The organism is Paraburkholderia sp. Cpub6 (assembly GCF_014201065.1).
Lineage (GTDB): Bacteria > Pseudomonadota > Gammaproteobacteria > Burkholderiales > Burkholderiaceae > Paraburkholderia > Paraburkholderia tuberum.
The window spans coordinates 228884-342908 of the sequence record NZ_JACHDM010000004.1 but is presented as its reverse complement, the minus strand read 5'-3'; the positions used below and the strand labels follow the sequence as shown (position 1 = coordinate 342908).

Annotated in this window: 101 protein-coding genes and 5 pseudogenes (1 of these 106 only partly in view); 43 read left to right on the top strand and 63 right to left on the bottom strand. The window is 64.3% G+C overall.

Features of this window, described 5'->3' with window-relative positions; genetic code table 11:
* Window positions 1-28 precede the first annotated feature (28 nt).
* From HDG33_RS10500 to HDG33_RS10480, 5 genes are read right to left on the bottom strand one after another with little or no spacing between them, the layout of a single operon-like run.
* Window positions 29-745, bottom strand: a complete 717-nt coding sequence (locus tag HDG33_RS10500; protein WP_311548273.1) for a divalent metal cation transporter — start codon at window positions 743-745, stop codon at window positions 29-31.
* Window positions 648-2315, bottom strand: coding sequence for an efflux transporter outer membrane subunit (locus HDG33_RS10495; protein WP_184025316.1), 1668 nt, complete (start codon window positions 2313-2315; stop codon window positions 648-650). Before HDG33_RS10495 ends, HDG33_RS10500 begins: the two co-directional genes overlap by 98 nt.
* 13 nt (window positions 2316-2328) lie before the next feature.
* Window positions 2329-5514 (bottom strand): efflux RND transporter permease subunit, encoded by a 3186-nt coding sequence (locus tag HDG33_RS10490; protein ID WP_184025313.1) that lies wholly within the window; start codon window positions 5512-5514, stop codon window positions 2329-2331.
* A 43-nt stretch (window positions 5515-5557) separates the two neighbouring features.
* Window positions 5558-6778 (bottom strand): efflux RND transporter periplasmic adaptor subunit, encoded by a 1221-nt coding sequence (locus tag HDG33_RS10485; RefSeq protein ID WP_184025310.1) that lies wholly within the window; start codon window positions 6776-6778, stop codon window positions 5558-5560.
* A 34-nt stretch (window positions 6779-6812) separates the two neighbouring features.
* Complete coding sequence (locus HDG33_RS10480; protein WP_184025307.1) at window positions 6813-7679, bottom strand: alpha/beta hydrolase; 867 nt, start codon at window positions 7677-7679, stop codon at window positions 6813-6815.
* A 175-nt stretch (window positions 7680-7854) separates the two neighbouring features.
* Here HDG33_RS10480 and HDG33_RS10475 point away from each other — a divergent pair, with 175 nt between their 5' ends.
* The 4 genes from HDG33_RS10475 to HDG33_RS10460 all read left to right on the top strand — a co-directional run bounded on the left by HDG33_RS10475 (window position 7855) and on the right by HDG33_RS10460 (window position 10689).
* A complete protein-coding gene (locus HDG33_RS10475; protein ID WP_018423444.1) occupies window positions 7855-8859 on the top strand; it encodes a LysR family transcriptional regulator in 1005 nt (334 codons plus the stop codon).
* A 211-nt stretch (window positions 8860-9070) separates the two neighbouring features.
* Window positions 9071-9376: a DUF4148 domain-containing protein gene (locus HDG33_RS10470; RefSeq protein WP_184025305.1), complete on the top strand. Its 306-nt coding sequence runs from the start codon at window positions 9071-9073 to the stop codon at window positions 9374-9376.
* Between the two features lie 14 nt (window positions 9377-9390).
* Window positions 9391-9528, top strand: coding sequence for a hypothetical protein (locus HDG33_RS10465; RefSeq protein WP_184025757.1), 138 nt, complete (start codon window positions 9391-9393; stop codon window positions 9526-9528).
* Window positions 9529-9708: 180 nt separating this feature from the next.
* Window positions 9709-10689, top strand: coding sequence for an aldo/keto reductase (locus HDG33_RS10460; RefSeq protein ID WP_018423448.1), 981 nt, complete (start codon window positions 9709-9711; stop codon window positions 10687-10689).
* 151 nt (window positions 10690-10840) lie between these two features.
* Here the strand turns inward: HDG33_RS10460 and HDG33_RS10455 are convergent, their stop codons facing one another.
* The 4 genes from HDG33_RS10455 to HDG33_RS10440 all read right to left on the bottom strand — a co-directional run bounded on the left by HDG33_RS10455 (window position 10841) and on the right by HDG33_RS10440 (window position 18837).
* The gene (locus tag HDG33_RS10455; protein ID WP_090807058.1) at window positions 10841-11746 is read right to left on the bottom strand and encodes a cation diffusion facilitator family transporter; all 906 of its coding nucleotides are present in this window, start codon (window positions 11744-11746) and stop codon (window positions 10841-10843) included.
* 172 nt (window positions 11747-11918) lie between these two features.
* Window positions 11919-16757 carry an NAD-glutamate dehydrogenase gene (locus HDG33_RS10450; protein WP_184025302.1) on the bottom strand — a complete coding sequence of 1613 codons (4839 nt, stop codon included), beginning with the start codon at window positions 16755-16757 and terminating at the stop codon, window positions 11919-11921.
* A 185-nt stretch (window positions 16758-16942) separates the two neighbouring features.
* On the bottom strand, window positions 16943-17803 hold the full coding sequence (locus HDG33_RS10445; protein WP_184025299.1) for an alpha/beta fold hydrolase: 861 nt from the start codon (window positions 17801-17803) through the stop codon (window positions 16943-16945).
* Window positions 17800-18837 (bottom strand): M14 family zinc carboxypeptidase, encoded by a 1038-nt coding sequence (locus HDG33_RS10440; RefSeq protein WP_184025296.1) that lies wholly within the window; start codon window positions 18835-18837, stop codon window positions 17800-17802. The genes HDG33_RS10445 and HDG33_RS10440 overlap by 4 nt, the downstream gene beginning before the upstream one ends.
* Window positions 18838-19149: 312 nt before the next feature.
* Here HDG33_RS10440 and phnC point away from each other — a divergent pair, with 312 nt between their 5' ends.
* From phnC to phnE, 3 genes are read left to right on the top strand one after another with little or no spacing between them, the layout of a single operon-like run.
* On the top strand, window positions 19150-20034 hold the full coding sequence (phnC, locus tag HDG33_RS10435; RefSeq protein WP_184025292.1) for a phosphonate ABC transporter ATP-binding protein: 885 nt from the start codon (window positions 19150-19152) through the stop codon (window positions 20032-20034).
* Between the two features lie 59 nt (window positions 20035-20093).
* Window positions 20094-21071 (top strand): phosphonate ABC transporter substrate-binding protein, encoded by a 978-nt coding sequence (gene phnD, locus HDG33_RS10430; protein WP_184025290.1) that lies wholly within the window; start codon window positions 20094-20096, stop codon window positions 21069-21071.
* Window positions 21068-21907: a phosphonate ABC transporter, permease protein PhnE gene (phnE, locus tag HDG33_RS10425; protein ID WP_184025287.1), complete on the top strand. Its 840-nt coding sequence runs from the start codon at window positions 21068-21070 to the stop codon at window positions 21905-21907. Before phnD ends, phnE begins: the two co-directional genes overlap by 4 nt.
* 409 nt (window positions 21908-22316) lie before the next feature.
* Here the strand turns inward: phnE and HDG33_RS10420 are convergent, their stop codons facing one another.
* On the bottom strand, window positions 22317-22661 hold the full coding sequence (locus HDG33_RS10420) for a DUF4148 domain-containing protein (protein WP_184025284.1): 345 nt from the start codon (window positions 22659-22661) through the stop codon (window positions 22317-22319).
* A gap of 254 nt (window positions 22662-22915) precedes the next feature.
* On the opposite strand from HDG33_RS10420, the gene HDG33_RS10415 reads away from it, so the two are divergent.
* Both HDG33_RS10415 and HDG33_RS10410 read left to right on the top strand, forming a co-directional pair.
* Complete coding sequence (locus HDG33_RS10415; RefSeq protein ID WP_184025281.1) at window positions 22916-23443, top strand: thioesterase family protein; 528 nt, start codon at window positions 22916-22918, stop codon at window positions 23441-23443.
* A 2-nt stretch (window positions 23444-23445) separates the two neighbouring features.
* Window positions 23446-24411, top strand: a complete 966-nt coding sequence (locus HDG33_RS10410) for an alpha/beta hydrolase (protein ID WP_184025278.1) — start codon at window positions 23446-23448, stop codon at window positions 24409-24411.
* A 41-nt stretch (window positions 24412-24452) separates the two neighbouring features.
* Here HDG33_RS10410 and HDG33_RS10405 read toward each other — a convergent pair whose 3' ends face one another.
* The gene (locus HDG33_RS10405) at window positions 24453-25415 is read right to left on the bottom strand and encodes a response regulator (protein WP_184025275.1); all 963 of its coding nucleotides are present in this window, start codon (window positions 25413-25415) and stop codon (window positions 24453-24455) included.
* A gap of 608 nt (window positions 25416-26023) precedes the next feature.
* Between HDG33_RS10405 and HDG33_RS10400 the strand changes: the two genes are divergently transcribed.
* Window positions 26024-26806 carry a hypothetical protein gene (locus HDG33_RS10400; protein WP_184025272.1) on the top strand — a complete coding sequence of 261 codons (783 nt, stop codon included), beginning with the start codon at window positions 26024-26026 and terminating at the stop codon, window positions 26804-26806.
* Window positions 26807-26818: 12 nt separating this feature from the next.
* Here the strand turns inward: HDG33_RS10400 and HDG33_RS10395 are convergent, their stop codons facing one another.
* Window positions 26819-27493 (bottom strand): HAD family hydrolase, encoded by a 675-nt coding sequence (locus HDG33_RS10395; protein WP_184025269.1) that lies wholly within the window; start codon window positions 27491-27493, stop codon window positions 26819-26821.
* 172 nt (window positions 27494-27665) lie between these two features.
* Between HDG33_RS10395 and HDG33_RS10390 the strand changes: the two genes are divergently transcribed.
* A complete protein-coding gene (locus HDG33_RS10390) occupies window positions 27666-27848 on the top strand; it encodes a hypothetical protein (RefSeq protein WP_184025754.1) in 183 nt (60 codons plus the stop codon).
* A gap of 44 nt (window positions 27849-27892) precedes the next feature.
* Here the strand turns inward: HDG33_RS10390 and HDG33_RS10385 are convergent, their stop codons facing one another.
* Complete coding sequence (locus HDG33_RS10385; RefSeq protein WP_184025266.1) at window positions 27893-28774, bottom strand: LysR family transcriptional regulator; 882 nt, start codon at window positions 28772-28774, stop codon at window positions 27893-27895.
* A 120-nt stretch (window positions 28775-28894) separates the two neighbouring features.
* Here HDG33_RS10385 and HDG33_RS10380 point away from each other — a divergent pair, with 120 nt between their 5' ends.
* Window positions 28895-29647 carry a TerC family protein gene (locus tag HDG33_RS10380; protein ID WP_184025263.1) on the top strand — a complete coding sequence of 251 codons (753 nt, stop codon included), beginning with the start codon at window positions 28895-28897 and terminating at the stop codon, window positions 29645-29647.
* Window positions 29648-29654: 7 nt separating this feature from the next.
* Window positions 29655-29915 carry a zf-TFIIB domain-containing protein gene (locus HDG33_RS10375; RefSeq protein ID WP_184025261.1) on the top strand — a complete coding sequence of 87 codons (261 nt, stop codon included), beginning with the start codon at window positions 29655-29657 and terminating at the stop codon, window positions 29913-29915.
* Between the two features lie 47 nt (window positions 29916-29962).
* Here the strand turns inward: HDG33_RS10375 and HDG33_RS10370 are convergent, their stop codons facing one another.
* Genes HDG33_RS10370 through HDG33_RS10355 form a run of 4 tightly spaced genes read right to left on the bottom strand, consistent with a single transcriptional unit; the run spans window position 29963 to window position 34508 of the window.
* Complete coding sequence (locus HDG33_RS10370; RefSeq protein ID WP_184025258.1) at window positions 29963-30595, bottom strand: DUF2894 domain-containing protein; 633 nt, start codon at window positions 30593-30595, stop codon at window positions 29963-29965.
* Entirely contained in the window at window positions 30588-31241 is a 654-nt protein-coding gene (locus tag HDG33_RS10365; protein WP_184025255.1) for an OmpA family protein, read from the bottom strand. Before HDG33_RS10365 ends, HDG33_RS10370 begins: the two co-directional genes overlap by 8 nt.
* On the bottom strand, window positions 31238-33595 hold the full coding sequence (locus tag HDG33_RS10360) for a DUF802 domain-containing protein (protein ID WP_184025252.1): 2358 nt from the start codon (window positions 33593-33595) through the stop codon (window positions 31238-31240). The genes HDG33_RS10365 and HDG33_RS10360 overlap by 4 nt, the downstream gene beginning before the upstream one ends.
* A gap of 10 nt (window positions 33596-33605) precedes the next feature.
* On the bottom strand, window positions 33606-34508 hold the full coding sequence (locus tag HDG33_RS10355; RefSeq protein ID WP_184025249.1) for a DUF3348 domain-containing protein: 903 nt from the start codon (window positions 34506-34508) through the stop codon (window positions 33606-33608).
* A gap of 252 nt (window positions 34509-34760) precedes the next feature.
* On the opposite strand from HDG33_RS10355, the gene HDG33_RS10350 reads away from it, so the two are divergent.
* Window positions 34761-35993, top strand: a complete 1233-nt coding sequence (locus HDG33_RS10350; RefSeq protein WP_184025246.1) for an FAD-binding oxidoreductase — start codon at window positions 34761-34763, stop codon at window positions 35991-35993.
* Between the two features lie 177 nt (window positions 35994-36170).
* On the opposite strand, the gene mctP is transcribed toward HDG33_RS10350, so the two are convergent.
* Together mctP and HDG33_RS10340 are read right to left on the bottom strand one after the other, a co-directional pair.
* The gene (gene mctP / locus HDG33_RS10345) at window positions 36171-37652 is read right to left on the bottom strand and encodes a monocarboxylate uptake permease MctP (RefSeq protein WP_184025242.1); all 1482 of its coding nucleotides are present in this window, start codon (window positions 37650-37652) and stop codon (window positions 36171-36173) included.
* A complete protein-coding gene (locus tag HDG33_RS10340; protein ID WP_090807102.1) occupies window positions 37649-37846 on the bottom strand; it encodes a DUF3311 domain-containing protein in 198 nt (65 codons plus the stop codon). The genes mctP and HDG33_RS10340 overlap by 4 nt, the downstream gene beginning before the upstream one ends.
* 240 nt (window positions 37847-38086) lie before the next feature.
* Here HDG33_RS10340 and HDG33_RS10335 point away from each other — a divergent pair, with 240 nt between their 5' ends.
* The 5 genes and pseudogenes from HDG33_RS10335 (at window position 38087) to HDG33_RS10315 (ending at window position 41706) form a co-directional block, all read left to right on the top strand.
* On the top strand, window positions 38087-39502 hold the full coding sequence (locus HDG33_RS10335) for a cache domain-containing protein (RefSeq protein ID WP_184025239.1): 1416 nt from the start codon (window positions 38087-38089) through the stop codon (window positions 39500-39502).
* The gene (locus tag HDG33_RS10330; protein ID WP_184025236.1) at window positions 39499-40152 is read left to right on the top strand and encodes a response regulator transcription factor; all 654 of its coding nucleotides are present in this window, start codon (window positions 39499-39501) and stop codon (window positions 40150-40152) included. Before HDG33_RS10335 ends, HDG33_RS10330 begins: the two co-directional genes overlap by 4 nt.
* Before the next feature lie 50 nt (window positions 40153-40202).
* A complete protein-coding gene (locus HDG33_RS10325) occupies window positions 40203-40745 on the top strand; it encodes a hypothetical protein (RefSeq protein WP_184025233.1) in 543 nt (180 codons plus the stop codon).
* A gap of 81 nt (window positions 40746-40826) precedes the next feature.
* A pseudogene (locus tag HDG33_RS10320) lies at window positions 40827-41436 on the top strand (MetQ/NlpA family ABC transporter substrate-binding protein); the annotation flags it as partial.
* A 57-nt stretch (window positions 41437-41493) separates the two neighbouring features.
* On the top strand, window positions 41494-41706 hold the full coding sequence (locus tag HDG33_RS10315; RefSeq protein ID WP_184025751.1) for a hypothetical protein: 213 nt from the start codon (window positions 41494-41496) through the stop codon (window positions 41704-41706).
* A 33-nt stretch (window positions 41707-41739) separates the two neighbouring features.
* Here the strand turns inward: HDG33_RS10315 and cls are convergent, their stop codons facing one another.
* From cls to HDG33_RS10295, 4 genes are all read right to left on the bottom strand, one after another.
* Complete coding sequence (gene cls, locus HDG33_RS10310; protein ID WP_184025230.1) at window positions 41740-43014, bottom strand: cardiolipin synthase; 1275 nt, start codon at window positions 43012-43014, stop codon at window positions 41740-41742.
* Window positions 43015-43165: 151 nt separating this feature from the next.
* Window positions 43166-43672 carry a hypothetical protein gene (locus tag HDG33_RS10305; RefSeq protein ID WP_184025227.1) on the bottom strand — a complete coding sequence of 169 codons (507 nt, stop codon included), beginning with the start codon at window positions 43670-43672 and terminating at the stop codon, window positions 43166-43168.
* Window positions 43673-43694: 22 nt separating this feature from the next.
* A complete protein-coding gene (locus HDG33_RS10300; RefSeq protein ID WP_184025224.1) occupies window positions 43695-44528 on the bottom strand; it encodes an H-NS family nucleoid-associated regulatory protein in 834 nt (277 codons plus the stop codon).
* Between the two features lie 211 nt (window positions 44529-44739).
* Window positions 44740-45078 (bottom strand): hypothetical protein, encoded by a 339-nt coding sequence (locus HDG33_RS10295; protein ID WP_090807114.1) that lies wholly within the window; start codon window positions 45076-45078, stop codon window positions 44740-44742.
* A gap of 412 nt (window positions 45079-45490) precedes the next feature.
* On the opposite strand from HDG33_RS10295, the gene HDG33_RS10290 reads away from it, so the two are divergent.
* Window positions 45491-45742 carry a hypothetical protein gene (locus HDG33_RS10290; RefSeq protein WP_184025222.1) on the top strand — a complete coding sequence of 84 codons (252 nt, stop codon included), beginning with the start codon at window positions 45491-45493 and terminating at the stop codon, window positions 45740-45742.
* A 95-nt stretch (window positions 45743-45837) separates the two neighbouring features.
* On the opposite strand, the gene HDG33_RS10285 is transcribed toward HDG33_RS10290, so the two are convergent.
* The 3 genes from HDG33_RS10285 to HDG33_RS10275 all read right to left on the bottom strand — a co-directional run bounded on the left by HDG33_RS10285 (window position 45838) and on the right by HDG33_RS10275 (window position 48103).
* On the bottom strand, window positions 45838-46911 hold the full coding sequence (locus tag HDG33_RS10285) for a DUF6765 family protein (protein ID WP_184025221.1): 1074 nt from the start codon (window positions 46909-46911) through the stop codon (window positions 45838-45840).
* A 276-nt stretch (window positions 46912-47187) separates the two neighbouring features.
* The gene (locus HDG33_RS10280; RefSeq protein WP_184025218.1) at window positions 47188-47649 is read right to left on the bottom strand and encodes a DUF488 family protein; all 462 of its coding nucleotides are present in this window, start codon (window positions 47647-47649) and stop codon (window positions 47188-47190) included.
* Window positions 47650-47752: 103 nt separating this feature from the next.
* Window positions 47753-48103, bottom strand: coding sequence for an FKBP-type peptidyl-prolyl cis-trans isomerase (locus tag HDG33_RS10275; protein ID WP_373685682.1), 351 nt, complete (start codon window positions 48101-48103; stop codon window positions 47753-47755).
* A 475-nt stretch (window positions 48104-48578) separates the two neighbouring features.
* Between HDG33_RS10275 and HDG33_RS10270 the strand changes: the two are divergent.
* From HDG33_RS10270 to HDG33_RS10245, 6 genes and pseudogenes are all read left to right on the top strand, one after another.
* Window positions 48579-50244: pseudogene (locus HDG33_RS10270) on the top strand (helicase-related protein); the annotation flags it as partial.
* A complete protein-coding gene (gene pdeM / locus HDG33_RS10265; RefSeq protein ID WP_184025215.1) occupies window positions 50241-50903 on the top strand; it encodes a ligase-associated DNA damage response endonuclease PdeM in 663 nt (220 codons plus the stop codon). The pseudogene HDG33_RS10270 and the gene pdeM, both read left to right, overlap by 4 nt.
* 219 nt (window positions 50904-51122) lie before the next feature.
* The gene (locus HDG33_RS37245; protein ID WP_184025748.1) at window positions 51123-53132 is read left to right on the top strand and encodes a hypothetical protein; all 2010 of its coding nucleotides are present in this window, start codon (window positions 51123-51125) and stop codon (window positions 53130-53132) included.
* An 894-nt stretch (window positions 53133-54026) separates the two neighbouring features.
* A complete protein-coding gene (locus HDG33_RS10255) occupies window positions 54027-55415 on the top strand; it encodes an FAD-binding oxidoreductase (RefSeq protein WP_184025212.1) in 1389 nt (462 codons plus the stop codon).
* Between the two features lie 266 nt (window positions 55416-55681).
* The gene (locus HDG33_RS10250; RefSeq protein ID WP_184007138.1) at window positions 55682-56272 is read left to right on the top strand and encodes a YSC84-related protein; all 591 of its coding nucleotides are present in this window, start codon (window positions 55682-55684) and stop codon (window positions 56270-56272) included.
* Window positions 56273-56536: 264 nt separating this feature from the next.
* Entirely contained in the window at window positions 56537-58024 is a 1488-nt protein-coding gene (locus HDG33_RS10245; protein ID WP_184025209.1) for a SulP family inorganic anion transporter, read from the top strand.
* Between the two features lie 68 nt (window positions 58025-58092).
* Here the strand turns inward: HDG33_RS10245 and HDG33_RS10240 are convergent, their stop codons facing one another.
* Together HDG33_RS10240 and HDG33_RS10235 are read right to left on the bottom strand one after the other, a co-directional pair.
* The gene (locus tag HDG33_RS10240; protein WP_184025205.1) at window positions 58093-59652 is read right to left on the bottom strand and encodes a methyl-accepting chemotaxis protein; all 1560 of its coding nucleotides are present in this window, start codon (window positions 59650-59652) and stop codon (window positions 58093-58095) included.
* Between the two features lie 110 nt (window positions 59653-59762).
* On the bottom strand, window positions 59763-60317 hold the full coding sequence (locus HDG33_RS10235) for a YbaK/EbsC family protein (RefSeq protein WP_184025202.1): 555 nt from the start codon (window positions 60315-60317) through the stop codon (window positions 59763-59765).
* 204 nt (window positions 60318-60521) lie between these two features.
* On the opposite strand from HDG33_RS10235, the gene HDG33_RS10230 reads away from it, so the two are divergent.
* Together HDG33_RS10230 and HDG33_RS10225 are read left to right on the top strand one after the other, a co-directional pair.
* The gene (locus HDG33_RS10230; protein WP_184025199.1) at window positions 60522-61790 is read left to right on the top strand and encodes a YihY/virulence factor BrkB family protein; all 1269 of its coding nucleotides are present in this window, start codon (window positions 60522-60524) and stop codon (window positions 61788-61790) included.
* A 442-nt stretch (window positions 61791-62232) separates the two neighbouring features.
* The gene (locus HDG33_RS10225) at window positions 62233-63423 is read left to right on the top strand and encodes a porin (RefSeq protein WP_184025196.1); all 1191 of its coding nucleotides are present in this window, start codon (window positions 62233-62235) and stop codon (window positions 63421-63423) included.
* A gap of 154 nt (window positions 63424-63577) precedes the next feature.
* Here HDG33_RS10225 and HDG33_RS10220 read toward each other — a convergent pair whose 3' ends face one another.
* The 13 genes and pseudogenes from HDG33_RS10220 to HDG33_RS10155 all read right to left on the bottom strand — a co-directional run bounded on the left by HDG33_RS10220 (window position 63578) and on the right by HDG33_RS10155 (window position 76506).
* On the bottom strand, window positions 63578-64450 hold the full coding sequence (locus tag HDG33_RS10220) for a proteasome-type protease (RefSeq protein WP_184025193.1): 873 nt from the start codon (window positions 64448-64450) through the stop codon (window positions 63578-63580).
* A gap of 172 nt (window positions 64451-64622) precedes the next feature.
* A complete protein-coding gene (locus tag HDG33_RS10215; protein ID WP_184025190.1) occupies window positions 64623-65423 on the bottom strand; it encodes a transglutaminase family protein in 801 nt (266 codons plus the stop codon).
* A 12-nt stretch (window positions 65424-65435) separates the two neighbouring features.
* On the bottom strand, window positions 65436-66386 hold the full coding sequence (locus HDG33_RS10210; protein WP_184025187.1) for an alpha-E domain-containing protein: 951 nt from the start codon (window positions 66384-66386) through the stop codon (window positions 65436-65438).
* 158 nt (window positions 66387-66544) lie between these two features.
* Window positions 66545-67954, bottom strand: a complete 1410-nt coding sequence (locus HDG33_RS10205; protein WP_184025184.1) for a circularly permuted type 2 ATP-grasp protein — start codon at window positions 67952-67954, stop codon at window positions 66545-66547.
* Window positions 67955-68367: 413 nt separating this feature from the next.
* Complete coding sequence (locus HDG33_RS10200) at window positions 68368-68820, bottom strand: HU family DNA-binding protein (RefSeq protein WP_090807144.1); 453 nt, start codon at window positions 68818-68820, stop codon at window positions 68368-68370.
* A gap of 375 nt (window positions 68821-69195) precedes the next feature.
* Window positions 69196-69678: pseudogene (locus HDG33_RS10195) on the bottom strand (PLP-dependent aminotransferase family protein); the annotation flags it as partial.
* Between the two features lie 153 nt (window positions 69679-69831).
* Entirely contained in the window at window positions 69832-70131 is a 300-nt protein-coding gene (locus HDG33_RS10185; protein WP_184025170.1) for a hypothetical protein, read from the bottom strand.
* A gap of 88 nt (window positions 70132-70219) precedes the next feature.
* On the bottom strand, window positions 70220-71155 hold the full coding sequence (gene panE, locus HDG33_RS10180) for a 2-dehydropantoate 2-reductase (protein ID WP_184025167.1): 936 nt from the start codon (window positions 71153-71155) through the stop codon (window positions 70220-70222).
* A 230-nt stretch (window positions 71156-71385) separates the two neighbouring features.
* The gene (locus HDG33_RS10175; RefSeq protein WP_184025164.1) at window positions 71386-72807 is read right to left on the bottom strand and encodes an efflux transporter outer membrane subunit; all 1422 of its coding nucleotides are present in this window, start codon (window positions 72805-72807) and stop codon (window positions 71386-71388) included.
* Window positions 72808-72816: 9 nt separating this feature from the next.
* Complete coding sequence (locus tag HDG33_RS10170) at window positions 72817-74388, bottom strand: DHA2 family efflux MFS transporter permease subunit (protein ID WP_184025161.1); 1572 nt, start codon at window positions 74386-74388, stop codon at window positions 72817-72819.
* 7 nt (window positions 74389-74395) lie between these two features.
* Window positions 74396-75496 carry an HlyD family secretion protein gene (locus HDG33_RS10165; protein ID WP_184025158.1) on the bottom strand — a complete coding sequence of 367 codons (1101 nt, stop codon included), beginning with the start codon at window positions 75494-75496 and terminating at the stop codon, window positions 74396-74398.
* 81 nt (window positions 75497-75577) lie between these two features.
* Complete coding sequence (locus HDG33_RS10160; protein WP_184025155.1) at window positions 75578-76000, bottom strand: MarR family winged helix-turn-helix transcriptional regulator; 423 nt, start codon at window positions 75998-76000, stop codon at window positions 75578-75580.
* Window positions 76001-76083: 83 nt separating this feature from the next.
* Entirely contained in the window at window positions 76084-76506 is a 423-nt protein-coding gene (locus HDG33_RS10155; protein ID WP_090807156.1) for a MarR family winged helix-turn-helix transcriptional regulator, read from the bottom strand.
* Window positions 76507-76924: 418 nt separating this feature from the next.
* On the opposite strand from HDG33_RS10155, the gene HDG33_RS10150 reads away from it, so the two are divergent.
* The 4 genes from HDG33_RS10150 to HDG33_RS10135 are packed head-to-tail and all read left to right on the top strand — an operon-like array spanning window position 76925 to window position 81049.
* On the top strand, window positions 76925-79270 hold the full coding sequence (locus HDG33_RS10150) for a TonB-dependent receptor (protein WP_184025153.1): 2346 nt from the start codon (window positions 76925-76927) through the stop codon (window positions 79268-79270).
* Between the two features lie 21 nt (window positions 79271-79291).
* The gene (locus HDG33_RS10145) at window positions 79292-79915 is read left to right on the top strand and encodes a MotA/TolQ/ExbB proton channel family protein (RefSeq protein WP_184025150.1); all 624 of its coding nucleotides are present in this window, start codon (window positions 79292-79294) and stop codon (window positions 79913-79915) included.
* Window positions 79915-80313 carry a biopolymer transporter ExbD gene (locus tag HDG33_RS10140; protein ID WP_184007118.1) on the top strand — a complete coding sequence of 133 codons (399 nt, stop codon included), beginning with the start codon at window positions 79915-79917 and terminating at the stop codon, window positions 80311-80313. Before HDG33_RS10145 ends, HDG33_RS10140 begins: the two co-directional genes overlap by 1 nt.
* Window positions 80314-80344: 31 nt before the next feature.
* Window positions 80345-81049 (top strand): energy transducer TonB, encoded by a 705-nt coding sequence (locus HDG33_RS10135; RefSeq protein ID WP_184025147.1) that lies wholly within the window; start codon window positions 80345-80347, stop codon window positions 81047-81049.
* Window positions 81050-81056: 7 nt separating this feature from the next.
* On the opposite strand, the pseudogene HDG33_RS10130 reads toward HDG33_RS10135, so the two are convergent.
* Window positions 81057-81722 (bottom strand): annotated as a pseudogene (locus HDG33_RS10130) (tannase/feruloyl esterase family alpha/beta hydrolase); the annotation flags it as partial.
* Window positions 81723-82056: 334 nt separating this feature from the next.
* A complete protein-coding gene (locus tag HDG33_RS10125; protein ID WP_184025144.1) occupies window positions 82057-83022 on the bottom strand; it encodes a GlxA family transcriptional regulator in 966 nt (321 codons plus the stop codon).
* 110 nt (window positions 83023-83132) lie between these two features.
* Between HDG33_RS10125 and HDG33_RS10120 the strand changes: the two genes are divergently transcribed.
* Complete coding sequence (locus HDG33_RS10120; RefSeq protein ID WP_184025141.1) at window positions 83133-83423, top strand: hypothetical protein; 291 nt, start codon at window positions 83133-83135, stop codon at window positions 83421-83423.
* Between the two features lie 58 nt (window positions 83424-83481).
* Here the strand turns inward: HDG33_RS10120 and HDG33_RS10115 are convergent, their stop codons facing one another.
* Window positions 83482-84294: a DUF4377 domain-containing protein gene (locus HDG33_RS10115; protein ID WP_311548253.1), complete on the bottom strand. Its 813-nt coding sequence runs from the start codon at window positions 84292-84294 to the stop codon at window positions 83482-83484.
* A gap of 273 nt (window positions 84295-84567) precedes the next feature.
* Window positions 84568-85101: a hypothetical protein gene (locus tag HDG33_RS10110; RefSeq protein WP_184025138.1), complete on the bottom strand. Its 534-nt coding sequence runs from the start codon at window positions 85099-85101 to the stop codon at window positions 84568-84570.
* 87 nt (window positions 85102-85188) lie between these two features.
* On the opposite strand from HDG33_RS10110, the gene HDG33_RS10105 reads away from it, so the two are divergent.
* On the top strand, window positions 85189-86121 hold the full coding sequence (locus HDG33_RS10105; protein ID WP_184025135.1) for a LysR family transcriptional regulator: 933 nt from the start codon (window positions 85189-85191) through the stop codon (window positions 86119-86121).
* A gap of 30 nt (window positions 86122-86151) precedes the next feature.
* On the opposite strand, the pseudogene HDG33_RS37240 reads toward HDG33_RS10105, so the two are convergent.
* From HDG33_RS37240 to HDG33_RS10095, 3 genes and pseudogenes are all read right to left on the bottom strand, one after another.
* A pseudogene (locus HDG33_RS37240) lies at window positions 86152-86229 on the bottom strand (transposase); the annotation flags it as partial.
* A gap of 148 nt (window positions 86230-86377) precedes the next feature.
* The gene (locus HDG33_RS10100) at window positions 86378-86845 is read right to left on the bottom strand and encodes a universal stress protein (RefSeq protein ID WP_184025129.1); all 468 of its coding nucleotides are present in this window, start codon (window positions 86843-86845) and stop codon (window positions 86378-86380) included.
* 181 nt (window positions 86846-87026) lie between these two features.
* Window positions 87027-87212 (bottom strand): hypothetical protein, encoded by a 186-nt coding sequence (locus HDG33_RS10095; protein WP_184025126.1) that lies wholly within the window; start codon window positions 87210-87212, stop codon window positions 87027-87029.
* Between the two features lie 273 nt (window positions 87213-87485).
* Here HDG33_RS10095 and HDG33_RS10090 point away from each other — a divergent pair, with 273 nt between their 5' ends.
* Window positions 87486-88022: a hypothetical protein gene (locus tag HDG33_RS10090; RefSeq protein WP_409258994.1), complete on the top strand. Its 537-nt coding sequence runs from the start codon at window positions 87486-87488 to the stop codon at window positions 88020-88022.
* A 228-nt stretch (window positions 88023-88250) separates the two neighbouring features.
* Here HDG33_RS10090 and HDG33_RS10085 read toward each other — a convergent pair whose 3' ends face one another.
* The 5 genes from HDG33_RS10085 to HDG33_RS10065 form a co-directional block, all read right to left on the bottom strand.
* Window positions 88251-88499: a hypothetical protein gene (locus HDG33_RS10085; protein ID WP_184025116.1), complete on the bottom strand. Its 249-nt coding sequence runs from the start codon at window positions 88497-88499 to the stop codon at window positions 88251-88253.
* Window positions 88500-88581: 82 nt separating this feature from the next.
* Window positions 88582-89334, bottom strand: a complete 753-nt coding sequence (locus HDG33_RS10080; RefSeq protein ID WP_184025105.1) for an AAA family ATPase — start codon at window positions 89332-89334, stop codon at window positions 88582-88584.
* Between the two features lie 25 nt (window positions 89335-89359).
* Window positions 89360-90253, bottom strand: a complete 894-nt coding sequence (locus HDG33_RS10075; RefSeq protein ID WP_184025102.1) for a transglutaminase family protein — start codon at window positions 90251-90253, stop codon at window positions 89360-89362.
* A complete protein-coding gene (locus HDG33_RS10070) occupies window positions 90250-92880 on the bottom strand; it encodes a circularly permuted type 2 ATP-grasp protein (RefSeq protein ID WP_184025099.1) in 2631 nt (876 codons plus the stop codon). Before HDG33_RS10070 ends, HDG33_RS10075 begins: the two co-directional genes overlap by 4 nt.
* A 29-nt stretch (window positions 92881-92909) precedes the next feature.
* Complete coding sequence (locus HDG33_RS10065; protein ID WP_184025097.1) at window positions 92910-96395, bottom strand: DUF2126 domain-containing protein; 3486 nt, start codon at window positions 96393-96395, stop codon at window positions 92910-92912.
* A 324-nt stretch (window positions 96396-96719) separates the two neighbouring features.
* Between HDG33_RS10065 and HDG33_RS10060 the strand changes: the two genes are divergently transcribed.
* Window positions 96720-97820: a putative zinc-binding metallopeptidase gene (locus HDG33_RS10060; RefSeq protein WP_184025094.1), complete on the top strand. Its 1101-nt coding sequence runs from the start codon at window positions 96720-96722 to the stop codon at window positions 97818-97820.
* Window positions 97821-97925: 105 nt separating this feature from the next.
* On the opposite strand, the gene HDG33_RS10055 is transcribed toward HDG33_RS10060, so the two are convergent.
* From HDG33_RS10055 to HDG33_RS10045, 3 genes are all read right to left on the bottom strand, one after another.
* The gene (locus HDG33_RS10055) at window positions 97926-99230 is read right to left on the bottom strand and encodes a DUF3443 domain-containing protein (protein ID WP_184025091.1); all 1305 of its coding nucleotides are present in this window, start codon (window positions 99228-99230) and stop codon (window positions 97926-97928) included.
* 11 nt (window positions 99231-99241) lie between these two features.
* Window positions 99242-99691, bottom strand: a complete 450-nt coding sequence (locus tag HDG33_RS10050; protein WP_184025696.1) for a DUF2844 domain-containing protein — start codon at window positions 99689-99691, stop codon at window positions 99242-99244.
* Between the two features lie 521 nt (window positions 99692-100212).
* Window positions 100213-100638, bottom strand: a complete 426-nt coding sequence (locus HDG33_RS10045; RefSeq protein ID WP_184025089.1) for a phasin family protein — start codon at window positions 100636-100638, stop codon at window positions 100213-100215.
* Window positions 100639-101013: 375 nt separating this feature from the next.
* Here HDG33_RS10045 and HDG33_RS10040 point away from each other — a divergent pair, with 375 nt between their 5' ends.
* Window positions 101014-101274 carry a hypothetical protein gene (locus HDG33_RS10040; protein ID WP_409258993.1) on the top strand — a complete coding sequence of 87 codons (261 nt, stop codon included), beginning with the start codon at window positions 101014-101016 and terminating at the stop codon, window positions 101272-101274.
* Between the two features lie 577 nt (window positions 101275-101851).
* Entirely contained in the window at window positions 101852-102643 is a 792-nt protein-coding gene (locus HDG33_RS10035) for a DUF4410 domain-containing protein (RefSeq protein WP_184025086.1), read from the top strand.
* 112 nt (window positions 102644-102755) lie between these two features.
* Here HDG33_RS10035 and HDG33_RS10030 read toward each other — a convergent pair whose 3' ends face one another.
* Window positions 102756-103187 (bottom strand): response regulator, encoded by a 432-nt coding sequence (locus HDG33_RS10030; RefSeq protein ID WP_184025083.1) that lies wholly within the window; start codon window positions 103185-103187, stop codon window positions 102756-102758.
* Between the two features lie 314 nt (window positions 103188-103501).
* On the opposite strand from HDG33_RS10030, the gene HDG33_RS10025 reads away from it, so the two are divergent.
* Window positions 103502-105712, top strand: a complete 2211-nt coding sequence (locus tag HDG33_RS10025; RefSeq protein ID WP_184025080.1) for a TonB-dependent siderophore receptor — start codon at window positions 103502-103504, stop codon at window positions 105710-105712.
* Window positions 105713-105838: 126 nt separating this feature from the next.
* On the opposite strand, the gene HDG33_RS10020 is transcribed toward HDG33_RS10025, so the two are convergent.
* From HDG33_RS10020 to HDG33_RS10010, 3 genes are all read right to left on the bottom strand, one after another.
* The gene (locus HDG33_RS10020; RefSeq protein WP_167368721.1) at window positions 105839-105976 is read right to left on the bottom strand and encodes a hypothetical protein; all 138 of its coding nucleotides are present in this window, start codon (window positions 105974-105976) and stop codon (window positions 105839-105841) included.
* 48 nt (window positions 105977-106024) lie between these two features.
* Complete coding sequence (locus tag HDG33_RS10015; protein ID WP_184025075.1) at window positions 106025-106522, bottom strand: universal stress protein; 498 nt, start codon at window positions 106520-106522, stop codon at window positions 106025-106027.
* Window positions 106523-107074: 552 nt separating this feature from the next.
* Complete coding sequence (locus HDG33_RS10010) at window positions 107075-107392, bottom strand: DUF1840 domain-containing protein (protein WP_018423542.1); 318 nt, start codon at window positions 107390-107392, stop codon at window positions 107075-107077.
* A gap of 301 nt (window positions 107393-107693) precedes the next feature.
* Between HDG33_RS10010 and HDG33_RS10005 the strand changes: the two genes are divergently transcribed.
* The 3 genes from HDG33_RS10005 to HDG33_RS09995 all read left to right on the top strand — a co-directional run bounded on the left by HDG33_RS10005 (window position 107694) and on the right by HDG33_RS09995 (window position 111196).
* Complete coding sequence (locus HDG33_RS10005) at window positions 107694-108860, top strand: HPP family protein (RefSeq protein WP_184025063.1); 1167 nt, start codon at window positions 107694-107696, stop codon at window positions 108858-108860.
* A gap of 117 nt (window positions 108861-108977) precedes the next feature.
* Window positions 108978-109394, top strand: a complete 417-nt coding sequence (locus HDG33_RS10000) for a MarR family winged helix-turn-helix transcriptional regulator (protein WP_184007094.1) — start codon at window positions 108978-108980, stop codon at window positions 109392-109394.
* A gap of 2 nt (window positions 109395-109396) precedes the next feature.
* Window positions 109397-111196, top strand: coding sequence for a chloride channel protein (locus HDG33_RS09995; RefSeq protein WP_184025061.1), 1800 nt, complete (start codon window positions 109397-109399; stop codon window positions 111194-111196).
* Window positions 111197-111264: 68 nt separating this feature from the next.
* Here the strand turns inward: HDG33_RS09995 and HDG33_RS09990 are convergent, their stop codons facing one another.
* Window positions 111265-111576 (bottom strand): hypothetical protein, encoded by a 312-nt coding sequence (locus HDG33_RS09990; protein ID WP_260330386.1) that lies wholly within the window; start codon window positions 111574-111576, stop codon window positions 111265-111267.
* 218 nt (window positions 111577-111794) lie between these two features.
* Window positions 111795-112697: a glutamate/aspartate ABC transporter substrate-binding protein gene (locus tag HDG33_RS09985; RefSeq protein WP_184025029.1), complete on the bottom strand. Its 903-nt coding sequence runs from the start codon at window positions 112695-112697 to the stop codon at window positions 111795-111797.
* A 258-nt stretch (window positions 112698-112955) separates the two neighbouring features.
* On the opposite strand from HDG33_RS09985, the gene HDG33_RS09980 reads away from it, so the two are divergent.
* Entirely contained in the window at window positions 112956-113579 is a 624-nt protein-coding gene (locus HDG33_RS09980; protein WP_184025007.1) for a LysE family translocator, read from the top strand.
* A 23-nt stretch (window positions 113580-113602) separates the two neighbouring features.
* On the opposite strand, the gene HDG33_RS09975 is transcribed toward HDG33_RS09980, so the two are convergent.
* On the bottom strand, window positions 113603-114025 hold the end of the coding sequence (locus tag HDG33_RS09975; protein ID WP_184025005.1) for a PLP-dependent aminotransferase family protein. Its footprint extends 993 nt past the window's final position; the window shows 423 of its 1416 coding nt (coding positions 994-1416); its start codon lies off the right edge, out of view; its stop codon occupies window positions 113603-113605.

Below are 114025 nucleotides of genomic sequence, written 5' to 3'. Positions count from 1 at the left end.
CCGGCGTGCCGAAGGCCGGACGTTCAGATCAACCGGCCAGCCCCACCGTCTGGACGACGAGCCACAGATTCGCCGCACTGATCGCAACAAACAGCGTCCACACGAGCAGGCGCGTCGGCAGCGTGTTGGCGAATTCGCCCATCAGCGATCGGTCGCTAGTCATGCGGATCAGCGGATACAGCGCGAGCGCTCGCGTGATGAAGCGCCGCTGCCAGCACGGAATCTTCATTTTCAGGAAGCCTTCCATGATGACCTGCCCCGCCACCGTGCCGGTGAACGTCGAGCTTTGTCCCGACGCGAGCAGCGTGATCGCGAACAGGAAGGCGGCGAAGCCGGTGCCGACGATCGGCGCTAGCAGCCGGTAAGCGTCCTCGATCTGTGTGATCTGGTCGTGGCCCGTCGCGTAAAACGCGGCGGCCGCGAGAATCAGGATCGCCATGTTGATCAGGGCCGCGATCACGAGCGATGCGATCGTGTCGATGCGTGACATGCCGATCGCCGAGCGGATGCTGGCCGGATCGCGCTTCACCGCGCGGGTCCGGCCGATCGACGAGTGCAGATACAGGTTATGCGGCATCACCGTCGCGCCGATAATGCCAAGCGTCGTTGATGAGGTCGATGAAGCGCTTGCCAACAGGCTTAGGAATTCAGCGCTTCGCCACCTGCTGCTGCGCTGAAACCGATGCGGCTCCGGCCGCAGAGCCGGAAGCCGCAGCCAGCGAAGCCGCCGCGCCGCCGGAAGCACCAACCGGCACCGGCGCCGCCCCCACCGCCGTATCCCCCGCCGTCACATCGCCCCAACCGCCACCGAGCGCGCGAATCAGATTCACGGTAGCGACCGCCTGCGTGCCCGCCAGATGGCTCGCCTGCAATTGCGACTGCAGCACCTGCCGCTCGCCATCGATCACGTCGAGATAGCTGACCGCGCCCTCCGTGTACTGCGTGCGCGACAGATGCGCGGCGCGCTGCGACGCATCGACCGCGTCGTTCTGCTCGCGCATCTGATCGTCGAGCAAGCGCAGATCGGCAAGATTGTCCTCGACTTCACGGAACGCCACGAGCACCTGCTGGCGATATTGCGCGACGTCCTCGTCGTACTTCGAACGGGCCTGCGCAAGATTGGCCTTGCGGCGGCCGCCGTCGAAGATCGGCACCGTCAGCGCGGTACCCGCGAGCGGACCGAGGATGAACGCCCGGCTCGACCACATGAACAGATCGCCGAGCGTCGCCGATTCAAAGCCGAACGCGCCCGTGATGTCGAGCTTCGGGAAGAACGCCGACTTCGCGAGCCCGACGCGCGCATTCGCTGCCTGCATCGCGCGTTCGGCTGCCGCGATGTCCGGCCTGCGTTCGAGCAGCGCCGACGGCAAACCCGGCGGCACGCGCACCGCCACCGGCGCGAGCGGTTCTTCCGCGAACGAGAAATCCGCGGGCGGCTTGCCGAGCAGAATCGCGAGGCTATGCTCCGAGGCCGCCCGTTGCCGCGCCACGCCGACCGCATCGGCACGTGCGCTCGCGAGCTCGTTACGCGAGCGCGACAGATCCAGCTCGCTGATATCGCCTTCCTTGAAGCGCCGCTCGACGAGCTTCAGCGTGTCCTCGCGCAATGCGACGGTGCGGCGATACAGATCCTGGTCGGTGTCGAGCTCGCGCAACTGGAAGTAGTTCTGCGCGACGTCGGCCTGCAACGACAGTTGCACCGAGCGAAACAGCGCTTCGCTCTGCTGCTCGTCCGAGCGCGACGCGTTCACGTTCGAGCTGACCCGCCCGAACAGATCCGCCTCATACGACGCGCCGACCTGCGCGCGCCAGATCGTGCCCGTCGTGCCGCCCGCGCTGTCCGGCAGGAATTGCGACGCCGCCGACGCACGCTCCCGGGTCGGGCCGAAGCCCGCGTCGAGCTTCGGGAACCAGTCGGACTTCGCCGCCTGCGTGACCGCGCGGGCCTGCTGCACGCGCGCGGCTGCGGCCTTCAGGTCCTGGTTCGCGGCGGCGGCCTGCTCTTCGAGCGCGTCGAGCTGCGGGTCGCCGAACACCTTCCACCATTCGCCACGCAGGGCGTCGTCGGCGGGCTGGGCCGGCTTCCACGTGCCGGTGTTTTGCGCCGACGCGGCCGAACCAGCCGTCACGCCCGGCGCCGCCGCAGCCGACGTCGCCATCGCCGGCGCTTCCTTGAACGCCGCCGGCGTATCGACGTCGGGCCGCTTGTACGTCGGCTCGACCGAACAAGCGGCCAGCAGGGCAATCAGCAAACCGCTCGCGGCCGCGCGGCCCCATCGGCGCAAAGATACAAAGCGAGATTCAAAGCGTTTCATTGTTGTTTTCTCCTCAGGCGTCCGTAACGGGCGCGCCGTAGCGCGGCGCATCCTTCTGCGCGACGTGAATCGTCCCGCCCGCGAGCGAACGCAGCACCACATAGAACACCGGCGTCAGCATCAGGCCGAACAGCGTGACGCCGAGCATGCCGAAGAACACCGCGACGCCCATCGCGTGACGCATCTCCGAGCCCGCGCCGCTCGACAACACCAGCGGCACCACGCCCATGATGAAGGCGATCGACGTCATCAGAATCGGCCGCAGACGCAGACGGCTCGCTTCGATCGCGGCCTGCAGCGGACTGCGTCCGTCGTGTTCGAGCTCACGCGCAAACTCGACGATCAGGATCGCGTTCTTCGCGGACAAGCCCACCAGTACCATCAAACCGATCTGCGTGAAGATGTTGTTGTCGCCACCGGTGAGCCACACGCCGGTCAGCGCGGACAGCACGCTCATCGGCACGATCAGGATCACGGCGAGCGGCAGCGTCAGGCTTTCGTACAGCGCGGCGAGCACGAGGAACACGAGCAGCACGCTGATCGGGAACACCCACATGCCCGCATTGCCGGCGAGGATCTGCTGATACGTGAGGTCGGTCCACTCGAGCTTCACGCCGCGCGGCAGCACCTCGGCGGCCACGCGTTCGGCCGCGGCCTGCGCCTGTCCCGACGAAAAGCCGGGCGCTGGGCCGCCGTTGATGTCGGCCGCCGTGTAGCCGTTGTAGCGCACCACCATCTCCGGTCCGTAGGTCGGCGTCACCGTGACGAGCGACGACAACGGCACCATCTCGCCCGCCGCGTTGCGCGTCTTCAATTGCAGGATGTCGTCGGCGCGTTGACGGAACGGCGCATCCGCCTGCACGCGCACCTGATACACGCGACCGAAGCGGTTGAAGTCGTTCACGTACAGCGAGCCCAGATAGATCTGCATCGTGTCGAACACGTCCGTGACCGGCACGCCGAGCTGCTTCGCCTTCACGCGATCGAGATCGACGTTCAGCTGCGGCACGTTGATCTGATAGCTGGAGAAGGTCGGCCCAAGTTCGGGCGTTTGCGCCGCGCGCTTCACGAATGCTTCGGCAGCCTTGTTGAGTTCCGCGTAACCGACCGCGCCGTGATCTTCGAGCTGCATCTTGAAGCCGCCGAGCGTGCCGAGCCCGAGCACCGGCGGCGGCGGGAACACCGCGACGAACGAGTCCTTGATCGCGCCGTACTGCTGGTTCAGCGCACCGGCAATCGCGCCTGCCGAGAGCTTCTTGTTGCCGCGCTCCTTGAACGGCTTCAGCGTCACGAACACGATGCCCGCGCTCGAACTATTCGTGAATCCATTCACCGACAGACCAGGGAAGGCCACCGCGCTTTCGACGCCCGGCTGCTTCAGCGCGATCGAGCTCATATCGCGGATCACCTTCTCCGTGCGATCGAGCGAGGCACCGTTCGGCAACTGCGCGAACGCGATCAGATACTCCTTGTCCTGCGCGGGCACGAAGCCGCCCGGCACGACCCGCGCCACCAATACGGTTGCACCGACGAGGATCGCGTACACCGCGAGCATCGCGCCCTTGCGGCTCAGCACGCCGGTCACGCCGCGGCCGTAGGCTTCCGAACCACGATGAAAGACCTTGTTGAAACGCTTGAAGAAGCCGCCGAGCACACGGTTCATCACACGCGTCAGCCAGTCTTCCTTCTCGCCGTGGCTGCGCAGCAGCAGCGCGGACAACGCCGGCGACAGCGTCAGCGAATTGAACGCCGAGATCACCGTCGAGATCGCGATGGTCATCGCGAACTGCTTGTAGAACTGGCCCGTGAGACCCGTCATGAACGCGAGCGGCACGAACACGGCGACGAGCGTCAGCGCAATCGCGATGATCGGCCCGCTCACTTCGCGCATCGCCTTGTAGGTCGCATCGCGCGCACTGAGCCCGCTCTCGATGTTGCGCTCGACGTTCTCCACCACGACGATCGCATCGTCGACCACGATGCCGATCGCGAGCACCATGCCGAACAGCGACAACGCGTTGATCGAAAAGCCGAACGCAAGCAGCAGCGAGAACGTGCCGACGATCGACACCGGCACCGCGATCAACGGAATGATCGACGCGCGCCACGTCTGCAGGAACACGATCACGACGATCACGACCAGCGCGATCGCTTCGAGCAGCGTATGGATCACCGCCTCGATACTCGAACGCACGAACTGCGTCGGGTCGTAGACGATCCGGTATTCGACGCCGGCCGGCATGTCTTCGGCGAGTTCCTTCATCGCCGCGCGCACCTGCTCTGAAATCGCGAGCGAGTTCGCACCCGGCGCCTGATTGATCGCGAGCGCAACCGCGGGCTTATTGTCGAGCAGCGAACGCAGGCCATATTCCGACGCCGCGAGCTCGATCCGGGCGATATCGCGCAGATAGGTCACGCCGCCGTCGGGCGTGGTCTTCACGATGATGTCGCCGAATTCGCCCTCGGTCTTCAAACGGCCGCGCGCGTTCACCGACAACTGCAACTGCGTGCCTGGCACCGACGGCGACGCACCGATCACACCGGCCGCGACCTGGATGTTCTGCTCGCGGATCGCGTTGACGACTTCGGTCGCCGTGAGACCGCGCTGCGCGACTTTCTGCGGATCGAGCCAGATACGCATTGCGTAATCGCCCGAGCCCCACAGTTGCACTTCGCCGACGCCCTGAATCCGCGCGAGCCGATCCTTCACGTTGAGCAGCGCGTAATTGCGCAGATACGTCATGTCGTAGCGATCGTTCGGCGAGATCAGGTGCACGACCATCGTCAGCGTCGGCGAACTCTTGATCGTCGTCACGCCGAGCCGCTGCACGTCGTCCGGCAGACGCGGCAGCGCCTGATTGACGCGGTTCTGCACGAGTTGCGTCGCGAGGTCGGGATTGGTGCCGAGCTTGAACGTGACTGTCAGCGTCAGATTGCCGTCGCTATTCGCCTGCGACTGCATGTACAACATGTTCTCGACACCATTGATCTGCTCTTCGAGCGGCGCGGCGACCGCCTCGGCGATCACCTTCGGATTCGCGCCCGGATACTGCGCGTGCACCACCACCGAAGGCGGCACCACTTCCGGATACTCGGAAATGGGCAGCTTGAACAGCGAGATGATGCCCCCGAGCAGGATCAATACCGATAGCACGCCTGCGAAGATCGGGCGATCGATGAAGAATTTGGATATGTTCATTGGAAGCTCTTAACGTTGGAGCATGCGCGTTGGAGCATGCGGCTCACGAATTGCCTTTCGCGCCGGCCTCGGCCTTGGCACGCGACTGCGCGAGCGCTGCGCTGTTCGGGTCGTCGTCGGTCGTCATCGGCACCATGTGCGCTCGGACCGTATCGCCGGGACGCACGCGCTGAACGCCGTTGACGACGATCCGATCGCCCGGCTTCAAGCCGTCCTTGACGACGCGCAGATTGCCTTGCATCGAACCCGTCGTGATCCCGCGATAAACGACGTGGTTGCCCTGATCGACGACCAGCACGAACTTCTTGTCCTGGTCGGTGCCGACCGCGGCATCGTCGATCAACAGCGCCGGATGCGGTGCGCTGCCCCCAACCTTGATGCGCGCGTAGAGGCCCGGAATCAGCGCGCCGTCCGCGTTGTCGAACTTCGCGCGCACGCGGATCGTGCCCGACGACGTGTCGAGCCGGTTGTCGACCGACTCGATCGTGCCGCTGCGCGAGTAGCCGGATTCATCGGCGAGACCGAGTTCGACCGGCACCTTGCTGCCGTCCTTCGCGCGGCTCAGGTATTGCAGGTAGGTCTGCTCGTCCGCGTCGAACGACGCGTAGATCGGCGACACCGACACGAGCGTCGTCAGCGGCACCGAACTGGCGCCCGCCGCCACCACGTTGCCGACCGTGATCTCCGCGCGCGACACGCGGCCCGACACCGGCGCGACGATCTTCGTGTAGCCGAGATTGATGCGCGCGGTTTCCAGCGCGGCTTGCGCGGCCTTCAGGTTCGCGCTCGCCTCGCGCGCGGCGTTCTGCTTCTCGTCGTAGTCGCGTTTGGCGATCGCGTTGTCGACGATCAGCCGTTGCGCGCGTTCCCAGTCGCTTTGCGTGTAGCCGGTGCGTGCCTGCGCGGCCGCGAGCTGCGCTTGCGCGCGATCGACTTCGGCCGCGTACGGACGCGGATCGATCACGAACAGCGTGTCGCCCTGCTTCACGAGCGCGCCGTCCTTGAAGTTGACTGACACGATCGTGCCCGGCACCTGCGATCGCACGTCCACTTTCTGCACGGCTTCGAGACGACCCGAATAGGACTGCCAGTCGGTGATCGTCTTCTGCACGACGGTCGCCACGTCTACTTCCGGCACGATGGTGGGTGCGGCCGGCGAGCTCGCATCGACACGAATCGCGCCGAACGTGCCAAGCCCGGCAAGGACGACGACGACCACGGCGGCTAACGCCACGCGGCGGCGGGAAAGAGGAAGGATAGTCATGTGTAGCTCCCGGTATCGTTGATTGAATTTCTGTTTATCGATGAGCGCGCGCGTCGAAGCGCCACTGGAAAAAGCGCACCGCTTCCTGCAAAGCGGGCGGATGATCGGCGAGCGCTGCGTGCGACACGCTCGGAAAGCGCACCACCTGGGTCTGCACGCCCGCGTCGATCAGATTGCTTGCATACTTCTCGGCCTCGACGTGCAGCACGTCGTTCTGCGCGGTCGCGATCAGCGTGGCCGGCAAGCCGGCGAGCCGCGACGATTCGAGCGGCGCCGCATACGGATGCATGCGCTGAGACGCTTGCGGCAGATACGCGCGATAACACGCGGCGCACTCGCGCGCGGTGATGTCGGAACCGAGCCGCTGCTCGTCGCCGAGCCGCGTCAGGCTCGGATCCAGCATCGGGCCGAACAGCGCCTGCGCGCTGATCGGCACGTCGCCACGATCTCGCGCGATGAACGCGAGACAATTGGCGAGTTGGCCGCCCGCATCATGGCCCGCCACGCCGATCTTTCTGCTATTGCCACCAAACGCCCGCGCCCGCGTCTGCACCCACAGCGCCGCGCGATGCGCGTCTTCCGGCGCGGCCGGAAACGGAAACCGCGGCGCGAGCGAATAGCCGACCGACACCACGAGCGCCGGTAAGTGTTCTGCGAAATACCGCGCGGCGAAGTCCGCGCACTCGATCGAACCCTTCGTAAAACCGCCGCCGTGAAAATAAAGCAGCACCGGCAACGCGGTTTTTTTCGTCAGCCGATACAGGCGCAACGTAATGGGTTGAGCGTACCCATCGATATCCACGTCGGTGACTTCAAGCGTTGCGTCATTGGCCTCAGCGCCAGTGTCTTCGGCGGAAACGCCGGTGGAAAAAGGCGGGTACGGCGATTTGAATGCATCCATGTCGAGCCGCGCAAATGCGCATAGAACTTCAATGGTGCGAATTGTGGGTTCGGCAGACTCGCAAATAAATGCCTATAATCCGGCAACACAATTCGGTGCCTTTGAACAATCCCGTTGTGATTGTTTTCGCGGACTCCATTCCCGCCTGTGCACCAGCCCCTTCTGGAGGTTTGCAATGGACCGGCTTCAGGCCATGCAAGTGTTCACGCGCGTCGTCGACACCAACAGCTTTACCCGCGCAGCGGAAACGCTCGACCTGCCGCGCGCATCGGTTACTACGATTATTCAGAACCTCGAAGCGTTTCTCGGCACGCGGCTGATGCACCGGACCACCCGCCGTCTGTCGCTGACGCCCGATGGCGCCGCGTACTACGAGCGCTGCGTGCGCATCCTCGCGGACGTCGAAGAAACCGAGGCGAGTTTCCAGAGCGGCAACAAGAAGCCGCACGGCAAGCTACGCATCGACATGCCGGGCTCGATTGGCCGTCTGCTCGTCATTCCGTCGCTGTGCGAATTCCACACGCGCTATCCGGACATCGATCTGCAACTGGGCCTGACCGACCGGCCGGTCGATCTGCTGCAAGAAGGTGTCGATTGCGTGGTGCGTGTCGGCGCGTTGCAGGATTCGTCGCTGGTCGCGCGCCGCATCGGTCTGTTCGAGGGCGTGACCTGCGCGTCGCCCGACTACATCAAGCGCGCGGGCGTGCCCGCTTCGCTCGAAGATCTCGACAATCACAAAGCCGTCAACTACTTCTCGAGCCGCACGGGACGCACGCTCGACTGGGCGTTCCTGGTGAACGGCAACGAAGTGGAAGTGAAGATGAAAAGCATCGTGTCGGTCAACGACGCGGATGCCTACGTGACCTGCGGACTCGAAGGCTTCGGCCTGATTCAGCCGGCGCGCTTCATGGTGCTGCCGCATCTGGGCTCGGGTCAGCTCGTCGAAGTACTGCCGGACTTGAAACCCTTGCCGATGCCGATTTCGGCAGTCTATCCGCACAGTCGTCATCTGTCGCCGAAAGTCCGCGTTTTCGTAGACTGGATCGCGGAGCTGTTCGATCGTTGCCCATTGCTGAGCGGACGCGGCACTCTCGACGCCACCTGCACGAAGCGCACGTTCGAGCAGCGCGAGTCCGCGCCGGCACTCGACACGCCGGTGATGACCGAATGGGTCGCATGAAGTACGGGAAGTGAAACAGTGAATTCCAGCCGCGGCGCCAATGCCGCGGCAACCGCGCAATCGCACGGCCCCGGTGAAGCCTCGCTCGCGATTGTTCCTGAATCGCGACAATTCATTTCGCAAAACCGCGATTTATCCACACCGCGTCGACGTCTACATTTCACCCTGTCGCAGCGCCATCGCGCTGCCAATGAATCGACAGGAGTGAATCATGAAACGCAATCTGTTGGCGGGCCTCGCTCTGTCGCTGCTCGTCAGCGTTCCGGCATTTGCGCAAGGCGGCGGCGGTATCGGCCGCGCGGGAACGTATGACACGCAACCGGCGCCGACCGCGAGCACGAAGACACGCGCCGAGGTCAAGGCCGAACTGGTCGCCGCGTATCGCGACGGCTCGCTGCCCTCACTGAATCGCACCTCGTATCCGGACAAAGGCCTGATCGGCCAGACGCAAGCCGCGCGCATCGCGTTGCAGGAAGGAACGAACGGCGAAGTGACGCGCATTGCGAAGGGCCAGTAACGAGTTAGAAGAAGTTGATTCAGAACCCGGCGCGCTTGCGGCGCAAAACTGCGCGTCTCTTCATCAAGGAGCACATCGTGACACCATCGGAACTCGACAACTGGAATACCGACACGCCCGTGTGGACACCGTATCGCCCGGTACGGCATTGAGCGTTGGCTGTCGTTCACGGCACTCGGCGTCATGCGCCCGCGAAGTGGCTTCGCGGGCGCATTTGCATTGAAGCGATCGAAAGCGGTGCGGCCCGTGACGACGCGCTTGCCGTCGTTTCCCTATAATCGAATATCCTTCCCTCGCAGCGGGTTTGTGCGCTTCACTATAGGAGCAACACGATGGATTATGTGAAACTCGGCCGCACCGGCCTCGATGTATCGCGTCTCTGTCTCGGCTGTATGAGTTATGGCGTACCCTCGCGCGGCACGCACCCCTGGTCGCTCGACGACGAAGCCGCGCGGCCTTTCATCAAGCAGGCGCTCGATCACGGCATCAACTTCTTCGACACGGCCAACGTCTATTCGGACGGCACCAGCGAGGAAATCGTCGGCCGTGCGCTGAAGGACTTTGCGAAGCGCGATGAGATCGTGCTCGCCACCAAGGTCAATAGCCGCATGCATCCGGGCCCGAACGGCGCGGGGCTGTCGCGCAAGGCGATCATGGCGGAGATCGATAACAGCCTGCGGCGGCTCGGTACCGACTATGTCGACCTGTATCAGATCCATCGCTGGGACTACGGCACGCCGATCGAAGAAACGATGGAAGCGCTGCACGATGTCGTGAAAGCCGGCAAGGCGCGCTATCTCGGCGCGTCGTCGATGTACGCATGGCAGTTTGCCAAGGCGCTGCAGGTGGCCGAGCGCAATGGCTGGACGCGCTTCGTGACGATGCAGAACTACGTGAATCTGCTGTACCGCGAGGAAGAGCGCGAAATGCTGCCGCTGTGCGAAAGCGAAGGCATCGGCGTGATTCCGTGGAGTCCGCTTGCCCGCGGACGCTTGACGCGCGACTGGGACACCGAAAGCGCGCGCTCGGAAACCGATGAATTCGGCCGCACGCTGTACGCGCACACGCAGGAAGCAGATCGGCGTATCGTCGAGCGGGTCAGCGAGATCGCGAAAGAACGCGGCGTGCCGCGCGCGCAGGTTGCGCTAGCGTGGGTGCTGCAGAAGAAGCCGATTACCGCGCCGATTGTCGGTGCTACCAAACTGCATCATCTCGACGATGCCGTTGCGGCGCTCTCGTTGAAGCTCAGTGACGACGAAGTTCGCCGGCTCGAAGAACTGTATGTGCCGCATGCGGTGGCGGGGTTCAAATAAACGCTGTGAAAAACGCTGTGAAGCGTACTGGCATCCAGTCGGGGCGGGCGGAATGACCCGCGATCGCAGCGCACGTCGCTTCGCCTGCGCTCGCCTCCTCTCGTCCGCGGGGTTCATGGACCCGATTCATGCCCGAGTGGAGAAGTCTTCTTTAATTGCGCGGCACATCCGGTTCGAAGAACACCCAGCGCACCTGAGGAAACGTGGCCTGCAGATCGGCCTCGATGACGTTGATCGCATCGACCATCGCGCGGCCGCTCGCGTAGTCGATCATTTCCGCCTGCACCGCCACCACCACGTGACGCCCCCACTGCAGCGTGATCAGGTTGATGATGCCGCGAATCTCGGGACGCGCGCGCAGATGCGCGTCGATGGCGCTGCGCACTTCCGGGCTCGCCGATTCGCCGACGAGCATCGACTTCACTTCACGCGCGACGAGCCACGCGATCGTCATCAGCAGAAAACCGATCCCCACCGAGCCGAGCGCGTCATACACGGGGCTGCCGGTCACCATCGTCGATAGCACCGCGACGAAGGCGATCGCGAGACCGAATAGCGCGGCGATATCTTCGCCGGCCACGACCAGCAGGTCCGATTCGCGCGTCTCGCGAAACCAGTGCCACAGATTTTTATCCGGATGCGTCTTGCGAATCTCCTTGACCGCGCCCCACAACGATAGCGATTCGAGCACCACCGACACACCGAGCACCGCCAACGCGACGAACGCATATTGCAACGGCTCGCGCGCAATCAGTCGATGCACGCCCTCATACACCGAAAACGCACCGCCGACGAAAAACAGCAGCAACGCAACCAGCAGCGAATAGAAGTTGATTTCGCGGCCGCTGCCCATCGGATGCAAAGGGCTCACCGGCTTGCGCGCTTCGCGCAGTCCGAATAGCAGCAGCAGTTGATTGCCGCAGTCGGCGGTGGAGTGAATCGCTTCGGCGAACATCGATCCGGAGCCGGTGAACGCCGCCGCGGCGAACTTGCAGACGGCGATGCCGAAGTTGGCGGCGAGTGCGTAGAAAATGGCTTTCGGCGATTCTTCTTTCATCTGCTGGCGGGGGTCGGTGAGTGGGCTGGGTATTGTTGGGTATTGCACGAGCGAAGTGATCGGCAAGTACTCGATATTATGGATGACAACGACACACCCGGTCGCAGGAATCGGACCTGATGTGCCGTCGTGCCGCCAGTTCCCCAGGCGTCCTTTGCACTATTCGTTCGGCTCACGCCCTCTCTAGCGCCGCCATCTCCCGCACGACAACCAGCAGCACCGAAAGACTCGCGCCGCCCGTCGCGCGCAGATCGGTCAGCAGACGCGTATAACGCTCGAGCTGCGCCGCGCGTTTGTCGCGCCACGCTTGCACCAGCGAATCGGGCGTCGACGCATCGGTCGCGCCGGCCAATGCGCTCGTGGTCAGCGCGCGCTTGAGCCGTGCGAGTTCGGCGAGCGCCGATGCGCGCGCGAGCATGTCCCAATGCGTCGGCGCCGGCAACGAGGCGGCGCGCTCGCTGATCCAGCTGTAATTCAGCAGCGTGCCGAGCGCGAAGTAGACGCCCGCGACCTGTTCGAGATTGCGCCCGCACGTCGACGCGACTTCGGCGATATCGAGCAGAGCGGCCGACACCTCGCCGCTCGCGATCCGCACCGCGAGATCGCTATCGACACCCGCATCGACGAACACCCGTTGCCGCTCCGACAACGCTTCGAGGTCCGCGCCTGGCAACAGCGCCGGCCATTGTGGCGCGAGACGCTGCGCGGCGTCGCGACAGCGCGCGAGCAGGCCGGTCACGTCGTCGCCGGCAGCGCCCGTTTGCAGATGCCGCAGGAACCACAGCGCCGAACGTTCGACGAGCCGCGCGACCTCCGCGAACATGCGTGCCTGCACGTCGTCGGGAACGCGGTTGTCGAGCGCGTCGATGCTGCGCCAGATCTGATCGAGATCGAACACGTCGCGCGCCATGATGCACGCGCGCACGATGTCGCCGGGCTGTGCATCGGTCTCCTCCATCAGCCGATGCACGAACTCGCAGCCGACGCGATTCACGAGCGCATTGGTCAGATGCGTCGCGAGGATTTCACGGCGCAGCGGATGTCGCTGCATCGGTTCGCGGAAACGCTCCCGCAGAGGTTTCGGAAAGTACTCGATCAACATGTCGCTGACGAGCGGGTCTTCCGGCATCGACGATTCGAGCAGCGCGTCATAGAGCCACATCTTGCTGTACGCGAGCAGCACCGCGCGCTCGGGTGTCGTCAGTCCCTGCTTCGCGGCCGCGCGCTCGGCGATGTCCTCGTCGGTGGGCAGAAACTCGATCACGCGATTGAGCCGCCCCGCCTTCTCCAGATAGCGCATCAGGCGCGCTTCGGCATCGAGCAGCTCCACGCCAAAACGGCCCGCGATCGACAAAGCCTGGGTCTGATAGTAGTTGTCCGTCAGCACGAGCAGACCGACTTCATCGGTCATTTCGGCAAGCAACGCATTGCGCTGCTTCTCCGTCATCTCGCCGTCGGCGACGACGAGGCCCAGCAGAATCTTGATGTTGACCTCGTGATCCGAGCAATCGACACCGGCCGAATTATCGATCGCATCGGTATTGATGCGGCCGCCGCGCTGCGCGAACTCGATGCGCCCGAGTTGCGTCAAGCCGAGATTGCCCCCTTCGGCCACGACCTTGCAGCGCAGATCCGCGCCGTTCACGCGGATCGCGTCGTTCGCGCGATCGCCCGCCTGCTGATTGGTCTCGCGGCTCGCCTTCGCATAGGTGCCGATGCCGCCGTTGTAAAGCAGATCGACCGGCGCCTGCAGAATCACGCGCATCAGCTCGGCCGGCGAGAGCGCCGCCGCGCTGATCCCGAGCGCCGCCTGGACCGCCGTCGACAGCGGAATCGTCTTCGCGCTGCGCGGGAACACGCCGCCGCCGGCCGAGATCAGCGACGGATCGTAATCGGCCCAGCTCGAACGGTCGAGCATGAAGAGCCGCGCCCGCTCCGCCATGCTCGCCGCGGGATCGGGATTCGGATCGAGAAAGATATGGCGGTGATCGAACGCAGCGAGCAGCTTGATATGCGGCGACAGCAGCATGCCGTTGCCGAACACGTCGCCCGACATGTCGCCGACACCGACCACCGTGAAGTCCTCGCTCTGCGTGTCGACGCCGATTTCGCGGAAGTGCCGCTTGACCGACTCCCACGCGCCGCGCGCGGTGATGCCCATCTTCTTGTGGTCATAGCCGACCGAGCCGCCCGACGCGAACGCGTCGTCGAGCCAGAAACCGTATTCCTGCGAGATCGCATTCGCGTAGTCGGAAAACGTGGCCGTGCCCTTGTCGGCGGCGACGACCAGATACGGGTCGTCGGGATCGTGGCGCACCACGTCAGGCGGTGGCACGACGTCGGTGCTCGCCAGATTGTCGGTCACGTCGAGCAAGCCGCGCAGGAAGGTCTGATAGCACGCGACGCCTTCGCGCATCCACGCATCGCGCTCGCTCTGCGGCGGCGGATTCTTGACGACGAAGCCGCCCTTCGAGCCGACCGGCACGATCACCACGTTCTTCACCATCTGCGCCTTCATCAGGCCGAGCACTTCCGTGCGGAAATCCTCGCGCCGATCAGACCAGCGCAGGCCGCCGCGCGCGACGCGCCCGCCTCGCAGATGGACGCCCTCGACGCGCGGCGAATAGACCCAGATCTCGAACATCGGTTTCGGCTCGGGCAAGCCGGGCACCTGGGCGGGATCGAACTTGAACGACAGATACGGCTTCGGTTGGCCCTGAGCGTCATGGCGGTAGTAGTTGGTGCGCTTGGTCGCCTTGATCACGCCGAGGAACTGCCGCAGGATGCGGTCTTCGTCGAGATTGGGCACCTGGTCGAGCGCGCTGTCGATCGTCTCCAGACAAGCGTTGACGCGGGCCTCGCGTACCGCGCCGAGCGCCGGATCGAAGCGCGCGATGAACAGGTCGACGAGCATGCGCGCAATCGCCGGATTGCCGGTCACCGCGCGTTCGATATACGCGTCGCTGAACGTCGAACCGACCTGTCGCAAGTACTTCGCGTAAGCGCGCAGAATCGTCACCTCGCGTGCATTGAGCTGCGCGCGCAGCACGAGGCGGTTGAAGTCGTCGCTTTCGATCGTGCCGGTCCACACCTGCTCGAACGCCTGTTCGAACAGATCCTTGACCCGCTCGATGTCAAACTCGGTATCGTCCGCGAGTTCGAGGCCGAAGTCGTGGATCCACGCGGGCATTGCACCGGGCGCCTCGATCAGATAAGGCCGCTCTTCGTCGACGCGCACGCCCAGATGTTCGAGCATCGGCAAGCTGCGCGACAGTGCGATCGGCAGGCCCGCGCGATACACCTTGAAACGGAACGCGCGCAGTCCCGATTCGATCGGCCTGTACAGGTTCATCGCGAGCCGCTCGCTGCCCTGCACGCGCTCGATCAGTTCGATATCGCGCACGGCCGTGCGCGCCGGATAGTCGTCGCGATAGCCGGCCGGGAACGAATCGGCGTAGTGCTGCAGCAATCGGTTGCCCTGCTCTTCTCCGTACGCGTCGAGCAATGCGTCGGCCAGATCGTCCTGCCAGCGTCGCGCGACCTGCACGAGGCGCGCTTCGAGCTCGCGCGTGTCGACGCTCGGCATGCCGCCCGCCTTGGCATGCACGACGAAATGAATTCGCGCGAGCGTCGACTCCGACAGCAGCGGCGTGAATTCGACGTTCTCACCATTGAATGCGTCGGCGAGCAGGTTCGCGATGCGCTGCCGCAGATCGGTGTTGTACTTGTCGCGCGACACGAACACGAGGCACGATACGAAGCGATCGAAGCGATCGCGCCGCACGAACAGCCGCGTGCGCTGATGCTCCTGCAAACGCAGCACGCCGAGGGCGGTGTCGTACAGCTGGTCCTCGTCGGCCTGGAACAATTCGTCGCGCGGATAGGTCTCGAGCACCGTCACCAGCGATTTCGCCAGATGACCTTTCGGCAGGAATGCGGCGCGTCTGACGATATTTGCGCATTTGCGCCTCACGATCGGAATCTCCGCGGCCGACACGAAATAAGCGGTCGACGTGTACAGGCCGATGAAGCGCCGCTCGCCCGTCACCTTGCCATCGGCGCCGCTCAGCTTGATGCCGACATAGTCGAGATAGCCGGGCCGGTGCACCGTGGCGCGCGAATTGGCCTTAGTCAGAAAGATCGGCAACGACCCGGAGATGATCTCCGCGGCCGCCGGCGGCAACGGCGTGACTTCCGCCGCGCCGCCCGGCTGCTGCGCATCGCGCAGAATGCCGAGACCGGAGCCCGCGACCGCCCGCAAACCGAAGCCGCCGTCGTGCTGCACCAGTTCGTAATCACGGTGGCCGAGGAACGTGAAATGATCGGCGACCATCCATTCGACGAACGCGCGCGCTTCGACGCCCTCGGGACCGGTTTCACGCACCTTCATATCCTGAATGGTCTGCTTCGCGCGTTCGATGATCTTCGGCCAATCCTCGACCGCCGCGCGCACGTCGCCGAGCACGCGCGCGATGTCGTCGCGCAACGCGTCGAGTTTTGCGGCATCGCCACAACGATCGACCTCGAAATGGATGCACGAGGTCAGATGCGAGCGCGTATCGCCGGCTTCTTCGGCACCTTGGCTCACGCGCGCGATGCTGCCGTCCGGCGCGCGCCAGACCCGAAATACCGGATGAACGACCGAATGCAGCGCGAGCCGATGCCGGTTGACCGACATCGAGACCGAATCGACGAGGAACGGCATGTCGTCGTTGACGATTTCGATCACCGTGTGATCGGAATGCCAGCCATGCTGTTCGAGGATCGGGTTATACACGCGCAGCCGCTGCTCGCCCGGCACGAAGCGCTGCGCGGTCTGCCAGTGGGCCAGCGCCGCGCCGTACAGATCGGCGATCGAGCGGCTTTGCAGATCGCCCGCGTCGACGAAATCGTAGTAATGCCGCAGGAAGGGTTCGACGATATTGAAGGTCGGCTCCGGCAACCGCCCCCGCGCAAATTCGACAACATCGTTCAGCAGGTGTGTGACGGCTTCTTCGTTCTTTGCTTGCATGATCGACTCCCCTGGCTGGCGGCAATGGTGAGTATCGCGTGATTCGCAGGCAACGTCTGACTTGGAATTATGCGCCTGCCGTACGCGATACGGCCGTTTCGCGCAGTCAGGTAATACCCGCTGACCGCTCGTCGAAGAATCGCCAGGCCCTGGCATCGCTGCAGCGCGGCAACGCCGTGCGCGGCTCAACGCGCGGGCTTTGCGGGCGCCGGTGCCGGCGCGGCCGCATCGCTATTCTCGGCGCGCTGGGTGAGCCACGCGCGAATATGCGCGGCCGTCCACGCGGGATCGTCATGGGGTAGATCGTGGCCGGCCCACGGATGCTTGCGATGCGGCGCGCCCCACGCCGCCGCGAGCTTCGCCGAACAGACCGGGTTGACGAGCCCATCGGCTTCCGACGACAGAATCAGCAGTGCACACTCCGGCGCGGCGGGCGCCGCGCTAAAGCATGCGGCCGCCCACAATTGCCGTAGCGCATTCGCGCGGCTCACCGGCGCGCTGCGGCGAATCGCGGTCCAGGCAGTGAGATCCGCGCCCAAGGTGTGGAGGTTATTGCACGTGAGTCGATGGATGCCGCTCTCGGCATCGACGGCATCGCTCCAATGCGCCGCGACGCCGAGCAGACCAGGCCACGCCGACGGCCGCAGCCGCTCGTGCATGCGGCTGAATGGCCGCATGCTCGTATTGATCAGCACGAGCCGTTCGATCTCGCCGGGATGACGCTGTGCCCAGTGGGTCGCGACCATGCCGCCGAGCGACATCGCGAGCACGTTGTAGGGGCCCGGCACGCCCGTTTCGAGCGCTGCCTGCCGCACGAATGCGACCATGCCCGCGACGCTCGCGGGCGCGCGCCGCCGCACGTATTCACCGTTGCCAGGCAGATCGAGCAGCAGCAAACGCAAGCCGGTCGTGCTCGTTGCGGCTGGGGTTGCATCGCGCAAGCGATCGCCCGAAATTTGACCCAGGGTTTCGCGCAACGCCGCCGGCAAGCGCCCCCAATGCCGCGTTTCCCGCGTCAGGCCGCGCAGCAGAATCCATGTGCTCATACGCGATCCGGCCTGTACCAGTGATCGAGCGCGCTTTGCAGCAACTGCTCGCGACGGTTGCCTTGCGGCAGCCAGCGCTGCGCCGAAAACGCCGCGCGCGCGAGGAAGTCGAACAGGTTCGCATGGCGCCGCAGCACGCGCGCGGTGCGATGCTCCATGACCGGATTGAACATGCCCTGCCGCGAAAACAACTGCCGCGGGTTTTTCTTGATCCACAGCCACGAGCCGAGTTCGAGCGTCATCGGCAGAAAGACGTTCGGCGCCGGCGTGCGGTCATACGCGTAGTCCCAGAGGTCGCCGTGCACCAGATACTGATGGCTTTGCGGCTCGAACGTGTAGCCGTGATGCGGATGCGCGTGTTCGAACATGCTCTTCAACACGTACATTTCGGGCAGATGCCGCATCTGCCGGCGGGTTCGGGCGTACGGAAACCAGATGCTGTCGCTCCAGCCGTAGCCGGAATGGCAATCGAGCGCAATGCTCAACGGCCGCGCGGCGAGCTGCGTCTCGACGACTTGCAGCAGCGCGGCCGCCTCGACCTCCATCGGCTCGCCCGCGCGGCCGCGATACCAGGGCAACCACGCGCCGACGCGCTGGCCGCCCGCCAGCAGCGGCACGCGCGCGTCGGCGTCTTGCGGTGCGTTGCGCATCAGGTCGACGCCGCGCGGATTCGCGCGCGTCGCTGCCCACATGCCGCCGGGATTCGCGATCGGTAAAAAGATCAGCCGGATGGACTGCAATTGACGCACCAGCAATTCGTCCCATTCGAGCCGAGCGAGCAGCGCGCGCATATAGTCGAGGACGAGTTGCGAGCCGATTCGCTCGAGCCCGTGAATGCCGCCGAAAAAGCCAATGGCTGGCGCGAGCGGATCGGATGAACCGATGCTCGCGGTGTAGATGGAAAAGCGCCGGCCGCGTACCTCGGTCTCGCAGACCGCGCGGATTTCGAAGCTCGCCCTGCCCTGGTCGAGTATCGACTTGAGATCTTCATATTCGGCAAAACTGTCCGGAAGAAAGCTCAAAGGAGTCGGCATGACGGCGTGACCGGAGTGTCGGGATTATTAAGGACGGCCGGAAAACCCGCACTATAGCCTGGCTGTGTGTCAGCACACGCGAGCGCGCACGTCTGCACGCGAATCGTGTCATCCGTATGTCACTTTTCGTTCGAATCACTGACTTCGCTCTGACTTCGTTTTGCCATCCTGACGACACATGACACAGCGGAAAACGCGACGCACAAAGATGTAGTCATCTAGACGTTGCGATGCCTTCACTCAACCGTCACAGTCGCTTCCTAGAATGAGCCCACACCTGCCGGCAGTGGCCGGATGCAAGAGGGAATACAGATGGAAGCGATCCGTGAAGCTATTCGAATCGAGCGTTTGAGCAAGACGTTCGGTAACGGCCGCAAAGCGCTCGACGAAATCGATCTGCGCGTCGCGCCCGGTGAAATGGTCGCGCTGATCGGCGCGTCCGGCTCGGGAAAATCGACGTTGCTGCGGCTTATCGCGGGCTTTACCGCGTCGGACGCGCAGCCGTCGCAAATCGAGATTCTCGGCCGGCCGATCCAGCAGAACGGCCGCATCGTGCGCGAGGTGCGCAGCATTCGCCGCGACATCGGCTTCGTGTTCCAGCAGTTCAATCTGGTGAACCGGCTGTCGGTCGAAACCAACGTGCTGATCGGCGCGCTCGCGCGCCTGCCGTGGTGGCGGCGTCTCTCCGGCCGTTTCCCGCGCGCGGAACGCGCGCTGTCGCGGGCCGCGCTGCACGAGGTCGGGATCGGCGAACATGCGCGCGAGCGGGCCGCGAACCTGTCGGGCGGTCAACAGCAACGTGCCGCGCTCGCACGGGCGCTCGTGCAACGTGCGCAAATCGTGCTCGCCGACGAGCCGATCGCCTCGCTCGATCCCGAGTCGTCGCGCCGCGTGATGGACATGCTGCAAGCGCTGAACGTCGAGCACCGGATCACGGTGCTGGTGTCGCTGCATCAGGTCGACATCGCGATGCAGTACTGCCCGCGCACGGTCGCGCTGCGTCGCGGCAAGGTGGTCTACGACGGCCCTTCCAGTGCGCTGACACCGGCGCTGCTAAAGAAACTCTACGGCGGCGATGCGCGCGAACTGCTCGACGACGCGACGCACGACGCAGACGAAACTCACGACGAGCCTGACGCCCCCGACACCGCCGCCGCGCGCTACGCGTTCGCGTTGAACGCCGCGCCGTCGAACTGAACCGCGCGCGCTATCGCGCGCTTTTGATTCTCTCCGTCCACTCAACCGGATCTCAACCGATGAAATTCCTGCGCTCCCTGATCACGCTCGCGGCCGGCGCTGCCGCTTTCGCCTGCATCGCCGCGGCCCACGCCGAGGACATCAACCTCGGGATCATCTCGACCGATTCGTCGGCGGTGCTCAAGCAACGCTGGGAACCGCTGATCGATGACATGAAGAAACAGACCGGCCTGAACGTGAAGGCATTCTTCGCGACCGATTACGCGGGCATCATCGAAGGCATGCGCTTCAACAAGGTGCAGGTCGGCTATTTCGGCAACGCGTCGGCGATCGAAGCCGTCGATCGTTCGAATGGCGAAGTATTCGCGAAAGCGCAGCACGCGAACGGCGACAGCGGCTACTACTCGCTGCTGATCACCAACGTGAACAGCCGCTTCAAGACGCTCGACGACGTGTTCAAGGACACGAAGAGCGTGACGCTCGGGTTCGGCGATCCGAACTCGACGTCGGGCACGCTGGTGCCTGGCTACTACCTGTTCGCGAAGCACAACGCGCCGGTCTACACGTCGTTCAAGAGCGTGCTGCCGTCGAGCCACGAAGCGAATCTGCTGGCCGTCGTCAACAACAAGATCGACATCGCGACCAACAACAGCATGATGATGGAAACGCTGAAGCGCGAGCATCCGGACAAGTTCGCGCAGGTGCGCGTGCTGTGGACCTCGCCGCTGATTCCTTCGGACCCGCTCGTGTGGCGCAAGGATCTGCCGGAAGCGACGAAGGACAAGCTGCGCAAGTTTTTCCTGAACTACGCGAAAACCGATTTGCACGAAAAAGCGGTGATGGCCGGCATCACCGAGTACAGCGGCTTCGAGGCATCGTCGGATCGGCAACTGCTGCCGATTCGCGAGATCGTGCTGTTCCAGCAGAAGCAGAAGATCGAGAACGATGCACATCTGTCCGATAGCGACCGCAAGACGCAATTGGCCGCTCTCGACGCGAAGCTGAGCGCGCTCAGCAACGCACAGTCGAAGCAATGAACTCCGCCGATCTGAGCACGTCGCCCGCGCGCGCGAGCGAAGCGGCCGCCGCGCGGACGGCGCAAGATAAAGATCGTGCCGGCAAGCGCAGCTGGTGGTCGTTGCTCGGCTGGATCGCGGTGCTCGCGGTACTCGGCGGCGCGTGGCACGGCGCCGACATGCGGCCGCTCGATCTGCTCAGCGACTCGGCCAACATGGGCCAGTTCGCCGCGGACTTCTTCCCGCCCGACTTCACCGAGTGGCGCAGCTACGTGCACGAGATGTACGTGACGCTGGCGGTCGCAATCTGGGGTACCGCGCTCTCCCTCGTCTGCGCGGTGCCATTTGGCCTGATGTCCGCGCACAATCTCGCGCCGCAGTGGGTCGTGCAGCCGATGCGCCGCCTGATGGACGCGTGCCGCGCGATCAACGAAATGGTCTTCGCGATGCTGTTCATCGTCGCGGTCGGCCTCGGGCCGTTCGCCGGCGTGCTCGCGCTGTGGGTACATACGACGGGCGTGCTCGCCAAACTGTTCGCAGAAGCGGCCGAGGCGATCGATCCGCGCCCGGCCGAAGGCGTGCGCGCAACCGGCGCGACGCGCCTCGACGAAATCGTCTATGCGGTGCTGCCGCAAGTGCTGCCGCTGTGGATCTCGTACGCGTTGTATCGCTTCGAGTCGAACGTGCGCTCGGCGATGGTGGTCGGCATGGTCGGCGCGGGCGGCATCGGCGTCGTGCTGTACGAAGCGATCCGCTCGTTCAACTATGCGCAGACGGCCGCGGTGATGATCATGGTGATCGTCGTCGTGACGGTGATCGATCTCGGCTCGGCGTGGCTGCGTGAACGGGTGATCTGAGGATGGCGCGCGTCGCGCGCGCGGCACTGAGCAGCCGGATTCAAAACTGACAGCACGGGCGAAGCGCACCGTTTTTTCCGCGTCACCTGCACTCGGTGCTGCAGGGGGGTGATCTCGATCACCGGGCAATGCCAACACTTCTTCCGCGCCTCATACCGCCGCTTTCCACCGCACAAAGCCCCTTCGCTTCGATCATCCACTCCGCCATTCCGGCCTTCTTGCTGCCGCTGCCGGCGCTGGCCGCGTGGCCCGCACCGAGGATGCGCTGCTGGTCGGTGCCCGCGCCCGTCGGGCTCACGACGAACGGTGAACTGAAGCCTCAGCCCGTGCTGTCGGCCGCGCCGCTCGTCAGATTCGACGGCGTCGCGTTGCTGCACTTCGGGAGTGACGTTAGTTGTACACGCTGCAATCAACGCGTGTAATTCACCACCGGCACGGAGTACGAAGTCGGCGCGAAATCGGTGCGGCCACTGCGCTGCGACGAGCCATTCGACGGCGCACCGTAGCCGCTATTCTGCGCAGCCTGGTTTTGCGCCGCGACCTTTGCTTCGGCCGCCTGGATATTGGCCGGATAGTCGATCACGTTCGCATTGGACGGATCATGACCGGCCTTTTCGAGCTGAATCCGTTCGGTGCGGACCTGGGCGCGCGCGAGCGGCTGATCGGCCGGATTCGACTGGGCAAACGCCGCGAGCGGCGCGGCAACGAGAGCGGCGATAGCCCCTGCTTCGATCAGCGACCTGATGGACTTCATGATTTCCAACCTCCCGAGATGGCTTCATGCGATTGCCGCGGAGCCTGGTGCGACCATCGGCCATCCGCAGCGGTTAAGGCAGTTTAGAAGCCGGTCGAGCCACGTAGTAAGCCCTGAACCATGAATTCACTGTTGCCATAGCGGCCACAATTCGAGGCCACCACGTTCCGGCGCAGCCTCAACGCGATGCACTACACTGATAACGCCCAACGACGCGCCGCAGACATCGCATTCGATCGAGGAGATAGACGCTCATGTCGCATTCCGTTGCCCTGCCCTCTTACCGCGACGGCGTGCGCGCCGAATGGGTCGATTACAACGGCCACATGCGCGACGCGTTCTACCTGCTGATCTTCAGTCTCGCGGTCGACGGGCTGATCGATCTGATCGGTCTGCCCGATGCGGTGCGCAAAGAGCGGCATCGATCGATCTACACGCTCGAAGCGCATCTCAACTATCTGCATGAAATCAAACAAGGCACGCAGGTGCGTGTCGACATGCGCGTGCTCGGCTGCGACGCGAAACGTATTCACGTGTACTTCGAAATGTTTGCGCTGGACACGACGCAAAGCCAACGCACCGGCCCCGTCGCCGCGGGCGAGCAGATGCTGCTGCACGTCGATACCAGCGGACCGCGCGGCGTTGCTTTCGATCCGGACGTCAAAGCGCGCGTACACGAACTCGCGCAAGCCCATGCGGCACTGCCGCCGGCGCGTTTCGCGGGACGTGTGATCGCTTTGCCATGCGCAGTGCAAACGGGAAACACTACTCAAACGGAGTGACCATGCTCGAGCCGGAAATCGCCGCCTTTATCGAACGAGCGAGCGCGCTCTATCCGTCGCATCACGCGGCGATGACGCCGCGCGAGCAGCGCGAGCTGTATGACCGCTACGCCGCGACGTTGACGCCGCCACTGCCCAGCGAACTCACCACACGGGACGCAAGCTTTCGCACCGACGCGGGCCATGCGATCCCGCTACGGCTCTACCGGCATCCAGCGAAGGCAAGCGAACACGGCACGATCCGCGGCACGGTGCTGTATTTTCATGGCGGCGGCTTCGTGCTCGGCTCGCTGAACAGTCATCAGATGGTGACGGCGCGCCTCGCCGCCGACACCGGCCTCGACGTGATCGCGGTCGACTACCGGCTCGCGCCTGAGCATCGCGTGCCGGCCGCGCACGACGACTGCCTCGAGATCACGCGTGCCGCGTTGAACCACCGCCTGCCGTTCGACCTCCCAGAGCGCGCCGCATTGCAACTTGCGGGCGATAGCGCCGGCGGCACGCTCGCGGCAAGCGTCGCGCTACGCCTGCGTGACGAATGTGCGAGCGGGGTGCGCGGCATCGCGCTCGTCTATCCGATGCTCGGCACCGAGCCGCAATTGCCCGCGCGCGACACCGAGTCCGATGCGCCGATGCTGACGCTCGCGGACGTGCTTAAGTTTCGCGACGCTTACTGGGGAAAAGGAGAGGAAGCCGACCCAACGCCCGGCCCCGCGTGGACGATCCCGCTCGCCGCAACCCGCTTCGACGGGCTGCCGCCAACGCTTGCCATCGGCGCCGAGCACGACCCCCTATGCGACGACGCGCGCGTGTTCGTCGAGCGAATTCGCGAAGCTGGTGGAGATGCCCGGCTGCTGGTCGGCACGGGGCTCGTGCATGGATGCTGGCGCGCGCTTGAAACAAGCCCCGGCGTGCAGGCCATGCACAGGGCTGTATGCGAATTTCTCCGCGAAAACGCACGCCATTAGCGCGGCGATATGCACCGCCGCGCCCGGCGCGTCATCGCGGCTCAGCGATTGCGGTCGCCGCGCCACTGCGCGAACGTGACGAGATCGAGGCCGACCTCGGCCGGCTCTATGCGGGTCCAGCCGAAGAACGCGTCGTCCCAGCCAGGAATGCTTTGGGGCGTCAGCGACCGGAACTTCATGCCGCCACGATACGCGAGGTCCGGCCAGAACAGCGGCATCACCTCGCGCGTGGCGAGCTGGCGCAGCAGGTCGGACGGGCCACCCTCGTCGGCGACGATCTCGCCCTGCGAGATCCAGTCGTTCTCGGCCCACGCGACGAACACGCTCGGGTTGCCCGCGGCGTCGAACATCAGGATCACGTTCTGCTCGGGCCGCCAGTAATACTCGACGATGCCCTGAGCGGCCACCACTTCGTCGATCACCTTGCGCGTGCGCGGATCGCAGTAGGTCATGCCGTTTTCGCCGAGCGCGAGCCAGCCCGACTCCGCGCAATGGCGGCTTTTGGCGTCCTTCAGGAAGTGCGTGAGGCGATTGGCCGAATCCGCGTCGGTCTTGCGCAGGTACAGGTCGACGATGCCGGCGTTGAAGGCCTTCACCGCGACGGTTTCATCGGCGACGCCGGTAAGCAATACCTTCGCGCAACGCAGGTGCGAGATCGACGACAAAAACTCGACGCCGTCGATGCCCGGCATGTCGTAGTCGACGACGACCGCCGCCACTTCCTCGAAGCGCGACGGCTGCGCGACGATGTCGCGCTCCGCCGAGGTCTCGACGAAGCGCTCGACGCCCGGTTCGCTCAGACACGCCGACGCCGCCGCGAATTCGAGCGAATTCTCGCGCGCGTGCTGGCGGATATAGTGGAGGGCCGCTTGCGGACGCGTGAAAAACAGGTTCGTGTAGGTGCCCGGGAAGAAACGGCGGAGCGCGTCGAGGTAGCTGTCGTTGTCGTCGACGAAAACCACTGTGGACGGGTAAAAAACGGGAGGTCGAATAAAGTTGTTCATATCTTCACGTGTTTCTCACGCCGCCGCGAAGGCCCTCGACCGACCGGTCGGTCGATCTGACGTTTCGCCAGGCGACTGCCCAAGGAATGCCGGGCGATGCCTCGCCCGCGGGTCCGCATGATCAATGGGTTCTTGTCGCTACTACCGGTGACCGCCTGCCGTCGCTGTTCGCGCCGCTATCGACGCTGTTCGCGCGTCTCGGGTGGCGCAGCCTGGCGCGGGCCTGCCGGCATGTGCGCTGCGAGCCAGTCGCTGCAAGTCGCTTTCACACGCCGGATAATCGAACCGTGGCTGCCGGTCGTCTGCAATGGTTCGTATAGTACAGGCTCCGCGCATGGGCGGCACAACTTAAATCGCATTCCTGCAGGCGCCGGCCGCGCAATTGCGGGGGACTAACTGGTCGAAAAAGAAAATCGCGGCACGCGGAAAAAATGTCCGCTTCCGTCGTGCCGGCGAATGGCTTTAGCGGCAAGCGCGCGCCGTTCGTGCCAGGTCCGTTCGGACATCAATCATCGTGACGCGCCGCAATATGCCGACAAGAAGCGTCGATGTCGAAATGGTCGTTTATCATCAGTCAATCGCAGTTGCTTAATGGTTGTTGCCTAGATATGACGAATACCGGCAAGATGATGATAGTCGGGCTGCTCGTGGTCGATGCGGGCGTCGCCGGTTATCTGCTGTACCCCAGGGACGATCAGGCGCCGGCCGTGACCGGCGCGGTGACCCGCAGCGTCACCGGCGCGGTGGAATCGGAACCGCAGACCGATGCAACGCGTGCCGCTGGCGCCAGCGTGAGGCCTGCGCAACCCGTGAGCCCGCCCGCGCCGCAATCGGCGCTGCCGCAGATGGAGTCGGCCACTCCGGCTCCGCGAGCCGCTCAGGCGCCTGCTGCGGCGCCCGCCCCCGCCCCGTCCCTGCCCGCCACAGCGGCCGCGCCCGTGCCGAGCGTCACGCCCCAGTCGAGCCAGACCGCGAGCGGCCGCATCGATAACGCAACGCCGCTCGCGGCCAATCCGGCCGCAGGCGCGCCCGCCCCCTCGAAGTCGCAGTCGTACGCACAGGAAAAAGCTCAACCGAGGCCGCAGTACGGGCCGCGCATCGACCAGACCCATGCCCGCCGGCGCGACGATACGCACCCGAATGGCGCCAACCCGGTCGCCGCGATGCTGACGGACCAACTGGTCAAGGAATCGGCGAAACCCGACCCGTCGCTGCCGATGCCGTCCGGCGTCACCGTGCCGTTGCAGTCTGCCAATCCCCCGGGGGCTGGCGCGGGTAGCGGCCGCGGCACGAATCCGGTCGCGTCGGCGATGACCGATCGGCTCGTCCGCGAATCGTCGAAGGTGGGACCGACGCAGCCCGCCGCGGAGCCGCCGATCATCAAACCCTGAGCGACGCGGGGCTCACGGCCGCGATGCCACCTCGTCGAGGTGCGCGAGCAGATCGGCCGGATCGTCGTAGACGCGCAACGCCCCCGCGCGCTCCAGTTCCTCGGTGCCATAGCCACCCGACAGCAGGCCGACACCGAGCGAGCGGCAGCGGCGGGCCGCAAGCATGTCCCAGATGCTGTCGCCGACCACGACCGTGTGCTCGATCGACACGCCGAGCCGCTCGGCCGCGGCGAGGAACAGGTCGGGATCGGGCTTCGCGTATTTGACGTCGTCGCGCGTGACGACGATCGCCTTTGCCGGATCGACGCCGAGCGCCGCCAGATTCAGCGCGGCGGTTTCCATCCGCCCGCTCGTCGCGACGGCCCACGGCGTGCCGGCCTGTGTCAGCGCGTCGAGCAATTCGCGCGCGCCCGGCAGCGGACAGACCTGGGCGCGCATCCGCTGATAGGCGGCCGCATGCGCGTGCCGCAGCCGTTCGGCGCGTTCGACGCTGATCTCGCCGTGTGTCTCACGCAGCAACTGGTCCGTGAACAGCCCACCGCTCATGCCGATCTTGCGATGGATACGCCAGACGGACAGTGGGATGCCTTCGCTGTCGAGCGCCTCTTTCCACGCCAGCACGTGCTGATAGACGCTGTCGACGAGCGTGCCGTCGAGGTCGAAAAGAAAGGATGTCTGGATGCGCATGCCGGCCTCCGGTGATGATGGGTTCAAACACTATGCCATGTGTCGATGAAACGGCCAGGGCGGCTCGTCGCCCTTGACGACGCTCACGTTCTCTACACGATGTGCGCAAATTCCCACAGATCGGCGCGTATTTGCCCCGATTTCGCTTTACCACGGTCTCACGTTCGAGACGATGAACTCGTTCGGCAACAAGGCCGGCAACTTCGCGAACAACCGCTCGTACGGCTTCGGCCTTTCGTACGCGCAGGGCCCGCCGGCCGATTCGGTGTTGTCGCACGCGATGATCAACACACTGCCGCCGTCGTCGACGAATACGCGAGTCGCGGTGACGGTGGGCATGCGTCACGCGTTCTGATCTCGCGCGGCGCAGGCGTGGCGCGCCGCGACAGTGCGATGCCCTCACGACTGCGCCGCCGCGATCACCTGCGACGCGAGCGCATGATGCTGGCCGCGTCGCGAGCGGATTGCGTGAATCTCCTCGATCACGCCGTCCGCGCGGCCGAGCCAGCGCAAGCCCCTCAATAACGTGAGATCTTCGGCGCCGAGCTCGGCGAGCGGAAACACGCCGAGCCCGCGCGCCGCGAACACCGCCATCAACGCGCTGTCCTCGAATTCGCCGACGACGCGCGGCCTGATTCCCTGAGACTCGAACCACTGGTCGAGCCGCGCGCGCAGCGCGCCGTGACGGGTCGGCAGCAGCACGGGCAGGTCAGCGAGACAGAGCGGAAAGCCGTCGCGCGCCGACTTGCGTACGACCTGCGCGGGCCCGCACCAGTCGACCGGCGAGCCCGCGACGCGCTGGCTCAGCACGCGCAGATCCGCGCCGTGCGGCGCCGGCTGACAGGCGAGCACCAGATCGAGCCGATGCAGCGCAAGCTCCGACAACAGCTGCGCGGGCTCCCCCTCGTGGCACAGCAGCCTGAGCGACGGCGTGGCCAGCACCGGCGCGAGCAACGCATGCGCGGCGAGCTTCGAAATCCCATCCGACAGCCCAACCGCGAGCCGCACCGAGTCCGCGCCGCTCGCTTCGCGCATCTCGTCGAGCAACGCCTCGCCCAGTTGGAAGATTTGCTCCGCGCGATCGAACGCCTGCTCGCCGGCCTCGGTCATCGCGACGCCGCGCCCGGCCGGCTTCAACAGCTGGCGCCCAAGCGCTTTCTCGAGCTCGCGCACCTGCGCGCTGATCGTCTGCACGGCCATGTCGAGCCGCCCGGCCGCGCGCGCAAAGCCGCCCTCCTTCACGACGAGCCAGAAGTAGTACAGGTGACGATAGTTGAGCATGCTAATCCGATACTTCGAAAAATCCGAAACGTCGTGCAGGTTATCACCGGTTCATTCGATCCGCGAATAGGCCCATGATGGCGGTTCCGCCGCTCGCGGCGCACTCGATTCCGCCACCTCATGGACTCCCTGTTCGCACTCGTTGCCGATCCCGCCGCGTGGGCCGCGCTCGTCACGCTGATCGTGATGGAGATCGTGCTCGGCATCGATAACCTGATCTTCATTTCGATCCTCAGCAACCGCTTGCCGGAAGCGCAACGCGCGCGCGCGCAGCGCATCGGGCTCCTGCTCGCGCTGGTGATGCGGCTGCTTCTGCTCAGCACCATCGCGTGGATCACGAAGCTGACCGCGGTCGCGTTCACGCTGTTCGATCATGGCTTTTCGTGGCGCGATCTGATCCTCGTCGGCGGCGGCCTGTTCCTCGTGTGGAAGGCGACCACCGAAATCCGTCAGCACATGATCCCCGATGACGAACTCGCCGCGAAAACCAGCTCGACCGTGCAGTTGACCGTGGCGGCCGCGATCGGCCAGATCATCCTGCTGGACCTCGTGTTTTCCGTCGACAGCATCATCACCGCGGTCGGCATGACCGAGCACCTGCCGATCATGTTCATCGCGGTGATCGTGTCGATCATGGTGATGCTGTTCGCCGCGCAGCCGCTCGCGCGCTTCATCGATCGCAATCCGACCATCGTGATGCTGGCGCTGAGCTTCCTGCTCGTGATCGGCATGGCACTGATCGCCGATGGTTTCGGCTCGCACGTTCCGAAGGCGTATATCTATGCGGCGATGGCGTTTTCCGCGTTCGTCGAGGCGATGAACATGCTCGCGCGGCGCGCGAAAACGAAACGTCTGGCAAGCAGCGAGGAGTGATGCCGTGATGAAATGCCCAGTCTGCAAAACGATCGGTCTGCTGATGACCGAGCGCCGCTCGATCGAAATCGATTACTGTCCGGACTGCCGAGGCGTATGGCTCGATCGCGGCGAACTGGACAAGTTGATTGCGCAGGATGACGGCGACGGCTCGCGGCGCGGCGAGCGTGCCCTGGAAAGCGAGCGGCAGCGTTACGAGGAGCGTCGCGACGAACATCGCGAGTATCAAAAGAAGCGCTCGATTTTCGATGTGTTCGACTTCGACTGAACGCTTCGGCGGCTTGGCGCACGCAAATTCCAGCCGCCGTTAGCGCATCAGCGCGCCTTCTTGCGAACGCCCTTGCCGGTCGTCGCGGCGCGCGGCGCTTCCTTCTCGAGCGGTGCGCCGCCGTTCATCTGCTCGAACCACGACAGCGTGTCGACATACGACAGAAATTGCTTCAGATATTCCGGCGACAGCTCGCGCATCAACGACAGCGCGCGATGTACGAGGCTGCTCGAATTGAGCGGTCCCGCGTTGCCTGGCACCTGCGCGAGCGACTGGCGCAACTGCTTTTCGGTGCGCAGTTTGGACCAAACTTCACGGAAGTAGTCGACTGCGGGCAGATCGGGATAGGCGGCAGCGTGCGGAGCATCGGCGCGCGCGTGGTGGCGGGCGAGGCGTTCGATCAGCGCCGCGAGCGTGGCGTCATTGGCCGCGTTGGCTTCACCGGACGTGGCTTGAGACGCGCTCTCGTCCGCAGCGGCACGCTCGACCTCGGCCGTATATTCAGCCAGCAGTCCTGCCAATCGTTGCTCGAGCACTCGTCGCGGCTCGCCGCTGTGCTGTGCCGCGCGCCGCGTAAGCGCGTCGAGCAGATGAAAGCGCACCGGATCGAGCCGAGCCGCGCCGCTCGCGCGCCATGCATCGAGCCTCGCGCGAGCCGCGTGGATCGCGTCGTCAAGCACCGGACTTCTCCGCTGCCGCCGCACTCGACGGCCGCGGCACCGGCGCGATTTCGACGCGGCGGTTTTTCGCGCGGCCGGGTTCGTCGGCATTCGAACTGACCGGCTGCTCCGAGCCGAACGCCGCCGCAAACACCGACGACGCCGACACGCCCTCGTCGATCAGCGTGCGCGTGACCGTCAACGCGCGCTGCGCCGACAGCTCCCAGTTATCGGCGAAGCGTCGATTGCCTTCGCGCAAGCGTTGATCGTCGGTGAAGCCGCTGACCATCAGAATCTGATCGCTCGCGCGCAGATACGCGGACAGCGGCCCGGCGAGACTCTTCAGCAGCGCGCGACCCTCAGGCTGCAGCTGGGCGGAGTTCAGCGCGAACAGCACGTTGCCGCTAATGCCGATGCGCCCATTGACGAGCGTCACGCGCCCCGCCGCGAGCGGTCCCGCGAGTGCCTGTTCGAGCGTCTTGCGGCGCTGCGTTTCAGCCTGGCGCTGCTTGACCTCCTGCTCGAGCTTGCTCGACAGTTCGAGCTGCACGCCAATCACGCTGACCAGAATCAGCACGAACGCGCCGACCAGCACCGACATCAGATCGCCGAACGAGGCCCAGATCGGCGCGGAGGTTTCCACGCCGCCGTCGATGTCCTCGCTCATACCGCGTCGGCTCCGGCGGTCGCGCGCTGCGCGGCCAGCAACTGCAGGTCTTCGACGATCTGCTTCTGCGACATCACGCTGAGGTCGACCACGTCACGCGCCTGCGCGACGTAATAGGCGAGCTGTTCGTCGCTGCGCGCGAGCGATTTGTCGAGCGCTGCTTCGATGCGTTCGAGATGTGCGACGAGCTTGTCGTTCGCTTCGCCGAAGGTGTGCACGGCCGCGCCGAATGCTTCGCCGAGGCTCGCGACTTCGACCGCGCTGCCGGTGACCTGCGCGGCGACCGTGCCGAGCTTGCTGGTCTCGTGCTCGAGGTGTTCGGTGAAGCGATTGCCGACGCGTTCGAGCAGACCCGCCGACGTCGAGACCAAGGCATCGACGGCCGTGCGTTGCTCGGTCGACGCGTGGGTGACTGCGTCGAGCAGCGTCTCCAGCGTGGCGAGCAGACGACTGCGCTCTTCGAGCATCGCGGTGTCCCGGACCATGCTGTCCGAGAGCTTCTGGCGCAGCTCCGCGACGACTTCGGCAGCGGCCTTCGGCGCTTCGGACGCCGCTTGCACGAGGCGCCCGATTTCGGCGATCGTCGCGCTGGCATGCGTTTGCGTCTGCGTGGAGATATCGCGTGCGGTTTGCTCGAGTGCGTCGCAGATTTGCTGCTGACGGGTCGCAGTTTGCAAACCCGTTTGCTGCCATTGTTCGTCGAGCTTTGCGGTCATCGCGGCGAGCGCTTCGGTCCATGCCGCGAAGCGCTGTTCGTCGCGCGCGGCGAGTTCGGCTTGCAGGTTTGTCGCCGCCTTCGGTGCTTCAGCCGCGGCTTGAACCAGTCGATCGATTTCCGCGATCGTCGCGCTGGCATGCGTTTGCGTCTGCATGGAGATATCGCGTGCCGTTTGCGCAAGCGCGTCGCAGATCTGCTGCTGATGGCTGGCGGCTTGCGCACCCCTGTGCTGCCATTGTTCGCTGAGCTTCGCACCCATCGCGTCGAGCGCCTCGGCCCACGCGCCCAAACGCTGCTCGTCGCGCGCGCTCAGTTCGGTCTGCAAGTTCGCATGCGAGCTACCGACCGCGCTCAGCAACGCCGCGGCATGCTGCCCGAACGTCGCGGCGGCGCGCGCCAACGCCTGTTCGTTGTTGGCGGCGAGTTTGTCACCCGCGCTTTGCTGCTGAGCCAACGCGTCGCCCCAGGCCTGCGAGATGCCGCTCGCCGTCGCTTCGAGCCGCGCGGACACGCCGTCGAGCAGCGCGAGCGAGCGCTGTTCGAACGCTTCGGCAACGCGTTCGACCGAAGCGCGCTGTTGCGCAGCCAACTCGTCGCTCGCCTGCCGATGTCCGGCGAGCGCGCTGTGGCAAATCTCGGCGACGTTCGCGCTGGTCGCCGCGAAGCCGCTCGACATGCCGTCGAGCTGGCGCTGCACGGCCTGGGTGACCGCGTCGTGCAACGCGGCGGTTTCGCGCGAGAGGCCGGCCATCGTCGCTTCGACGACCGGCTGCAGGGTCTTGCCGGCGGCCTGCGCGCTGCCGGCCACGCTGTCCTTCAGCGACTGCTCGATCACACCGGCGAGCCGCAGATAGGCGGCTTCGGTGCGGCCGTAAAACGCGTCGAGGCTCGCGATCTGCCGCTCGTTCGACGCGGCGCTCTGCTGTTCGAGCGCGCTCATCATCGTCTGCAGACGTTCGACCAGCAGCGGCGTCGCTTCGGCCTGGCGTTGCAGCAGCCGGAAGCTTTCTTCGCGCTGATGGCTCTGCGAGTAGACGCGCAAAGTCGTCGCGATCTTCGCGTCGAGCTGTTGCGCCGCTTCGAGTCGCTCGCGGCGGGACAGCGCGGACAGCAGCCCGAGCATCGCGGACGTCGCGACACCCGCGATCGACGTGCCGAACGCGAAGCCCAGCCCCTTGACCGGCGCGGCCAGCGATGCGCGGATCGCCTGCAGGTCGCTCGCGCTCTCCAGCGCAAGGCCGGTGCCGCGCAGCGTCATCACCATGCCGAGCAGCGTGCCGAGCATGCCGAGCAGCACCAGCAGACCGACCAGATACGGCGTCAGCGCGGGTCCCGGCAACGCGACGCGCTCGCCTTCGACGCGCAGCCGCACGCTATTGCGCAGACTCGGATGGACAGCTTCGAGAAACGCGGCGAGGCTCGGCGGTGGTCCGGACAACGCGGCGAGCGCGCCTGTCAGCGTGGCGGTCGCCTGACCATAGCGGCGCAATTCGAGCGCGCCTAGCACGTAGAAGACGCCGATCAGCAGCGTGACGACGAACGCGAGCGGATTGGAAACGGCATAACCGACGGCGATCCAGCACGCCGCGGAGAGCCCCGCGAGAAATACAACGAGATCGATACGATATCTGGACATGGGGTCCCAGTTAGCAGGCGCGAAGAGCCGCGAGCAGCCCTTCGACCGGTTGAAAACGAACATCCAGCTCGGCCAGCAAAACGCTCTGCATGTCCTTGCAGAAGACGTCGAGCCAAGCCTCGGACGCGAGCGGCACGGCAGCGTTGCCGCCATCGGTCGACCTGGCGAGCCGCGTGGCTGCGGTGCTCGCTTTGACGTGAGCCAAGGCCGCTTCCAGCTGCATGGCTGCAGCGCCGGCTTCGACTTCGGCCGACTGCTGCCGCGTGGGATCGGCATCGGCGGCAACTTCGGCCGCTGCTTGCGCCTCCGCCATCCTCCGCTTCTCACCCTCGCGCAAGCGCTCGAAGTGCCCGCCGAGCAACCCGGGCACCGCGCCGAGCAAAGTCCGCTCGCGCTCGCCGAGCGCACGCTCCATCACCGCATCGACGACCGCGAGCCGCGCGAGCGACGGCGCCTGCGTCGCCAGCAGCGCGCGCAGCCGGCCGCGCAACGTGCCGATCGCCGTTTCCATCGACTGCTGAAGCGCGAGATAGCGCTGTCGGAACACCGCGTAGTCGGCCTGCGTGTCGACCGCCACGCGCGGCGCCGACATCCGGGCGAACGACGGCGACGGGCCACGCCGCCGTGAGCCGGCGAGCACGCTATCGCTCGCGATTGCGCTCACCAGCGAGCGGCGCACGCGCGTGCACTCTTCCTCTTCCGCACGGCCGAACGCGCGCGCGCCACCAGCGACGGACGGCGGCTTGCCATCCAGCGCCGACGACAACGCGATCGCGTCGGTCCAGCCGAGCCACTGGCTCAGCCGATCCGCCAGCGATTGTCGCGATTCGGCGACGTCGGCCTCGGCGAGACGGGCCAGTAAGCGAACGAGCGCAGGCCCAGTGAGGGCGCTGCGCTGAGGGGCTTGCAACATACCACCGGACGCAAAAAAGTCAGCAGTTTACACGCTGACGCCAGCGAGCCCGAAGTCGCCCGCTCGATCGTGCGTCGAAAGACACGGTTTTGCCCGATCGAACCTGGCATTCGAGCGTTTTCCCGAGCGCGGCTTTTTTGCCAATAGCGAAGCGGACCTATCCCTGTATAAGATGAAAGCTGGCGCCTCGCTGCGCACGAACACGGCGAAGCGTTGACAACACACAGAACACACGCAAGGCGGACAGGGAGCATGAAATTCGATACCGTGGTGCTCGGCGCCGGCATTGTCGGGGTGTGCGTCGCCGTGCATCTGCAGAAACGCGGCCGCGCGGTTGCGCTGATCGACCGTAAGCAGCCGGGCAACGAGACCTCGTTCGGCAACGCCGGGCTGATCCAGCGCGAAGGCGTCTATCCGTACGCGTTTCCGCGCGGGCTCGGCACCCTGCTGCGCTACGCGCGCAACCAGTCGCCCGACGTGCGCTATCACGCCGACGCGATGCTGCAGGTTGCGCCGTTCCTGTGGCGCTACTGGCGCAACTCGCATCCGGCGAAGCACGCGGAAATCGCGAAATCGTACGCGACGCTGATCGAGCATTGTGTCAGCGAACATCGCGCGCTTGCCGCGGATGCCGGTGCCAGCGCGCTGCTGCGGCCGATCGGCTGGATCAAGGTGTTTCGCCATGCCACCGCGCGCGACGCCGAAACCACCCTCGCCGAACAGTGGCATCGCGAGTACGGCGTCGAGTTCGAAACGCTCGACGCGCCGCGCCTGCAACAGCTCGAACCCGATCTCGACAAGCGTCTGCAAGGCGGGCTGCGCTATCCGCAATCCGATTCGGTCAGCGATCCGAACGCGCTCGTCACCGCATACGCGCGGTACTTCGAAGCGCTCGGCGGACGGTTCTTCATCGGCGATGCCGATACGCTGCGTGAAGGCTGGCAGGTCGAGACGCGGGACGGGGCGATCACGGCCGAGTCGGCGGTGATCGCGCTCGGACCGTGGTCGGATCGCGCGAGCACGCGGCTCGGGTATCGGCTGCCGCTCGCGGTCAAGCGCGGCTATCACATGCACTACGCGCCGCGTCGGAGCGCGCGGCTCAACCATCCGATTCTCGACGTCGAACACGGCTATGTGCTCGCGCCGATGGCGCGCGGCATCCGTTTGACCACGGGCGCCGAAATCGCGCGACCCGAGGCGGCCAAGACGCCGGTGCAACTCGACGCGGTCGAGCCGATCGCGCGCACGCTGTTTCCGCTCGGCGAACGTCTGGATGCCGAACCGTGGATGGGACGCCGCCCGTGCACGCCGGACATGATGCCGATCATCGGGCCCGCGACGAAACATCAGGGACTGTGGTTCGCGTTCGGCCATGCGCATCATGGTCTGACGCTCGGACCGGTGACGGGGCGGCTGATCGCCGAGATGATGACCGGTGAGCAGACGCTGGTCGATCCGCGGCCGTTTCGAGTCGAGCGGTTTTAGCCGGATGGTCTGCGGCCTGCTCGAAATCTCCGCCTTCATCGCGCAATTATCGCCATCTCACGCTAAAGCCACCCTCACGGCACGCTTCCGACCAAGCCACCAGCCGTCGAAGCAATTAAAAAAACGCCGCGGGCCAACAGCCCCGCGGCGTTCTTCATCGAGCCGGACAACCGTCGATCAGGCCGTCACGGCAACCCGTCGCGGCGACACTGCCGACACCGCGAAGCTCACGACGATATTCGCGACGAGCGCGATCAGGCCGATATACAGCGGATAGTTCTCGTGGCCGAAATGCAGGCCATACACCGGCTTGAGCCCTTGCGAAATCGCGAGGCCCGTGCCGAGCACGATACCGACGAGCCAGCCGACGAACAGACCCGGCGTGTTCAGACGGCGGGTGTACAGCGTGAACACGATGGCCGGGAAAATTTGCAGAATCCACACGCCGCCGAGCAGTTGCAGATCGATCGCATACTGCGTCGGCAGGAACACGATGAACAGCAGCGCCCCGAACTTGACGACCAGCGAAACGATCTTCGCATTGGCTGCCTCCGCCTCGGGCGAGATGTTCGGCGACACCAGCGGACGCCACAGATTACGCGTGAACAGATTCGCCGCGCCGATCGACATGATCGCGGCCGGCACCAGCGCGCTGATCGCAATCGCGGCGGCCGCGAAACCGACGAACCACGACGGGAACAGCGTGCGGAACAGGGTCGGCACCACGTCGCTTGCCGACTTCACGTTCACGCCGGCGGCGATCGCCATATAGCCGAGCAGCGCGATCAGGCCGAGCAGCACCGTGTAGGCCGGCAGGAAGATCGCGTTCTTGCGCACCGTCTTTGCCGACGCCGACGACAGCACCGCCGTCATCGTATGCGGATACATGAACGCGGCGAGCGCCGAGCCGAGCGCGAGCGATGCGAACGCCGTGTACTGATTCGGCTTCAGCAGGATACCGGTCGCGCCGCCCTTCGCCTGGAAGTGCGCATCGGCCAGTTCGAACACGTGCCCATAGCCGCCGAGCTTCGCCGGAATCAGCCACACCGCCGCGATCACGACGATATAGATCATGATGTCCTTGACGAACGCGATCATCGCCGGCGCGCGCAGGCCGCTTGCATACGTATAGAGCGCGAGGATCACGAACGCGACGATCAACGGCAATTCGCCGCTGACGCCGAGCCCCTTGATCACGACCTGCATGCCCACCAGCTGCAGCGCGATATACGGCATCGTCGCGACGATGCCGGTCAGCGCGATGGCCGCCGGGAACCACTTGCCGCCGTACTCGCCGTGCACGTAGTCGGCCGCGGTGATGTGGTTCTTCGCGTGCGCAATCTTCCACAGCTTCGGCATCACGGCGAACACGAACGGATAAACGATGATCGTGTACGGCAGCGCAAAGAAGCCATACGCGCCCACCGAATAAACGAGCGCGGGCACCGCGATCACCGTATAGGCGGTATAGAAATCGCCGCCGACGAGGAACCACGAAATGACCGTGCCGAACTGCCGTCCGCCGAGACCCCACTCGTGCAGTTGCGTCAGATCGCCGCGTTTCCAGCGCGCCGCGAAAAAGCCGATCACCGTGACGAGCACGAAGAACGCGATGAAGACCGTCATCGCAACCGGGTTCACAGGATTCAGATCGCTCATTTGAGACCTCGATACACGATGTAAATCAGCAGCGAGGTCAACGGCACCCACAGAAACTGATACCAGTAGAAGAACGGAAAGCCCGCGAGCGGCGGATGCGTGTCGTTATAGAACGGCAGCCACAGCAGCGCGATATAAGGGATCAGCAAAATGAGCCAGAGCCATGAACGGCCGGCCGAGGGGGAGGTCTCCACGAACGTCTCCTGAGTATTATCGACAGCGCGCGCGATGGCTCGTGGCCCGACGCGCAAATGCCCGGTTGCCTGAGGTCAGGCGGAAAATCGGGGAACGTCGCACACTCGAGCGCCAGGCCTCGCGCGGCGCGGTATGCGACGGGCATGTAGTATTCGCCTTCGCGCGCTTGCTTTCAAGCGCGCAACTACGTAAGCCGTCTACGTAATGTTACGTAGCCCGTTGACTGGCTTTTTTCAACGATGAAACTCAAAGCAAAGATAGTGCTGCTCGCGATCGTGCCCTTTCTGGTGGCGATCGCCAGCATCGAGACGGGCGTGCGCCGCGAAGCGACCGCACTCGCCGAGCGGCAGCACGCGACCACCCAGGCCGCGTACATGGCGAGTAAGGAGATCGAGCTCAAGCACTACGTCGAACTCGCGACCACCGCGATTGCGCCGCTCTACGAAGCCGGAGGCGACAACGCACGCGACGACGCGCTGCTGCGCACGCGTGCGCTCGCGGTGCTCGAAAAGATGAATTTCGGCGAGGACGGCTACTTCTTCGTGTACGACCTGCACGGCCGCACGCTGATGCATCCGCGCGAGCCGGATCTGGTGGGTCGGGATCTGTGGTCGTTGCGCGATAGCCATGGCACGCCGACGATCCAGCAGCTACTCGCCGCAGCCGCGCGCGGCGGCGGCTATGTGCGCTATCTGTGGCATCGGCCGTCGACCGGCAAGGAGGAGTCGAAACTCGGCTACGTGGTGCCGCTCGAACGCTGGGGCTGGATGCTCGGCACCGGCATCTATCTCGACGACGTCGACACGACGCTCGCGCACATCGACGGGGAGGCCGCGGCCAATATCGATCGCACGATGAAGTGGATCGACGCGATCGCGGTGGCTGGCCTCGCGGTCATTGCGCTGTGCGCACTCGTGCTGAACGTGACCGAATATCGCAGTGCCGACGCGAAGCTGAAGCGGCTCGCGCAGCAGGTCGTCGAGTCGCAGGAAAACGAGCGAGCGCGCCTGTCGCGCGAATTGCACGACGGCATCAGCCAGATGATGGTGTCCGTGAAGCTGCTGCTCGAATCGGCGCTCGCGCGGCTCGAACGCGGTGACGCGCGCGTGCCTGCCGCCGAGGCCGCATTGTCCACCGGACTCACGCGGCTCGGCGATACGCTGCGCGAAGTCCGGCGCATTTCTCATGCGCTGCGTCCGTCGATGCTCGACGATCTCGGCGTCGCGGCCGCCCTCGAACAACTGACGCGCGAACTCGGCGACGAGTCCGGCATCGCGATCGGCTTCACGCAGATCGCGCATACGCATGCCGCCACGTTGCCCGACACGGTCAACACCGTGCTGTTTCGCATCGCCCAGGAAGCGCTGACGAACATCGTGCGACATGCGCAGGCGTCGAGCGCGGCGCTTGCGCTCGAGGTTTCGCGCGATGCGGTCACGCTGACGATCTCCGACAACGGCCGCGGCTTCGACGTGACCGAAGCATTCGTCGGCGGACGTGAAGGTGTCGGCCTGCGCAACATGCGCGAACGGCTCGAAGCGCTCGGCGGCACGCTGTCGCTGAACTCGCAGCCGGGGCACACCGTCGTCGCCGCGCGCGTGCCGCTGCCCACGACGCATGCAACGGTGCCGTACCTGCAGGAACTCTCATCATGAACGACACGGCCTCTCCTTCCATCGCGCGTCTGCTGCTCGTCGACGATCATCCGCTCGTGCGCGACGGTCTGCGCGCACGGCTCGAAGCAGTGCGCCACTTCGAAGTGGTCGGCGAAGCGGGCGACGCGCAGCAAGCGCTCGTGCTGGCCGAACGACAGGCGCCGCATCTGGCGCTGATGGATGTCGGCATGAAAAGCGGCATGAACGGCATCGCGTTGGCGGGCCTCTTTCACGAGCGCTTTCCGGCGATTCGTGTGCTGATGCTGTCGATGCACGACAACCTCGAATACGTGACGCAGGCGGTGCGCGCGGGCGCGAGCGGCTACGTTCTGAAGGATTCGCCGGCGCTCGAAATCATTCAGGCGATCGGCGCGGTACTCGACGGCAAGACGTTCTTTAGCGCGGAGATCGGTGCTCGACTGATCCAGGCGTCGGCGACGCAATCGCCGGTCGAACGCTTGACGCCGCGCGAGCGCGACATTCTCGATGCGCTTGCCGAGGGACTGTCGAGCAAGCAGATCGCGCAGCGCAACGATCTGTCGGTGCGAACCGTGGAGACGCATCGGCTGAACCTGAAGCGCAAGCTCGATATCGAAGGACAGGCCGAGTTGATCAAGTTCGCGGTCGAGAACCGGCGCAACAAGCGTTGAGGTTCGCGGGCGCGCGATAATGAGCGGTCCACACCTGGAGCGACCACGGCATGAAGCGCGTGTTCGAACTGAGTCTTGCCGGTCTGATGATTTGCGTGGCCACGGCTCGCGTTGATGGCGAACCGGCGCGCGTCAATCGCGGCCACGATCCATTCCTGCAGATATCCAAAGCGATTGCCGATTGCCCAACTCCGCTTGGCCCATTCGAAACCGAAAAGGAATGGCTCGACGATAGCCATTACAGAATCGAACGCGGCAATAGCTGCTGGATCGAAGGCCGTTGCCGTTTGCCGAACGCGTATCTGTACGACGCGGAAATCGCCGAGAGCGTGCAACGGCGTCTCGCGAATCTGAACGTCGCGACGCACTGGCGCGAGCAATCGACGCTATGGCTCACGCTGCAACGCCGCTTTATCTACGTCGAAGGCTGCGTCGCGCCGGGCTTCGACAAGAAGACTTTCCTCACCGAACTCGCCAAAACGGCGGACGTCGAGCGCGTGATCGACAACACGATCACCGATCCTCACGCCGCGCAGTTGCCTTACCGAACCCAGGCGGACCCGGACAAGCCCGTGCTCGATCCGGGCAATTAGCGCGGTAGATGGCGCAGCAGGCCAATGTTGTGATCGAGGTTCTCGACCATGCCCGCGTAGATTTCCATGTATCGAGCCTGCGATCGGCCGTCGCGGATCGACGCAGCGCTCGTCGCGAAACAGATCGACGTCGCGAGCTTCGAAGACGAACCCGCACTCGACGCGCAGCGCAAACTGCATGGCTACGCACTGACGAGTGTGGCCACGACCGTCACGTTTCCGGTCGCGCTGTACTCGCGCAAGCTGACGAACCTCGGGCAATTGCAGCGCGGCGCGACGATCGCGATTCCAGACGACCCCGCCGGCACGGCACGCGCGCTGAACCTTCTGCAAAACGAAACGCTGCTGACGTTCCGCGATAGCGCGGGCCTGCACGCGACGCTCGCCGACATCACGAGCAACCGCCTCCATCTGAAGATTCGCCGGGTACCGCGCGCGTCTGTACGACACGTTGAACAGCGTCGCGTTCGCGGTGTTCGACAGCGACACAGCGGCGCGCTCAGGTCTTCGTCCCGCTCGCGATGGTCTCAGTCTCGAAGACGCGCGCTCGCCGCATGCGAACGTGCTGACCGTGCGCGACAGCGATCGCCACAACGCATGGGTCGCGCAACTGGTCGCCGCCTATCATTCGAACGACGTCGCGCATTTCATCCTCACGCGTTATCAGGACTCGGTGCGTCGGCCGTGGTGAAACACGTTTTCGCTTTCCTGCTCCGCGTGCGGTCGATGCTGCAACAGTCCCCCGTCGATGACGCTGGCGGATTTGTTTCGCCATCGCAACCGGTACTCACACGACGCCGGCTCGACGATCGTCCGGTCACGCAGCAACTGCGGCGGCTTTGCCAATGCGTATCAACACGCAAAGGCGCGCCTCGTCGATGTGGCTGCCGTTGAGCGCCGCAATGGCGAGCGAGCAGTGCGCCCCGACGTCGAAGCGTATCTGAGCAGCGCCGTTCATTGATCCGTCGGCGCCTTTACACGTTGCTATCGGCATTCAAAGCTGTGTATCCAGTAGCCGCACGAACTTTTCGACGAGCTTCTCGGTGAACGAACGCCGCGTCCATGCTTCGAGCGTGACGCGCTTCGACTTCGCGATGTCGTCGTCGAACGCGGCCGTCTGCTGCGTGGCGAAATCGCGGTCGTAGATGTTCAGGTTCGCTTCGTCGTTCAGCTTGAACGAGCGGCTATCGAAGTTCGTCGAGCCGACCGACACCATATACTCGTCGACTACCAGCAACTTGCAATGGAACATGGTCGGTTGGTACTCGTAGATCTCGACGCCCGCTTTCAGTAGATCGCCCCAACACGCACGCGACGCTTCGCGCACCGTGTGCGTGTCGATGCGTTTGCCCGGCGTGACGATCTGTACTTTCACGCCGCGTTTCGCGGCTTCGACGATCGCGTTGATGGTGAGCTTGTCGGGCACGAAGTACGCGCTCGCCAGCTGCAAACTGCGCGTGGCGGCGGTGATGGCCATCAGATACATCAACTGCATGTCGTCACTGCCGCCCGACGGCGAACTGCTGAACATATGCGCGAGACCCTGGCCCGCTCCTTTCGGCTCGGCATCGATGTGCGGAAAATACTCGGGACCGTGCAATACGCTGCTGGTCGCCTTGATCCAGTTGTCCATGAACACGGCCTGCATATGGCCGACCACTGGACCCGTCACGCGAAAATGCGTATCGCGCCAATGCTTTTCGTCCTGCGCATTGCCAGTCCACTCCGGCGCTATGCCGACCCCGCCCGTAAAACCGATCCGGCCGTCGATCACCAATAGTTTGCGGTGCGTACGGTCGTTCATGCGACCGAGTCCGGTCCAATGCGGCTTGTGATACTTGACCACTTCGGCGCCGGCCTCCCGCAGCAGTTGCAGATAGCGCCGATCCATTTTCGACGAACCGACCCAGTCGAGCAGTACATGCACGGCGACACCTTCGCGCGCCTTATCGGCAAGCGCACGCGCAATCTGTCCGCCGATCTCGCCAGACCAGTAAATGAACGTTTCAAATGTGATGGTTTCGCGTGCCGACCGAATGCCCTCGAGCATCGACGGAAAGATCTGGTCGCCGTTGAGCAGCATCTCGAAGCGATTACCCGGCGCCACGGGTGGACCGAGCAATAAACCCATCGAACGAAGGAATTGCGGATCTTCGCTCTTATAAAGCCGCTCGATTCTGTGTTCTATTTTCTTCTCGCCGCTCGACAGATTGGCGATCAGCAGAACGATCACGAGCGTGACGAACGCGGTAATAGAAATGGTCAGCATGCGTGGCCTCGATGGCGGGCGGCGGGTCACGGCATACGAGTCCCGCATCCGACGGGAGAATGCCGAACTCGTGCCTGGCTTTCACTATCAGCACGTCATGCACGGCGCGTGCCCGGATCAGGACCGCGCCTTGCTTTCTGGTTCCAATGCTTTATCTGACTAATGCAAACGCCTCGCGGCTTGCGATTTCGCCCGCGCCGAATACGCCGATGACCGTATAGTCCGACGCCACGCATTCGAACGTCGATGCCTGAAACGTAATGACGAAATGCCGCCGCGCCGGTGCCTCGGGAGCAATGGCGACGGAGTCTGTCGCCACGGCGGCAATCTCGGCGCACAACGACGAATTGACGACTTCATGCACCGCGCAGCCGACGAGACCTTGGGCCGCGAGCGGATGAATGGCGAGATCGTCATCGCCCGGCGGCCCGAGACGGTGAAAGATGGCGTCGGTGAACAGCACCGCGCAAAAAGGATCGTCGTCGGGATCGAATGGCCCGAACCGTTCAAAGTCCGACTCCGCGATCGGATAAGTGAGGATCACGCGGCGATCGCTGGCGACGATGAATGGTTCGGCGGCATCGGCTGCCGGATGAGGAGCGGAGTCCAGCAGGAAGACCTGATCTTCCTGCCGGGGTGCATCGAACGTGCTAACCATCTACTTCACGACTCCACGGCTATTACGCGCTTGCTTGCGTCTCTGGCGTTTGGGGAGCCGCCGTGACGGGTGCGGCCGTACTCTTTGCAGCAGCCTTGCGCGCCGGTGCTTTTCTTGCCGCCTTCACAACGCTTTTGCGGCCGGCGGACTTCTTCACCGCGGCTTTCCGGCTTGCCGGAGTGGCCTTTCTGGCTGCGGTCTTTTTCACGGCCGTCTTGCGCGTTGCTTTTTTCGCCGCGGTCTTCTTGCCTACCGCACTCGCGGTCGCTTTCGCCTGGCTGCTCTTTGCCGCCGTTTTCGCCGCTTTCGGAGCGGCAGCCATGCTCGCGCCATCGATCAGGAATTTGCTGCGGTCCTTGACGGCCGCGAGCCATGCCGGCGCCGGACCGCGGCCGCTCCAGGTCGCGCCGGTTTTCGGATTCAGGTACTTCGGCGGCTGGGCGCCTTTCGGCTGCCCTTTGACGCGCTTCGCGGCGGGAGCAACCGCGGGCTTGCTTGCGCTCGCAGCGTCGATCAGGAACACCGTGCGGTCCTTCACGCCGGCGATCCAGCCGGGCGCGCGGCCGTGCCCCGTCCAGGTCGCGCCGGTTTTGTGGTCGCGATACTTCGCCGGGGTTGCCGACCTGGCGGCTTTGCTCGCGCCCGCAGGTCTTCCGCGACCCGCCGGATTGCCATTCAGACCTCGCGCGGCACGTCGTGCCTTCGCCTGTTCTTCGATATCGGCAGTCGTGAGACCGTGCTTGAGCATCAATTCGCGAATCTGGTCGACCGCGGCTTGTGCTTTTCTGGCAATGAGAACGTCAGCTTGCTCCTGGAGCTTCTTAAGCTTGGCTTGGATTTGCTCTAACGAAGGCATTTGATTGCTCCTTATGTGGTAATCGTCGAACTATGCCATGAATGACGGAAGAAAGGCAGTGTATTGACCTATCCCGAGCTTCAATACACCGATACGAGCGCCGATGCGGCGTTCAAATAACGAAGCTTTCAGGTTTTTTACCGGGTCATCGAAGCTTTCTTCCTTTTCCTTCCCTCCTGATTCTTCTTTTTCATTTCGGTTCCACCACCACTCAGATAGGTGTAAAAACGACGACCTGGCGATCGGCAATGTACCTCACACTCCGTATGAAGCGGTAGTGTTGACCGTCCGCCGTTATCCGGTTCAGGCCCAGACGGGTCAGTACCAGCATTTCATCTGCCTGGAAAGCGTCGACGACGCCGGAATCCGTTAAATCCTCCAATGCCCCGGATGGATTTCCGACATAAACGCTGCGCGCCTGCTTGCCGATCCGCATCACGACCACGCTTTTTCCCTCGTCGAGCGCCAATTCGAGAAAGCTCGCGAGCGTGCGCAACGACTCTGGCGTGCAAGTCCTGGTCTGATAGATCGCTGCATTCGATGGCGTCATTTGTGTTTCCCCGTCATCCGCATCGGCGACAGAAAGGGGCGCCGCCGTGCTTTCTGGCATTAGTCGCTTCTACTATAGCCGGGCCTTTGGATATTCAAAGGAGAGTAGTCCACTTTTTATTTGAAAACGGTCTTTTTTCGTGGCCCGCTATAGCGAACGGATTCAAGCATGCGCGAAACGCCACTGACGACGCGTGCAAAGACACCGCCCGGGCTCCGGTAACGTGCCGTTACCGATCTTGCAGCACCTGTTGCTCCTGTACCGGCCAAGTCCATTACACTTCGTATCCGTGCCCAGCGGCGGACGTATGGCCAATAGAGAGTCCTTTGTCAGCCGCCATGCTCGCGGCGGCTATTGAAATGGACGCCGGGCCATCCTAATTCCGATCCACTCAAACACGATGGTACTTGCAATGAAAGCTGGTTTTATTCGGACCGCCCTCGGGGCAATGGCAGCCTCGTTGGCAATGGCCGGCACCGCGAACGCGGCCGGTTGCCTGAAAGGAGCGGTAGTGGGCGGCGTCGCCGGGCACTACGCGGGACATCATGCGGTGGTCGGCGCGGTCGGCGGCTGTATCGTCGGACGGCATATGGCCAAAAAGCACGCCGAAGAACAGCAGGCGGCGACTCAGGCTGCGCTGCATCAGCAAGCCCGAATGCAGTGACTGGAGAATACGGGCGCCACCGCAAACGTTCGCACGAGCGACGCGGCAATGATCTTCGAATCTCCGTTCGCGGCGACGCGCCCTGCTCCGATCACTTAGGCAATGCGTAATCCGCGCGCGGGCAAGATCTCCTGAGTGGTCACGAAACGGTGCTGTTTGACCGCGTCGTGAAAGAGCCGGTAGTCGCTCTTCTCGAAGGCGGTCGTCCACTCCGGTCTGTCCCCGGTGTCGTCATCGCACAACAAACCGGTGGCCTGGTACTTCCACGAACCTTGTCCTTTGGCGATATAGCCGGGCACGGGTTCTTTCAAACCTGGAATACGGCCTGCATTCACCCATTCGCAAACGGTTCTCAGACGCAGGTTGTCGTCGGGTTCGCGGTTCGTATCGAGCAGCCGGGTCAGTGCGTCTTTAACGTCGTCCGGCATGCCTGGCTGGTTTTCGAAATCTTCGCGTCCGGCCAGATAAGCTCGCACGACACGACAACTCATGTCCGCCGCCTGCACGAAATCCGGCAAATTATGTCGTGAGATGAAGTGATTGCGGCCGTCGATGTAATGCCAGCGCGCCCATGGCTGGTCGGGATAATGCAACGCGGCGCCGTGGCCGACCGGCAACGCGATCGTCAGAACGTCCTCCTCGACATGCTCGATCAGATGCGCGACCGCTAGTTCGAGGCTCGCGAGCCAGCCTTTGCGCGTGCAATCCTGTGCCTCGAGAAGATGTACGCGATTCCACGGGCTTTCGATGCCCGCGAATCCCTGGTGCGCCCACGTATCGACATAGGTATGAAGCGTCACGCCGAGCCGGTGCAACGCGGTCTCCGAATTGCGCTGCCGGATCGCGCGCCGCACGACTTCGCGCGCAACTTCACTGTCGGGCCGGCAAATCGCCTTTTCCTCGAGACTTTCACCCTCGCCAGCCGGCAGAAAATGGAACGGCGTCCACACGAGCCGGTTCTGGTCGTTCTCGGTATTGGCGTAATCGAATAACTTGTGCGCGGTCGCGAATCGCTCGAATGTCTCGCCGCCTTTGAACCGCAGTATTCCGCTCGTCGTTGCGTCGTCGACATATTGGCAGGCATGCGCGATGGTTTGCGCATCGCCGGCCGTCATGCCGCCGACGCGCGCGGCAATGTAGACCACGCCGTAATGAAAGTCGATGTTCATGGCAAGCGCTCCTGGCGCGCATAATCACGGCCGGTTCGTGGCCGGCGATAGGGCGAGACGAATAGAGGGAGCTGCGCGTGAGTAGATAGTAGACGAGCGAGCGGCACACGCATTGAAAAAACATGCGTAGCGGACGCGATTTTCCACGTTTCGCGCCACGCAACCATTCGGGCTACTGAAGGAAACGCGGGCGCGGCCGGCGAGATGTAACCTGCCGGCACGGAAAGCCGCCGGCCAATGAGGCGGATAAACGTAACCTGGCCCGATCGGCGCCGGTCAGGTCAAATGTGTAACGGAAAGTCGACTATTCCAGTGCTGGTTCAGATATTCGAGCGCAAACATCCGGTGGCAATGATGTGGTAAATGTTCACTGCAAAGCAGGCAACCCGATTCGAATAGCGCGATATCCAGATTACTTTCCACGCGGCGGCGCGCGATGAGGTCGAAATATTCCTCCCGAAAGTTCTCCCAGCTCAATTGCTTGCCCTGGTAGCGTTTGAGCAGGTCCGGCTCGGGAGCCAGCTCCGGTATTTCCACGTACGCCGCATTGCACAACTGGTCGAGAAAGTAAGGCAGATCCTGTTTTTTCGCAAAGCCCGCGAGTTGCGACGTGTTGTTGAGGCGAACGTCGAGCACCGTGCGCACATGGGCGTCCTTCAGCAAACTGAAGAATTTCTGGGCGCTCTTGCCGGTAAAACCAATGCTGGCCACCTGCACGCTACTTTTGTCACGTTTCATGGTGAATCCCCTGGCAGGCCATTCGGCGCCCATAAAAAAGCCTCGCTGCGATTGGCGCAGCGAAGCTCGGGTGTCAGTGCATCTTTAGCGCCGCTCGCGTGCTTTATTTGACGATGTCGACCAGTTCGACTTCGAAGGTCAGATCGGTATTCGGCGGAATCGGGCCGACGCCGCGATCGCCGTATGCGGTCGCCGCCGGGCACGTGAGTCGCGCCTTGCCGCCGACTTTCATCTTCTGCACGCCTTGCGTCCAGCACGGAATCACGCGATTGAGCGGGAACGTGGCCGGCCCGCCATGCTTGGCCGAGCTATCGAATTCGGTGCCGTTGGGCAGCGTGCCGCGATAGTTGACCTTTACCACGTCGGTCGCGGACGGTTGCGGGCCCGTGCCTTGCGTCAGATGTTCGACGATGACGCCGGACGGCAGCTTCTCCGTGGTCGGCGCGGCAGCCATCGCGGTCGAGGACAGAACGGCTGCGGCCAGCAAAGCAACGAGTGATTTCAAAGCGAATCTCCAGTGGGGTTGTCCGTTTGATTGTAACGGATCAGGTGTCGGCCGAGGCTCCCACATATTGCCCGATGCCGCGGGTCGTTGCGCGCCCATCAGGAACCTCGCTGAACCGTCGCGCGACCCCTCGGTCCACATGAACGTCCGGCGCGAGTCGCCGGCAAGCGAATCCGCCACACTCGTTGAGAGCGCTTTCGATGACCGAGCCGGCCCATTCCGACGACCCCGCTTGCGATCCCTGCGCAGCCCCCCCCCGACGAGCGCGTTCGCGCGCCAAGGCCGCGCCGGATTCCACGCAGCCGCGCGCAACAGGCGCGGCTCGATGCGCGCGAACCCGCGTTCGAACCGCTACCGTTCCCCTCGTATTCACGTGACGACGCGCGCCGATGCGCGCGAAGTACTGGCTCAGGTTCGGCTCGTGATCGACGAAGCACACACGTCGCTCGTCTTCACGAACACGCGCTCGCAATGCGAGGTGTGGTACCAGGCGCTGCTCGAGGCGCGCCCCGAGTGGGCCGGAGTGATCGCGCTGCATCACGGCTCGTTCGATCAGCAGGTACGCGAGTGGGTCGAACGTGGGTTGAAGAACGGCTTGCTAAAGGTTGTCGTGTGTACGTCTAGTCTCGACCTCGGCGTCGATTTTCTGCCGGTGGAACGGGTGTTCCAGATCGGCTCGCCAAAAGGCGTCGCGCGCTTGATGCAGCGCGCGGGCCGCTCGGGACATGCGCCCGGTTTGCCGTCTCGCGTGACGATCGTGCCGACGCATGCGCTCGAATTGATCGAAGCGGCGGCCGCGCGTGAAGCCGTCGACAAGCGGCAGATCGAAAGCCGCGATACGCCGCAAAAGCCGTTCGACGTGCTGGTGCAGCACCTCGTCACCGTTGCGCTCGGCGGTGGCTTCGACGCGCTCGAGCTGTACGATGAACTTCTGCATACCTATGCATATCGTGATCTGACGCAGCAGGAGTTCGACTGGACGCTGGGTTTCGTCGAAGGCGGCGGCGCGACGCTGCGCGCATATCCCGACTACCATCGCGTCCCGCGCAACGATCTCGCGCGCCGGCATCGCAACAACATCGGCACGATCGTCGCGAATGGCACGTTGAACGTTGCGTATCTATCGGGCGGGCGCATTGGTGCAATCGAGGAATCGTTCATTTCGCGGCTCAAGCCCGGCGATGTGTTCACGTTCGGCGGCCGCGCGCTCGAACTGATCCGCGTTCAGGACATGACGGCGTGGGTGCGGCGCGCGAGCTCATCGCGTGGCGCAATGCCGCAATGGGCCGGCAGCCGCGCCGCTATCGTCCGAGCTCGCCGACGCCACATTGACGATGCTCGCGCGCGCCGCCGACGGCATCTACGACGAACCGGAATTGCGCGCGGTGCGGCCGCCGCTCGAATTGCAGCAGAAGTGGTCGGCGTTGCCCGAGCCGGGCGTACTCGTCGTCGAGCTGCTCAAATCGCGCGAGGGTCACCACTTCTTCTGCCATCCGTTCGCGGGACGCATTGCGCATATCGGACTTGGCGCTCTGCTCGCGTGGCGAGTCGCGCGCGACAAGCCCGGCACGTTTTCGATTTCGATCAACGACTACGGTTTCGAATTGCTGTGCGCGCAGGCTTTCGATTGGGCCGCGCAATTAGAGAATGGCCTGCTTTCACCTGACGAACTCGATCACGACATTCTTCCGAGCCTCAATTCGTCCGAACTCTCCTTGCGACGTTTTCGCGAGATTGCGCGAGTGTCGGGACTCGTGTTTCAGGCGCATCCGGGACAGCAGAAGAGCGCGCGGCAATTGCAGGCATCGAGCGGGCTTTTCTACGAGATCTTTCGTCAGCACGATCGCGGCAATCTGCTGCTGGGCCAGGCCGATACCGAAGTACTGCTGCAGGAACTCGACGTGCGGCGCATTCGTTTTGCGCTCGAACGAATGAACGCGAACCGCGTCGTGCTCACGCGGCCCAAGAAGCCGACCCCGTTCGCGTTTCCGTTGATCGTCGGACGCCTGCGCGAAAAAGTCAGCACCGAGAAGCTCGCCGATCGCGTCGAGCGAGTGCTGGCCGAGCTCGAACGGGCGGCGCAACGATGAAGCCGACCTCGCTCGCGATCGACGTCGGCGGACGACCTCTCGTGCTGTCAAGCTTGCGCGCGTGTTTCGATTTGGCGCTGCGCGCGCTTTTTATCGCCGATGCGCATTTCGGCAAGGATGCGGTGTTTCGTGCGCGCGGCATTCCAGTGCCGACTGGTTCCACCGCGCAGAAGCTGCTGCGGATCGAACGTCTGATCACCGAGTTCGAGCCGGCGACGCTGGTGTTTCTCGGCGATCTGCTGCATGCGCGCGAGTCGCTGTCGACGCTCACGCTCGATGCGTTGCATGCGTGGCGCGCGCGGCACGCGTCGAGGCGCGTGGTGCTCGTCGAGGGCAATCACGATCGGCATTCCGGTGCGTTGCCGCTTACGTTGGATGTCGAGTCTGTGCGCGAGCCGTGGCATATCGGGGCGTGGGCGCTGTGCCATCACCCGAATGCGGTCGATCACGCGGATGTGCTCGCGGGGCATGTGCATCCGGTCTTTCGGATCGCGACGCGGACCGATTCAGTGCGCGTGCCGTGCTTTCGCTTTGGGATCGATCGGGGGGTGCTGCCGGCGTTCGGTAGTTTTACCGGAGGCGCGCGTGAGACGGCGCGCGTTCTGGGGGAGAGGGTTTTTCTGGTGGTACAGCAGAGAGTGATCGAGTTGAGGAGTTGAGTGGACGGCGGGGGCCGTCCACTTTGTTGCCTGGCTGGTTTTTTGTTTGCGGGTTGGTTTGCCGGTTCGCTGGCGGGGTTTTTTGCTGGCTCTTTCGCTGAAAACTCCCCGCGGCTCGCGAGCGCGGTCGGTGTGGAGGCCGGGCGGCGCCGGCCTCCACCCTCGGGAGCCCCGCAAGGTTCGCGGGACTCCTGCCACTGGTTAGTGGTTGCCGCCGCCGTGGCCACCATTGCCGGAGCCACCGCCGCCGTAGCCGCCACCGTGGCCGCCGCTGCCTTGACCGCCGCCGTTGCTGCCGTTGCTGCCGTTGCTGCCGTTGCTGCCGTTGCCGCCACGGCCACCGTGGCCTCCGTTGCCGGAGCCGCCGTTGCCTTCGCCGCCACCGTTGCCGCCATGGCCGCCGTGGCCGTAGCCGCCGTTGCCCTGGCCGCCACCGCCTTCACCGCCATGGCCACCGTTGCCGGAACCGCCGTTGCCCTGGCCGCCGCCTTCACCACCATGGCCGCCGTGTCCGGAGCCGCCGTTGCCCTGGCCGCTACCGCCTTCACCGCCATGACCACCGTTGCCGGAACCGCCGTTGCCCTGGCCGCCGCCTTCACCACCATGGCCGCCGTGGCCGTAGCCGCCGTTGCCCTGGCCGCCACCGCCTTCACCGCCATGGCCGCCGTTTCCGGAACCGCCGTTACCCTGGCCGCCGCCTTCACCACCATGGCCGCCGTGGCCGTAGCCGCCGTTGCCCTGGCCGCCACCGCCTTCACCGCCATGGCCGCCGTTGCCGGAACCGCCGTTGCCCTGGCCGCCGCCTTCACCACCATGGCCGCCGTGGCCGTAGCCGCCGTTGCCCTGGCCGCCATCGCCTTCACCGCCATGGCCGCCGTTTCCGGAACCGCCTTTGCCTTCGCCACCGCTGCTGCCGTGGCCGCCGTCGCCGTGGCCGCCGTCACCGTGGCCGCCGTCGCCATGACCGCCGTCGCCATGACCGCCGTCGCCATGACCGCCGTCGCCATGACCGCCGTCGCCGTGACCGCTGGCGCCGTGGCCGCCATCGCCGCGGCCGCCGTCACCGTGGCCACGACCGCCATCACCATCACCACCTTGGCCATGGCCATGGCCGCCATCGCCGTCACCATCACCACCGTGACCATGACCGTGACCGCCATCGCCGTCACCACCATGGCCATGTCCATGGCCGCCATCGCCGTCACCATCGCCGCCGTGGCCATGGCCGTGACCGCCATCGCCGTCACCATCACCACCGTGGCCATGACCGCCGTCACCATCACCATCACCACCGTGGCCATGTCCATGGCCGCCATCGCCGTCACCATCGCCAGCGTGACCATGACCGTGACCGCCATCGCCGTCACCATCACCACCGTGGCCATGACCATGGCCGCCATCGCCGTCACCACCACCACCGTGGCCATGACCGCCGTCACCATCACCATCACCACCGTGGCCATGTCCATGGCCGCCATCGCCGTCACCATCACCACCATGGCCATGGCCATGGCCGTGACCGCCATCGCCGTCACCATCACCGCCGTGGCCATGACCATGACCACCATCCCCTCCACCGTCCCCGCCGTTATCACCGCCTCCGTTACCGCCTCCGTTACCGCCGCCATCGCCGCCCGTGCCGCCATTCCCCGAGCCATTCCCGCCACCACCGCTACCCGCGCCGCCGTTACCGTTGTCGCCGGCACCGCCATTGCCGTTGTTGCCGCCGGTATTTCCCGGGCCCACCCCGCCCGGGCCGGAATTAGCCGAGCTATTCCCGCCACCGCTTCCCGCGCCCGTGCCCGTCGAGGACGTCCCGTTGCCCGCCGGCGAGCCGGTGGGCGATGTCGGGCCGAGCCCCGCCGCCGCGACGCCGAAGGCGCCCGCCCCGAGCTGCCCGAATCCCTGCGACGTGCAACCCGGCCCGCCGCCCGACGGACATCCGCCGTGCACGCTAGCCTCGGCGAGCACCATCACTGCGGGATTCGTTGCCGGCGCGGCGGTGCTCCCCGAATTCGTCTGCGCACCCGCCATCGCCGCATAAAGACTGACCGCGACCGCCAAAGCCGCCCGTCGCGTTCCCAATATCCACGCGTCCCCGTTTTGCTTCTTCATTTCACTCTCCGAATTATTTCACCAAAAAGACCGGCCCAATTAACGAGTGAATCTCCGCTCGCCAACAAAACGAAAAGTCAAAGCCTTTGCGCAGCTTCGCTTTATGCGAATTAAAAATGCGTTCGCACTAAACACTTCTCTCACGGAAAATCCCCGGTCCGATTTGGCGTGCTTCGAGAGAATCGGCTGGCCGTGCGCGCACGTGATCGTGAGAGCCGCACAGCGAGGCTTGATGGACGTTGAAGTTATTCGCAGCGCAATCGCTCGACCGTGCGCTAGACCACGCAATGCGATATTGCCGATACGGCCCGTCAGGCGGCGTTAAACAACGATCCGCCCGCCAAATCCGCTACTCCGCATTCTTCAGACAGGAAGTTAAAAAATCTCGCGCTCAATGCAATCTGATCAAAAAAAAGAAAATTAGCCTTTGGTTTTATCGGACAAATACCGACCATTTACACATCATTTCTTTTATTCATGTGGCCATTCGCACATAAAATAGAAATAGGAAAAACCCAATGAGAGCAACCCAATAGACAACGCAATGAAAATCACCGAAACGCGCGTGCGAAACATTACGCGTCGTCGGGCAATGCGCGTGCGTCGCGAAAATCGCTGTCGCGATGTGCGCTACCTCGCACAGTCGTCGAACGTGTGCCTCGGTCGCACGCGATCACGAGCCACGCCCATATGCAAAGTGTCGTGGCACAACCACCAGCGCGTCGGATAACCAACACATCAGCGCGCACGCTTTTCCCGGAGCATTCCCACCATCTTCGGCGGTACCGCCGCGTATCGTCGTGGCCCTGCCCGCAAAAGCCTGTCCCCGCGAGCCACCGCGCGGGATCGCCCACGAACGCGGGTAAACCTTTGTTTGACTTCGACGCGTCGCCCCGTTTACTGCACGCAGCCGAACCTCTCAATCCGCTTTCATTCACCGCCCGTATTTTTGTTTGGTCTGCGGAGCCGTGTTCTGCGAGCGCCTTCCCCTCTTCGACGAGGTACAACATGGTTACTATCTCCAGCAGCGCGGTCGACGAATTCAAATCCGGACTTCGCGGTCAGCTTCTGCTGCCCGACACGCCGGGCTTCGACACGGCGCGCAGCATCTGGAACGCAATGATCGACCGTTCTCCCGCGATGATCCTGCGCTGCGCGGGTGTTGCCGACGTGCGCCGCGGCGTCGCCTTCGCGCGTGACAACGGCCTGCCGCTCGCAATTCGCGGCGGCGGCCACAACATCGGCGGTAGCGCTGTGTGCGACGACGGCCTCGTGCTCGATCTGTCCACGATGAAATCGGTGCGCATCGACCCGCAAGCGCGGCGCGCCTATGTCGAACCGGGCGCGACGCTGCACGATCTCGATCACGAAGCGCAGGCATTCGGACTCGCGACGCCGCTCGGCATCAACTCGACGACCGGCGTCGCGGGTCTGACGCTCGGCGGCGGCTTCGGCTGGTTGAGCCGCCGCTACGGCATGACGGTCGACAACCTCGTCGCGGCCGACATCGTCACCGCGGACGGTGAATTGCGCCGCCTGAGCGCCACTTCGCACGACGATCTGTTCTGGGCGATTCGCGGCGGCGGCGGCAATTTCGGCGTCGTTACGCTATTCGAGTTCGCGCTGCATGAGGTCGGCCCGCTCGTGTATGGCGGCCTCGTCGTGTTGCCGCTCGCCGACGCGAAGGAAGCGCTGATCAAATACCGCGATGCCGTGCCCGCGATGCCCGACGAGCTGGCCGTCTGGGCCGTCGCGCGGCTCGCGCCACCGCTGCCTTTCCTGCCGCCCGACGTGCACGGCCAACCCGTGCTCGTGTTCGCGATGTGCTACAACGGGCCGGTCGAAAAAGGCCCAGCCGCGGTGGAAGCCGTGCGCGGCTTCGGCAAGCCGCTCGGCGAACATCTCGGTCCGATGCCTTATGAAGTTTGGCAACAGGCCTTCGATCCGCTGCTCACGCCGGGCGCGCGCAACTACTGGAAGTCGCACAACCTCGCCACCATCGACGATGGACTGATCGACGCGCTGATCCGCGCGATCGACACACTGCCGTCCGCGCAATGCGAAATTTTCTTCGGGTTGATCGGCGCGCAAACGCAGCGCGTGGCGGTCGACGCGACCGCTTACCCAAGTCGCGAGACGCAATACGCGATGAACGTGCACGGCCGCTGGGACGATGCGCGCGACGACGAGCGCTGTGTCCAATGGGCGCGCGACTTTTTCGACGCGTCGCGCCCCTTTGCGCTAGGCAGCGTGTACGTCAACTTCATGACGCAGGAGGAAGGCGGCCGTATCGCGGATGCCTATGGGCCCAACTATGAGCGGCTCGTCGCCGTGAAGAACCGCTACGATCCGCGCAACCTGTTCCGCCATAACCAGAACATTCGCCCAACGGCGTAGCGACGACGCGTGACGGAAAGCGGCGTAAAAACCCGAACTGCAATGGCCGCGCCGCTCTCGCGCAAGGCGGCGCGGCCCTTGGGCACGCTATCTGCTATTTGAGCGGTGGACCTCCGCGATGGGAACGTCGCGGCACGCCGCCGCCTGGCTGCGATGACCGCGCGCACGGAACCTCCAGCGTGCATATGAGAACAAAGCAAAGCAGGCGACTCGCCGCACTCTTCCAAAACGTACAACACGCGTGAGAAACGCAAAGGAAAACCGTCATGCGCAGACGACAATTCATCATGACCGGCAGCGCTGCATTGGCCGTCGCAGGCCTGAGCCTCACCGGTTGCACGACGACTTCGCCATCCTCGAACGCATCGCCGTCCGCCAACGCCGGCAAGCGCGACACGATCAACGCCGGCGTCGACTCGACGCTCGCGCGTCTCTACGAAAACGTCGACGGTGCGCGTGAGCTCGTCGCGAAAGCGCGCGGCGTGCTGGTGTTTCCATCGGTGATCTCGGCCGGCTTCTGGGTCGGCGGACAGTATGGTGAAGGGGCGATGCGCATCGGCGGCCGCACGGTCGGCTACTACAGCACGGTCGCGGGCTCGTTCGGGTTGCAGATCGGCGCGCAGTCGAAGGCGCTCGTGTTTCTGTTCATGACGCAGGAAGCGCTCGACGAATTCATGCACAGCCAGGGCTGGGCAGTCGGCGCGAATGCGACCGTCGCCGTGCTGAAAGTCGGCGCGAACGGCGCGGTCGATTCGTCGACCGCGACGAGCCCGGTGCAGGCTTTCGTGCTGACCAACGGCGGCTTGATGGCCGGCGTGTCGCTCGAGGGCACGAAGGTGTCGCGGCTGATTATCTGAGTATCTGAGCGGAGGTTTCCCTCTTGCGGATTTGTGGCGCGAGCGCACCGCGCGATTGCACGACAGATCCGCGCCGCGCGTTCGGGCCATAGCGTTCCCGCCCGCTTCGCCAGCGCCGTTCATCGCGCTACGGTAGAATTCACGCCTTTCGTAGACCGTCCGCGCCCAGCGGACGCAATCCTTCGCGCAGCCGCGCGTTGCCACGCCAGTCCAGCGCAGCCCATGCAAGCCTCAGCATTGCGCTCGCGCGCCACCTCGTAGAACATGAACACCGCTAGTCCCGCTTCCGGTCGGCCCGCCTGGCTGTCCGGCATTCGCAGCAACGTGCTCGCAGGCTTGACCTCGTCGTTCGCGCTGGTGCCCGAATGCATCGCCTTTGCGCTCGTCGCCCATCTGAATCCGTTGATGGGTCTGTACGGCGCATTCTTTATCTGCACCGTCACCGCGCTATTTGGCGGACGTCCCGGCATGATTTCGGGCGCGGCGGGCTCGATGGCCGTCGTGATCGTCGCGCTCGTCGTCGAGCACGGCGCGCAGTATCTGCTTGCGACCGTGATCCTGAGCGGCCTCCTGATGATGCTGTTCGGCATATTGCGGCTCGGCAAACTGATCCGCATGGTCCCGCATCCGGTCATGCTCGGCTTCGTCAACGGACTCGCGATCGTCATCGCGACCGCGCAGCTCGCTCACTTCAAAACGGTCACGCCGCACGGCGAAGCCTGGCTGCACGGCAGCGCGCTCGCGACGATGTGCGCGCTCGTCGCGCTGACGATGGCGATCGTCTATCTGCTGCCGCGACTTACGCGAGCCGTGCCACCGGCGCTCGTGGCCATTCTCGGCATCGGCCTTTTCACGCAGCTGCTGCATCTGCCGACGCGCACGCTCGGCGACATGGCGCATGTCGCCGGCAATCTGCCGACGCTGCATCTGCCCGACGTGCCGCTCGATCTCGAGACGCTTCGCATCATCCTGCCGTACGCCGTGCTGATCGCGATCGTCGGTCTGCTCGAAACGCTGCTGACGTTCAACCTGACCGACGAAATCACCGAAACGCGCGGTCAGCCGAATCGCGAATGCGTCGCGCTCGGCGCGGCGAATATCGCATCGGGGCTGTTCGGCGGCATGGGCGGTTGCGCGATGATCGGCCAGACCATGATCAACCTGAATTCGGGGGGACGCTCACGGCTGTCGGGAATCGTCAGCGGCGTGATGATCCTGCTGTACATCCTGTTCCTGTCGCCGCTGATCGAGCGAATTCCGCTCGCGGCGCTGGTGGGCGTGATGTTTGTAGTCGCGCAGCAAACCTTCGCGTGGGGATCGCTGCGCGTGCTCGGCAAGGTGCCGCGCAACGACGCGCTCGTGATCGTCGCGGTCACGGTCATCACCGTGTTTGCCGATCTCGCGATCGCGGTGATGTGCGGCATCGTGATCGCCGCGCTCAACTTCGCGTGGCAGCACGCGCGCGAAATTCACACGCATGCCGAGGATCGAGCGGGCCATAAGACCTATGTGCCGCGCGGCACGCTGTTTTTCGCGTCGACGACGCGCTTTCACGAGCTGTTCGATCCGGCGCGCGACCCGGCGAGCGTGACCGTCGATTGCAGTCACCTGCTGCTCGCCGATCATTCGGCGCTCGCCGCGTTGCAGGGTCTGGCCGAGCGCTATCGCAAGGCGGGCAAGCAATTGCGCATGAAGAATCTGTCGGAGCGCAACCGCCAATTGTTGAGCCGCGCGGGGATCGGCTTGGCGTGAGACACGCACCGCGTTGCGAGCCCGCGCGCGGTGAATTCTCGCGCGCGTCGACAACGCGGCCTGGTGCTTTAGCGCTGCTCGGGCAACCGGAACACCGCGATCGCCGCCGACAACTGCCCGGTCTGCGTCTTCAGCACATCGGCCGCCGCGCTCGCCTCCTCGACGAGCGCCGCATTCTGCTGCGTCGTCTGATCCATGCTCGCGACCGCGATGTTGACCTGCTCGATGCCTGAGGTCTGCTCGGCCGACGCCGCGCTGATCTCGCCCATGATGTCGTTGACACGACGTACCGCCTGCACGACTTCCTGCATCGTGTCACCCGCGCGTCCGACGTGCTCCGAACCGCCCGCGATCTGCGCGGCCGATTCCTCGATCAGCGCCTTGATCTCCTTCGCGGCCGCCGCGCTGCGTTGCGCGAGCGTGCGCACTTCGCCCGCGACCACCGCGAAACCGCGGCCCTCCTCGCCCGCGCGCGCCGCCTCGACGGCCGCGTTCAACGCGAGAATATTGGTTTGAAACGCAATCCCTTCGATCACGCCGATGATGTCGCCGATCCGGTGCGACGACTGTGAAATCCCGCGCATCGTGTCGATCACCTGACCGACCACCGCGCCGCCGCGCGCCGCGGTCTCCGACGCGTTGTGCGAGAGCTGGCTCGCCTGCTTCGCGTTGTCGGCGTTCTGACGCACGGTCGCGGTGATCTGCTCCATGCTCGACGCGGTCTCGCCGAGCGCGGCCGCCTGCTGCTCGGTGCGGCGCGACAGGTCCGAATTGCCCGCGGCGATCTCGTTCGATACCGACGAAATCAGCGTCGCGCCGCCGCGAATCTGCTCGATCGCCTGCGCGAGACGCTGCTGCATCCGTTTCATCGCGGCGAGCAGGCTCGTGCTGTCGCCGGCCTTCGCGTCGACGACCACGTCGAGATCGCCGTCCGCGATACGCGATGCGATCTGCAGCGCGTACGCCGGTTCGCCGCCAAGCTGACGCAGAATGCTGCGCAGAATCACGCCGATCACCAGCGACACGAGCGCGCAAAGCACCACCGCCGCGATCACGTATTGCACGAGGGTGCGGTAGAACACGCCGTCGATGTCGTCCGTGAAGACGCCGGTGACGATGGTCCAGTCCCACGGCTTGTAAAGCCGCATGTAGTTGATCTTCGGCGCAAGCTTGTCGGTGCCGGGCTTCGGGAACTGCAGATGAACGAAGGCCTCGCCTTCGCGCTGCGTTTGCTCGGAACCTTCCTTGAACACGTGGCGGCCGTCCGGATCGGTGACGTTGGTCATGTCCTTGCCGACGAGGTCGGCGCGCGTGGCATGCATCAGCACGTGCGCGCGGCTGTCTTCGAGCACGAGATAGCCGCCGGCACCGTCGTAGCGCATTGCGCGCAGGTCGTCCATCGCGGCGCGCTGCGCATCGGCGAGCGGCATCGTGCCGGCCGCGACGAGCGCGTTGTAGCGATCGAGCACGCTGTACGCGATGCTGACCACGTTTTTCAGCTCGCCCTCGCGATCGGCGATCATCGTGTCTCGTGTCTTGAACGCCCCCCACAGGCCGATCGCCAGAATGCCCATGCACATCACCGCGAGCGCGAGCCACAGCCGCACTTTCAGGCGAAACCGTTCCATCTTCCGTATCCCTTGTCGTGGTCGGCGGCTGTCCGCGCGAACGGACGCCGCAAACGTTTCATGTCGTTGTCGGGATTAACGGCGCGACGCAAGAAAACTTCAGTGCGGCTTCAAGGTTGCGGGTTTCCGTCCGCAGGCAGCGTCAGCGCCGCCACCTCGCAGCGCGGCCATTGCCGCAGCACGTCGGGCGACATCAGCAGCTTGGCCGCGCGCACGCCGGCGCCCATCACGATCTGCGCACGCTCCATCACGGCGGCGTCGACGAGGATGCGCCAGTCGGCCGGCAGACCGAACGCGGTAATTCCGCCGAACTCCATCTGGCTATGCTCGACCGCCGCCTCGCGCTTCGCGAATGACAGCCGCTGTGCGCCGAGCGCGGCCTTCACCGCGCCGTTGATGTCGAGCCGCCGCGAGCCGAGCGACACGAGCGCCGCAAAGTGCTCGCCACCCTCTTTCCTGTAGCGGATCACGATCGTGTTCGCGCAGTCTTCGAGACCGAAGCCGTAGCGAGCGCTGAATGCGGCGGTGTCGGAGGCGTCGTCGGTGACGGCGAACACCGTGATCCCGCGCGCCGGCAATTGTTCGATGACGTGCATGGGCAGATGCGCGCTCCACTGGTCGCGCTCGATGACGTCCAGTTGCTGTACGAGTTCGTGCGAATGCATGATGAGCGGAAAGGTGACATTAACCCGCTGCATTCTAGCGGTACGCGCGGGCGGCCGCGAAACGGGCCCCGAAACGGGCCGCAAAACAGGCCATGAACGCAGGCCATGCAGCGCGCCGCTTAACTTGTATAGTGACGGGCACGAGGTTTGCGAAAGGCAATGAAGCAAACACCCTGAAGGCGCCCTCACGATTCAGACACGATCATGGACATCGACACGCTCTCTCGCGAGAACCTCCAGCAGGCCGCGCGTCATCAGGCCAATTGGGCGATGGGCGCACTGCGGCAGTTCGCGGAGAACCGCTGTCCTGCGTTGGCGGCGAGCATCGCGTTCTATGCGGCGTTTTCGCTCGCGCCGACGCTCGTGATGGTGATCGCGGTGGCCGGCTGGTTCTTCGGCCCGGCGGCCGCGCGCGGCGAGCTGTTCGGCCACATCAACGGGCTGATCGGCGACCAGGCCGCGGCCGGCGTGCAGACGATCGTCGAGAACGCGCATCACGCGGGCGCCAAAGGCGGCATCGCGACGATCATCTCGTTCTCGCTGCTGGCGATCGGCGCGTCGGCGACGTTCTCGTCGCTGAACAGCGCGCTCAATATAGTGTGGCCGTACAGCGGGCCGCGCACTTCCAGCTGGCTCGCGCTGGTGCGGGTGCGACTGATTTCGTTCGGGCTCGTGCTCGGCGTCGCGTTCCTGCTGATCGTGTCGCTGGTGCTCGATACGGTGATCGTCTTTATCGGCAACTGGCTGTGGGGCGACTCGCCGTATGTCGTGATCGGCAATCTGCTGCAGCTCGGCGTCGGGCTGCTCGTGCTGATCTTCGCGTTCGCCGGACTGCTCAAGTTTCTGCCCGACGCTCGGGTGCTGTGGCGCGATGCGGTGGTGGGCGGCATCGTCGCGGCCGTGTTGTTTACGGCTGGCAAGAAGCTGTTCGCGCTGTATCTCGCGCATGCGGGAATGGCCAGCGCGTTCGGCGCGGCCGGCTCGCTCGCGGTGCTGCTGATGTGGCTGTACTTCTCGGCGCTGGTGCTGCTGCTCGGCGCGGAGTTCTCGGCGGCGCGCGGCCGGCTGCACGATCCGCGTGGCGGCTGGGGCATGCAGGGCGAGTCGCCGCCGGGCAGCCGTGCGAAGCTCGCGTCGGTACTGGCGGCATCGACCGTCGCGGCAAATGCAGCGCCGTCTGCTCCCGCTGCTGTGGGTGTTGCCGGCCAAACGGCCACGCCGCTGCCCGCGGGAATCAACGCGGCGGCGCAAAGGCGCTCCGCGCATGAGACCGCGGTGGATGTTACGCGCAAGGTGCTCGACGCCGAAGCGCAAGCCACCCGTTTCGCGGCGTCCGCCCTCGTCGAAGCGCGCCGCCAGGCGACGGCCGCCGACCGCTACGTGCGACGCAACCCGTGGACCTCGGTGCTGCTCGCGGCCGCCGCGGGGCTCACGGCGGCGGCCATGGCGCGCCGTGGCGCCGACCGGCGCTGAAGCGGGCGCGTCACACCACCTTCACACCACGCTACCGTCCATACCCTTATAGATGCACGTGTTGCGCCGTCAATCCAGTCGATTGCGCCTGGACACACAACGCGCCCCTTCTGTCCAGCCTTTCTAGTCCTTTCATCAGCCGTCTCTTTTATGCTTTCACTACAAAGACGAGTGGACGTGTAGACGACTAGATTACATTTAGCATGCAAATCGATGCTCATCGTGCGTTCATTCACCAGCCACTATCAACAAATCAACAATAATGCACATCAGACCAATAAATGTTGCGCAAATGGAAACAATCGTTGAGAGCTTTAAATACAAGGGTTTGCATCGATTGTCAGTTTTTGGCGACACTCTTTTTTTTCCGTTTCTACCCCGCCGAGGCGCTGAGCTATTCTGCTTTCCGCAACAACGAACAATCATCTGCGTGGAGAAATGGATGAAACGAATCGCACTGTCTACCCTCTCGCTGGCGCTCCTCGGTGTCGCCGGTATCGCTCACGCGCAAAGCAGCGTGACCCTGTATGGCGTGCTGGATCAGTCGATCCAGTACGTGAACAACGCTACGCCGAACGGCGGCAGCCTCGTTCAACTGTTTGGCGGCAACCTGCAAGGCAACCGTTTCGGCCTGAAGGGCACGGAAGACCTTGGCGGCGGCCTGAAGGCGATTTTCCAGTTGGAAAACGGCTTTGACATCAACACCGGCAAGCTGCAGCAAGGTGGCTCGATGTTCGGTCGTCAGGCGTACGTCGGTCTGACGGGCGACACTTGGGGCACGTTTACGGCCGGTCGTCAGTACGACCCGCTGGTCGACATGATCCAGCCGCTGACGGGCGACAACTACTTCGGCAGCACGTTCGCTACGCCGGGTGACGTCGACAACAACGACAACAGCTTCCGCATCATCAACTCGATGAAGTACGTGTCGCCGGTGTGGTCGGGCTTCCAGTTCGAAGGTCTGTACGCTCTGGGCGGCGCCGCAGGCGCGACGGGTTCGGCCCAGACGTGGTCGGGCGCGGCAACGTATGCAACGGGTCCGTTCAGCATCGCTGCTGGTTACCTGCACGCAAGCAATGCCAATTCGCCGGTTACGCGTGCGGCTAATGACGGCTGGGCTGGTACGGCAGCGCCGGGAGCCACGTTTGACACCAACTTCCCCGCCTCCGCTGGTATCAACTCGGCTTACGCGTTCTCGAAGTCGATCGGCATCGCGTCGGTAGCGGTTCAGTACGTGACGGGCCCGTGGACGGGTAACCTGTCGTACAGCAACGCACAGTACAAGCCGGACGCGAGTTCGGGCTTCGCGACGACGCAGAAGTACGAAGTGGGTCGCGCGTATTTGGGCTACCAGCTCACGCCGGCAGCGCTGGTGGGTATTGGCTATGCCTACACGAAGGGTCACGGCGATGCGTCCGCAACGTATAACCAGGTGTCGCTGGGCGGGGACTACTCGCTCTCGAAGCGCACGGACTTCTACGCGGTCGGCGCATGGCAGCATGCAAGCGGCGAACAGCGCAATCCGACAACCGGCGGCCTCGAATCGGCTACGGCTTCGATCGGTTCGTATGGCAACCAGTCGAGCACCAGCAACCAGGTCATGGTCAGCCTCGGTATCCGTCACAAGTTCTAATCGGACTTCGAATCGGACCTGCTACGCAGCCGACGGGCTGCGTAGCCAGAGACCAGAAACCAGCCAGAGGCGATGCCGATGGCTGGTTTTTTTTCGTCCTGAGGTTTTGGTGCGGGCCCGAGCGAGCCTGACGAGCGCTCCGAACCCAACGCAGCTAGCGCCGCTGCGCCTTGCCCTTGTCGGCCTGCGCGAGAATCTGCGCGGGCGACACATCCTGCTCATGCTCGACGCCATCGGCGCCGACTGGCGCGCGATATAGCACCAGCGCCCGCTCCGACTGCGGCGACGGCGCATCCAGCGACTGCTGCCAGTCCGGATCGGGAATCTCGGCGAACACCTGGCGCAGCCGCTCGCCCCACGTGCGGTGAAGCATGTCGAAGTACGCGTTGTCGCGATCGATCGACACGAACCGCGTGACGCGCAGCGCATCCTTCTCGTACACGAGCAGATCGAGCGGCAAGCCCACTGACAGGTTCGAGCGCAGCGTCGAGTCCATCGAGATCAGCGCGGACTTCGCGGCCTCGTCGAGCGGTGTGGACGGCGTCAGCACCCGATCGATGATCGGCTTGCCATACTTCGCCTCGCCGATCTGGAAATACGGATTCACGGCCGACGCCTCGATGAAATTGCCCGCCGCGTAGATCATGAAAAGGCGCATCCGGTTGCCCGCGATCTGGCCGCCAAGAATGAAGCTGCAATTGAAGTCGACACCGAACTTCTGCATCGCCTCGGCCTCGCGCTCATGCACGCGACGCACCGCGCTGCCGACCACGCGCGCGGCGTCCGCCATGGTCGGCACGCTCCACAGCGTGGGCTCGCTGGCATCGGCGGGCTCGGACAGCTCGTGCAGCACCGCTTGCGTGATCGACAGATTGCCGGCGCCGAGCAGCACCAGCATGCGTTCGCCGGGTTGCTCGAACACCGACATCTTGCGCGCGGTACTGATGTGATCGACGCCCGCATTGGTACGCGTGTCGGACAAAAATACGAGGCCGTCGTTGACGGCCATCGCTACGCAGTAAGTCATAAGGAATCCGCGGAAGGCAAAGGAACGGGGCTATTGTAATGCGGCGCACAGGCGCCTTTTATCCGTGTTTACGGCCTTTTTTTGCAGCCTTTTTTGCAGCCTTTTGGCAGCTGATTCCGAACACGTGGCAGGAATGTTAAATGCGGTCGCGCGCGTTGGCGTTGCAACGCGGCTACTGCGACATCTGAGCGCTGACCGCCACCGCCACGTGAAGCTCCTCTTCGAGTCCGCCGATGCGTCGGCCGCGCACCGGTGCCGCGGCCTCATAGTCACGGGCGACCGCGAGCCGGCAGTAGATCTCGCTGGCAAACCCGGCATGCGTGACGTCGATCGAAATCCACCCTTTGCCTTCGAGCCATACGTCGACCCACGCGTGACTCGCGCCATGCGGCACGTCGCCGGGTTCGATATATCCGCTCACGTAGCGCGCCGGCACGCCGCGCACGCGGCAGCACGCGAGCATCAGATGCGCATGGTCCTGACAGACGCCGTTGCCGAGCGCGAGCGCCTCGGCGGCCGTGCTCGTAACCTCGGTCACGCCGGGCCGGTACTGCACGCGCTGCACGATCTGCTCGGACAGCGTGAGCAGGCTTGCCGGGCTCGCCAGATTCGCCACCGACTCCGCCAGTTCGCGGATCGCGCCGTCGGCTTCGGTCAGACGCGTCGCGCAGGTGAAATGCTCGAGCGGAATCGGGCCGGGCGGATCACCCAGCACGCCGTCGACGAGCGGCATCGTGTCCACCTCGCCCGACACGCGCAGATGAATCTCGTCGTGCGGCTTGTTCATGACGAGCGTGTGCAGCACGTTGCCGTAGGCGTCGAGCGTCGCGTCGAGCTTGCCCGGCGCGTCGATGTTCCAGCGCCGCACGGTCTGTCCGGCGCCGCTCGCGGGCGTCAGGCGCAACTGCTGGATCGAATAGTGAACCGTCGCTTCGTAGCGGTAAGAGGTGTCGTGGCGGATCGTCAGGTACATGAGAAAACTCCGTCAGGCCACTGGCAGCATCAGATAAGTACGCGCCACCAGATTGCCCAGATCGAACACGCGAGCGAGGAACTGCGTCAGATAGGCGTGCAGACCGCTTTCGAAAATCTGCCGGATGTCGGCATACAACAGCTCGGCGCGCAGCTTGCCGGCGAAGCGCTCGCACTGGTTCGAGCCCGATGTGCGCAGCATCGCGAGATTGCTGCACACGCCGTCGAGCGAGGCGAGCAGCGAGCGCGGCATCTGCTGATTGAGGATCATCAGCTCGACGACGCGCGCGGGCGTCACGACGTCGCGATATACCCTGCGGTAGATCTCGAGCGCCGACACCGAACTCAGGATCGAGGTCCAGTAATAGAAGTCCTCGAGCTGGCGCGCCGCGTCACGTGAATTCGGCTCGACGTTCGCGAAACGCACATCGAGAATCCGCGCGGTGTTGTCGGCGCGCTCCAGATACGTGCCTAGCTGCGTGAAGAAGAACGCGTCGTCCTGCAGCGCGGTGCCGATCGTCACGCCGCGCGACAGATGCGAGCGGAACTTGACCCACTCGAACAACGAGCCCGGATTGCTCGCGGCCTGCCCGCTCGCGAGCCGCTCGTTGAATTCGAGCCACGTGTCGTTGATGGTTTCCCACCACTCGGTCGTCAGCGTGCCGCGCACCGCGCGGGCGTTTTCACGCGCGGCCTGCAGGCACGAATGAATGCTCGACGGATTACTTGCGTCGGCGACCATGAAGTCGAGCATGTGGTCGCGGGTCGGTTCGTCGTAGCGCTGCTCGAAGGCGCTTTCGAGCTCGGAGATGCGCAGCACCGAGCGCTGCGCGCGAGCCTCCTGTTCGGCCGTCTGCGGCAGCAGTTGCGCCTTCAGGTTGATGTCGAGCATGCGGGCGGTGTTCTCCGCACGCTCCATATAGCGGGCCATCCAGAAGAGGTGATCGGCGGTTCGGCTAAGCATGACGACGTTCCATGTCTGTGATCTGAACGCGCGAGGCCTTCGTCCGCGACGAAGGTCCGCGCTGGTTATCCGTTGAGCGCCAGCGCGCATCAGGTTGCGAGTGTCGCGCCCTGCTCTGCTCTGTTGCGAGCGAGGCGAAAAGCGCGGCGGCAACCGCGTCAGTCGACCATCCAGGTGTCCTTGGTCCCGCCTCCCTGCGATGAATTGACGACGAGCGAGCCCTCCTGCAACGCGACCCGCGTGAGGCCGCCCGCCACCATCGTGGTGGTCTTGCCCGACAGCACGAACGGCCGCAGGTCGATATGGCGCGGCGCGATGCCCGAATCGACGAAAGTCGGACACGCGGACAGCGCCAGCGTGGGCTGTGCGATATAACCGGCCGGACGCGCGATCAGCCGCTCGCGGAAGGCCTCGACTTCGGCCTTCGTCGAGGCGGGGCCGACCAGCATCCCGTAGCCGCCCGCGCCGTGCACTTCCTTGACCACCAGCTCCGGCAGATGCGCGAGCGTATAGGCGAGATCCTCGGGCTTACGGCACTGATAGGTCGGTACGTTGTTCAGAATCGGCTTTTCGCCAAGATAAAACGCGATCATGTCGGGCACGTACGGGTAGATCGATTTGTCGTCGGCGATGCCGGTGCCCATCGCGTTCGCGAGCGCGACGCGGCCGGCGCGATAGGCGGTGAGCAGACCCGGTACGCCGAGCGCGGAGTCGGGGCGAAACGCGAGCGGATCGAGAAAATCGTCGTCGACGCGCCGGTAGATCACGTCGACGCGCTTCGGTCCTTGCGTGGTGCGCATGAACACGTAGTTGTCGTCGACGAACAGATCCTTGCCTTCGACGAGCTCGACGCCCATCTGCTGCGCGAGGAACGTATGCTCGAAATACGCGGAGTTGTACATGCCCGGCGTCAGCACGACGACGACCGGATCGTCGACGCCCGCCGGCGCGACCGAGCGCAGCGTATCGAGCAGCAGGTCGGGATAATGCGCGACCGGTGCGATGCGGTTCTGCACGAACAGCTCGGGAAAGAGCCGCATCATCATCTTGCGGTTTTCGAGCATGTACGACACGCCCGACGGCACACGCAGATTGTCTTCGAGTACGTAGAATTCGCCTTCATCGCCGGCGCGCACCACGTCGACGCCCGCGATATGCGCGTAAACACCGAGCGGCACGTCGACGCCCTGCATCTCGGGACGATACTGCGCGTTGGTAAAGACCTGGTCGGCCGGCACGATGCCCGCGCGCACGATGTTGCGATCGTGATAGACGTCGTGGATAAACAGATTGAGAGCCTGCACGCGCTGTCGCAAACCCGCTTCGAGCGTCTGCCATTCGCCGCGCGGGATGATGCGCGGAATCAGATCGAAGGGAATCAGCCGCTCGGTGCCTGACAGGTCGCCGTTTACTGCGAACGTGATGCCGACGCGCCGGAACAGCAGGTCCGCTTCCGCGCGCTTGCGTGCGATCGCTTCATCGCCCTGACTGTCCAACCATCGCTCAAAGCGCGCGTAATGCGGCCGTACGCCATCGGCGTGATGGCGCATCTCGTCATAGCATCGCATGTCAGCCCCAGTCTTGTTGTCAAATAGAAGGCGAATGCGCTGCGCATTCGGTATTCGACCTTCGATCAAGCAAGCGTTATGCCATTGAATGTGTCGGGATAGAGCGCGTTGACGTGCCCCCTAACGGCGCATCCGCAGGGCGTCGGATTGCCTTGATCGTACTGTCGTGGATCATGATGCGCCAGTCAGGTGCGTATGCGCCATCAGGGAGCACACTATGAGAGGCGCGCTTGCCGTTTCGCCAATGGACTCGACGCGCACTACGAAGCGAGCGCATAAAAAAAGGCCCCGTGAATCTTCATCCACGGGGACTTCGATCACCTGCATGCAGGCGCTTTTTCGCGCACTCAAACGTCAGGCATGGTTAAACACAACAGCGCCATGCCGACGCCTGAGTCGTGCGAGCAACGCGTTCAGGCTGCCGCTGCGTCCTTCAACTTCTTCAGCGCGCGTGTCTTGATGCGCACGCTGGCCGGCTTGGCCGGGAACCAGCGCTCTTCGCCCGTGAACGGGTCCTTGCCGAAGCGCTTCTTCTTCGCCGGCACAGCCTGCACGACAATCTTCAGCAGACCCGACAGCGTGAATTCGCCAGCGCCCTTCTTGTGCACCGTGCCGAGGATCGTGTCTTCGAGCGCGGCCAACACGGCCTTGGCGGTCTTCGGTTCCACTGCAGCGCGTTCAGCGATGTGAGCTGCCAACGAGGCCTTCGTGAAGGTGTCCTTGATCGGCGACGGTGCGCCAGACGCCTTCACGGCGACCTTCTTGGCTGCGACGGCTTTCTTCGCAGGAACTTTCTTTGCAGCAACCTTCTTGGTCGGTACCGGGGCAGCAGCCTTCTTGGCCACCTTTTTTGCGGAAGTCGGCATGTTTCTCCTACCTGTTGTGGTCAGTGAATTGCTCGAAGCGCACACCGTATGTGCACGCTTCAACGCCGGATTCTACAAGCGCTAAAGCGATTTGCGCGACTCTTTTATGTATTGCGATGAAGTTTTTTGCGCGGCGCCGACGCTGCAACACGTTTTAGTCCCTGTTTTAGCGCCTAAAACGTGCGTGGCGAGCTCTTTGACATACAGGAGTAACGCTCGTTACAGTTCGTTTCGGCCGTGGTTTCGAGGCGGTTGCGTGGGGCGAGCCGGTGTTTTCGCCCCTTGAAACAGGGCATTTTCTTCGTTTGACGGGTCAAGCAACGCACCCCCCAACGTTTCGACGATGCCTACGCCTCGCTTGCGGCGAGCTCCGTTTCAGCGTGCGACGCGCTGCAGGATGTCGGCGAGCGTCGTCAGCGCCGTGTCGATATGTTCGGCCGCGATGCTGCCATAGCCGAAGATCAACCCAGGCTGCGGTGTCACGCGATGGTGAAATGGCGCGAGTCCATAGAGGCCGATCGACGCTTGACGCGCGGCGGCAACGAGCACCTCTTCGCCGAGCGACGCCAACGGCCCCTTGAGCCGCGCCGCCAGATGGATGCCGGCGCTCGGCACGATCGGCTCGAACCAGCGCGCGAGATCGCCTTGCAGATGCTCGAGCAGCATCGCGCGGCGGGCCGCGTAAGCCTTGTGCATGCGCCGCAGATGGCGCGCGAAGTCGCCATTGAGCATAAACGACGCGAGCGCCGTTTGCGTCAGCGTCCAGCCGTGACAATCGGCGATCTGCCGCGCCTTCAGCAGCGGGCCGTGCAACGACGCGGGCGGCACCAGGTAGCCGATGCGCAGCTCGGGGAAGAGCCGGATACGGTATGGGACGCGGTGAAGCCGCATTTCAGCGAGCAGGAAATCAGCGACCTGACGCCGCTGATCGTTGCGATCAACGGCTGGAACCGCATTGCGGTCTCGTTCAGGAAGATGCCGGAGTAAGCAGCGGCGCGTCTTCGCTGAGCTTCAGAAGATCACGGAGACCGCCACCGCGAGCCAGATCGCGGTCACGCCCGCGAGAAACAGATGCCGCGCGATACGCACGCGTGAGTCGCTGTTCTCCGGCTCGACGGGACTCGTCGCCATCCATGGCACGAGGCCCAGGCACGCGAAGCCGGCCAGCGCGAGCACAAAGACCAAAACGTCGGCCTTGTGCCAGGCAGTCGGCTCATACATACCCCAGTAGCCGAGAAACACGATGCCGATCGAGAACACGGTCGCGGAAGCGGCGCTGAGCGCGGGCACCGATCCAGTTGGAGCCGGCATGCTTGACCTCCGATCGTCAGGTTGCGGCGGCGCTCGCGTGCGTCGCGCCATCCGCCCGATCCGCGTTCGCGTCGGCCGCGGCGAGCCGTCAGGAAGTGCGGGTCTGGCGAGCTTCGTACGTCTTCAGATGACTATAGGCGATGCGCAGCAGCGACACGCCGTGTTCGCCCTTTTGCGCGTCGCCGCCGCGCGAGATCAGGTCGCCAAGGATATGATCCGCCTCGGTGTGCGAGCGGTTTTCGACGTCGCGCAGCATCGACGCGGTCAGCGGCGACGGCGTCAGCAGCACCTGGGTGGCGCGCACGTCGAAGTCCGCGGCCATCGTGAAGCCGTTGTGCTCGGCCGCCGCGCGGCATTCGCCGAGCAGATTCTCAATCACGCGCTTGCCGTCCGGCGCAGCCAGAATATCGCCGACCGACCCGCGCATCAAGCACGTACTCGCGGCCAAGGTGGCGAGGAACACCCATTTTTCCCACATGCGCAGCAGGATGTTGTCGCTGATTGCGACGTCGAAGTTCGCGCCGGACATTGCATCGGCAATCGCCTCGGTGCGCTCCGAGGTGCCGCCCACGAGTTCGCCGAACGTGATCGCGTGCATGTCGTTCAGATGCACGATGTGCTGCTCGGCATCGAGCGTCGCGGCGATCACGCACTGACCGCCGAGCACGCGCTCCTTGCCGAAGCTCGCGGTCAGCACGTCGATATGGCGCATGCCGTTGAGCATCGGTAGGATCAGCGTGTCTTCGCCGACGAACGGCGTGAACGAATCGATCGCGTCGTCGAGACTGTAGGCCTTGCAGCTCAGCAGCACGAGGTCGAACGGCTCGGCGGCGACACCGGCCAGTATCGTCTTCACGTCGGGCAACTGGAGATTGCCGCGCGGGCTGTTGATGACGAGGCCGTCGCTCCGTAGCTTTTCCGCGCGACCGGCGCGTACGAGGAAGGTCACGTCCTGCCCGGCCGCCGCCAGACGTCCGCCGAAATAACCGCCTACCGCGCCCGCTCCCACTACCAGAATTCGCATCTTGAGCCTCTTGAAAGATTTCGATTTGCCGATCATGCGCGTCGCTGGCGGACGCATCTTCATGGTGCCGCGTATTCGGTGCTTGTGCAGGAATGTAGCAAAGATTGGGGGATCGGTTCCGGGAGTGTTGCCAGCAGGCGGGTGGTGTCGGCCAGATGGTGCGTGCGAGGCACGATTGCGAAACACTTGATCGGACTTCAACCCTCCCATACGCTTTCATGTCGGTGCCGTCACTGCGCCGCCACCGTTTCCCCCTGCTCCCACCCGCCCCCCAGCGACCGGTACAGCGCGATCGCCGAAAGCGCGTGCTCGCGACGGGCCTGGTTGAGCGACTCCGAGTCGCGCAGATACGCTTCCTGCGCGTCGAGCACATCAAGGAAGCTCGACGCACCGCCCTTATACAGCTCGGTCGACAAACGCAACGCGTGATTCGACGCATCGAGCGCACCGGCCAGGCGCTGCACCTGCACCGCGCCGCTGACGAGATCGCTGCGATTGTCCTCGACTTCCTTCAGCGCCTGCAACATCGTCTGTTGCAAGCCGAGCTGCGATTCGCGCATGCGGCTCTCGCTCGCGTCGATGTTCGCGGTGATGCGCCCGGCGTTGAAGATCGGGCTCGTCGCATTCAACGCAGCGCTGAACAGATTGTCGGTCAGCGTCGGCAAGCCAAGGTACGACGACGCGAGCAGCCCATTCGTCAGGTTGATCTTGAACTGCGGATAGCGCTGCGCCTTCGATACCCCCACTTCCGCCGCACGCTGTTCGACGAGCGCATAGGCGGTGCGCACGTCGGGTCGATGCAGCAACGCGTCGGACGGCAACACCTGCGGCGCGCTTTGCGCAGGCACCGGAATCTCGCGCGCGTTGGAAAGCAGCAGCGTATCGAGGCTTTCCGGCGTACGTCCCGAATACACGGCGATCAGACTCAGTTGATGCTGCACCGCCGATTGCATACGCGGAATCTGCGCCTGCAAGTCCTGCAACTGATTCTGCGCGCGGGCGACGTCGAGCTGCGTCGACAGGCCGTAATGCAGACGCTCCTGCGTGAGCTTCAGCGCGCGGCTGCGAATCTGCTCGTTGTCGTCGAGGATCTGCAATTGCGCCTGCGCCCAGCGTAGATCGATATACGCAGCCGCCGTGTTCGCGGCGAGCGCGAGCCGCAACTGGTTCAGCGCCGCAACGCTACCCGACACCTGCGCCTGCGAGGCGAGCACCGCGAGACGTTCGCCGCCGAACACGTCCGGCGTCCAGCTCGCGGCGAGGCCGAAGCCGGCCTGGCGCACATAGCCGAGCGGCGGCGGCGTGTTCTGCCGCTCGGTCGATGCGCCCGCGTTCGCATTCAGCTCCGGCAGCAGCGCCGCGCGATTCTGCGTCACCAGGTCCTGCGACTGCTTCACGCGTTCGGCCGCGGCCCGCACGTCGAGGTTGCCGGTCAGCACCGATTCGATCAGCTGATGCATGACCGGGTCGCCGAATTGCGCCCACCAGGCATCGGTGTTCACGCTGTCTTGCGGCGCGTCGACGCTCCACGCGGCCGGCGCGAGCGTCTGCACCGTATGCGGCAAATCCGCGTGCGTCGCGGGTTGCACCGCGCAGGCCGCGAGCGTCAGGAACGCCGCGCTCGCCAGTAACCTCATCACGATTCGTTTCATGTTGGTCTCCTAATGGGCATCGGGCGGGGGCGCGGTGTTGCCGAACGGGCGCGAAAACAGCACGCTCAGCAAGCCGACCACGAAGCACAGCGCAACCGCCAAAAAGGCGTCCGAGAATGCGAGCACCAGCGCTTCGCGCATCAATGCCGCGTGCAATTCGGCGAGCCCCGCACTCGCGGCGTTCAAGACATCACCACCAACAGCCGACAGATACTCGGCCTGCTTCTGCAAGATCGATTCGACGACCGGACGGCCCGCATTCAGATGTTCGTCGAGCCGTTCGTAGTGCAGGTTCAGACGGTCGTTCAACATCGTGCTGCTGACCGCGATGCCGATCGCACCGCCGAGATTGCGCATCAGATTGAACAGCCCGCTCGCGGAGCGCAGCCGCGACGGCGGCAACGCACCCAGCGCCATCGTCACGATCGGCGGAATACAGAATTGCTGGCCAATTCCGCGCAACGCTTGCGGAATCAGCAACTGCTGCCAGCCCCATTGGTTCGTCAACGGCACGTACAGATAGCAGCCGATGCCAAACAGCGCGAGTCCGAACACCATCAGCATGCGCATATCGACGAAGCGCGCGAGCGTCGAGTAGGCGGCCAGCGCGAGCAACTGAAAACAGCCAACGGACAGCAACGCGAGACCAATCTGCAACGAATCGAAGCCGCGCACGCGCGCAAGAAACACCGGCGTCAGAAACACGGTGCAGAAGATTCCGATCCCGGTAATGAACGACAGCAGACTGCCGATACCGAAATTGCGCAACGCCAGTGCGCGCAGATCGACGATCGGTTCCTTCGCGGTGAACGCATGCACGAGGAACAGAAACCCGCAGATCGCCGCGACCCACGCGCACAGAACGATCACGTCGTCGCCGAACCAGTTTTTGCGCGGTCCCTCTTCGAGCACGTATTCGAGGCAACCGAGAAAACCCGACATCAGCAAGATGCCGAAGTAGTCGCCCTTTTTCAGCAAGGACAGATCGACCTTGTCGATATGCACGTACTTCGGCACCAACAGCGTGACGGCGACGCCGGGTACCAGGTTCAGATAGAACAGCCAGTGCCACGACCATTGCGACGTGATCCAGCCGCCGATCACCGGGCCGATCGTCGGCGCAAGCGACGCAAGCGCGCCGATCGTCGTCGACGCGATCAAACGCTGCTTGCCGGGAAACAGCACGAACGCGGTCGTGAACACGGTCGGGATCATTGCGGCACCGAGCGCGCCTTGCAGACCGCGAAACAGGATCATCGAGTTGATGTCCCACGCGAGACCGCACAGCATGCTGGTGACCGTGAAGCCGAACGCGGAGAAGGTGAAGACCCAGCGCGTCGAGAACACGCGCGTGAGCCACCCCGACATCGGAATCACGATGATCTCCGCGATCAGATACGAGGTCTGCACCCAGGAGAGTTCATCCTGACTGGCGGACAGTCCGCCGCCGATATCGCGCAGCGACGATGCGACGATCTGGATATCGAGCGTCGCCATGAAAAAGCCGACGCACATCAGCGCGAATGCGAAGACCTTGGTGCGGGTCGGCTGGTCGGCGGGGTTGTCAAAAGCGTGAGTCATGATCGGTTCATCCCTGCGCGGCCGGACGGCCCGCATCGAGGTGCACTTTCACGGTCGCGGACAGTCCCGGACGCAGCACGCCCTGCATGTCCTTCGGCACGTCGAGGCGCACGCGCACCGGCACGCGCTGCACGATCTTCGTGAAGTTGCCGGTCGCGTTTTCCGCCGGCAAGACGCTGAAGGTCGCACCGGTCGCCGGTGCAAGACTGTCGACCACGCCGTGCAGCGTTGTGCTCGACGCATCGAGTTCGACGTCGACGCTGTCGCCCGAATGCATTTTGCGCAGCTGATCTTCCTTGAAGTTCGCGTCGATCCATAAACCGCTCGCCGGCACGACGGTCAGCAGCGACACGCCCGTGTTGGCGAGCAGCCCAACGCGAGCGGTGCGATTGCCGACATAGCCATCGATCGGCGAGCGGATCGTCGTGTACTCGACGTTCAACGCGGCGACGCGCTGCGCGGCCTGCGCGGTCGCGATGCGCGCTTTCGCGTCGCCGATCTGAGCGTCGAGCACCGCGATCTGGCGTTGCGCCGCGAGCAGCGCCGCGCTGCTGCGATCGACCGCCGCGCGCGCTTTGGCCAGATCGGCGTCGGCCTTCTCGACGACCTGGTTCGACACCGCGTCGTCTTTCACGAGCTCGCGGTAGCGCGTCTGGTCGGCGGCGCTGCGTGTGAGCTCGGCGCCCGACGCGCGGACCTCGGCGGCCTGCTCGTTGATCGCCGCGAGTTGCAGTGATTTCTTCGCTTCGAGTTCGGTGACGGCGGCCTGCGCGCTCTCCACTTCAGCGCTGGCCTGGGCGAGGCGCGCGTCGTAGTCGCGGGCATCGAGACGCACGAGCACCTGGTTGGCGTGCACGAACTCGTTGTCGTGCACGAGCACGTCGGTGACGAAGCCGTTGACCTTCGGCGCCATCACCGTGACGTCGCCGCCGACGTACGCATCGTCGGTGCTCTCGACGAAGCGGCCGACGAAGAACCAGTACGAAGTGGCAAGCGCCAACACGACGAGAACGGAGAGGATCGCGAGCAGCATCCACGGGATACGCCGCGCCTGTCTGACGGGTTGTACCGCGCTTGGCGGCGCGACGGTCGAAGGAGTTGTGGACATGGTGTCGATATGTGCGTATGCACTCTTCAGATTGAAAAAAACGGCGCAGTGCGCCGGCCTCCGCTATCTTCAGCGTTTATGTCAAAGCGTATCCCGGGTGATCGCAAACAGCTCGGTGCGCAGTGCAGCCGCGCGCTCCTCGCCGAAGCGGTGCTCGAACTCGGCCTGTGCGGCATACCAATGAGCGCGGCCTGCGTCTTGCCGCTCTTCGCCCGCGGCGGTCAGCGAGATCAGCAGCGCGCGCGCATCCGCGCCCATCGCCTCGCTCGACACCAGCCCGTCGCGTCGCAGCGGTTGAATCGTACGGACCAGCGTGGTGCGCTGCATGCGCATGGCCTCGGCAATCTGCTTCATCGTCATCGGACCGGTGCGCTTCAGGCGCCCCAGCAGCGAAAACTGCGTGATGGTCAGCCCGACATTCGACAGGTGCCGGTCGTAGATCTGCGATACGTGACGCGCGGCCTGGCGGATCGCAAAGCAGTCGTCGTCGAAAAGCGCTTCCATTCGCTTCACTTCCTTTGCTCGTTAGTGCATATGCACATTAAGAGGCGTCATAAAACCCGCCGAAGCGGGTTCCTGCGCGCGATCTAACCGGTGATGCTGAACAGCTCGGTACGCAGCGTCTTTGCGCGGGCGCGGCCGAACTTCTTTTCGAATTCGTCCTGTGCGGCGCGCCATGCGACGGAGGCCTGATCGAACGTCGTCTCGCCTTTTTCCGTCAGGCTGAACAGCAACGTGCGGTTGTCGTGGTCCGCCGCCTCGGCCAGCACGAGGCCGTCGCGCTGCAAGGGCTTCATCGCGCGGACCAGCGTGGTGCGCTCCATCACCATCGCGTCCGCGAGCTCCGCCATAGGCAGGTTCGGTGTGCGCGCGAGCTTCGCGAGGATCGTGAACTGCGCAGCGGTCAGCCCGACGCTGCCGAGATGGCGCTCGTACATCTGCGTGACGTGCCGCGCCGCCTGGCGCAGCGCGAAGCAGTTGCATTCGTCGTAGGAGAGAGGACGGTTCATGGAGCGAAGTTTATGTGTGCATATGCACTGTGTCAAGTTTTTCGAATTGCAATGGGCAAATGCCTCACCCGTAGCGCTATGGCGGCCTTCATCTTGCGACTTGCCAGCTGTAATTGTTATGTTATAACATGCCGAAAAATTGGCACTCCAGCCCTGCCGTTTTTTCACACGGGCCCACTGCGACGTCCAACAAAATCCGTCCGACCTATGAGCGGACAGTCCATGCTCAACGACCACTTATGACCGTCATCGCCATTACCGTTCTCATCGAAAAGTAGGCCCGATCGACGGGCCTGCTATCGCGCGTCGTCAACCTCCAGTTCGCCTGTCCTTCCCCTGCCGGCCAGGGGCGAGGTGGGCGAGCTTTTGCCGAACGCTTCTGTTCATCAACGTATCGTCCATAGCGCGAGCAACAACAATGAAAAAACGCACACTGACCGCACAGGCGGCGATCGTGTTCTGTACCGCCATCTCGAACGCATGGGGCGCGCCGAGCAACGCCATATTGACGGGCACGGTCTCCGATCCCGCGGGCCGACCCGTCGCTCACGCGAAAGTGGAGGTACAGGACGCGAGCGGCGCCTCCATTGGCACGTCGAACACGGACACGTCGGGCCACTTCTCGATCGACGGCGTGGCGCCCGGCACCTATGCGGTCGTCGTCACCGCGGCCGGTTTTGCAAGCGGCAGCAGCATCGCGACCGCCCAGTCCGGCGCCCCGGCGAGCGTCAGCGTACAACTGCAAAAGAGCGACACACTCGACGTGCAGGTCAACGCACAACGTCTGAACGCTGCCCGCAACGGCTTGCTGCCCGAAACGGGCAGCAGCGTCTATCGCTTCACGCAGGCGGACATCGACACGATGCCGGCGGGCGCGAACACGCCGCTCAATCAGGTGCTGCTGCAAGCGCCCGGCGTCGCCAACGACTCGTACGGCCAGTTGCACGTGCGCGGCGAGCACGCCAATCTGCAATACCGGATCAACGGCATCATCATTCCGGAGCCGATCAGCGGCTTCGGCCAGTCGTTCGACACGCGCATCATCGATCAAATGAACCTGCTCACGGGCGCCCTGCCCGCGCAGTACGGCTACCGCACGGCCGGCATCGTCGACATCCGCACCAAATCGGGCGACATGGGCAGCGGCGGCTCGATCGACGTATTCGGCGGCAGCCATCAGACCGTCAAAACGAGTGCCGACGTGTTCGGCAGCGAGGGACCGTTCAGCTACTACCTGAGCGGCTCGCTCGGCATGAACAATCTCGGCATCGAGAATCCGACGGCGAGCGCCAATGCGATTCACGATCACACGCGCCAGGGCGATGCGTTCGGCTATCTGTCGTATCTGATCAATCCGCTCACGCGTGTGAGTCTGTTGTTCGGCGCGACCAGCAACCAGTTCGAGATTCCGAACACGCCGGGGCTCACGCCGAACTTCGCGCTCAACGGCCACAGCACGTTCGATTCGTCGCAACTGAACGAAACGCAATCGGAGCTGAACAATTTCGCGGCGCTCGCGCTTCAAGGCACCAACGGCGGCGCGCTCGATTACCAGGTCGCCTTCTTTACGCGCTATACGCGCACGAAGTTCAATCCCGATCCGATCGGCGACCTGATGTTCAACGGCGTGGCATCGGAGGACTTCCATAGCAACACAGCCAACGGCGTGCAGGTCGATACGACCTGGCGCATCAACGACAGTCACACGGTTCGCACGGGCGTCTTCTTCCAGCAGGAACACGCGATATTCGACAATAACGTGTCTGTGTTCCCCGCCGACGCGGACGGCAACCAGCTCTCCGACGTGCCCTTCAACATCCAGGACAGCAGCAGCAAGACCGGCTATCTGTACAGCCTGTACGCGCAGGACGAATGGAAGCTGACCGACCGGCTCACGCTGAACTATGGCTTGCGCTACGACCGCATGGACGAGTACACGAGCGCGAGCCAGTTGAGCCCACGCGTCGGCCTCGTCTACACGCTCACGTCGTCGACGACGCTGCACGCCGGCTACGCGCGCTACTTCACGCCGCCGCCGTTCGAACTCGTGTCCGGCTCGACGATATCGAAGTTCGACGGCACGACGAATCAGAGTTCGGTAACGCAGAACGATCCCGTAAAGCCGGAACGCAGCCACTATTTCGATCTCGGCATCACGCAGAAACTCGGCCCTGCCGTCACGCTCGGACTCGACGCGTACTACAAGAAATCGACCGACCTGCTCGACGAAGGACAGTTCGGCTCCGCGCTGATCTACGCGCCGTTCAACTACCAGTACGGCAGAACGTATGGCGTCGAATTCACCGCCAACTACAAACAGGACAATCTCTCCGCGTATCTGAACCTCGCGTATAGCCGCGCGCAAGGCAAGAACATCAACTCCGCGCAGTTCAATTTCGGTGCGGACGAACTGGCGTACATCTCGAACAACTGGGTGTACCTCGATCACGACCAGCGCGTGACCGCATCGTTCGGCGCGGCATACGACTTCCACCAAACCACCTTCACGTTCGACGGAATCGTCGGCTCCGGCCTGCGCAGCGGCTTTGCGAACACCGATCGCCTGCCCGTCTATGCGCAGTTCAACCTCGGCGTCATCCAGCACTTCAACGAGCCGATGATCGGCAAGTTCGACGCGCGTCTGGTGGTGATCAACGCATTCAACCGCGTGTACGAGTTGCGTGACGGCTCGGGCATCGGCGTCGGCGCGCCGCAGTACGGTCCGCATTTCGCGGTTTATGCGGGCGTAACCAAGTACTTCTGATCGACGGCAGGGAGAACCATCATGCAGGAATGGACAGGCTTTATCGCGGCGATGCGCACCGGCGGATGGATCATGTATCCGCTCAGCGTGCTCGGCGTGCTCGCATTGACCATCATCATCGAGCGGGCGTATGTGTTTGCCCGCTTCGCAAGCGCACCGGCGCGTGTTTTGCAACCCACGTCGTCAGCCGATGACAACCGTCTCGACGGTCTCGCCCCGCACCACGCGTTTCGGCGCATGGCCGCGCCGTGGCTGTCGGAATCCGACTCGCCGCTGTGGCTGCGCGAGGCGTCGGCGCAATCGATCGCATCGCAGATCGAGCGCGACATGGGCCGCGGTCTGTGGCTACTGGAGACGATCGTCACGGCGGCGCCGCTGCTCGGCTTGCTCGGCACGATCGTCGGGATGATGAAGTCATTCCAGCTGTTCGGCGGCAATGGGCTCGTCGATCCGGGCGGTGTCACGGGCGGGGTGGCGCAGTCGCTGGTGGCGACCGCGATCGGACTCATCGTCGCGGTCTTCGCACTGTTCGCGTTCAACTATTTTTCACGGCGGCTCGAGCGTCTGATGGATGAACTCGAACTATTCGCCAACGCGCGACTCAGCGCGCTGCGCCTGCAACAAGAGGCGCGAGGCGAGCGCTGATGAAACTCAAACGCTCGCGCGCCTCGCGGCGCGGCCGCATCGAAATCATTCCGATGATCGACGTGATGTTCTTTCTGCTCGCGACCTTCATGCTCGCCTCGCTGGCGATGCAACGTCTCGACGCGGTGCGGATCAATCTGCCTTCGGGACGCGCGCAGCCGATCAGCACGAGCGAGCCGCTGACGATATCGGTGAACGGCAACGACGAGGTCTCGGTCAATCGCCACGTCGTTCGCGCGGATCAGATCGAGCCTGAAGTGAAGCGCCTGCTGCGCGCGGACGGCAACGTCGTCATCGCGGCCGACGATCACGCGGGTCACGGCGCGGTCGTGCAGGCCATGCTCGCGGCGCGACGCGCGGGCGCCGAACACTTTCTGATCGCCGTGCATCGTGATTAAAGCTTGCCGCGAGCTGTCCGAGGGGCACGTTGTGGGAACGCTGCGTACCGCCGTCGCTTGTCTGATCTCGCTGGGTATCTGGCTTCTGGTGCTGGCTGCGCTGTCGTCCGGGTTGCTGAAGTCGAGTCAGCCAGCCCCACCGCCTGCTCCACTGGATATGCGCGTGGTCGTGCTCGACGAGCCTGCGCCGCCTGAATCCCGTCCGTCGCAAACTCCGGTTGCGGTTCCAGCGGAACAGGCGCCACGGCACGCGCAGACGCAATCGCGTACCTCAGCGCATGGCGCGGTGCCGCCTGTGCCAACCAGGCCGCAGACGCTGACGACGCCCGCTGCCGCAGCGCCGTCAGTACCGGTTGCTAGTCAGGCACAACGCCCGTCGCAAGATGATCAGCCGGAACAAACGGCCGCCGCGGGATCGCAGCAATCGTCCGCACAGCACGACGCCGCTCCAGCCGCCTCGGCAAGCTCCAACACCGCCGCCCGCTCCATATCGCAACCGCTACCGACGCTGCCCGACGACTTGCGCGAGCAGGCCTATCAGACGATCGCGACAGCCCGCTTCACGATCCACGCCGACGGCTCGGTCGATGTCGAGCTCATTCACGCGACGCCGAACCCCCGTCTCAATCAGCTGCTGCTCGACACGTTGCGGCGCTGGCGCTTTTTTCCCGCGCTGCGCGATGGCCGGCCCGTCGAAAGCACGCAAAACATCCGCGTGCATTTCAACGTCAGTTGAACAGCGCCTACTGTCTTGCGCAGGTGAAATTCGCCGCGCCGTTCACGTCGCCCGAGCCGTTATAGCGCGGAAAGGTCGGATATTGGCACAGCGGCCGTGTGCGTCCGGGCACGCCCGCCGTATCGGCGACGATCTGCGCGGGCGGCACCACGCCGTTTTCGACCCAGTTTTCGAGCGTCGTCAGCGAATCCCACGAGGCGTTGAACACGGTGCTGAGCGCATGGCCATAGCCGGGAATCTCGTAGAAGCGCACGAAGTTCGCCACGGTGGACACGCCCATCGTCGCTTGCAGACGCTGATAGTACTGCTCGGTCGAACGCGTGCTGACGAGCGCGTCGGCCATGCCGTGCGCCATCAGGATCTTGCCGCCCTTCGCATTGAAGGCCGACAGATCCGTCTTGTTGACGTCCTGCAGGCCCGTCAGCTGACTGATGCGCGCCTGCAGACTGCCCGGATTCTGCGGATCGACGGCGAGCGAGTTGTAGTTCGGGTCGCGCGTGACGAAGTAGCGGATCCACTGGTCCCAGAACACGCTCAGATACGGCGCGGTCGTGGGCATCGGCGATGCGGGCTGTGACATGCCGAGCGCGAGCGTGGTCACTGCCGGCTGCAACGCCGAAGGATTCGCGATGCCGAGATCGGCGCCGTACACGTTGAAGCCCGGATACTGCGTATAGAACCGCGAGCAATGGCGCGACGGAAATGACGGGAACCAAAGAGAAGAATGACGGAACGGCGCGCCGCATGGGCATGACTGTCTCCATCCTGGTTTGGAGACGCGGTCGCACGAGTCGGCTTCATCTCGCACGCCGTGTCTGCGCTGGGGGATGTGAGGCGCGAAGGTATACGGCAATGCGGTGCGTAGCAAGCGGCGTGCCGCGAGCCGCCGGCGGGCCACGGCATGCATGGCAGCCAGGCGGCCAGCACATTCAATCGTCGGTTGCGATCCGGAAAGCGCGTAAGAGTCGACTTTGCAATCGGCTTCGCTGCCGCGCTCGCGATAGCCTTCAACGCAGATCCGCACGAAGATCGCGCACGCCTTTGCCGAGCCGTTGGCGCAACAGCGTGCGCAACGTGGCACCGTCGACATAGCCGACCTCGGCCGCGATCGCGTCGATGCCGAGGCCGCTGCCATGCAGCAGCGACTGCGCATACTCGACACGCAGGTCCTGAAAGTAAGCCAATGGCGATTTGCCGAGCACGTCCTGGCAACGACGCTGCAGCGTACGCGCGCTCGTCGCCAATGCGGCCGCAGCATGCTGCAGCGAGAACCCTTCCTTCAGATGATCGCGCGCCCATCGCTCGAAACGCTGAATCAGCGGATCGGCTTGAGCCAGATGGTTCGGGATGATGTACGGCGCCTGCGATGAGCGCAGGTCGGCGAGCAGGTAGCGCGACACGAGCGTAGCCAGCTCGGGGCTCGCGCGGCGGATCAACCACAGCGCGAGATCGAGATGCCCCATCGCCGCGCCCGCAGTCACACCGACGTCCGATGGCACCAGCATGCGCGACTCGTCGAGCAACACGGCCGGATAGCGTTGCCGGAACAATGGACCCAGCCACCAGGTCGTGGTCGCTTCGCGATGATCGAGGAGTCCGGTTTCCGCGACGAGGAACGTGCCGATGCACGACGCGGCGATCAACGTGCCCTGTGCATGCCATGCCAGCATTTGCACCCTGGCGTCGCGCACGTCCGGCCGCTCGAGCGCGGGTACCAGCTGCTCCGGCGTACCGGTACTGAGCGCGGGAATGATCACCCAGTCCGGCTTCAGGTCCGCGGTGATCGCTTGCACGGGGATGGTCAGCCCCTGCCCTGAGCGAACCTTCTTGCGCACGCCGACGACCGACAGTTCGAAGTGCGGCCGCCCGCCCATCTTCGCGGCCGCGAACCGGTTGGCAAGCGAGAACGCGTCGAGCATGACGGTGAGACCGGTGTCGAACAGCCCCTGCAAGGCGAGCACGGCGATGCGCATGGCGTAAATGACCCTAAAGTTGTCATTTGCGACGATACAGCTTTTCCCGGCCGAGGGCTACAGTGAGCCCCGTTGTACATCGCAACCAACGTCGACCCAGGAGGTCACTGATGAAAGTTTTCGCCATCGCAACCGCACAACCGACCCTCACCCCGGACAAGCTCCAGCAGCACATGCCCCACGAGGTGCCGGCCACGCTCCAGCTTTATCTCGACGGCAAGGTCGAGCAGTTCTGGTTCCGCGACAAGGCCGGACCGATTTTCCTGATGAACGTCGGGTCGGTCGACGAGGCCAAGGCAATACTCAACGCGTTGCCGCTCGTGGCTGACGGGCTGATGAAGTATGAATACCTGCCGGTGGGACCGCTCGCGCCGCTGGGACGGCTGATTCAGAAGGGGTGAAGTCACGCTGGTGGGGAGCCGTGCCGCCAATGTGCCTGGCGGCACGTTTGAAGAAGCATTACTGCCCGACCTTCTCCGATTCGACGACCAGGTCCAGCACATAAGCGACCGACGGCCCATCGGCAGGCGGGTTCCTGACTGTGAAACGCTTCACGCGCACGACGTTACGGATGCCCGGCGTGTGCGTATAGCCTTCGATATCCTGATTCAACGGGTGCCACGGACCAGGCGTGCCGGTCGCCAGGCCCTGCTCGTCGAAGAAGCGATCGCGCACGAGCAGACATTGCGCGTTCGGCATCAACGGATGGTTGCACGGCACGGACTGCGCCGCCACTTCAAGGAACGCTATTTGACCGGGGCCGCCGTAGCGCGTCTCGGCCGTGGGCACACCGGTAAATCTCAGCGTGTCGCCGCTATCGGTGACCAGTTGCAGGCTCGGCGCGTTGTCCCGCGTGAGCAGGGTCACGTTGACGCTGCCGCGCACACGCTGCGAGATCGCATCGTCGAGTGCGGCAAGCGCGGCATCGTGGCAGGCCATCATCGTGCTGACCATCGGGCCGATCTGCAAATACCCTTTCCTGACGGTGTAACCCGCTCCCATGCTGTTGCAGCTATTGACGACGGTGATCCGGTATGGACTGAAGTCGAGCTGCACGGGCCTGTCTGGGCGGACGAACAGGGCATCGATGTGCGTGCCATTGCGATCGATCGCGTTGTTCAGTTGCCAGTGGTATCGGGTCAACAGATCGGTGCCGGTCGGCGACGCCGGGTTGGCGGCCGCCGTGGTTGCCGATGGCGCCGGCGCTGTCACTTCCGGTGCCTGTGCGCAGGCGGCGAGAAAGAGCGGCAGCAATAGCATGCAGTATTTCACGTCGGCACCTCGCTGAGTTCAGTGGTCGTTCCGGGCGTTTGCTCGCGTCGTCGGGCCAAGGGACGCGAGAATCAGGTCGCATGCACGAAAGCCGGAAGTGCCAGTGAAGGGTACCACCCGGCCGCATCAGGCCGGGTTTGCGCACCTGCTTAGTTCAGGCCGCGAGCATCGACTCGACGACCGACAGCATAACGCAGGTGGAAGGCGTAAAAACGTCGCTCGATGCTGATCGGATTCCTCGTTACGTGGCCGAACTGCGGCCAGTGCGGCAGGCTACGCCTGGGAAATGTCACGGCCGACGGAAGGACGGGCGTGACGCCGCTTCAGCCGAGGGCGCAACATCAGATAGAAGGCGGCAACATGCGTGATCGCCAGCATCGGCACATAGATGATCGGAATCGCGTACAAGGCGCCCAGCTCGCCTGCATGCGCGGGCAGATCGGCCGCGGTTGCGTGGTAGTAGTCGATGATCAGGTCGGCCATACCAACCAGATTGAAAGCGACGACGAACGACCAGAACAGCGGACGTATCCGGGCCGTCAGCAACGCCAGCATCGCCAGCACCCCCGTGGCGAAATCCCCATAGGCGGCGAACACGGCGAAGCTCGCGGACAGTTGCGCACTGACGACACCAGGCAACAGAAAGGCGAGCCCGAAGAAGCGGAAGCTGTGCAACGTGGCGACCGCGCGTTGCGCGTCGAATGGAGCCATCGACTTGAGCTTCGGCCAGACGTAGGTGCCGAAGCACAATAGCCAGGCGACATAGCCCAGAACGAGATGCAACTGAAAGAGAAGCCGCGGTGCCATGATGCCTCCTGTCGAAAGGTGGACGCGCAGGTGTTAGGTGTACCATCGTCTCGCGCGGGTGACTATTCCTCACAATGTTGACAGGCTATGAAGCAGAACTTCACAGTCAGGCAGGGCGCGCTCGACGGCGTCGAAGTCTTCCTCAGCGTTGCCGAGCATCGCAGTTTTCGCGGGGCCGCCGCGCAACTGGGCGTGACGCCGTCGGCCGTCAGTCAGGCGGTGCGCGTGCTCGAAGCCCGCCTCGGTGCGACGCTCTTCATCCGCACCACGCGCAGCGTCGGCTTGACCGAAGCCGGCGAGCGCTTTCTCGCTCGGGCCAAGCCCGCCTTCGAGGAACTCGTCGCCGCCAGCGAGGTGGCGCGCGGACTCGGCGAGCGACCGTCCGGCCTGTTGCGTCTTTCCGTGCCGCGTGCAGTCGTGCCGATCCTGCTGGAGCCGCTGATCGCGTCATTCTGCAAGGCCAATCCCGAGGTCGAGGTGGAAATAGCGGCCAGCAAGGAGCTGATCGATCTCGCGACGGAAGGCTTCGACGCCGGCATCCGGCTCGGTCAGTTCGTCGCCGCCGACATGGTCGCGGTGCCGCTCACGGCACCGTTCCGTTTTGTCGTCGTGGGAAGTCCTGCCTATTTCGCAGCGCGCGGCCGCCCCGAGCAAATGGACGATCTGCGCGAGCATGCATGCATTCGCTGGCGGCGCTCCAGCGGCGCGCTCGCGTTGTGGTCGTTCAACGATAACGGCCAGCCGATCGAGATCGCCGTCTCCGGTCCTTTCATCGCCAGCGATTTTCCGAGCGTGCTGGGCGCTGCGATCGAAGGCGTTGGCCTTGCCCAGCTACCCGAGCCGATGGCCGCCGAGGGGTTGCGAACGGGAAAGCTGGTGCACGTTCTGAAGGCGTACGCGCCGATGGTCCCGGGCGTGTTTCTCTACTATCCGAGCCGCCGCCAGATCATGCCGAAGCTGCGTGCGTTCATCGATCATGTGAAGAGCCGCGCGACGCGCTCGATGCCTGGCGACAGTTGACGAAGTTGATGATGTCGTCGAGGAAGCTCAAAGGTCTTCGCATAGCCGTCGCTCGGACCGGACACCGAAGCAGTAACCCACGATCAGCATGCGACTCATGAGCTCCGGCGTTTCGGCAGCGAGCTGATAGGCGCGGCCATGCGAGCTTTTGTTCGTCAACGCAAACGTTCTCAGCGTCTCTACGCTCAAGCCGCTTCCAGCTTGCGAGATCGGTCGCGTTTGTCCTGAGCCCATCATCTGCAGCAGTTTGCGGATTTTATGCCGATGGTGCTTCGCTCTCATGCCGCGATTTTTTCATCGTCGCCGGATCGCGCACGATGGTGACCGCGCACGGCGCGTAGGCGAGCACCTGGCGGGCGACCGAACCGATCAGCCAGCGATCGAACGGCGTATGTCCGCGATGCCCCACCACGAGATGGTCGATAGCATGCCGCTCCGCGTACAGCACGATCTCCTTTGCCGGCGGGCCGACCACGAGATCGAACTCCACGGCCCCGATCGAAGCGGCGAGCTTCGCCTTGATGTCGTCGAGGATCTCGGTGGCATGGCGCACTTCCAGATCGATCAGATTTTTTCGCTCAACTTCTATCGCACCCCAGTCCGGCGTGCGCGCGACGACGAGCACATGCAAGCGCGCGTCGAAACGCTTCGCGAGATCGACCGCGAAAGCAACGGCATATTGCGCGGACGCCGACCCGTCATAACCTACCAGCACGTTCTGCATGATCTGCTCCTGTGCGGTTCAAACTGGGCCGTGACTTTGTTGGACGAAATGCATCGAGCCATTTGCGTGAACCGCGAGCGCTCCCCGACTTCACGGCGTCGGCGCGAAAGCATGCGCGAACCACTCGCGAACCCGCCGCGTGGATTGTCATGCGGACGACGTCGGCACCTGCGGTGTTGAATCAGTTGTCGTCGCTTCTGGGCGGGAGGTGCTCGTGAGGCTCGGGCTCTGCCGCGTCGGCGTTAGGAAGGTCGTCTGGGGCCGGATTTTTCAGGCCCTTCGGATCGGGCTGGCGAGTCTTGCCGGCGGAAGTTTGCGCGGGGTCGAGAGAGGTGCCGGTCGGCTCAGCGGATGGATTGGAGGTCATGATGTGCTCCTGCGCTGATGAATACAGCTTCTACCATGATAGTTCACCTGGCCGACTTGAGTCATACGCGCTGTCACGCCATCACTACTGTCACGCCGCCCGCTGTTTCTAGCCACGCTAACCACAGGATCGCCCCGCGCGCCTTTTGTTGCCGCTGGCGGTGCACGCAAGCGTGCATACCGAGGAAAATTCCGCGTTCCGAACCACATCGAAAAAGCACAGGAAGAAACGCCCGACGGCCTTCGTGAGGACGCGGGCGGGAGTCGTAGGTTGATGGAAGCCTGCGCAAGATCCTGTATGGTTACCGGCTGTGCAATATTCTGTTCAAGACCGATTGCGGACGTGCTCGGTTATGGCACGAGCGCCGACGCACACCATATGACGTCTCTGCCCGAAGACGGTGCCGGCGGACGACGAGCGATGGAACTGGCGATCCAGCAGGCGCACCTTGAACCAAAGCTGATCGGGCATTTGAACGCCCATGCGACGTCCACGCCGGTAGGCGACATTAGTGAGCTGGCTGCCATAAAGGCTATCTTTGGAATAGGTCGAGGTCCCGCCGTGTCAGCCACCAAGTCCTCGACAGGACATCTGCTTGGTGCGGCTGGCGGCGTGGAAGCAATCTTCACCGTGCTTGCGCTGCGTGACCAGCTTGCGCCTCCTACACTCAACTTGACACGGCCTGATGCGGCAGCGGAAGGCATCGACATTGTCAGCGGATCGGCCCGCAAGATATCGACGGAATATGCAATCTCCAATGGCTTTGGTTTTGGGGGCGTCAATGCCAGCCCGGTATTCCGTCGACTTTGATTCTGGCTGCGAGCTGAAAAAAGAGCTCGAACGCAGGCCCGGGCGCCATTGACCGAGTCAGCGAAGGGTACTACGGCGGTAAGTATCGCGCGTGTCCATCCACGTTCGCCACATGAAATCGGGTGCTGCGCCGTTCCCGTGAAGCGGGCCTGAAGGATTTCTCAGTGTAAGGATAGGCGAAGGAACCCCGAAGGTGATCTCGTCACCCGAGTGCCCCCGCGCACCGGACTAGCGATAGTTGACGAAGTTGATGATGTCGTTGAGGAACCACGGCAGAATCAGTTGCGTGTCGGAATAGCTGGTGCCGACGGTGAGTCGCGGTGGTCTAGACGCGGAGTCGGCGGGCGGCGCGCCGTCAGGCGTGTGCAGCATGTAGGCGTCCGTATTGGCTGCCGTCTGATTGTCCGCGGGCGCCGAGGTCGAAGTGCAGCCGGCGGTGAGAAAGACCAGCGCTGCTGCGAACCAAAGGGACTTCATGAGGATGTGAACTCCGGCGACGTTTTCGACATTATCGCAGTGAACGTTGCATTCGCCATAGCCCGCACGTAGCGGACACCCGCTACTCGCCGCCCAGCAAAGTATCCAGCATGCGCCGCGGGTTCATCAGAAAGGAGCGCATAACCTGGTAGTGCTCCGTTTCCTCGTAGGCCACTTGCGACACGCCGTCCGCATGAAAGTGATAGATCGCCGCCTCGGGATAAGCCATCAGGATCGGCGAGTGCGTCGCGATGACAAACTGCGAGTCGTCGCTCGCCAGAGCGTGGATTCGGGCAAGCGCGGCAAGCTGCCGTTGCGGTGACAACGCGGCTTCGGGTTCGTCGAGCAGATAAAGTCCTTTGCCGCCGAACCTGTTCATCAGCAGAGCCAGGAACGACTCCCCGTGCGACTGCTCATGCAGCGAGCGGCCGCCATACGAATTGATGACCGGCGGCCCGAGTCCCGCCTCCGCATCGAGGTTTTCGATTTCGGTTGCGACGTTGAAAAAACTTTCGGCACGAAGAAAGAAGCCATCCTTAGGATGCCTGACACCCTTCGCGATACGCAGATAGTCCCCCAGATTCGAATGCGAATGGCGCGTTCCGAAGTGGAAGTTCTTTGTGCCGCCCTCCGGATTGAATCCCATCGACACCGCGATCGCTTCAAGAAACGTCGATTTTCCCGAGCCGTTTTCACCGATCAGAAACGTGACCTTCGGATGCGGGACCAGCGACTCGAACGCCCGGATGGCGGGTAGACAAAACGGATAGCGGTCGAACGAGTCGACCTTCTCGCGTAAAAGGGAAATCCGGCTGATGTACTGGGTGGAAATCATCGCAGGCACATTGACAGGGGCCGCGTCATTCTAACCCCAGCACCGTCACCCCCACTTCCATCCGATGCGCGCCGCCGCCAAGAATCGTCCCGCGCAGTAACGACACGTCGCTGTAATCGCGCCCGATCGCAAGCGTTACATGATCGAGATCGGCAAGCACGTCATTGGTCGGATCGAGATCGATCCAGCCGCTAGCCGGACAATGCACCGACACCCACGCATGCGAAGCATCCGCGCCGATCAGCCGCGGCTGGCCCGGCGGCGGATCGTTGCGCAGATAGCCGCTGACGTAGCGGGCGGGCAAGCCAAGCGAGCGCAGACAGCCGATCATCACCTGCGCGAAATCCTGACACACGCCGCTCTTCAGCTCAAACGCGCGTTCGGCCGGCGTATCGAACAGCGTCGCCGACGGCTTGTACGCGAAGTCCTCGTGAATCCGATGCATCAGATCGATCGCGCCCGCGACGAGCGGCCGGCCGGGCGTGAAGCTCGGCAACGCATACGCGCGCAGCGACGGCCGTAGCGCAATATTCGGCGAAGCGAAGCAGTACTCCACCTCGGCACGGAACGCGCCGCCCACGCGAAACCGCAGCGCCTCGGCCACCGTCTCCCAGGGCGGGGTGGCCTCGGCGTCGAGGTTGGTCCAGCGCGGCGTCAGCGCGACCGTGGTTTCGCTGACGAGCTGCAGGCGCTCGTGCGGTGTATCGAGCGCGAAGTACAGCACGTCGTTGCCGAATGCGTCGATGCGGCTATGCTGATACGACGGCTGCGGCTCGATCCGCTCGCTGCGTGAGATCACACGCTGCCACGGACACGCGAGCGGCCGGATCGTCGCCAGATGCTGCGCGGTTTCGACATACGTCGAGTAATGGTAAACAGTGCGATGCGAAACAGACAGCACCGTCGACGCGTTCTTCATGCCCACACCTGCGAGGCAACCGTGGTCGCGTGACTGAAATAGCGCGCGCTGATCTCATGCGCGGCCGCGTTGGCGAAGCCGCCGATCTGATCGCACAGCGCAATCAGCTTGCCATACGAGCCCTGTTCGTCGACCTCGCAGAGCGATTCGAGCGTCGGCAGCGATTCGACGGGCGGCAGCAGCTCCGCGAACGGCCGATGCCGCACGCTGCCCGCCGCGATGGCGATCTCGTCGAGTTTGTTGCGCAGCCGCTCGTACACGCCATAAATGCCGCGCGGATTGTGCGGTTCGATCACGAGCAGATCGAGCAGCGCCGGTACTTCGAAACGTCCCGGATACAGCGAGCGATACGTGAGCGTGCTGTCGAACATTTGCAGCAGCAGATCGAAGCCGGCCGGCGTCGCGAGCTGGCCGTTCACGGCAACACCGCGCATGAACGCGGCCATCGTCGCGACGCGCTCGAGATGACGTCCGACGAACAGCAGCCGCCACGCTTCATCGCGCGTCATGCGGTCGCCTTGCGCGCCGCTAATCGCCGATAGTTGCACCGACAGATGCTCGAGCGCATTTGCGAGCGTCACGCGGTCGTAGCGATCGAACGCATTGCCGCTGCTCGTGGCACCCGCACCGCCGTTGCCCGCGCCCACGGCTGGCGACAACACCTGCAACGCGTCCTGAAAGTCGTTGCGCGCCGCGAGGATCATGCGCCAATGATCATTCGACAAACGCCCGCGCACCTCGCCGTTCGCGCGCGCCTGGCAATTGAGGTTCTGGCTGATGCTGACGCTGCCCGCGCTCTCGCCGAGATTCGCGACGAGCGCGCGCTCGAACGTCTGCGGCGACGGCAGCCCGTGCGGCGACGCCAGGTCGCCAGGCTGCACGAGGCCGCACCATGTCGCGAGTTCGACCAGCGTCGCGAACATCGAATCGGCGTCGTTGCCTTCGAGCGAGCCGAGAATCAGCCGCAGCAGACGCACGTTGTTTTCCGCCCGCTCGCCGTAACGGCCCGCCCAGAACAGGTTCTCCGCGGCACGGCTCGATACCGTACGATGCTTGCGCGTGAGATCGGCGGGCTGCATCGGCGAAGGCAGCAGTGTGAAGGTCGAGCTCGGCTGGCTCGACAGCACCCAGGTATCGACGCTGCTGCCGCCGTGCTGCATCGATACCGTGGTCTGACGCTCCGCGGCCATGCGCGTGAAACCGCCCGGCATCACGTGCCAGCCGCCGTTGACGTCGGCGATCGCATAGACGCGCAGCACCGACGGCCTTCCGCCGATCGTGCCCTCCTCGAAGCGCGGCGTGCAGGAAAAGCGCTGCTCCTGCTGGATCGTGAACGCGTCGGGCAACGCGTCGATGCGCTCGCGCCATGTCGCGACCGGCTGCCTGCCCCCTTCGATGCCGGGCGGCGTGTCGCGTCCCGTGAGCGGCCAGGTCGGCACGATGAACGCGTCGTCGAGATGCGCGAACGCATGCTCGCGCGCGGCCCGTTCGCCGCACCACCAGGTCGGCACGCCGGGCAGCAGCAGCTCTTCGCCGAGCAACGCTTCGGCGATACCCGGCATGAAACCGTGCAACGCCGGCGACTCGGCGAACCCCGAGCCCGGCACGTTCGACACGATCACATTGCCCGCGCGCATCACCTGCAACAGCCCCGGCACGCCGATCGTCGAATCGGCGCGCAGTTCGATCGGGTCGCAGAATGCGTCGTCGAGACGGCGCAGCACGACGTGCACGCGTTCGAGGCCGGCCAGGGTCTTCAGATAGAGCCGGTCGCCGCGCACGGTCAGATCCTTGCCTTCGACCAGCGTGACGCCGAGATAGCGCGCCAGAAACACATGCTCGAAATAGGTTTCGCTGTACGGCCCAGGCGTGAGCAGCGCGATATGCGGTGACGCGTCGGCGCTTTCCTCGTTGCGCATCGTCGCTTGCGCGGCCTGCACGAGCGTCGCGATCAGTTGCGAATAGAGCGGCGCGAGCCGGCTCACGCGCAGCGAGCGGAACGGCTCCGCGAGGAGCGTCGACACGATCAGGCGGTTTTCGAGCGCGTAGCCGAGACCGGACGGCGCCTCGGTGCGATGCGCGATCACGCTCCACTCGCCGCCCGGCGTACGCGCGAGATCGAGCGCGACGACCTGCAGATACTGACCGCCGGGCGGCGTAAAGCCCTTCACCGAACGCAGGTAGCCCGGATGGCCGAACACCAGCGCGGGCGGCAGTCGGCCATCTTCGAGCAGCGTCCGCGGTCCGTAGATGTCGGCAACGATCGCGTTGAGCAGATGCGCGCGCTGCGCGACGCCGCGCTCGAGGTGCGCCCACTCGGCCTCGCTGATCAGGAACGGCAGGAGGTCGAGCGCCCATGGCCGTGACTTGCCGTTGTCCGCGTAGACGTTGTAGCTGATGTCGTTGTCGCGGATCTGCTGCGCGATCGACGCGTGATGGTCCGCGAGCCGCGCCACGCCGTCTTCGTCGAGCAGTGCGAAGAACTGCCGCCATGGCTCGCGCAGCGCGCCCGACTCGTCGCGCAGCTCGTCCCAATGTCCGTCATGACCCGGCAGCAATCGCAACAGGGACGAAGCGTCCGCCGGCAGCGCGGACGCCTCGAAGGGCAAAGTCGATTGAAAGGCCAAGGTCGTTTGCTGTCAGTGATGCGTGTTTTTCAACTGTGGCGCAGATCGAGTGTGAACGGAAACTCGAGGCTGCGCTGCGGCGTGCCCACGGCGAGCGGCCCCGGCGTATGACCCGACGCGAAGAAACGCGAGCGTCGCCGGCTTTCCGCCTCGTAGGCGTTGACCGGGAAGGTCTGATAGGTGCGCCCGCCCGGATGAGCGACATGATACTGGCATCCGCCGAGCGAGCGGCCGCTCCATGTGTCGACGAGGTCGAACGTGAGCGGCGCGTGTACGCCGATCGTCGGATGCAGCGCCGACGACTGCGACCACGCGCGAAAACGCACGCCGGCCACGTACTCGCTGACGCGGCCGGTCGGCTGCAAAGGCACCGGCACGCCGTTGACGCTCAGCACGTGACGATTGCCGTTCAACCCGAGCGCGCGCACCTCGAGCCGCTCGACCGACGAATCGACATAGCGCACCGTGCCGCCGCTGGCGCCCTCCTCGCCCATCACGTGCCATGGTTCGAGCGCATTGCGGATCGTCAGGTCGATGCCGCTCAGCGTCATCTCGCCGACGAGCGGGAAGCGGAACTCGAAGTGCGGCGCGAACCACGCGCTATCGAAGGCGAAGCCGGCTTCGCCGAGCTCGGCGAGCACGTCGTCGAAATCCATCTTCACGAAGGTGCCGAGCAGGAAGCGATCGTGCAACTCGGTGCCCCAGCGGGTGAGCCGCTGGGTGTACGGCATGCGCCAGAATCGCGCGACCAGTGCGCGCAGCAGCAGTTGCTGCACGAGACTCATGCGCGCGTGCGGCGGCATCTCGAAGCCGCGCAGCTCCAGCAGGCCGAGGCGGCCGGTCGGGCCGTCGGGCGAATACAGCTTGTCGATGCAGAACTCGGCGCGGTGCGTGTTGCCGGTCACGTCGATCAGGATGTTGCGCAGCGCGCGGTCGATCATCCACGGCGGCGGGTTGCCGCTGTCGCGGCCGCCGAGCAGATCGACCTGGCGTTGCAGTTCGGAGAACGCGATCTCGAGTTCGTAGACCTGATCGTTGCGCGCTTCGTCGACGCGCGGTGCCTGGCTCGTCGGTCCGATGAACAGCCCCGAGAACAGATACGACAGCGACGGATGGTTGTGCCAGTACGCAATCAGGCTCGCGAGCAGATCGGGCCGGCGCAGGAACGGGCTGTCGGCCGGCGTCGCGCCGCCGAGCACGAAGTGATTGCCGCCGCCGGTGCCAGTGTGGCGCCCGTCGAGCATGAACTTCTCGCTGCTCAGATAGCTGTGCGCGGCCGACTGATAAAGGTACTCGGTGTGATCGACGAGTTCGTCCCAGTTCGCGGCCGGATGAATGTTGACTTCGATCACGCCGGGGTCCGGTGTCACCTGCAGCACTTTCAGACGCGGATCGCGCGGCGGCGGATAGCCTTCGAGCACAATCTGCATCTTCAGCTCCGCGGCCGTCGCTTCGACTGCGGCGAGCAGGTCGAGATAGTCGTCGAGATCGGTCAGCGGCGGCATGAATACGTGCAGCAGCGTACGGCCGCTGCCGAACGAATCGGCTTCGGATTCCGGGCCGGCCGCGCGTTTCGGGTCGCGCACCTCGACGCACACCGCGGTACGCAGCGTGTCTTTCGACGATTCGCCACGCGCGGGCGGCGATTCGTCATGGCGCTGCGGCGCATACGCGAGCACACCGCCGTGCGGCATGCCGCTCAGCAGATCGGCCGCCGGCAGCGACAGCGCGGCCGCCTGCCGCGCGCTGGTCTGTTCCGCGGCGATCTGCCGGCCCTCGCGCCCGCCTTCGTACTGCACGCGCAACTGCGCGGCCGTGCGCAGCGGCTGCGGCGGTGCGAACGGATCGTGCGCGTGCTGATACGGATAGTCGGTCTTCGACACCCACGGCAGCGAATCGAGCGGCAACCGGTAGCCCATCGGCGAATCGCCGGGAATCAGATACATGCGGTCGTCGCGGAAGAACCAGCGGCCCGTGATCCACGTCGGCGCGATGCCCGGCGCGCCGCGCTCGCGGCCGATCGGCAGCACGTAGCCCGCCGGGCTCGCGAGCCCGGCGTCGAACACGCGCCGCAGTCGCGCGCGTTCGAGCTCGTCATCGAGCCGCGCGTCGAACGGATCGACGTTGACCGGCAGGCGACGCTCGCGCCACAGGTAGTACAAGGTGTCTTCGTAGCCTGGCTGGATACAGTCCGCGTCGAGCGACAGCTTCGCGGCCAGATGCGCGATGAAGCGTTGCGCGTCGGCGGCCGTGTAGCGGCCCGGCTCGCGTTCGTCGGCGAACAGGGCCGGGTTGTGCCAGCACGGCTCGCCGTCGGTGCGCCAGTACAGCGACATCGCCCAGCGCGGCAACTGCTCGCCCGGATACCACTTGCCCTGGCCGATATGCAGGAAGCCGTTCGCGCCGTAGCGGTCGCGCAGCCGGTCCACCAGCGCGACCGCGTAGCCGCGCTTGGTGGGTCCAAGCGCGTCGGTGTTCCATTCGGCGGCGTCGCGATCGCGCACCGATACGAAGGTCGGCTCGCCGCCCATCGTCAGTCGCACGTCCATGTCGGCGAGTTCGTAGTCCACCCGCGCGCCCATCTTCAGCACGTCGTGCCACGCGGCTTCGCTATACGGCTTCGTGACGCGCGGCGACTCGAGCACGCGTTCGATCGACATCGTGTGTCCGAACTCGACCTCGCTTTCGTCGACCGCACCCGAGATCGGCGCCGCGCTGCCCGGCTCCGGCGTGCACGCGACCGGTATGTGCCCTTCCCCCGCGAGCAGCCCCGAGGTCGGATCGAGCCCGATCCAGCCCGCCCCTGGCAGGTAGACCTCGCACCACGCGTGCAGGTCGGTGAAGTCGACCTCGGTGCCGCTCGGGCCGTCGATCGATCTGACGTCGGGCGCGAGCTGCAGCAGATAGCCCGACACGAAGCGCGCCGCGAAGCCCAGCTGCCGCAGCGTCTCGACGAGCAGCCAGCCCGAATCGCGGCACGAGCCCGCCGCATTGGTCAAGGTTTCCTCCGGCGTCTGCACGCCCGGCTCCATCCGGATCAGGTAGCGGATCTCGCGTTGCAACCGCTGGTTCAGCGCCACCAGGAAGTTCGCGGTGCCGGCCGGCGTGCGGTCGATGCTCGCGACGAACTCGGCGAAGCGCGGCGTCATCGGCCGCTTCACGCGGTAGGGCGCGAGTTCGGCCGCCAACTCCGGCGCGTAGTCGAATGGAAATTGCTCGGCCGACGGTTCGAGAAAGAAGTCGAACGGGTTGTAGACGGCCATTTCGGCGACCAGATCGACGCTCACCTTGAACTCACGGGTCTGCTCGGGAAACACGAGCCGCGCCTGATAGTTGGCGAACGCGTCCTGCTGCCAGTTGATGAAGTGCCTCGCGGGTTCGACGCGCATCGAGTACGACAGGATCGGCGTACGACAATGCGGCGCGGGCCGCAGCCGCACGACCTGGGGTGACAGCGTGACCAGCCTGTCGTAGCGGTAATGAGTAACGTGATGCAACGCGACGCGTATGGACACTCCGGACTCCTCGACGAAGGGGGCAGCCCGCCAAAAAAGCAAGCTCTATGCCGTTGCTGGACAAACCCGTATGAATCGTTTGGTCTTGCCTGAACTGCGTTTGCGTTGCGTACCTCGCGCCCTGCCGCGGGCTCGCGTCGGACCGTGCACCAAAGCGGCGCAGCGCCGATGCACGATCATGACCGTACTGTGCGTTAAAGCGGTGACGTCTTGCAATCGCGGCATGAAGATTGCGACCGGCTTTCGTCCGCTATCGCGTTGATGATGGCGCTTACCATGGCTCATCATCGCAAACGACATAGCACCGATCACGAGGCCCACCCGATGAAAACCTTCCACTGCAATCGCTGCGCGCACCTCGTGTTCTACGAGAACGTCCGCTGCGAGCGCTGCGAGTCGCTGCTCGGCTATCTGCCTGACCTGCGGGAAATCAGCGCGTTCGGGGACGCCGGCGACGGCCGCTGGCGCAGCCTGCATCCCGAGGCGAATGGCGCGCTGTTCCGACAATGCCACAACTACGCGGTCGAAAACGTCTGCAACTGGATGATCCCGGCCGATTCGCCCGACACGCTGTGCCACGCCTGCCAGTTGACCAGCACGATTCCGAACCTGAGCGAACCGGAAAACCGGCTCTACTGGTACCGGCTCGAAGTCGCGAAGCGGCGTCTGCTGTACACGCTGGGCGAGCTTGGCCTCGACGTGAGATCGCGCGACGCGGACCCCGAGCGCGGTCTCGCCTTCGAGTTTCTCGCCGACGGCGGCGAAGGCAAACCCGTGATGACCGGTCACGACAACGGGCTGATCACGCTGAACATCGCCGAGGCCGACGACGCGCATCGCGAGAAAGTGCGCACCGCGATGGGCGAGCCGTACCGCACGCTGCTCGGCCACTTCCGCCACGAGACGGGCCACTACTTTTTCCGCCACCTGATCGAAACCGAGCCGCGCTGGCTCGAACCGTTTCGCAAGCTGTTCGGCGACGAGCAGGCCGACTACGGCGAAGCGCTGGACGCCTACTATCGCGACGGCGCGCCGGCCGACTGGCAGGCGTCGTACATCAGCGCTTACGCGACGATGCATCCGTGGGAAGACTGGGCGGAGACATGGGCGCACTATCTGCTGATCGTCGACGTGCTCGACACGTCGACGTCTTACGGCCTCGCGCTGCTGCCCGACGATCCGAGCGAGCCGACGCTGACCGACCGCACGCCGGTCGAGGACGCGAGCTTCGGCAATCTCATGAAGCGCTGGTTTCCGCTCACGTATGCGCTGAACAGTCTGAATCGCAGTCTCGGCATGCCCGACGGGTATCCGTTCACGCTCGCCGCGCCGGTGGTCGACAAGCTGCGCTTTGTGCATCGCGTGATCGCGGCAGCGGGTGACAAGCGCGACAAGCGGGGCGACCGCGAGCCAACCAGCGCATAAAAAAGCCCGCCGCCGGACCAGCCGGCAGCGGGCGCATATGACGCTCATCATCGAGCCGCGAGCAACCGGCTACACGCGCTCGGCTCGCCACTTCAGTACGCGACTTCAGTACGCCACATAAGGCCCCGTCCCACCCGGCGTCGACTGCTGCTCGATCGCCGCATAGACATTGCGACCGTAGAAGAACGGCAGCCCCCAGTCGAACACCGTCGACGTGACGAATGCCGGGCCCGCGAGCAGCGGCAATGCCGAGTCGCCGCTATAAGTCTGCGCGATCGACATCGCATTGCCGACGTTGAACGTCACCGCGCTCGTCGTGCCATTCACGCCCTCGATCATCGCGCTCAACTGCTGCGTCGAGCTCGGGCAGTAATAAGCGCCGTTCGGGCTCGCGCAGGCCGGCATCAAGGTGGTCTGGAAGAAGAGTCCCGTCGAGCCGCTGTCCATAATGCTGCGCGTATACGTGGTGCCGTTCTGCACCGTCGTGAACGTGCCGTTCGACGGGCTCACACCGACCACCTGCGCCCCGCCGAGCGCATTGTTGCTCTGCGTGCCGATGCCGAACACGAGTTGCCCCGACACCGATGGCGCGCCGCCCGACACGGTCGGCAGACTGAGCATCGAGCCGTTGTTGTCGGTCGCGAAGTACGGCACCGGGTTGGCGACCTGGTACGTCTGCGCGAGCGGTATCGACGTGCAGCTGGTGCCGCTGCAACCATAGTAGGTCGCGGGGATCGCCTGCTGCACGCAGTTCGCGCCGCAGTCGTGCTTGAACACGCCGATGCCGAGAATGCCGTTCGCCTGCAAGGCGGCCGGCGTGTTGCGCGCCGCGCCGACGGCCGCGCAATCGCCCGGCAGCGACGCGTAGCCCGGATCGATCACCTGGATCGGCAGCGCAGCGGCTTTTTCGCCGGCGATCTGGACATCGGCGAGCTTCACCGCGCCCCACGTGTAGCCGTCGAAGAACTGCATGCATTCGGCAACCAGGTTGCCCGAGCCGTCCTTCTGCTGCGGCAGGCTCATCGACGCGGGCAATTGCGACGCGAACACGCGCACGCCCCACGAGCCGGTATCGACGAGCACGTGATCGATCGTCTGGCAGTTGCTGGTACCGGGCGCGCAGATCGTGATGCTGACGAACGGCATGTTCGGCACGTTGCTGACGCCCGAGTCGACCGTCACGCGCACCGCGTTGGCGGCCAGCACCTGCGGCGACGGCGACGTGTTGGTCACGGTCGAACCCGACGAGCTGGTCGAGCTACCCGAACCGTTCGAGTTGCTGGAGGTGCTCGAATTGGCCGTGGTGCTCGCGCTGCCGCCCCCGCCGCCGCCGCACGCGCTCAACAGCAGCGCCAGAACCACGAGGGGCGCCGCGCCCAGCAGAGTCATCCACGAAGACCTGGATCGCATGATTCGCTCCGTTATTGAATGACGCTGACGTCGACGCCCGCGGGCACCGCCTGCGGCAGATAGGCGTAGCCGGTGAATGCGCGCAGATGGCCGCTCGAGAACACCACGAGATCACTGTTCGAGACCGCGAGCGGCGCGCCGCGCCGCGCCGCGCTGGCGGCGACGTAGGCATCGAAGGACGCGCCGAGCATCGCCTTCAGATCGGGCAGCGTCGGGCCATCCCACGCAACGCCGAACACGATGCCGTTGGCCGCGACGTATTCGCGCACCTGGGTGCCGGACGGCAGCGTCAGCGCATGCACCGCATACGCGCCCCGTGCGCTGGCCGCGCGAGCAACCGCATGCAGGCGCGCCTGATCGCCGTCGACGGTGCTGGCGTTCTGGCCGAGCGTCGCGTGCGCGTCGAACGGCAACGCGCAGCTTGCCCCGAGCATTGCGCAGGCAATGCGGGTGAGAAGCATCGGTTTCAAGAGATTTCCTTCGAGGTGAAACGCCGCGACCTGCATGTAGCCGATCACAAACGCGAGACTAGGGGCGCACACCTGACCGGCAAAGCCGGTTGCCTTCACGCCGGTTGGGCTGCGTGAATGCGTCTACGGAAAGGCGAGGCGAAACTTTAGTCAGGGGAATGGCGCGCGGCAATCGTTTGCGGCGCGATTGAAACTGTTCGGAGTTCCTGAATCGATCGACCGGGTTTGATCAGCGTGGGCAAAGCCTTTTGGCGTCAATGCTTTGACGCTTATTCGGTTTCCGTCTGACATTTAGAACTGACCGACTGCGAAAATTACCGCCGCCACGCGTAAAAGTTGCGAACGTGAGCAGCGTTTGTTCATCGATGTAAGCGTCTGCCGAATAACGAGCGGGCGGAGTCCGCATTCCTCTGACTACATGAGGCTTGCAACACAAATCCCGACAGGCAAAAAAAAAGCGGAGGGCCTGGCGGCCCTCCGCGTCATAGATCGTCCGGAACACGCGGCGTGCGCTACTTCTTCTGTTGCTGAAGAAGCGACTTCAACTCCTGCACGTTCTCCTCGACGCGTTTCGCGATCACCCCATACGACTCCGCCTGCGTCTGATACGCGGCTTGTGCGAGCTGTTGCATGTCGGCGAGCGATTTGTGCAGGCTCTGCTGGATCAGCTCCGCGGTTTTGCTCGACGGCGCGGTGCCGGCCGCCGTGAGCTGCACAGTCAGCGCCTGTAGCTCGCCCAGCGTGGTGCGCAGCATGTCGGCCTGTTTCTGCGCGAGCGACTGCATCCCCTGGAATGCTGTCTGATTCGCCTGAACCAGCGCTTCCATGTCCTTTCGGCGCGCTTCCATGATGGCGGGCACGTCGAAGCCGGGGAGCTTGAACTGCTCCAGCATTTTGGTCAGATCGCCAAACGGATTGGCTGCATCGGGTCGGTCCATGCGAAATCCTCCTTGCGGTTGAAGACTCATCGCCTCTGCGTCGCCCGCACCAGGCGCGACGCCGATGCCGGCGGCTGCGTGTGCCGCGCGTGCCGCCACAGCAAGGTGCTTTTGGGGTCGCACGGCACATCGGAGCAATCATGCGCTATCCGGCTGGGTTGCGCCAGCGGACTCACCCTGGCGAAAACCGGTTCATGGCAACGTGCGTCGCTTCGGAGTCTGCGCCGCAGAGCCGCGCGCCGCTGGGCCGCGCGCCGCGAAAGGCTCGGAAAGTTACTGAATGGCTTTCGTAACCCGACGAATCAGCGGGTCGACTATCGTTTCGAGGAGCCGGTCCATCGTGGCGCCGGCGCTGTTTTCGATGGGAGCGACATCATGAGAAACGCATTCTTCGGCGCGGCGCTAAACGGTCATGAAGGCGAGATCGTCGCCGTCTACCACGACGTGCTGAACAAGACCCAGGACCCGATGCTGCGTCACTACGTGTACGACTCGCTCGCGCGCGAGCAGCTGAAACCCGCCAATCCCGAGCAGGTGATCGCGACGCTACGCACGAGTCTCGCCGAAGATCTCGTGGCGGCGAACAAGGCCCCGCATGGCACGCCGCCGGGTCAGCCAGCGGCACAACCGCAATAAATTTTCATCGCGAATTGCGAATAAAGCGCCGCGCCACGCGGCGCTTTTTCTTTGCGCCGGAGCATGCGAGCGCGATCGAGCGACCGCTCCATCGCCGCATCTCGTCCGTGCGCTCCCGCAGCCCCGCCCCGCGCGGCTTTCCGGGACTACGTTGCCTGTCCCACATTGGCGCTTCACTGATGCTTTTCATCTTCCGTCAGGTGATTACGATAGGAGCTCCGCAACGTCAGGGCAGGGTGAAGGAATGCGCTATCCGATGGACATGGCCATTGCCGCCGCCCTGCTAGTGTTCGTCCTGTGCTGCATCGTCAAGCTCGCTTTGAGCTGATCGGCGGCTCGACGTCCGCGCGCTCTTCTTCGTCTCGCCGTGACATCGCTCGAAATAATTGTTGAATGGAGTTCGGCGAGCCGCTCACCCATACTTCGTTCGCTGCCGGTGCGTGACGAATCACAGACGCATGAGATCGAAAGGCTTCACGTGCGAATCCCTTCGCCGATGATCGACGATCCCACGGTTGCCCGATCATCGGCGATGGACTCGAACAGACTGGCACCGCGTGCCGACCACAGGATCATCATGTTGACTTCAGTGAACTTCATCAAAAAGAACGCCGCTCGTTTCACCTGCATGGCATTCGTGTGCGGCGGCGCGCTGCTGAGCGGCTGCGCCGGCGCCAGCGTCACGAATCTGAGCGCGACGAGCACGTCCGCGACGGCCGACGCAGGCACGCAATCGACGATGCATCCGGACACGATCTACGTCTACACGTTCGATGCCGATCCGCAGCAGGTCAAGCTCGACAACGGCGGCATGCTGCAAAAACTGAAGATGCAGATGTCGGGCTCGTCGGACGCGCAGAAGCAGGTTGCCGATGCCGCCCAGGTGCGCGAGCAGGTCGCCGACGAGATCGTCCATCAGCTGCAGGCGATGGGTCTGCACGCGGTGCGCACCGACGCGCCGGTGCCCGCCGGTCAGAACGTGCTGCTCGTGCAAGGCAGCTTCGAGACGATCGACGCCGGCAATCGCCGCCGCCGCACGCTGATCGGCTTGGGCGCGGGCAAGAGCGAGGTGAGCAGCGCGGTGCGAATCGTCTACCAGCCCGCGGGCGGCACGCCGCGTGTCGTGCAGAGCTTCACGGCCAACGCGGACAGCGGCAAGATGCCCGGCATGGTCGAAACCGCCGGGGTCGGCGCAGCGGCCGGCACCGTCGCGACCGCGGCAGCGGCCGGCGCGGGCCTGCACGGCGTGACCGAAACGAAGCGCGCGGGCGTGTCGGACGATGCAAAGCGCCTCGCCGATGCAGTCGCGAAACAGATCGCGCAGTTCGGCGTGCAAGCCGGCTGGATGCAGACCGCGCGAAAGAGCTGAGCAGTTGGGCGCGGCGGGTTGCGGGTCCGACTAAAGAGCGCGGTTGAAAAGCGCGGCGGTGTGGAGCGATGTCCACGCCGCCGCGTTTTTTTTATCGACGCGCGCCCCGTCGCTAGCCGCGCCACAACCCTCGCAGCAGTGCGAGCAGCGCGGCCGGCGCCGTGCCCTTCTGGCAATAACCGTCGAAGTTGTGGCGCTCGCGGCCGGTTTGCCTCACGTGGTCCTCGTCTAGCGACGTAAACGCGACGATGCCGAGGCCGTGCGTCGGCAGATAGCGGCGCAGCGCGCTCGCCGTTTCGTAGCCGTCGCGCTCCGGCATCATGATGTCGAGCACGACGACGTCGGGCACCCAGTTGCGCACGCAGTGCAGCGCCGCCGTGCAGCCGGTCGCGGCGCGCGCCTCGACGCCCTCGTAGGAAAGCCAGGTGGCAAGCGCTTCGCCGGCGTTCTCGTTGTCGTCGATGACGAGCACGCGCGGCACGTCGTGCAATAGCTGGACCTCTCGGGCGCTCCACCTCTGGCAGGTAGTCGGATTTCGTGACATGTATGGCGGCCTGCGAGTAAACCTTTGGGCGGGTAGCAAGCGCTGTACCGCGGCTGGGGCGGCGTCAAACCCGCGCGTCGCGGCCGCTCGACGTCATCGAAAACATCCACTCTTGCCATCAGTTCTGTAAATCGTTGCGTTTCTACAATAGGAATGATTCCTATTTGCACTATACTTCCGCCGAACCTTTCGTTCCGCGCTCGGACTGCTTACATAAATGGCACCGTCCGCGCGTGCAACCAGGAAAAATGCCGCCCGGATTCCAACTAGCGCCCCGGGACGGAAGATCGACGACCACGCCTACTTTCCAATTCATGTCCGTTTCACGCTGGAATCGCCCGCAGGCCACGCCTGCTCAAGCCACTCTGCATCGCGCCACCATCCTTGCCGCCATCGCCGTCGCTTTCAGTGTCCCGGCCAGCGCGTTCGCTCAATCCACCGACTCCGCCCCCGCCGCCGACGGCACGCTGCCCGCCATCAAGGTTCAGGCGGCCGCCGTCGAAGAGTTGCCCGGCGACCTGTCGCCGACATACGCGGGCGGCCAGGTCGCGCGCGGCGCCGACTACGGCGTGCTCGGCAAGCAGCGCAACATCGACATGCCGTTCAGCATGACGACCTACACGGCCAAGCTGATCAAGGATCAGCAGGCGCGCACGCTCGCGGACGTGGTCGAAAACGACCCGTCGGTGCGAACCGCGTACGGCTACGGCAACTTCTCGGAAGTGTTCGTGATTCGCGGCTTCCAGCTCAATGCCGACGACATCTCGATCAACGGCCTGTACGGCGTTACGCCGCGCCAGTTGGTCTCGACCGCGGCGGTCGAGCGGGTCGACGTGTTCAAGGGCGCCAACGCGTTCCTGAACGGTGCTTCGCCGACGGGCTCGGCGATCGGCGGCGGCGTGAACGTGCAGCTGAAGCGAGCGGAGGACACGCCCACCACCAATGTGACACTCGCAACCAGCGGCTCCGGCGAGTTCGGCGCGCAGGTGGACGTCGGCCGACGCTTCGGCAGCGAAGGCCAGTTCGGGATCCGCGTGAACCAGGCGAATCGTGACGGCGAGACGAGCATCGACGGCGAACACCGCCGCGACAACTCTACGGCCGTCGCGCTCGACTGGCGCGGCGACAAGCTGCGTCTGTCCGGCGACTTCCTGTATCAGCGCGAGCACGTCAGCGACGGCCGCCCGGTCGTCTACTTCACCGACGCGATTCCCGCCGTGCCGCCGGCAACGTACAACTACGCGCAGAACTGGTCGTACACGAACCTCGAAGACACCGTCGGCATCCTGAAGGCCGAATACGACTTCCTGCCGGGCTGGACCGCTTATGCGACCGGTGGTGTGCGCCGCACGGTCGAGCAAGGTGAGTACTACTCGCCGACCTATTCGTCGACCGGCGTCACCGGTGCCCGTCTCGGCGTGCCATACAACCAGAATTCGACCTCCGCCGAAATCGGCGTGCGGGGCCGCTTCGACACTGGCCCGGTGTCGCACATGATTGCGGCGGGCGGCGCCATCACGCGCGAGAACACCAATTCCGCGTGGACCTACGCCTTCATGGGCCCGGTCTCGCTCTACAACACGGTGCAGACGCCTTACCCGGCCACGACGATGTCAGGCGGCAACCTGGCCGATCCGGGCATGACGGCCACCACGGTGATCCGCAGCGTGTCCGCGTCCGACACGCTCGGCTTCCTGCATGACCGGGTGCTGTTCACGGTCGGCGCGCGTCGCCAGCAGATCGCGACGGCCAATTACGACAACACGGGCATCGGCAGCGGCAACTACAGCGACGGCATCACGACGCCGCTGTTCGGCCTCGTTCTGCGCCCGACGCAGAACGTGTCGATCTTCGCGAACCGCAGCGAAGCGCTGGCAGCGGGCAGCATCGCGCCGGCGGGCACGCTGAACTACGGTCAACAACTGGCGCCGGTCCGCACGAAGCAGTGGGAAGTGGGTGTCAAGTACGACACCGAAAGGCTCGGTGCGTCGTTTGCCGCTTTCCAGATCGAACAGCCGTCGGCGTTCACCGACCCGGCCACGCATATCTATGGCCTGAACGGCAACGAACGCCATCGCGGTCTCGAAGCCGAAGTGCACGGCGAGCCGCTCAAGGGCCTGCGTCTGCTGGCCGGCGCTTCGCTGATGGACGCGACGCTCGAGAACACACAAGGCGGAACCTACGACGGCAACCGTCCGGTGGGCGTGCCGACTTTCCTGTTCAACCTGGGCGCCGATTACGACATTCCGATGGTGCCGGGGCTCGCGGTCAACGCGCGCTGGATCCATACCGGCGCGCAGGAAGCGAACGCGGCCAACACGCTGTCGATCCCGTCGTGGAACCGCTTCGACCTGGGGGCGCGTTACGAGACGTCCATCTACGGCAAGAGGACGACGTTGCGCGCCACCGTGCAGAACGTGACGAACAAGGCGTACTGGTCAGCCGTGTCGGCCTACGGCGCGACGACGTACCTGACCCAGGGCGCACCGCGTACGTTCCTGTTGTCGGTCAGCACCGACTTCTGATTGTCTGACGTGATGTCGGTCGCCTGTGCCAGCGGCTTGCATGCATGACTAAAACGCTGCCAGCCTTTCGGGCTGGCAGCGTTTTAGTGTTTCCGCGCGAACTGAACGGCGTGGCGCCGCCCCTCGTCACTCGACCGGCGGCTCGCCTTCGGGTTTTTTCTTCGGCCGCTGCGCATCGGCGGCGCGCTGCGGCAGCTTGCTCTTTTCGTTATCGCTGTGCCTGACGGGCTGAGGATGATTGAACTGTTCGTCGACGTCTTTCATGGTGTGCCTCCGTGCCAACGCAACACAACTCAACACACAACACAACGCTCATGAATGTTCTGCGGACCGCGCGGTCTCGCCCGTGCCTGCGGCTGCGGCCGGCGCATCGGTTGCCGCGCCCATCGTGACCAGCACGCTGCACGTCACGCGATCGAGCAGCAGCCCGTCGTGCCGGCCACCCCACCATCGCGCGAGTCCGTGACTGCGACGATGACCGACGACGACCAGATCGGCCTTCAGATCGTTAGCGAAAAACGGAATCTCATCGAGTGGTTCGCCGATCGCGAGATGACCGGTCGCGCGAATTCCGCGTGCGGCGAGCTTCTGTAGGCCCTCGTCGAGCAGCGTTTTGGCGGATTCGTTGATGAAATCGATCGGCACCGTGGACGTGATGTCCGCGCCCTGCATCCACGCCGTATTGTTGAGCACGGAAAGCAGGTGCACTTCAGCGTTCAAGTCTTGCGCGAGAGCGGCACCGTCCTTCAACGCGTGTTGTCCTTCGCGAGTTCCGTCGTAGCAGAGAAGAATGCGCCTGAAGCTCGACATGAGAACCTCCTTGCGCCGTGCGGCACGTGATCAATTAATTATATGTCAGTTCGTGATATATACCGCGCGACACCGATGCATGCAAATACCTACAGAAACGCGGTCAAACAGGCACTATTCGCCAGTTTCGGCGGCCACCGAATCCCTGCCATGGAATAGCGGTTGCTCGGCGCGGCGATCAGGAACACCGCGCTACGACTCAGGCCACAGAAAGAAAACATGAGCAGCGTTTGCCGCGGGGTCGACGGGCAAACCATAGCCATGCGACCGAGCGGTCCATGCCTCGTGCGGCGAACCGTTCGGCCATCTCACGAGCACCACCGCTCCGCTGGACAACTGGTCGACAACGGTGCCGCCATACACGCCGATCACACTGCTTCGCACCCCCGTGCCGCACGATGCGGTGCAAGAGCCGCACACCGGCTGCGGGTATCGGCCGGTCTGCTGCGCGGGTGAGAACGCATAGGCAAGCGGAACGGCGCAAACCGAAATAAGGACGATTGCGAAACATCGACGCGACGCAAGTTGTTTCATCGCGATTCCCTCGACGAACTACAGCCCCCAGATGATGTCCGCGTCCGAGTCGCGCGCCGCACGCATCATGTCCAGAAACGGCCACGCGCGCTGCGACAGCCGGTTGCGCGACTCGCGTTGATTACTGGTTGAGCAGTGCAATGCTTCGAGGGTCGTTTCCGCGGCCGCGTCTTCGGTGATGGCGGTTTCGAGCCGATCGATCGCGCGGGGCAGCTCGTCGTGGCTGATAACGCCCCGCGCGCCGAGCCGCTTGCCGATCAGACCAAGCAGATATTGCGCGAGATCCCTGAGCATGACGACATCCGGCGACGCCGTCGATTGAAACGTGATCATCATGATGGCTCCTTTATCGGTCTATCAGGCAACGGGCCTATGAGTCCTCCCAATCCGCCTGCTCTCATTTTATATCACGACGTGACAAACAAGGAACGCACCGAGGGGTGATTTAGGGTCATGCTGAAGCACGTCGGCTGTGTTCTCGACTGTCTGCGAGATGCGACAGATTCCGCGCGCCGCGCGGGGGGCGGAGAACTTTTATATCATATTGACATATAATCATGACCAGACTGTATTCGCGTTGCCAGGGTTTCCCCGGTAATGTCGGGCCCGGCATCATCGACTACTTTCTGCTCCTATCTTGTCCCGCTCTCCTGCTCTCGGCTGGCTTGCCAGCTTTCTCCCTGCACCGGTCACCGTGAAATGGCACGAGCGTGCTCGTTCGTGCCTCGGCGCGCTGCTCGGCATCGCGTTCACCGGCGGTCTGATGTCTCTGCTGCTCGGCCCCGTCGCAAATATTCCGCTGCTCGTCGCGCCGATGGGCGCTTCCGCCGTGTTGCTGTTCGCGGTGCCCGCGAGCCCGCTCGCGCAGCCGTGGTCGATCATCGGCGGCAACCTCGTGTCCGCGACGGTCGGCGTAACCTGCGCGATGCTGATCGGCGATCCGACGCTGGCGGCCGCCCTCGCGGTGGCGCTGTCGATCTCCGGCATGTTCGCGCTGCGCTGCGTGCACCCGCCGTCGGGCGCGGTCGCGTTGACCGCGGTGCTGGGCGGCCCGGTCATTCATGCGCTCGGCTACCGCTTCGTGCTCGAACCGATCGCGATCCAGTCGGCCGCGCTGCTGTTCGCGGCGCTCGTCTATCACGCGGCAACCGGCCACCGTTATCCGCATGCGGGACGCCAGGACCGCGCGACGCCGAGCCAGGCCGCCGACGAAGCCGCGCGCGTCGGCTTCACGCGCGAAGACGTCAAAGCCGTGCTCGGACGCCGTGACGAACTGCTCGACATCGACACCGACGATCTCTATTCACTGCTGCGCGAAACGCAGCTTCAGGCGTTCTCGCGCAGTTTCAACGAACTGCGCTGCGAAGACGTGATGTCGCGCCACGTCGTGTCGGTGTCGCCGGGCACGCGCGCCGCCGCCGCATGGCAGTTGTTCAAGCGCCACAACGTGAAGGCGCTGCCGGTCGTCGACGCGGCGCAGAAACTGCGAGGCATCGTCACGCGCGCCGATTTCGTCGACAGAAGAAGCTTCGGTGCGCTCGGTCCGATCCTGAACTACTTCGACGGCTGGCTGCGCGGCGATGCGCTTCGCACGTCGAACGTCGGCAGCGTGATGACCACCGACGTCTGCACCGTCGTCGCCACCGATCCGATCACGGAACTGGTGCCGATATTCGCGAACTTCGGCCATCACCACATCCCGGTGCTCGATCGCGCGGGCCGCCTGGTCGGCATGATCACGCAGGTGGACCTGATCTCCGGCCTGTATCGGCAAACCGCCACCCGAGCCCGCGAGGCGGCCTGATTTTCAACTAAAAGACCGAGGAGACCTGCCGCGCGATGCCGTTGCGACGGCCGCAATTCGCTTAAATACATCATCACGTGATATATTTTCGGTTTTCTTCACATTGGCGGATTTGCCATGAAAGTACGGACTCGCAAGCTCGTTAAGAGCGATTTCGAGCAGTTGTCGCAGTTTCGCTATCAGATGCGGCGCTTCGAGCGCTTCTCGGAGCAGGCCGCGCAGAGCGAGGGCATCACGCCGTTGCAATACCTGTTGTTGCTGCACATCAAGGGCTATCCGGAGCGCGACTGGGCGACCGTCGGCGAACTCGCGGAGCGTCTGCAGGCGCAACATCACGGCGTCGTCGCGCTGGTATCGCGCTGCGAGGCACTGAATCTCGTGCGCCGCCAGGTCAGCGAGACCGATCGCCGCCAGGTTGAAGTACACATCGAAAGAGCGGGAGAACGGGTACTCGAACGGCTTGCGGAACTGCATCGCGCCGAATTGAGATCGCTCGAAGGCTCCTTCCAGGTTCCACGGATCGACCTCGACTAACCATGAGCATGGATTCCCACAAACGCGACTTCGCGGCGAATGCACGGCTGCCCGGCATCTTCGCGCTCGCCGCGGGCATCGGCTTCGTCAGCACGATTGCCGCCTTTGTTCTGCTGAACCTGATTCGCCTGTTCACCAATCTGTTTTTCTTCGGCACGCTGTCGTTCGTCGACCGTTCGCCCGCCACCAATACGCTTGGCATTTGGGTGATCGGCGTGCCGGTGATCGGTGGTTTGATCGTCGGGCTGATGGCGCGCTTCGGCTCCGAAAAGATTCGCGGCCACGGCATTCCCGAGGCGATCGAGGCGATCCTGTTCGGCAAGAGCAAGATGTCGCCGAAAGTGGCGGTGCTCAAGCCGTTGTCGTCGGGCATCGTGATCGGCAGCGGCGGGCCGTTCGGCGCGGAAGGCCCGATCATCATGACCGGCGGCGCGCTCGGCTCGCTGATCGCGCAGTGCGTGAAGGTCACGTCGGCGGAACGCAAGACGCTGCTCGTGGCGGGCGCGGCGGCCGGCATGACCGCGGTGTTCGGCACGCCGCTCGCGGCCGTGCTGCTCGCGGTCGAACTGCTGCTGTTCGAATGGCGGCCGCGCAGCTTCCTGCCAGTCGCGGTGGCGTGCGCGGTCGCTGGCTTCGTCCGCGTGATTTTCTTCGGTACAGGTCCGCTGTTTCCGCTACAGACTGCCGCGCCCGATGGCTGGTCGCTGCTGTCGTGCGCGGTCGCGGGCGGGTTGTCGGGCGCGCTGGCGTCCGGACTGTCCGCCGCGCTCTACAAGGTGGAAGACCTGTTCGGCAAGCTGCCGATCCACTGGATGTGGTGGCCAGCGCTCGGCGGCATCGTCGTCGGTATCGGCGGCTGGCTCGAACCGCGCGCGCTCGGCGTCGGTTACGACGTGATCGGCGATCTGCTGCAGCAGCACATTGCGGTGCAGGTCGCCCTTTTGCTGCTCGCCGTGAAGGCGGTGATGTGGGTCATCGCGCTCGGCTCGGGCACGTCGGGCGGTGTGCTCGCACCGCTCCTGATGCTCGGTGCCGGACTCGGCACGGTGCTCGCGCATTGGCTCCCGGGCAGCGAACCGGCGCTGTGGCCGCTCGTCTGCATGGCCGCGACGCTTGGTGCCACGCTCGGCGCGCCGCTGACGGCCATCGTGTTCGCGTTCGGCCTCACGCACGACGCCAACGCGCTGTTGCCCCTACTGACGGCAACGCTGATCGCGCACGGCTTCTGCACGATCGTGATGCGGCGCTCGATCATGACCGAGAAAATCGCGCGACGCGGCTATCACATCTATCGCGAGTACGGCGTCGATCCGCTCGAACGCCACTACGTCGACGAAGTGATGACCGCCTCGGTCGAATCGGTCGATGCCGCCACGACGGTCGGCGCAACGCTGCAGACGCTGTTCGGCGCGAACCAGCTGCGCCGCGCGTATCCGGTGGTGCGCGACGGCGCGGTGATCGGCGTGGCCGACCGCATGTTGCTCGAACGCTTCTGCGCCGAGGACACGGAACGCAAGCGCGCGATGACGCTCGCCGACGTGTTCGCGCAACACAACACCGCGTTTGCCTTGTCATCTGAAACCTGCCGGCTCGTGGCGACGCGGCTTGCCGTGCTGGAGCTCGAACGGCTGCCGGTGGTCGCCGATCGCAACAGCATGCGTCTGGTGGGGATCGTGTCGCGCAGCGATCTGGTCAAGCCGTCGCTCGCGCACTTCGAAGAAGAACACAAACGGGAACGGTTCCGTCGTATCGGGCCGTCGCTCAGCAAGCGGCGCTTCGCGCCGGTTCGTAAAGCCGGCTAAAAAGACCGCAGCAAAAATCAAAGGCCGAGCCCCCGTCAGGGTCTCGGCCTTTTTATTCGCGCATGGAGCTATTTGCCCGCGCCACGCGACTCGACGCAACCCAGCACGAGCGTGTCGCCCGATTTCGCGCCGGGACCCAGCGCCGCAGTGTGGAAGTCCGCGTGGTCGCAATGCCATTCGGCGTGGAAGTCGCGTGGGCATGCCATCGTCGTGCCACCTTTGTGCAGGCCGGGCAGCGCGTAATCGCAAGTTTCCCGTCCGTTGCAATGACGCTCGAGCTCACGAGTCAGGTTGCCGCGCGGCGCGCCGCAATTCTCGCCATAGGTGCCCGATACGATCGTAATCGCGCGCATTTGTGCGTCGGCGTTTGCGGACACCATGAATACGCCGCTTGCCAACGCCAGCGCAGCACGAAGAATTCCACTGGAGGGGAAAATCCGTCCGCGCCGCGAAGATTCCATCGGCCTCTTCACTTTGCACCTCCGTTCCCGCTATAGGCGACGTTCAACCGAAACGCGCCGCCTATAGCCAGGTATAGAGGAAAGAGCAAAAGACTGCCACTAGAAACCATTCCTACGCGCAATCGCGGCCAAAGCCGTTATTCGAGCGCCTTGTCGTTTGGCGTCGCGTAAAGCTGTTTCAGCGAATCGCTCATCGGAAAGTCGAAGCTGATGTTTTTCGGTGGCACCGGCTTGATGAACCATCGGTCGTACATCGTGTGGATTTCCGGTCCTTTCATGACCTGTTCGAGCGTGTCGTCGACGAGCTTTCTGAACTCCGGATCGTCGCGTCGCAACATGAAGCCATACGCTTCCGACGATTGCGGCGTGCCGGTGATGATCCAGTCCGACGGCTTCGCGGTCAGCGTGCGCGTGCCGGCCAGCAACACGTCATCCATCATGTACGCGACGGCGCGGCCGCTTTCGAGCGTGAGACGCCCTTCGCCGTAATCTTTCGCGCTGATGATCTGCATGTTCATCTTCTTGTCCTCGTTCATCTTGCGCAGGATGCGCTCGGACGTCGTGCCCTGATTCGTCACGACCGTCTTGCCGGCGAGATCCGGAAAGTCCTTGATGCCCGAGTCCTTGCGCGTCAGAAGACGCGTCGTCGCGACGAAGAACGTGTCGGCGAACGCCACCTGGCTTTGGCGCGCGACGAGATTGGTCGTCACGCCGCATTCGAGATCGACCGTGCCGTTCTGCACGAGCGGAATGCGATTCTGTGAGGTGACCGGGATGAAGCGCACCTTGAGGTCCGGACGCTTCGTTTTCGCCTTGACCGCATCGATGACCTTGTTGCACAGGTCCTGCGAAAAGCCGACCACCTCGTTGTTCGCGTCGACGTACGAGAACGGCACCGACGTCTCGCGATGGCCAATCGCGATCACGCCGCTTCGCTGGATCTTCGCGAGCGTGGACGTCGCGTCCTGCGCAAACGCGCCCGGACTCGCCAACGTTGCCGCCACGAGCATGGCAACAGTGGACCAATTCATTACTTTCATGGGTATCTCCAATCGTGCGGCAGGTTCCTGATGGATGGCGGGCTGCTGCGCCAGCCGTCTACATATGTTGCCATTAAAAAAATAAATGCAACATATGTTAACTACCGAGTGTTGAAACGCCGCGTGGCGACACTTTCCGGCCAATCAAGTCATCATCGATCCGTACCGGACATCATTTTCAAAACCGTACAGGTACTGTACCGGCTCCTGTCGCTAGAATGAGCCTCACCGTTTTCTGTTGGCGACACCGGAGCCCCCATGTCTTTCGTCACTTTCAGCGCGCTGCCCGCCGGCATCCTGTTCGCGCTCGTCACCTCGATCACGCCCGGTCCGAACAACACGATGCTGCTCGCGTCGGGCGTCAATTTCGGCTTTCGCCGCACGCTGCCCCATCTGTCCGGCATCAGCGTCGGCGTGGTGCTGTTGATGCTGTCGGTCGGCATCGGCCTCGGCGAGGCGTTCGTGCATTTCCCCGTGCTGTATACGGTGCTCGAAGTCGTCAGCGTCGCTTATCTGCTGTATCTGGCGTGGAAAATCGGCACGTCGGGCGAACTGAAGCTCAGGAACGGCGAGCGTCGCCCGATGCGCTTTCACGAGGCGATCGCGTTTCAGTGGGTCAATCCGAAGGCGTGGATGATGGTGCTGACCGCCGCGACGACGATTCACCTGAGCAACAGCTTCGGCATGAACGCCGTCGCGATGGCTGCGGTGTTCTATGTGATCGGCTTTCCGTGCATCTGCGCGTGGGCCGGTTTCGGCACCGCGATGCGCGAGGTGCTGTCGAACCCGAAGCGGCTGCGCGTCTTCAACATCGCGATGGCGCTGCTGCTGGTCGCGTCGCTGTATCCGATCGCGCTGAAGCTGATCGGGAACGGCGGCTGAGCTTTCGGCGCGCGCCGCCGCGTCTACCACGCCCCCTGCCCGACCCGCTCGATGAAGCGCCACAACGCGTCGTCGCTCGAATACGGCGCGTTGAAGCGGAACCACGCGCTCGGCGCGTCGTCGGGACGGAAGTAGGAGCCCGGTGCGAGCCAGATGCCGTGCGCGAGCGCGGCGGTCGCGACCTCGGCGGCGCGCTCCGCTTCGATCGGCAGGCGCGCCAGCATGAAGAGTCCCGCGCGCGGCCGGTGAAACACCTCGAGCCCGAGTGCGTCCAGCCGTTCTTCGAGTGCCACGTGCGCGAGCTTCAGCCGTTCGTTGACCATCTCGACGTGGCGCGCGTAACGCCCTTCCACCAGCACCTTGTCGACGATCCGCTCGATCGTTTCCGACGACGTCAGCCCCACCGCCATCTTCGTGCGCGCGAGTTCGCGCAGCACCGCCTGCTC

Coding starts and splice junctions, on each gene's coding strand:
- HDG33_RS10185 (WP_184025170.1), bottom strand. CDS start 70,131: ATGCCGGCTCCAACTGGATCGGTGCCCGCGCTCAGCGCCGCTTCCGCG.
- HDG33_RS10225 (WP_184025196.1), top strand. CDS start 62,233: ATGAAACGAATCGCACTGTCTACCCTCTCGCTGGCGCTCCTCGGTGTC.
- phnD (WP_184025290.1), top strand. CDS start 20,094: ATGAAATTCCTGCGCTCCCTGATCACGCTCGCGGCCGGCGCTGCCGCT.
- HDG33_RS10455 (WP_090807058.1), bottom strand. CDS start 11,746: ATGAAAGAAGAATCGCCGAAAGCCATTTTCTACGCACTCGCCGCCAAC.
- HDG33_RS10480 (WP_184025307.1), bottom strand. CDS start 7,679: ATGGATGCATTCAAATCGCCGTACCCGCCTTTTTCCACCGGCGTTTCC.
- HDG33_RS10365 (WP_184025255.1), bottom strand. CDS start 31,241: ATGAGCGAGGACATCGACGGCGGCGTGGAAACCTCCGCGCCGATCTGG.
- mctP (WP_184025242.1), bottom strand. CDS start 37,652: ATGAGCGATCTGAATCCTGTGAACCCGGTTGCGATGACGGTCTTCATC.
- HDG33_RS10250 (WP_184007138.1), top strand. CDS start 55,682: ATGCGCAGACGACAATTCATCATGACCGGCAGCGCTGCATTGGCCGTC.
- HDG33_RS10075 (WP_184025102.1), bottom strand. CDS start 90,253: ATGAAGAACGCGTCGACGGTGCTGTCTGTTTCGCATCGCACTGTTTAC.
- HDG33_RS10125 (WP_184025144.1), bottom strand. CDS start 83,022: ATGCGCATCGCCGTGCTCGCCTTGCAGGGGCTGTTCGACACCGGTCTC.
- HDG33_RS10210 (WP_184025187.1), bottom strand. CDS start 66,386: ATGCTTAGCCGAACCGCCGATCACCTCTTCTGGATGGCCCGCTATATG.
- HDG33_RS10010 (WP_018423542.1), bottom strand. CDS start 107,392: ATGATGATCACGTTTCAATCGACGGCGTCGCCGGATGTCGTCATGCTC.
- HDG33_RS10205 (WP_184025184.1), bottom strand. CDS start 67,954: ATGCGATGCTATGACGAGATGCGCCATCACGCCGATGGCGTACGGCCG.
- HDG33_RS10350 (WP_184025246.1), top strand. CDS start 34,761: ATGAAATTCGATACCGTGGTGCTCGGCGCCGGCATTGTCGGGGTGTGC.
- HDG33_RS10095 (WP_184025126.1), bottom strand. CDS start 87,212: ATGACCTCCAATCCATCCGCTGAGCCGACCGGCACCTCTCTCGACCCC.
- HDG33_RS10040 (WP_409258993.1), top strand. CDS start 101,014: ATGAGAAACGCATTCTTCGGCGCGGCGCTAAACGGTCATGAAGGCGAG.
- HDG33_RS09985 (WP_184025029.1), bottom strand. CDS start 112,697: ATGAAAGTAATGAATTGGTCCACTGTTGCCATGCTCGTGGCGGCAACG.
- HDG33_RS10175 (WP_184025164.1), bottom strand. CDS start 72,807: ATGAAACGAATCGTGATGAGGTTACTGGCGAGCGCGGCGTTCCTGACG.
- HDG33_RS10295 (WP_090807114.1), bottom strand. CDS start 45,078: ATGACGCCATCGAATGCAGCGATCTATCAGACCAGGACTTGCACGCCA.
- HDG33_RS10060 (WP_184025094.1), top strand. CDS start 96,720: ATGAAAACCTTCCACTGCAATCGCTGCGCGCACCTCGTGTTCTACGAG.
- HDG33_RS10165 (WP_184025158.1), bottom strand. CDS start 75,496: ATGTCCACAACTCCTTCGACCGTCGCGCCGCCAAGCGCGGTACAACCC.
- HDG33_RS10385 (WP_184025266.1), bottom strand. CDS start 28,774: ATGCTCAACTATCGTCACCTGTACTACTTCTGGCTCGTCGTGAAGGAG.
- phnC (WP_184025292.1), top strand. CDS start 19,150: ATGGAAGCGATCCGTGAAGCTATTCGAATCGAGCGTTTGAGCAAGACG.
- HDG33_RS10400 (WP_184025272.1), top strand. CDS start 26,024: ATGACGAATACCGGCAAGATGATGATAGTCGGGCTGCTCGTGGTCGAT.
- HDG33_RS10275 (WP_373685682.1), bottom strand. CDS start 48,103: ATGGCTGCCGCGCCGACCACGGAGAAGCTGCCGTCCGGCGTCATCGTC.
- HDG33_RS09995 (WP_184025061.1), top strand. CDS start 109,397: ATGAGCATGGATTCCCACAAACGCGACTTCGCGGCGAATGCACGGCTG.
- HDG33_RS10110 (WP_184025138.1), bottom strand. CDS start 85,101: ATGGCACCGCGGCTTCTCTTTCAGTTGCATCTCGTTCTGGGCTATGTC.
- HDG33_RS10495 (WP_184025316.1), bottom strand. CDS start 2,315: ATGAAACGCTTTGAATCTCGCTTTGTATCTTTGCGCCGATGGGGCCGC.
- HDG33_RS10485 (WP_184025310.1), bottom strand. CDS start 6,778: ATGACTATCCTTCCTCTTTCCCGCCGCCGCGTGGCGTTAGCCGCCGTG.
- HDG33_RS10375 (WP_184025261.1), top strand. CDS start 29,655: ATGAAATGCCCAGTCTGCAAAACGATCGGTCTGCTGATGACCGAGCGC.
- HDG33_RS10090 (WP_409258994.1), top strand. CDS start 87,486: ATGGAAGCCTGCGCAAGATCCTGTATGGTTACCGGCTGTGCAATATTC.
- HDG33_RS10280 (WP_184025218.1), bottom strand. CDS start 47,649: ATGAAACGTGACAAAAGTAGCGTGCAGGTGGCCAGCATTGGTTTTACC.
- HDG33_RS10255 (WP_184025212.1), top strand. CDS start 54,027: ATGGTTACTATCTCCAGCAGCGCGGTCGACGAATTCAAATCCGGACTT.
- HDG33_RS10410 (WP_184025278.1), top strand. CDS start 23,446: ATGCTCGAGCCGGAAATCGCCGCCTTTATCGAACGAGCGAGCGCGCTC.
- HDG33_RS10035 (WP_184025086.1), top strand. CDS start 101,852: ATGTTGACTTCAGTGAACTTCATCAAAAAGAACGCCGCTCGTTTCACC.
- HDG33_RS10080 (WP_184025105.1), bottom strand. CDS start 89,334: ATGATTTCCACCCAGTACATCAGCCGGATTTCCCTTTTACGCGAGAAG.
- HDG33_RS10405 (WP_184025275.1), bottom strand. CDS start 25,415: ATGAACAACTTTATTCGACCTCCCGTTTTTTACCCGTCCACAGTGGTT.
- HDG33_RS10025 (WP_184025080.1), top strand. CDS start 103,502: ATGTCCGTTTCACGCTGGAATCGCCCGCAGGCCACGCCTGCTCAAGCC.
- HDG33_RS10155 (WP_090807156.1), bottom strand. CDS start 76,506: ATGAACCGTCCTCTCTCCTACGACGAATGCAACTGCTTCGCGCTGCGC.
- HDG33_RS10305 (WP_184025227.1), bottom strand. CDS start 43,672: ATGGTTAGCACGTTCGATGCACCCCGGCAGGAAGATCAGGTCTTCCTG.
- HDG33_RS09990 (WP_260330386.1), bottom strand. CDS start 111,576: ATGGTGTCCGCAAACGCCGACGCACAAATGCGCGCGATTACGATCGTA.
- pdeM (WP_184025215.1), top strand. CDS start 50,241: ATGAAGCCGACCTCGCTCGCGATCGACGTCGGCGGACGACCTCTCGTG.
- HDG33_RS10445 (WP_184025299.1), bottom strand. CDS start 17,803: ATGAGCACATGGATTCTGCTGCGCGGCCTGACGCGGGAAACGCGGCAT.
- HDG33_RS10140 (WP_184007118.1), top strand. CDS start 79,915: ATGAAACTCAAACGCTCGCGCGCCTCGCGGCGCGGCCGCATCGAAATC.
- HDG33_RS10290 (WP_184025222.1), top strand. CDS start 45,491: ATGAAAGCTGGTTTTATTCGGACCGCCCTCGGGGCAATGGCAGCCTCG.
- HDG33_RS10050 (WP_184025696.1), bottom strand. CDS start 99,691: ATGCTTCTCACCCGCATTGCCTGCGCAATGCTCGGGGCAAGCTGCGCG.
- HDG33_RS10160 (WP_184025155.1), bottom strand. CDS start 76,000: ATGGAAGCGCTTTTCGACGACGACTGCTTTGCGATCCGCCAGGCCGCG.
- HDG33_RS09980 (WP_184025007.1), top strand. CDS start 112,956: ATGTCTTTCGTCACTTTCAGCGCGCTGCCCGCCGGCATCCTGTTCGCG.
- HDG33_RS10415 (WP_184025281.1), top strand. CDS start 22,916: ATGTCGCATTCCGTTGCCCTGCCCTCTTACCGCGACGGCGTGCGCGCC.
- phnE (WP_184025287.1), top strand. CDS start 21,068: ATGAACTCCGCCGATCTGAGCACGTCGCCCGCGCGCGCGAGCGAAGCG.
- HDG33_RS10420 (WP_184025284.1), bottom strand. CDS start 22,661: ATGAAGTCCATCAGGTCGCTGATCGAAGCAGGGGCTATCGCCGCTCTC.
- HDG33_RS10220 (WP_184025193.1), bottom strand. CDS start 64,450: ATGACTTACTGCGTAGCGATGGCCGTCAACGACGGCCTCGTATTTTTG.
- HDG33_RS10030 (WP_184025083.1), bottom strand. CDS start 103,187: ATGTCACGAAATCCGACTACCTGCCAGAGGTGGAGCGCCCGAGAGGTC.
- HDG33_RS10395 (WP_184025269.1), bottom strand. CDS start 27,493: ATGCGCATCCAGACATCCTTTCTTTTCGACCTCGACGGCACGCTCGTC.
- HDG33_RS10335 (WP_184025239.1), top strand. CDS start 38,087: ATGAAACTCAAAGCAAAGATAGTGCTGCTCGCGATCGTGCCCTTTCTG.
- HDG33_RS10460 (WP_018423448.1), top strand. CDS start 9,709: ATGGATTATGTGAAACTCGGCCGCACCGGCCTCGATGTATCGCGTCTC.
- HDG33_RS10120 (WP_184025141.1), top strand. CDS start 83,133: ATGAAAGTTTTCGCCATCGCAACCGCACAACCGACCCTCACCCCGGAC.
- HDG33_RS10285 (WP_184025221.1), bottom strand. CDS start 46,911: ATGAACATCGACTTTCATTACGGCGTGGTCTACATTGCCGCGCGCGTC.
- HDG33_RS10150 (WP_184025153.1), top strand. CDS start 76,925: ATGAAAAAACGCACACTGACCGCACAGGCGGCGATCGTGTTCTGTACC.
- HDG33_RS10355 (WP_184025249.1), bottom strand. CDS start 34,508: ATGTTGCAAGCCCCTCAGCGCAGCGCCCTCACTGGGCCTGCGCTCGTT.
- HDG33_RS10360 (WP_184025252.1), bottom strand. CDS start 33,595: ATGTCCAGATATCGTATCGATCTCGTTGTATTTCTCGCGGGGCTCTCC.
- HDG33_RS10020 (WP_167368721.1), bottom strand. CDS start 105,976: ATGAAAGACGTCGACGAACAGTTCAATCATCCTCAGCCCGTCAGGCAC.
- HDG33_RS10380 (WP_184025263.1), top strand. CDS start 28,895: ATGGACTCCCTGTTCGCACTCGTTGCCGATCCCGCCGCGTGGGCCGCG.
- HDG33_RS10105 (WP_184025135.1), top strand. CDS start 85,189: ATGAAGCAGAACTTCACAGTCAGGCAGGGCGCGCTCGACGGCGTCGAA.
- HDG33_RS10315 (WP_184025751.1), top strand. CDS start 41,494: ATGACGCTGGCGGATTTGTTTCGCCATCGCAACCGGTACTCACACGAC.
- HDG33_RS10325 (WP_184025233.1), top strand. CDS start 40,203: ATGAAGCGCGTGTTCGAACTGAGTCTTGCCGGTCTGATGATTTGCGTG.
- HDG33_RS10045 (WP_184025089.1), bottom strand. CDS start 100,638: ATGGACCGACCCGATGCAGCCAATCCGTTTGGCGATCTGACCAAAATG.
- HDG33_RS10245 (WP_184025209.1), top strand. CDS start 56,537: ATGAACACCGCTAGTCCCGCTTCCGGTCGGCCCGCCTGGCTGTCCGGC.
- HDG33_RS10230 (WP_184025199.1), top strand. CDS start 60,522: ATGGACATCGACACGCTCTCTCGCGAGAACCTCCAGCAGGCCGCGCGT.
- HDG33_RS10170 (WP_184025161.1), bottom strand. CDS start 74,388: ATGACTCACGCTTTTGACAACCCCGCCGACCAGCCGACCCGCACCAAG.
- HDG33_RS10100 (WP_184025129.1), bottom strand. CDS start 86,845: ATGCAGAACGTGCTGGTAGGTTATGACGGGTCGGCGTCCGCGCAATAT.
- HDG33_RS10000 (WP_184007094.1), top strand. CDS start 108,978: ATGAAAGTACGGACTCGCAAGCTCGTTAAGAGCGATTTCGAGCAGTTG.
- HDG33_RS10240 (WP_184025205.1), bottom strand. CDS start 59,652: ATGGAACGGTTTCGCCTGAAAGTGCGGCTGTGGCTCGCGCTCGCGGTG.
- HDG33_RS10055 (WP_184025091.1), bottom strand. CDS start 99,230: ATGCGATCCAGGTCTTCGTGGATGACTCTGCTGGGCGCGGCGCCCCTC.
- panE (WP_184025167.1), bottom strand. CDS start 71,155: ATGCGAATTCTGGTAGTGGGAGCGGGCGCGGTAGGCGGTTATTTCGGC.
- HDG33_RS10015 (WP_184025075.1), bottom strand. CDS start 106,522: ATGTCGAGCTTCAGGCGCATTCTTCTCTGCTACGACGGAACTCGCGAA.
- HDG33_RS10440 (WP_184025296.1), bottom strand. CDS start 18,837: ATGCCGACTCCTTTGAGCTTTCTTCCGGACAGTTTTGCCGAATATGAA.
- HDG33_RS10470 (WP_184025305.1), top strand. CDS start 9,071: ATGAAACGCAATCTGTTGGCGGGCCTCGCTCTGTCGCTGCTCGTCAGC.
- cls (WP_184025230.1), bottom strand. CDS start 43,014: ATGCTGACCATTTCTATTACCGCGTTCGTCACGCTCGTGATCGTTCTG.
- HDG33_RS10145 (WP_184025150.1), top strand. CDS start 79,292: ATGCAGGAATGGACAGGCTTTATCGCGGCGATGCGCACCGGCGGATGG.
- HDG33_RS10235 (WP_184025202.1), bottom strand. CDS start 60,317: ATGCATTCGCACGAACTCGTACAGCAACTGGACGTCATCGAGCGCGAC.
- HDG33_RS10085 (WP_184025116.1), bottom strand. CDS start 88,499: ATGAAGTCCCTTTGGTTCGCAGCAGCGCTGGTCTTTCTCACCGCCGGC.
- HDG33_RS10475 (WP_018423444.1), top strand. CDS start 7,855: ATGGACCGGCTTCAGGCCATGCAAGTGTTCACGCGCGTCGTCGACACC.
- HDG33_RS10450 (WP_184025302.1), bottom strand. CDS start 16,757: ATGCAAGCAAAGAACGAAGAAGCCGTCACACACCTGCTGAACGATGTT.
- HDG33_RS10390 (WP_184025754.1), top strand. CDS start 27,666: ATGAACTCGTTCGGCAACAAGGCCGGCAACTTCGCGAACAACCGCTCG.
- HDG33_RS10200 (WP_090807144.1), bottom strand. CDS start 68,820: ATGCCGACTTCCGCAAAAAAGGTGGCCAAGAAGGCTGCTGCCCCGGTA.
- HDG33_RS10330 (WP_184025236.1), top strand. CDS start 39,499: ATGAACGACACGGCCTCTCCTTCCATCGCGCGTCTGCTGCTCGTCGAC.
- HDG33_RS10300 (WP_184025224.1), bottom strand. CDS start 44,528: ATGCCTTCGTTAGAGCAAATCCAAGCCAAGCTTAAGAAGCTCCAGGAG.
- HDG33_RS10490 (WP_184025313.1), bottom strand. CDS start 5,514: ATGAACATATCCAAATTCTTCATCGATCGCCCGATCTTCGCAGGCGTG.
- HDG33_RS10215 (WP_184025190.1), bottom strand. CDS start 65,423: ATGTACCTGACGATCCGCCACGACACCTCTTACCGCTACGAAGCGACG.